This is a genomic window from Salinicoccus sediminis, assembly GCF_000986795.1.
Classification (GTDB): domain Bacteria; phylum Bacillota; class Bacilli; order Staphylococcales; family Salinicoccaceae; genus Salinicoccus; species Salinicoccus sediminis.
The window spans coordinates 171698-287040 of the sequence record NZ_LAYZ01000024.1; the positions used below are offsets into that span (position 1 = coordinate 171698).

Genomic DNA, 115343 nt, shown 5'->3' on the forward strand with positions numbered 1-115343 from the left:
CAGCGTACACGCCAGTAAAAAATAATGGACCATCGTCTCCCTCCAAAGAAAAATCCCTTTGGGTTCATTATACCCGAAGGGAAGACCATTTACTATTTACACATCGAACAGTGTGTTGAACGCTTCACTCATCACCGGATGGTTGTACATCTGGTCACGGAGTGCAGTGTATGGGATATCGTGATCCATCGCCATTTTCACCAGGTTGACCAATTCTTCCGAGTTCACACCGAACAGATGCGCACCCAGGTTTTTTCCGGAACCTTTATCCACCACCGCTTTGAATAACCCCCTCAGTTCGCCGTTGACGTGGGATCTTGGATGCCCGGCCATCGGTATGCTGCCTTCGGCCACGTCATATCCTTCGTCCCTCGCTTCTTTTGTTGTCAGACCGACTCTGGAGTATGGCGGATCGACGAACATCGTATAGTGCACATTCGTCCGGGAGTCATAGGTGTAGGAGCCGTCTCCGAACATCTTGCTTCTGACTATGCGATAGTCATCGAGGGAGGTATATGTGAATTGGTAACCGCCCTTCACGTCACCCAGGGCCCAGATGCCGGCGGCATCCGTCTGAAGATGATCATCGACTTTGATTGCCCCGTCATCGGTAAGTTTCACTGAAGTATTTTCAAGCCCGAGGCCTGAGACCAGCGGTTTACGTCCGGTCGCCATGAGCACTCCATCCGCAGTAACTGTTTCTCCGCTCGAAAGTGTGACTTTAATATCACTCTCACTCACATCATCCAGCCGCTCGGCGTGTTCTCCGAACAGGAAGCTGATGCCGCTGTCTGTCATTGTCTTCTGGATTTCCCCGGCGATATCCGCATCTTCGCGGCCGAGGATCCTGTCATCGGGAACAATAACTGAAACGTCAGACCCGAATGCATTGTACATCGTCGCAAACTCAAGCCCGATGTATCCGCCGCCTACGATGACCAGCCTTTCAGGAAGTTCTCTCTCATCAATCATCGTAGTACTGTTATGCACCTTATCCGAATCGACATCCCCCTCAACCGGAGGCATGGCGTTTTCAGCCCCCGTATTGATGAAGATCTGATCGGCAGTCAGCGTCTCCGTGCTGCCGTCATGCATCGTAATCCGGACTTCCCTGTCATTTTGGAATTCAGCATGTGCATCATATACGGTGATGTTTTCTGAATCCGCGAGGTTGTGATAGTTTTTGTCACGCAATTTTGCCACCGTCTCATCTTTACGGCTTACGGCACCGGCATAATCTCTGCCGGCGAGCGCATCATGGCTCAGCAGCTTCGTCGGTATGCAGGCGATGTTGATGCATGTCCCGCCATACATCGTCGGGTCCTTTTCAATCACCGCCACTTTCTTCCCCCGGCCGGCAATGTCGCCAGCAAGCGTCTTGCCCGCTTTGCCAAAACCGATCACCAGTGCATCAAAATGTGCCAAGAAAAGCATCTCCTTCTGATTTTATATAGTCACTTGACCACTGGTCATCTACCCGCAAAGTGACTTCAAAAAACCAACCTCCTTTTCCTCATAAGAAAAGAGCGGTCGATGACCGCTCTAAAAAATGCATATTCTATTTCACCATCGCCATCAGGAATCCGTCATAGCCTTTGTCCCCTACGGTCTGTATGGCAGTGGCTTCGATCCGGTCATCGCCTGACAACAGGTCGATGAACTTCCTCAGATGCGGAATGTTCTTCTTGTCGGTGTCCTCTTCGATGATCCTGCCTTTCCTGACGACATTATCCGCAACGATGACTGTTCCGGACCTTGAAAGCTCAAGCGCCCATTCGAGGTATTCGGGGTAATTGTCTTTATTGGCGTCGATGAAGATGAAATCAAAAGTCTCGAAGCCCCTCTTTTTCAACACGCGCAGTGTCTTCGTGGCATCCCCCTCGAAAATCTCCACTCTGTCGGCGAATCCCGCTGCCGCGATGTTCTCCTCGGCCACCCGTGCATGTCTCTGCTTTGCCTCAAAGGTTGCCAACCGCCCGTCCTCCGGCAGTGCACGCGCAAGCCACACAGTACTGTATCCACCGTGTGTGCCGATTTCCAGTATCGTTTTGGCACCGCTCATCTTCGCCATCAGATAAAGCATCTTCCCGTGGGCCGATGCAACTTCGATCGACTGCAGGCCCTCTTCCTCATTCTTATGCAGTATGGCCTGTGTTGTCTCATCGGAAATATGCAGCTTATCATCAAAATATGCATCCACCGCTTTCCGGGTATCTTTCTTGCTCATACGTGACACCTCCATCATGCCCTATAATTTAATCATATCCATTATTCATTGTTTGGTGCAAGATTGCAATGGGAAATGAATGATAAAATATAACCTTGCCGTTATAAGGAGAGAAAAATCATGCCTGCATCCTCCCGGCTGTTCATCATCACCGCTCTCGTTCTCATCCTGCTTTACGCCCTGGTTCCGCTGATGCTGCTCGCGGACAGCAGTCTGGCAGAAACCCTCATCATGAAAAACCGGCCTGAACTGTCCGGCAGTGAGCTGCAATTCGCAGCTGTTGCCGTAAAAATATTCACCACCGCCATCCATCTGCTCTTCATGGGCCTCACTGCCTGGCTGTCGATAATGGCAGTCCGCCGGCGTAAATGGGCACGCATTGCACTGACCGCCGTCCTGTCCATTGCAACATTCGGGAGCTTTTCCTCCTGGATGGCCGGACCGGCGCTACACCCGGTAATCATTGCAACAACCATCATCCATCTGGTGCTGATTGTACTATTATGGCTTCCTGGTCATGGCGGAAGCTTCCAGGACGCAAACGGTAAATAGGAATCTTTCCACTCAGGATTTCGGCCACTCGCATCTCACTGTAAACATGTCCCGTTCATATTCCGCCCGGATGGTGCCCTCCGTTTTTTCCACCAGGCTCCGGGCGATGGAAAGCCCGAGTCCTGTACTTTTATCCGTGCGGGATCTGTCAGCGGCATAGAAGCGGTCGAACAGCATATTGAGATCCGTACTCCCGTCGATATGTGCGGCACTGTTCGCTGCAAAAATGACTATACTGTCATCACTTTCAGTAATGCCGGCGCGGATCTCCCCGTCACTGTACCGGATGGCGTTCGACAGCAGATTCTCCAGGATCCGTGTGAGTGCAGACGGATCGGTGTGCATAAAAACCCCCTGTTGTGGCATAGTGATCTCCGGCTCGATGCCACGTTCTTCAAAACTGTTGTAGAACCCGAGCATCACTTCCCCGAAATGGCGTTTCAGGTTTATTGTCTCGGGACTCAGCCTGTAATCGGCGGATTCGATTCTGCTCAGCTCGAAGAAATCATCGACCAGCTGTTCGAGGCGCTTCGTCCGTGCGTCTGCAATATCCATATACTCCCGCCGCTCCGCTTCACTGAGATCATCCGAAGCCGCCATCTGGATATACCCCTTGATCGAAGTGAGCGGGGTACGGAGATCGTGGGAAATGTTCGCCACCGCCTGCTTCAGTTCCCGTTCCGACCGGATCCTCTCCCGCTCGGCGTTCACATAGAGGTCGATCAGACGGTTTATTTCCGCTCCCAGTTGTTCTATACCCTGATCCGCCAGACTGACATCAATCTTCTTTTTTGTATGGAAATCATTATAACGTCCGAGCTGTCCGCTGATCTTCGACAATTCCCTTCTATATGTAAAAAGGCGGATGAAAAGGTACACCGCCACAACTCCCATGATAATTGAAATGTAGAGCATCCTTCACACCCGCCTTTCTCTATTTGATTTCCTTCCTGCCAAAAACCATGCATCCGGCCGCAACCACCACAACAATGGTCAGCACACCGACGACGACCGCTTCAGCCATCATGCCGGCAGACATCCGTGGCGCCATCACCAGATTAAACTGCTGGAATATGGAATAATCGTATATGATTTCTACGATATTGAACACCGGCACCTTTTCAACCACGAACATCAGGAGCGTGAACAGTACGGAGAAGATGATCGTCTTCCCGCTGTCTTCGGTGAGGACCGCAAGCAGCGTGATCATCGCCGTATATCCCGCATACTGCAGGATGAACAAGAGATGCATCCGGATGAGATACGTGATGTTCCCGCCGTCCAGTATCTCCAGGTTACCCGTAGCGGCAAGCATGATGAGCCCTGTTGATAAAGGAATCAGCACGCCGATGAACACGGATCCTAGAGTGTAGACGATGTACTTGGAGACATAGATCTCGCTTCTGGGCCTGCCGCTCAGGATCTGATTCTTGATGACACCGCCGGCGCCGAATTCAGTCGAGATGAAGAATGCCGCAAGCGTACCGATCATCAGGTTGAAGAATGCGGGAACCAGGAACATGGAGAGGGCGTTCAGCCCGCCAAGGCCCACCGCATCGAAAGACGTGCCGCTTATCATCCACCAGCCGACTATGATCAGGTAATGCATCAATGCACTGAGCCCGGTTGAAATCGCAAGGATCAACCAGAATGCCCTGTTTCTCCCGAGTTTGAACATTTCCGCCTTCAGAAGGTTATTCATGCCGGCCACCCCCCACAAGTTTTGAGAAGTAGCTTTCCAGGCTGTCCCCGGTCCGGGCAAAATGTTCAATGATGAGACCGTTGTCCGTCAGGGTTTTGGACACTTTACGCACATCATCCAGATGCTGGTAGAGATTAATCGTTTTGTCCGGCATGACTTCAAAGTCGGTAAGCCCCAGATCACTCTCCAGAACCGTCGCACCTTTGGTCACATCATCGATTTTTATCTTCAGATGCTGCCGGCATTTTTCATCCAGTTCCTTGAGCGAGAGTTCCTCTATCAGCTTTCCTTCATGGATGATGCCGTAGGTCGTCGCAAGCTGGTACAACTCACCCAGTATATGGCTTGATATGAGAACCGTCAGCCCTTTTTCACGGTTGAGTTTCCTGATCAGGTCGCGGAGTTCGACAATGCCGATCGGATCGAGGCCGTTGGTGGGTTCGTCCAGTATCAGGAACTCCGGATCACTCAGCAGAGCCATTGCCAGACCGAGCCGCTGCTTCATTCCGAGGGAGAAGTTTTTGACCTTCTTGACCCCCGTATCGGTCAGGCCGACCAGCGCAAGCGTCTCATCGATGCATTCCCGTCCCGGGATCCCTTTCTGGCGTCTGTGCACTTCCAGGTTTTCACGCGCCGTCATTTCAGAAAACAGTGCCGGATTTTCAATGATGGCACCCATCCGCTTCTGCGCATCATTCAATCCGGTGCGCGCATCCGTCCCGAAAATCTCGAGCGAACCCTCCGTCGGGAACGAAAGGCCAGTCACCAGTCTGAGCATCGTGGACTTCCCCGCGCCGTTCTGGCCGATGAAACCGTAGATGTCCCCTTTTCTGATGGAGAGATCCACTTTGTCGACAGCATGATGATTTTTATATTTCTTGGTGAGACCATTCATTTTTAAGATGTAGTCATTCATCATCTTTCCTCCTATTCAATCGATACTCACAGTATAGGAGGCGGATCATAAGAAGCCCTTAAGCGGATCCTTAAGAAAACATTAAGATTTCATCCGGTACCCCATGCCCCACACCGTATCGATATACGCGCCATCGGGATTTGCTTTCGCCAGTTTGCTCCGCAGATTGCTCATGTGGACATTGACAGTGTTTTCATCACCGTGGAACGGCTCGCCCCAGACACTTTCAAAAATATTCGCCTTTGAGAATACCTTGTCCGGACGGGTCATCAACGTCACCAGTATCGTATATTCGCGGGCGGTGAGCGCAAGGGGCCGGCCTGCCACTTCCACCGTTTTCGAATCAGGATCGAGTACAATATCCTTATGGGCCAGCACTTTCGGACCGCGCTCCCCGGTACTTTCATAGCGCCTCAGCACAGACTCGATACGGGCGGCGACCTCGTCGACATCAAACGGCTTGTCAATGAAATCATCCGCCCCGCTGCGAAGTGCTGAAATCCTTGTTTCACGCGCGCCCTTCGCCGAGATGACGATGACCGGCGTGCCCGATGACCCGGCCACTCTATCCAGGATCTCCTCTCCCGCCATCCCAGGCAGCATCAGGTCGAGCAGGATCAGATCCCATTCCCCGCGGTCGATATACAGCGCCGCTTCCGTACCGGAATAGGCAGGCTGCGCTCCCCAGCCATTTTTATGGATGATATCGCACAGCAGCCTGTTGATGTCGTCATCATCCTCGACCACCAGAATATCTCTCTTCCGGTTCACATTTCCACCTTCTTCATTTACATATCTTTATAAAAGCATAATTGTTTATCCGCAGCACCCGCAAGGACGGTGCGGGACAAATATCAGATGATCAGCATGTTGTCCTCATCGAACTCCCAGTCCGGTCCGAAAGCCACTTCCCATGTATAGCCGTCAAGATCAGTGAAATAGCCGCCGTAGCCACCCCATTCCGTGGTTTTGCCCGCGCTTGTCACCTTGCCGCCGAAGCTTTCCGCATCACGCAGGACCTGGTCCACTTCCCCTTCCGATTTTGCATTATAGGCGAGTGTAATGCCCTTGAATCCCACTTCATGGGAAGGATCGGTTCCGGTTTCCACAGCCAGCTTCTCCAGCGGGAAAAGCGCAAGCTTCGAGCCGCTGGCCCGGAAGAACACGATGTCCGGCACCTTTTCATCCCCGACCACAGTCGCATCGAATCCCATATTTCTGTAGAATTCAAGAGATTCCGCAATATTCCTCGTGCCAAGTGTAATGATGTTTATCCTGTCCATGTCATTTCCCCTTTGTTTAAGACTTGATTTCACAGAGTGTTTTTACACCTCAAATATAACATATCATCAGTGATCCGCGTCTTCATCCGCACCCCTGATTTTCTGTATAACTTCACTCTTTGCATCCGCATAATTCTGCACATGCTTCCATTTACGCTGTGCCAGTCTCCTTTTCTCAGCAGCGTATTCATTACGGACCGTTTCATTACTTCTCAGATGATTGCGGAACCCTATCATACGGTCCGTCTCCTCACAATCAGCACTGAAGACATGCAGATTGATCGGTGTGTCCACCCCTTTGAAAAGTCGATGATCATACCAGCCAGGCTCCCTTATATGCAGCGTGTAGCCCGCCTCCTCCATTGCCGGTACATAGGACGCTTCATCAGCAGAATCCTCTACTGCAAGGACAATGTCAATAATCGGTTTCGCACACAGTCCGGGTACAGATGTAGACCCCACATGCTCAAGAATGACCACTCTGTCTTTAAGCGTCTCCCTTATCCTGTGCTCCTCCCTTCCGTAGAGGACAGGCCACCTGTCGTCATATTCCTCCAGGCGGATTGAATCATTATGCGTCACACGCTCTCCAATGGTTACGGATGCCAGGTAATCAGCCCTGTTTCCATTAAAATTATGCATTACCATTCCTCCATTCCAATAAAATTTCCATTCATAAAGTGTAATTTATTTTAAATTGTATTGATTTTACTTAAAATTATATTCATGTTATTATGTAGTTGTAAAAGCTTTTGCCAATAGCGTAATTCAAAAATGGAGGGATTTGAAATGCGCAGGTTACCTCGCATTTTGTCTTCAGGTACACTGGCAGTCGGCGTAATACTCGGCGGGACGGCAGTAACGGATCAATTGGCAAACAACGAAGCACAGGCCCAGGGCATGGATATGGAAATGGAAATGGATTCTGAAATGGATTCTGAAATGGATATGGATATGGACCAGACCCACGGAATGGGAATGGACATGGAAATGGCCCAGGAACCATGGTATGAGTACAATGGTTATACCGGCATGGAAAACAGCCAGGGCGATTTCTTCCTGGAACAGACTTTCATTGACGCAGTCGCCTATCAGAATTTCACAATTAACGGCTACACCATCGACGGCAGTACAGAAGCGTTTGAAGAACACGGGGAAGACCACGTATCATTCGAAGTATACGATCAGCAGATAATGCAGGGTCAGGACGGCACCAACTTTGGTTTAAGCTTCCCTGTCCAAAAAGGTGAAGTGAGCACTGAGGAACTGTTCGCAGTGTATGGTAAAACGGAAAACACCGCACCTTCAGACCCGGATGAAACTGCCTACTACTATTATCAGATCGAAGATCAGAATCTTCAATTCATCACCCACGACGGCTGGGTCACTGAAGTCCGCTACGGCGGCGACCTCATGAGCCACTCATAATGGAATCAAGCAGCGGGCTGCCTTTTGGCGGCCCGTTTTTTTAATCATAGAAGACCATGTGCTCTTTTTCATCTTTATAATAGTCCAACCTGTCCTTCATTGTTCCTGTATGGAATTCGAATTTATGTCCATCCGGGTCTGTAAAATAGATGGAACGGCCATCACGTGCATCCCGTTTTCTCCCGCTAAGAATGTTTACCGCGAGATGCTCCAATTTTGCACACATATTTTCAAATTCATTCTCCTCTATCGAAAATGCGATATGTGTGTATGAATATTGAATTTCATTCCTGGGAATCTCCTTTTCTTCATTCAACGCAAGCCAATATCCATCCAGATCGAAGTATGCCGTCTTTCTGCCTTTCACTTTGAGCTTTGCATCAAATACATTCTCATAAAATTCAATGGATCTGTCCAAATCAGAAACAGAAAACAGTAAATGATTGATATCCCCCAATTTCACAACCTTCACCTCTTCCTGAAATAATCTTACGACCGGCCTTTCGGTATGCTGAGTGTATGCCAGTCATCGCCTTTCCAATTAAATGATAACGTTTATGACATAATTAAGAAATAATATTGAACTTGGCAAGAAGAAATTGTCAAAATTGTGTAAATTATATTGATTAAGCATTCAATTAATGGAATAATGATATACAATACAAATTAATGAAGGAGGGCTTCCTTTGGACAAAGTGAATTTCAGAATGAAGAAACGAAACTTACTGACAGCTGCCGTGGCGCTCACGCTTTTCATGCCGCAAAACGATGCTCTGGCAACGACAGAAGTACCATCAGAAGAAAATACATCACAGGAATTTACATCCGAAAACAATGGTTCCAGCCAGAATCCATCCACAGAGGAAGCGCCTGCAGAATCGGTTCCCGACGCTGCTTCTGTTGAAGAGGCACCTTCTGACGGGGGACAGCCTTCAAGCGAACTGCCCGCCGGCGAGGGGGAGGGCTATCCTGAAGCTTCGGGGGAAGTGCCCGAGGAGGAAGCGTATCCTGCTGGCACGGAAGTTGCTTCTCCCTATATCAACAGTGTTTCGGTGTCCGGGCAGTCATTTGAGCCCGGCGACCTTGTTACGGTGACGATCGAGGGCACGAGCGGCAGTGTACTGAACGGGGCCACTGCCACTTTCCAGCGGACTTCCGGTTCTGACACTGCTGCGATTGATATTTCCAGTTTCAACATTACGGACCACGGAAACGGATATTTCACGGCAACCGCAACTTACCAGCTTCCGGATGACCTTGGGAATGCCTCCTACTCCCTGACGGGCGTGACGCTTGCCGATCAGGCAGGCGGCTACAATACGATTTCCAATGCGGATATGAACTTCGGCACAGGATTTGAAGTTGTCAGTCCGGTGCCTGAAGACATCACACCGCCCAATCTGATTTCAATGTACACGGATAAAGAGGTGTACGCGCCGGGTGATACCGTGACGGTGACGGTGGAAGGCGGAGACGAAAGTGAAATCGACCAGATGTGGGGGGCGTTTTCAGACGTGAACGGAGGCTCTGAAAACGGTACATACCGTCTGGACAACATTTATATCACACAGAACCCGCTCGGGAATTACGTCGGTGTCGGCACTTTCACAATCAGTGAAGATGCACCGGAGGCCACATATGATCTGAATTTCGTCGGCATATCGGACGTCCACGGCAACGAGGGCTACTTCAACCAGTATGACTACGGTGTCTCTTTCGATATTGTGAACGGGGAGGGCGCTGAAAAGAATGAACCGGAACTGGTCGATATCACGTCCGATAAAACTGCCTACAAGGCAGGCGAAGCCGCAGTAATCGAAGTGACAGCAGCCGATGACAGTGAAATCATCGGTGTCACGGCAGACTTCGTCGCCGAAGGTGATGCGGACGGCCAGGTCTATTCGACTGAACTCTCCGCCATAGAACAGGATGAAGACGGCAATTATGTCGCATCAACCGAAGTGCAGCTGCCGGAAAAACTGGCCGGTGAAACGATAAAGCTCACAGACATCACGATTGTGGATGTCAATGAAAATGTCGGCAAATACAGCTCTGAAGATACGCCGGAACTGTCATTCGACGTCACTGAAGCCGAAAATGTCCCCGGTGACGGTGTTGCAGATCCGGATGAAGCGGACGCTGCAGACGGGGATGCCTCCGAGGAGGACACTTCAGAGGAAATTGCCGCAGATGACGAGACCAAAGGCGGCTTCCTGTCAAGTTCCGGAATATTCTCGGAGAATGTCATCCTGCCGGCCGTAGTATTGCTCATCTTCGGATTGACCGTATTGTTCGTTGTAGTGCCGCTCAGGAAAAGAAGATGATGAAATTGATACAGGGTAGCCGGGTCCATGATCGGTTATCCTTTTTTGATTTAAGGGTATGGATATAGTGAAACGGATTGACGGGGAGATGTTAGTGAATGACAGATCCAGTGAGCAGAAAGAAAATCGAAGTATTTTTCGCAACGTATGAAAACCAGTTCAATTCGGCGTTGAAAGGTAAAGCGGATTTCGGACGGATTGCAGAACTTTATGCCGGAGCATTCATAGCCGCCGATCCCGCAGGCGTGATGACCGGTGAGAACAACGAGGAGTTCCAGGTCAACATGGCAAAGGGGTATGAATATTACCGCTCCATCGGAACCGTGCGCATGGAGTGCGAGGGTGTCGAAATCACAGAGCTCGGTGATGTCCACGCGGTCGCCCATGTCATGTGGAATGCCGTGTGCATCAAGGATGGAGAAGAGGTTTCCATTCCATTCGAGAACCATTACCTCATGCACCTGAAAGATGAAGGTCCGGTGGTTTTCGGCTGGGTTGCCGGGGATGAGGCTGCCCTCCTGAAAGAGAACGGAATCATATGAACGAAAAAACGCGCAGCTCTCTGCTGCGCGTTTTTACTGTTCTATGAGCTGTATGAGATTGCCGCATGTATCATCCAGGACGGCAAGGGTCATTTCACCGGCAGGTGTGGGTTCCATCGAAAACCTGACACCCTTTTCCTTCAGACGTTCGAATTCACCGTGGATGTCCGCGACACCGAACATCGTTGCAGGAATCCCTTCCGAGTAGATCTTCTCCTGATATTCCCGCGAAGCCGGATGGTTGTTCGGCTCAAGGAGCAGCTCCGTCCCCTCCTGGTTGTCCGGAGAGACGAGCGCTATCCACCTGTATTCCCCGACCGGTTCATCATGCTTTTTCACGAACCCCAGCATATCTGTATAAAATGCGAGCGCCTTGTCCTGGTCGTCCACAAAAAGACTCGTCACGATGACTTCCATTATGATTCCCCTTTGTTTTACAGTTTGTGATGCGGATTACTGAATACCATTATACATCATTGAATAACCGAATTTAAATGGTATATACAAAGGGGGTTTCCCTCAATCTCACCCCTGCCGTTCATAGCAGTGAAATCAGGATGCCGCCCATGGCACCTGAAACGACGACGACCCACGGCGGCAGTTTCCAGAATGCAAGCATGGAGTACAGCACGGCAGCCAGCGCGAAATCGAGCGGCTGTGTGATGGAGCTCGTCCAGATCGGCGTATAAAACGCAGAGATCAGAATGCCGACGACCGCTGCATTCACACCCATGATGGCACCTTTGACTTTTCTGTTGCTGCGGAGGCTGTCCCAGAACGGCAGCGCTCCGACAATCAGCAGGAATGCCGGCAGGAATATTGCCGCCGTTGCGAACAGTCCGCCAAGCCAGCCGTTCATCACTGCACCGAGATAGGCTGCAAAGGTGAATAAAGGCCCCGGCACCGCCTGTGTGGCACCATACCCTGCCAGGAATTCCTCCTCGGTTACCCAGCCGTTCGGCACGAGTTCCTGTTCAAGCAGCGGCAGTACGACGTGTCCGCCGCCGAAAACGAGTGAACCGGAACGGTAGAAGCTGTCAAAGACCGCCACCCAGTATGAACCGGTGACCTCTTTTATGACCGGCAGCAGGAAAAGGAGCACGAAAAATAATAGAAGGCAGAATGACGCGATTTTTTTGGATATCGGAAACCGTGTTTCGTCCGTCTCTGTTTCCGTATGCTTCCTGTAGATCAGGAATCCGATGAGTGCTGCAACCAGGATGACCCCGACCTGTGTGAATGCCGTCTGCCAGATCAGTGTGCCGATCAGTGCAAAAAGTACGATCGCCTTCCGCTTCAAGTCCGGCGCCAGCTTTTTGGCCATGCCGAGCACCGCATGGGCGACGACCGCGACGGCAACGATCTTAAGCCCCTGGATCCAGCCGGCGTCCGCCACATCATAGCTGGTCAGAAGCAGAGCGAACGCAATCAGTACGATGACTGAAGGCAGCGTAAAGCCAAGGAACGACGTCAGTCCGCCGAGCACACCGCCCCGCATGAGCCCGACACCGATGCCGACCTGGCTGCTTGCAGGACCCGGAAGGAATTGAGCCAGTGCCACAAGGTCGGCATACCCCTTCTCATCCATCCACTTCTTCCGACGCACATACTCCTCATGAAAGTAACCCAGATGGGCCGTCGGTCCGCCGAAGGATGACAGTCCCAGACGCGTTGAAACGATTAATATTTCTAAAAGATTTTTTATTCTCCCCATTTTCATCTCCTGTAATTCAGTCTTTTATCTCCCGGAACAATTCATAGGCCTTGCCCCTGGCCTCATCGAGCACCTCATCCCCTCTTTCCGTGATGGAATAATACTTCCTGATCCTGCCGCTGACATTGCGGTCCTCCCGCGAAAGCAGACCGTCGGACTCCATCGTGTGCAGAATCGGATAAAGTGTGCCTGCGCTGATGCTGTAGCCGTGCTCCCTCAGTTCCTCCACCATCCACGTCCCATAGATCGGATGCTCCTTCGCATGATGCAGAATATGGATATGTATAAAACCAAGGAAAAGTTTCCTGAGTACCTTATCTTCCAATAGATCGTCTCCCTGCCTTTGATATCGAACTTCAATATTGGGTTTCGATATCATTAATATAACATGATGATATGTATGGGGAAATACTCTTTACACAATCTTTACAAACTAATGAATGTGCTGATTCGTTGGAAACGTGTGTTGAAAGCGAGTATCCCATCTACGAAACGGAATCGTGTACGCGAAAGACGGGTATCCAATCCACGAAACGGAATCGTGTACGCGAAAGACGGGTATCTCATCCACGAAACGGAACCGTGTACGCGAAAGACGAGTATCCAATCCACGAATCGGGACCGTGTACGCGAAAGACGGGTATCCAATCCACGAAACGGAATCGTGTACGCGAAAGACGGGTATCTCATCCACGAAACGGAATCGTGTACGCGAAAGACGAGTATCCAATCCACGAATCGGGACCGTGTACGCGAAAGACGGGTATCCAATCCACGAAACGGAATCGTGTACGCGAAAGACGGGTATCTCATCCACGAAACGGAACCGTGTACGCGAAAAGCGGGCATCCAAACACATTCCTACAATCTCTGTTAACTTCACACAAAAAAATGCAAAACCGCACGAACGGTTTTGCATTCCCTCACTGTTATTCTGAGAACATCCGCATCACGCCGCCGGCGACGGCGAGGTCGAAGTAGCCGGCCCCGACGCATTTATACAGTGTGATTTCCGCGTCATCTCCGCGAAGATGATCTCCATCGAAGAAATCCACGAGCGAGCCGCGCACGTCCTCCCAGGCGATGATGCCGCTCTCGACGGCGTGCATGAGTTCGCCGGCCTCCTCCTGGATGGCTTCGAGATCGTCAACGTAGATCTGATCCGCCCTGGCGATCGTCTCGTTGTCCATTTCCCGCATGGATGGCTTGAAGGAACCGACGCCGTTCACATGTGTGCCGGCTCTGAGGTCTCTCCCGTCAAAGACGGGCACTGAAGACTGTGTGGCGCAGTTGATGATATCGGCCGCCCGAACGACTTCGGACACATCCTCCACCACTTCAATGTCCGCTCTGACACCGAATGCCTCAAGGCGTATGCGGAAATCGTGCGCCTTGCTCGCTGTCCTGTTGAATAAAACGATCCGTTCCACCGGACGCACTTCGGCCACACCGAGCACCTGCTCGAACGCCATGTTGCCCGTCCCGATGACACCGAGGACTGATGCATCAAGCCGCGCGAGCTTATCCGTCGCAATCGCTGTCATCGCGCCTGTCCGGAGCCGTGTCAGATAGGAGGCCTCCATCGTCGCCTTGTGCTGCCCGTCATCGAGGCCGGTCACAAGGATGTTCCCCTGCGTGGTCGGCAGGTCTTTATTCACCGGGAAGATGGAAACTGTCTTGATGATGGAAGTTTTCGATGCTGTGCTGATGCACGGCATGTAGAGCATCGAGCTCTCATCATCCACCGGCAGCACGGTGCGCACCGCCTGTACGATGGCGTCCTCCCTATAGTCCTGCAGAATGTCCTTCACATCCCGGATGGCATGACTGATCGAATATTTTTCCTGTATCTGTTCATCTGTAAGAGTAATCATAACTGTCTCCTTCTATGCATTTGTTTCAGGTGCCGGCCGCACCCCGTCATCATGCCCGGAGCGCGCAGCCTGGTCCCGGGCGTATTCCAGATCCTGCGCCTGCACCCCTTTGATCGCCCACACGGCAACCATCGATACAACCGCGGTCATGATGATATAGAGCGACACCGGCACGCTTGAACCGTTGAACTGGTTCATCAGGAACTGGGCGATGAGCGGTGCGGTACCGCCGGCCGCCGCTGCCCCGATCTGGTAGCCGATCGTCACGCCGGTATACCTGACTTCACGCGAGAATGCCTCTGAGAACATCGTTCCGAGCACTGCCGTGATCGGCGGCCAGATGATTGTGAGACCGATCAGCGTCGCAATGATCACAAGCGCCGGCTGGTGGGTGTTGACGATGATGAAGTACGGGAATGCGTACACCAGCATCGCTGCAGAACCGACAAGGAACATCCTGCGGCGGCCCACTCTGTCGGACAGTCTGCCCATGACGGGAATCATGATGGTCGTGAGGAATGCTGCAATGACGATTGAAATCATCATGAATTCGAATGACACGTTAAGCTGGCTCGTCCCGTAACCGACGATGAACGTCGTGAATATATAGAACGGCCCCGTTTCAACAAACTTCGCGCAGGACGTGATAAGCACTTCCTTCGGATGGCGCTTGAACGTCTCGACGAGCGGCACCTTCTGCACCGTCTGCGTCTTCTTCGCCTCCTGGAACGCCGGCGTCTCATCCAGATCCTTGCGGATCCAGAGTCCGAATCCGACGAGGAATAAACTCATCACGAACGGAATGCGCCAGCCCCACGCTGCGAATGCCGCTTCTGAAAGCAGGCCTGTCAATATGAAGAAACTCGTATAGGCGAGCACCAGCCCGATGGTGATGCCCATCTGCGGCACGCTGCCGAAGAATCCGCGCTGCTCCTTCGGCGCATATTCCGTTGCGAGCAGCAGTGCGCCGCGCCACTCACCGCCGATGCCGAGCCCCTGGATCAGCCTGAGCAGCATGAGAAGCAGCGGTGCCGCAATCCCGATCTGGGCATATGTAGGCAGCAGACCGATGCACGCCGTCGCGATCCCCATCATGCTGAGCGTGATGATGAGTGTCTTCTTGCGCCCGACCCTATCGCCAATATGACCGAATATCACGCCGCCGAACGGACGGATGAAGAATGACAGTGCCAGTCCGAAATAGGCAAGCAGTGTGGAAACCACCGGATCCTCGGTCACGAAGAACTGGCTGTTGAATATGATCGTTGCCACAGCCGCATACAGAAAGAAATCAAACCATTCGATCGATGAGCCGATCAGGCTGGCGACCAATACTTTTCGCCGCAATTTTTTTGTCCATGTATTAACCCCTTTTCCCCTTAAGTTATATCAAGGATAGCGTTTACAGAATTATCCGTCAACTTTATATAGAGGGTATTGTTACACCATCATTGGACACAAAAAACCGGATGGGACTGGAACCCCATCCGGCATGCAAATTCACATATATCTACTGTATTGCCACTTTAAATGTTCACGACGGAAAAGTCAACTGATTTCATTATTAACATCCTAAACTGATGAATGGAATTTATTAACTGTTTTTATAATTGAAGAATATCTCGTACTTCTGACCGTCTTTTTCAGATGCCACCTGCACTTCATCCCCATCTTCAAGCTCAGGCAGCCCGTCTAATGTGAACTGGCCTTTCTCATCAGCTTTGGCAGTAAATTCCTTTTTTCCGGGATAGACGACCGTCACTTCAGCCTTGGGAACAGTCTCCCCCGTCACTTTCGTCTCCAGGGCTTCATAATCACTCTGTACATTCGCATCAATATATATGGACTGCGTCTCCTGGGCCAGCGTTTCCGTCACACTTTCAGCCGCGTTTTCCTGCACACTTTCCGCTTCATCCGCCTGTACCACATTTGTGCCGGCCAGCGCCGAGGCCGCTGCAAATAAAATTCCGGCCGCAACCATGATGAAATTCACGACGCCCGTTTTTTCTGCATTATTTTGATCCATCAAAATAACAGCTCCTTCTGATAATAAGAGTAAACTACAGAATGGAGCCTCAGCAGTTTAAAGTCAAACGATTATGTGCTGGGGACGTTAGTGCCGCATCATCTCATCCACTATTTCCACTCCGGTCAACTCTTTTGGATAGTAGGTCGGCCAATGCTCCATCTCCCCGAGAAGGGCCTCTTTTTCGTCCCCCATGTAAATGTGGAAATGATGGCTGTCCATCGGGCTTATGCCATGATCGCTGAACTGGATATGACGCGGCAGTTCTTCATCTGCCCCGTCAGCCTCCTCCAGGGTGAACAGATACCTCACACCCCTGTTGCCCGCTTCATACTCAAGAATCTCATAGCCGTCATAAACGTAATCACCTGAATGAGATTCATCGTCCTTGTGGAAAGTGATCTGACCATCTTCTATGTCTATCTGTCCGGTCTCAGTCCGATAGCCGGTCGTATAATATTCCCGGTATTCCTCTGCAGACATTTCCCCATTTTCTGCCTTATGTTCAAATACCTTATCCAGGGTGCCATCTTTAAGATATGGATAGACCGACTGCCATTCACCTTCCCAGTCGGAAAGACTGCGGTCTTCTACATCCTCATCATCGAAATAGCCGTTGTATACATCCTCATCAACTTCGTAGTCATGCTTGTGATTGTGGTCGTGATCATGACCATGTTCCTCCGGTGCCCCGTTTTCGTTCTTCTCAGCCTCCGTTTCATCATAATCGTTGAGTGCTTTATCCAGTGCTTCGATATTGCTCCTCATCAACGACTGGTAATCAGCGTCCGGGTCATCACTATCCATCAGCACGGAAAGGTTATGGAATTCCAGCTGTTCGACGCCACCCCTGTCGCTGATGATGTCGGTCACTTTGCTCGGAACATTCTGCTCGACCAGTATATATTTCGAACCATCTGCCTTCAGGCCTTCAAGCATATCAATCACTTCCTGCTGTGTCGGGTTTTCATTATTCAGGCCGGATACACCATGCTGCACAAAACCGTAACGGTCGGCAAGATAGCCGATGGATTCATGTGAAATGTACACATTCTCCACAGCTGCATTTTCAGTGACGGATTTCAAATCCTGATTCAGCTGTTCAAGGTCTGACTTGACGTTTTCATAATTCTCCTCATATTCTTCCGCATTGTCAGGGTCGAGTTCACTCAACTTTTCCTTGACCCCCTCCGCCATCTCAATGCTTAAGACCGGATCAAGCCAGACGTGCGGATCCATGTCACCATGATCATGGTCCTCCCCGTGCCCGTGATCATGCGAATGTGTATTTTCAAGCAGCTGATCCGTATCATCGGCTGCCTCCAATATTTCAGTGTCATCGCCTATCACATCAGAAATCTTTCCGGCAACGGGATCAAGTCCTTCATTCGTCGTAACGAAAAGGTCACCTTCTGCGTAATCCATCATATCCCTCTGCGTCGGCTCATAACTATGTATATCCGCCCCATTCGGATAGATAGACCGGACCTCCGCATTACCCCCTGCGATCTGCTCCGTAAGGCTCTCGAGTGCAAACACCGTCGTATATACTTTCATTTCACCGCCATCCTCCTCAGTAGATGCCGTGCTGCAGGCCGCGGTGGCAAAGACAGCGCCCGCCAATAAAAACCATAAACTTCTCCTGAACATAAAATCCTCCTCTTTTCAAATCGTAATGGTTACGTTTTAAAATTATAATCGTAACTGTTACGATTTGCAAGTCCACTTTTAAAATTTTATGAATTAATAACCCGGTAACCGTTATATCGGTTATTGAGGAATCACAATGACCGATAAAGTGCGGTTATCGGACATTGAAAATGCATAACAGCCGATAAGCCCCTTCATCGGACATCGAAACACAAAAAGCACATCCCGAAGGATATGCCGGCCTGATCCAGATCTTTCCATTGACTTAATCCTGGTCAGCTACTATAATATTAAAATCATATCAAATTACTAAGAAAAGGATGAGTCATATATGGTCAGCCATGCTCAGCCAGTCCAGCCTGTCAGTGAACAGAAGGATCCGGTATACAGATCACCGGCTCTGAATGCACCGCAGAAAACACTGATTGCAGGCGGGATACTGGTCAGTCTTGTTCTATTAATATATCTGGCTGTAACACAATCAGCCATGCAGCCCGTACTTCTTATCCTCGGCCTGCTGCTCGGCTACACACTGTTCCACGCGCGTTTCGGTTTCACTTCCGCATTCAGACGCCTGATGTCTGTCGGCAACGGCCAGGCACTCCGGGCCCACATGGTAATGCTGGCGGCTGCGGTCACTCTATTCGCTCCGATACTGGCATTCGGCCTGTCGTTCTTCGGCGGTGAGGTCGCCGGCTACGTGTCACCGGTCGGTGTCAGCCTCATCGTCGGCGCCTTCATCTTCGGCATCGGCATGCAGCTCGGCGGCGGTTGTGCGTCCGGTACACTGTACGCCATCGGCGGCGGACGAACCGTAATGTTCGTCACGCTCCTGTTCTTCATCATCGGAACGACGATCGGCGCCTATCACCTGCCGTTCTGGACGGAGGACCTGCCGGCCACAGAACCGGTCTCCCTCGCAACTTCCACCGGACTCGGCTACGGCGGCGCGTGGATCGTGTCACTGCTGATCTTCGGTGCGATTGCCGCGGTTACGATCTTCATCGAAAGAAAACGCAATTCGCCCAAAGTCGCACCCCTGCCTTCGGCAAAAGGGTGGAAACGGATATTCAGAGGCTCATGGCCGCTGTTCGCAGCTGCCATCGCGCTCGCGGTGCTGAACGCACTCACACTCATGACCCGCGGTCAGCCGTGGGGCATCACTTCAGCGTTCGCGCTGTGGGGTTCCAAAGTCCTCCAGTTCTTCGGCATCGACATCGCGAGCTGGGGATACTGGCAGGGTGAATCCGCAATGGCGCTGCAGTCATCCATATTCGCGGATTCCACAACAGTGCTCAACTTCGGCGTGATCCTCGGTGCATTCATCGCATCCGCTGCAGGCGGACTGTTCAAATTCACCAAGGTCACAAAAGGCAACTTCTTCGCATCCGTCATCGGCGGACTGCTGATGGGATACGGCGCACGCCTTGCGTTCGGCTGCAACATCGGCGCATACTTCGGCGGCATCGCATCATTCAGCCTCCACGGATACATCTGGGGCATCATGGCAATCGGCGGCACATTCCTCGCATTGTACCTGCGCCCGCTCTTCGGGCTATCCGTGCCGAAGTCGAACGACTCGGTTTGCTAGATAAACTCCAACGGCCGGCGATCCATTTCGCCGGCCGTTTTTTGTTTGATGGCACAGATGCTTCTCCCCAATAAAAAACCACCCGGTCCGGGTGGCTTCCTCTCTCAATATTACGCCGCGTTCTTCAGCCTGTTCGCAACGAGCTCAAGCAGCACAGCGACGACCAGTATCATGTATGTGATCATGCCGACTTCGTTCATGTCATAGTAGAATGAACTCGACATGAACAGTTCATAGCCGATGCCCGTCCCCGTCAAAAGCCCGACCAGTGTCGCACTCCTGATGTTGGTTTCGATCATGAACAGCATCCAGCTGGACCTTCGAATCATCGATGCCGAGCCATATATCGCGGAAAACATACATCGGTGCATGCCCCACTTCATCAAACACCCGGTCATACTCCAACTCACCTTCATATCCCGACCTGTACCTCTCCAGCTCCCGCTCCTCCTTCCCGTCAAGCGCCGCCCGCTTCCCCAGAATTTCCAGATGCATATGGTTGGCAGATTTCCCTCTGTCAGTAACAAACATAAATTCCCTCCTTAAAATAAAAATCCCCTCACTATATATATGTACATTTTCAGCCGATTTGATTATTTAATTTTGCAAAAAGCAGATTTTATAAAACTGCAGACGTTCCTGTGACAACAGTGAATTTTTACCAAAAATAAAAATCCCCCGACAAATGTCAGGAGATTCCACTTTCATATAGATCCAGATATTTTATTCAGCCCTGGCTGCAGGCTGGCCTTCGGACTTCGCTATGCCGATGCCCGTGCCGGCATAGAACATTGCGAATACGACACATAAATAACACGGAATGGCCCAGATCCAGTAATCCGCGACGCTGACGCCGAGGACTTCCAGGTAGTACAGGCCGGAAACGCCCCACGGGACGAATGGAATGAGCATGGTGCCGGAGTCCTCCAGAGTTCTGGACAGGTTCTTCGCGTGCAGTCCCTGTTTGGCGTATGCGTCCTGCAGCAGGACACCGACCATGATGATCGATATCGAGGCGACGCCGGCTGTGAAGACGATGACGATGCTGCCGAGGATGGTCACGCCGACAAGCTTCCACGTGGATTCTATCATCCTCGAGAATACAGCCAGGATCTTATCCAGACAGCCCGCCACTTCGACGATGCCGGCAAATGCATAGCCGCAGAAGATCGTCACGACGATGGTTGTCATGGAAAATATGCCGCCGCGTACGATGAGGGATGTGACATTCTCAGACAGCGACGCCGGATCGAAACCAGGCACATTGATCATGGCCACGCTGAATCCGTCCGCCATCGACGTCATCCCGTCCACCAGCGTAAAGCCGTTTGAAAACATGCCGATGACCACAGCCACAATGGATGACAGTAGCATCATCGGCACGACGGGCTTCTTCCGGAACGCACCCCACAGGATGATGGCAAAGGGGATCAGCATGAACACGTTCCAGTTGTATATCATATCCAGTTCAGCCAGCAGCCCCTCAACATTGCCGGCGGATGTACTGGAGTAATCGGTGTTTATACCCACAAAAAACCAGACGATCAGCCCGACGATTGAAGCCGGTATCGTCGTCCAGAGCATGTGCCTGATGTGTTCATAAAGGTTGACTTCGACGACGAGCGGTGCGAGGTTGGTCGTGTCGGACAGCGGAGACAGTTTGTCGCCGAACACGCCGCCTGAAATGACGGCGCCTGCGGCCATGGCCAGTGAGACATCCAGTTCCGCAGCGATGCCCATCAGGGCGACGCCTGCCGTGGCGGTAGAACCCCATGCCGTGCCGGTCGCCACTGAAACGACTGCGACGATGACGAACGCCGTGACCAGGAAGTATGTAGGACTGATGATCTGGAGTCCGTAGTAGATGAGCATCGGCACCGTGCCGGAGTAGATCCACGTACCGATGATGATGCCCACCGAGAAAAGGATGAAAATGGCAGGCATCGCTGTTTTAAGCCTCCTGATGATGCCCTCCTCCATTCTTTCCCACGTGACACCGACCTTGAGGGCGATCAGTGCCGCATAGGCGGCAGCCACCAGCAGAAGCGGCTGGATCGGGATGCCGTAATACCCAAATCCGATGCCGATGACGGCACCCAGTACGATAAAGCATGAAATCGATTCAAAAAATGTCGGTTCCCTTTTCATATATCCATCCTCCCTGTTGTCATTCAGACGCTTTTAATCACTTCCTCGAGCGTCATGCCGGAGAAGCCCAGTTTACCAAGGGTCAGCCCGGACTGATGGAAATCCTGTTCCAATAAAGTCCCGCCGAGTGTAATTACAGCATCAATATTCGGTGTCTCGACACCGGCAAGCTTCCCGAGGTCCGACCATAATACGAGACCATTCGAAATATCCTCGGTGAAATACCTGGAGCCGATTGATACGGGGCCTTTGATCTTCGTGTAGACCGGGCTCGTATTGAACAGTTCCTGGAGGCTCCGGCCGTCATCATCGAAATATCCCCTGCCGGCGCGGCTTTCGGCGGCATCCTCAAGCGCGTAGCCGAAGGCGCTGCCGATGGCCATCCGTTCCTGTTCGATCGCCCTGAGAAGCTTGACCGTGTGTTCGGTGATTCCCTCTTTGTACAGCCAGAACTCCCCTTTTGAGTAGTCGATACGGCCGGCGTTCAAAAGCGCCGGCCCCGGATGCACTTCCGGATTGCCGTTCTCAAGTGTCGTATGCCACACACTTTCAGCCGGTACGAAGCAGTCATACAGTTCTGAACAGATTCCGAGCAGCCGCCCGGTTTCAGTTGCGGGATACGCCGCGAGGAAAATTTTCTTTACATAGAGCGAAAGCTCCACCCGCGCCTCGTCCGGAAATGCACGCGTGCCGTATGTAAGGGAATTCGTTTCAGCGATACTGAAGCGCTTATCGATCCCCAGCTCTTCCGCCCTGTTCACAAACCGCGCGCAGCCCATTGCCCCGGCGCCGTTCAGGAGGATGACCTGCTCCGGTCCGACGACCGGCGCGAGCGCCTCCGCAATATTTTCAACCGCAAAGCCCGGGACCGTCAGCATGATGATATCCGCACCTTCGACAGCTTTCCCCATATCCGCAGTGACACTTGTAAATTCGATGAATTCCTCATCCGCCCCGTCATCGAGCACGATCCCCCGCCTTTTCCTGATCCCTTCCAGATTGCGGGAAAACTCAGGCGACTCGTAAAGAGTCACCGCAAACCCTCTTTTCGTAAGATCCGCTGCTGCTGTAATTCCACCGTTGCCCGCGCCGATTACAGTGACATTCTGCACGCCCATTCCATCTCTCCTCCTGCATCTTTTACTATTCATGCTAATCTAAATACCCTGTTATCCAAAACTATGAACATTCGTTTGACGTTTCCATTATATAAACCCTTTAATTCAAAGATCCGAGCGAGTGCCTGAACAGATTACTGCGGTGGAGAATCCGTGTCTGTTCTATTATATTGCCTGTATCTTCATCCATCGTCCGTGACTCGTAGACGATGAGCGGCACGAGTTCCTGGCACTCAAGATGCCTCTGCTCCGCGAGTGTCGGGAAAGCCGCATGAACCTCCGTATCCATCGACCGCAGATTGACGACCCCGTTCTCCCTGTAATAATTGAACATGGAGGCAAGCCGGTCCCGCTCCCCGTCAATATGCGGGACGGCATCCTCACGGACATACGACATGTGGATCGCACACGGCACATGATTAACGATCCTGAGCCGGGCCACTTTGTAAATTTCCGTGTCCCCGCCTGCACCGAGCGCCTCCCGGTACTTCTCCTGTTCCTCATCCGCCGCGTATCCAGCAAAGACCACCCGGCTTTCATAAGGCACACCCTGTTCGTTCATCTTGTCCGAGAAACTCCGGCGGCCCGACATATCCAGCCCGATGACCGGCCGCTTTTCCTTGATGAACCGCCCGACTCCCTGCCTGCTGTCGATGAGGCCCATCTTCTCCAGCTGCACGAAGGCGTTCCTGACCACAATACGCTTCACCTTGTATTCATCAGCAAGCGTGTACTCACTCGGCAGCTTGTCCCCCGGCTTCAACTCATTGGCCAGAATCATTTCCTGTATCGCATTCCTGATGACACTTTCACTGGAAACATTGAAATCGTCCTGATCCATATTTTCCCTCCGCATTCAATCCATCATATGCACAGCATATACCAACACGGCATCAATTTCAGCAGTAACATGAAAAAAACTGAGATTCGAATATATTCGAATCTCAGGAAAAATTATCTTATCGCACTGTAAACTGTAGTGGCATCATGTCACAAAGGGTGTTCTTGTCATTGACCGGAATCATCCGGCCTGAAGCTGCATCACTGTTCCCAGCAGCACCTCCGCTCCCCTTGCAATATCCTCAGGAGCGGCATATTCCTTTGGGTTGTGGCTCACACCGTTCCGGCACGGGATGAAAATGAGCCCTGAATTCATGACACTGGACAGTGAATTGGCATCGTGGTTGGCGCCACTCATCATGACTTCATACGTGATTCCCGCTTCCCGGCATTTTGAAACGCTTGTTTCGATGGCCATGCCGATCATGCAGGAAATCAACAAGGAAACCGGGGAATCCGTCAATCTGACGGTGGTCAGGGGCGCCAAAGTCAAAGTACTCGCCCATCTGGAGAGTATATACAATCTCAAATATTCCTATGTGGAAGGCCAGACGCTCGATATATTCAAAGGGGCATCATCCAAAATATTACTGGCCCATCTCCCCTTTGAACACCAGCAGTCCCTGGTAGAGTCGGATATACCAGGCAACAGACAGGCTGCACTCCGTGAAGAGCTTGCGGAGATAAAGACGAACGGCTATGCCGTCACTTCGTCAGAAGTCGATGAAAATGCAATCGGCATCTCAGCTCCAATATTAAGGGGCGGCAAATATATCATCGGCGGCCTGTCGATAGCCGGCCCGATATTCAGGATCAAAGGGGATAAGGTTGACGTCTATATCAAAAGGTTGAAGGAAGCGGCTTCCGATATATCCCTGATGCTGGAAGACGGATGAAGCAGATAAAAAAACAGCAGGTCGGAAACCTGCTGTTTTACTGTCACTTCCAGTATTCGAATAAAGGCCCGTCCGCGCCGAACAACGGATCCTGGGCCGGGAGCGGCACTTCTCTGATATTTTCCAGATTCTGCGGCCGTTCTTCGGGCTTGCCGTAGAGGAAATCATGCTCCCTGTCGTCGGGGTATGCGCCGATGACCGCGAAGTCATCGGTGCCTTCGAGATATTTATGACCGAAACCGGCGGGCAGGATGAGTGCATCCCCTTTTTCCACCGTCACTTTCTCACCGGATTGGCCGCCGAGATGAAGCGTCGCCTGCCCGGCGTCAACGACGAGCACTTCGTGCGTATTACTGTGGTAATGGTGCTCTGTATAGACTTTACCGCGCCACGAGCCGAGCCAGTTGTGCTCATGCAGGATCTTTTCCGTCTTATCCCCGTCAGCAGCCACATTTTTATACACGAGCAGCGGGTAGTCCGGATTGTTTGGGATAGAGCCGTCATCCCCGATTTTGAGTGCCCGTATTTCAATATCTTCCGGTTGTTTCATCATCATCCACTCCTCATAAAGTGATATGGTTCTTTATTCCATCAATCACCGGAAGCTAAACAACGGATGCTCAGTATTCCACCCGGCTCATCTCCCTTGAGATATCTTCGAATTTCTGGAACCTGAATTTCAGCAGGTTGATTACGGCAAACAGCAGTATCGAAACCGTGATGATCACCGCCAGATATACGAATGTGGACTGTGTCGAGAGCACCGCCTCGAAATCGAAGATGACTTCCCGCATTGCCGTGACAGCATAACTCATCGGCAGTACGGGGTGCAGCGACTGATACAGGTTACCTGCCGTCTGGATCGGAAATGTGCCTGCGCTTGAGGACAGCTGCAGGATCAGCAGTATGATGGCGATGAATTTCCCGACATTGCCGGCGAGTGACACGAGCACGGTGATGACAGACAGTGCCGCGAGTGTCCACAGCAGTGTGATCAGATAGAACTGGGCGGGTTCGGCGATGGCAAGGTCAAATCCAAACTTCAGCACTGCGAAGAGGATTCCCGTGGAAATGAGCGAATGCGTAATCAGCAGCAGCGTCTTGCTCACTGTCATCACCCAGGCATTCCGATAATTCGTTTTTGAACGGTTGACGGGGTACAGCACACTGAATGCGATACATCCCAAAAACAGGCTGACCGCGACGATGAACGGCGCAAACGTCTGGCCGTAGTTTTCAATCTCGGTGACCTCGGTTTCAGTAACCGCTATTGGATCGGCGATGAAATCGGCGTTGTCATCGCTGAGTTCCAGCCCATCGAATTCCGCGAGACCATCCTCGACTTCGGCTGTCATTTCAGCGAGGGCATCCTCAAGTTCCGTAAGTCCGTCATTCATCTGACGACTGCCTTCGGCAAGCTCCCCTGCCGCATCCGTTACCCCGGGCCCCATCTGGTCGATGCCATCCTGCACCGCTTCATTGGCGGTGATCAGTTCACCGACTCCCCGGGAAAATGCCGCTAGCTGCCCATCCATCTGCGGCGGCGCCTGATTTTGCGCATTCCGGAGATTTTCATCCATCTCGTAAAGCCCATCCGTCACCTGTGCATTGCCACGGGACAGTTCATCCGCCGATTGGTTCATGCCGGTGTCCATCTGTTCAAGGCCGGTCACCAGCTCCCCGTTGCCTTCTATAAGTTCCTGCACCCCCGACTGCATTTCAGTGAGGGCATCGTGCAGCTCTTCATTGTTCGCCCTGATGTCATCCAGGTTTCCGATCAGCGTCTCAGTATACAATTTTGTAATCGACAGGCTGAGTTCATCCTTTATCGCATTGCCGGCGTTCGCCCCCATGACGGAACCGAGGAAATTGTATCCCGGATTCGTCTGAATTTCTATATCGATATTCTGCGCGTTGCTTTCAAGGAGTCCCGAGGCCGTCTCCGACGCATTTTCCGGAATCTTCACGACAGCATACACTTCACCGCGCCCAAGATCCCTGGCCGCTTCATCCGCACTGGTGAACCGCCAGTTGAATTCATCATTATCCTCAAGCTCCCGGACGAGATCCTCACCCAGTGCAATCTCCTCCCCTTCGAGTTCGGCGCCTGTGTCCTCATTGACGACGTCTATGGACAGCTGATCCATGCTGTCATACGGATCCCACATCGAACCGAGAAATATCGTAGTGTAGATTGCCGGGATCGTCGCAATCGCAAGCAGCGAAATCAGCAGTATCGGTTTTTTCAGAATATGTTTAAAATCATCAAGCATTGCAAACCCTCTTCTTTAAAGTTATTATTTAATCAACATCACGTCGTTTATTTTACTCCATGTCGTTTAAAAAGCAATGATCAATTAGGGGCCATGCGTCCTTTATCCGACACACAGTATTCAAATGTCGTTTAATTTTGAAAGGGTAGGGAAAAATAATGGAAAAGCAGGATCTGAGGAAAATCAAAACCCGTCGGGCAATCGATGCGGCATTCACCAAACTGATTGCGGACAAAGGCTTCGAAGCCGTGACCATCAAGGACATCGCAGAGGAGGCACTCATAAACCGGGGCACATTCTACATGCATTACGCGGACAAGGACGACCTGCTCGACTCATATGAAAGTGCGCTGCTCGAAGGACTCTACGAAATCCTCTCACGCAGTATCGAGGCCGGAAATCAGACGCTCTCTATCGGCATGCCCCGACGGATCGCCGCTGAAACATTCAATTACATAGATGAAAACGCCGATAAGATCATCGCCCTTTTCAACAGTCAGGGCGGCAGCCGCTTCGAACATAAAGTGAGGGCGCACATGCTCGACTACTACCGCATCCACAGCAGGAAGCTGATCGATGAGAACAGGATGCGCGTCGACATCGACCATCTCCTCTCCTACATCACCGGAGCCCATATGGGACTCATCCGCAACTGGCTTGGGAACGGCCGCCGCGAAACGAGCGAAGAACTCGCGGAAATACTCGAGACACTCACTGTCAACGGCCCGTTCTACGCAGCAGGTCTGATAGATTGATGAAAACCGGCGGCCGGTGAAAGCTTTCCGGACATTGAATTTTCACAGCAGCCGATAAGTCTTCTTTACCGGCCATTGTGGCCGCTCATTGTCACAAAACCACCACAAAATCCAACAGATTGACCCTTTTTGTTTGATTATGGTTCTAAAGATGTATTATATTGGTCTCTATAATTCTGATAAACGGGTATATGGAAAATATGGAAACTAATAATAACGAGGGATCTCACAATGTCTCAAAGAAAAAGATTCACTGAAATCGACGCGTTGCGCGGCCTTGCAGCACTGGCTGTCGTCATGTTCCACTACACGACGCGTTATGAAGAGAGATTCGGAATCGACAATGGCGGATTCAGCGACATCTTCGTATTCGGCGAATACGGCGTGCAGCTGTTCTTCATCATCAGCGGCTTCGTAATCTATATGTCCATCCTCAAAGTGAAATCAGTCTCGGATTTTGCAATCAAACGGTCGTTCAGACTCTATCCGGCATATATCTTTGCGGTGGTACTGACCTTCACAGTCGTATCAATCGCACCGATAGACCAGCTGAAGATCGATATCATGCCGGCACTCGTCAACCTGACCATGTTCCAGGACTTCCTCGGTGCGCCGAGGGTTGACGGCGTCTACTGGACACTCCGTGTCGAGCTGACGTTCTATATACTGATGGGGATACTCCTTTTCTTCAAAGTGGAGAAGAACGTCATGTGGATTGTCTATTCGTGGCTCGCATTCTCAGTCGGCGTCCAGCTGATGCACTTAAGCGTCGACAATAACACAACAGCCATGATCAGGGAATTCTCAATAGCCAGCTTCAGCCACATGTTCATCATCGGCATGATGTTCTACAGCATCTGGCAGCATGGCGACAAACTGAAATATTACGCCGTAATCGGAATGTGCATCGGTTATGACCTTATTTTCCTGAGTGTGGAAAACGCATTGTTCACAGCATTGTTCGTTTTGGCATTCTACCTGGTCATCCACAACAGGATGCAGTTCCTCAGCTCACGCGCACTCGTGTTCTTCGGGACCATCTCATATCCGCTGTACCTGATCCACCAGAACATCGGCTATGTCGTCATCAACAAGATGCACGAACTGGGCTTCACCCACCCGATCTTCACAGTGATGCTCATCGGCGCAACCATCCTTGCAGCATATCTGATCTTCAGATACGTCGAGACGCCGGTGCAGAACGCACTCTACAAGATCTACAAAGGCCAGCGAAAACCCGGCGGCAAAAAGAAAATAGCCACAGATTAACTTTATCTGCGGAATAAAGGACAGGCATGATGTGATGTCCCCTTGCCGGGGGGGTGCACGTCATGCCTGTTTTGTTGTGCGGGCGACGGGGTACTTCACCTACAGAGAGGGGCTTTTAATCTATGAAAATTGAAAAATACAGGATGCCGCATGAGCGGTATGTGAAACTGCGGGAGTTTCCGACTTCTGAAGGGAAGACCCGTGAGAACGAAGAAATACGGACCGAAGTCATCCCGCCGATAGTGGAGGAGCTTAAAGATCTGCACGTCAGGCTGAATGCCGAGGAGAAAGACGGAATCCTGGTCGTGCTCCAGGCACTGGACGCTGCCGGAAAAGACGAGACGATCAGTTATATATTTTCAAACCTGAATGCACAAGGGCTGAAGACGACCACCTTCGGCAAACCGACAGAGGTCGAGCAGAAACACGACTACCTGTGGCGAATGCAGCCGGCGATACCGGCCCGTGGTGAAATCGGTATTCTGAACCGTTCCCATTATGAAGATGTCATCGCACCCCGCATCCATGGGGGCCTCGGGGATGGTGATTTTCCCGAAGGTGCAGACGAGAAGTCGATATGGGACATCCGCTTCAACCAGATCAACAGCTATGAAAAGTACCTTTATGAAAATGGCATACACGTTGTGAAATTCTTCTTCAACATGTCCAAAGGTGAGCAGAAAGACCGTCTGCTCGAACGTATGAAAACCCCGGCGAAGAACTGGGAATTCTCCTTCTCCGATGTTGAGGAACGCGAGTACTGGGACGAATACCAGAAAGTCTTCGAAGAAATGCTGAACGGCACTTCCACCGAATATTCACCCTGGTACATCCTGCCCGCCGACGACGAATGGCACAGCCGCCGCCTCGTCACCGAGATCATGATCGATCTCCTCCGGCGGCTGGATCCCCAGTTCCCCGAAATCACCGGTGAAGACCGGGAAAAGTTGCAGGAATATATAGACAGACTCGAAAACGAGTAACTTTTGATGCCGTATCCCCGGGAAAGGGGATACGGTTTTTATTCGAAGCGGTGAAAAGGTCTCTTTCAGGGATACGATCTGCTTTCGTAGATGTGATACTCGCCTTTCACGTACACGATCCGCATTCGTAGACGTGATACTCGCCTTTCACATACACGATCCGCATTCGTAGATGTGATACTCGCCTTTCACGTATACGATCCGCATTCGTAGATGTGATACTCGCCTTTCACGTACACGATCCGCATTCGTAGATGTGATACTCGCCTTTCACGTACACGATCCGCATTCATAGATGTGATACTCGTCTTTCACGTACACGATCCGCATTCGTAGATGTGATACTCGCCTTTCACATACACGATCTGCTTTCGTAGATGTGATACTCGCCTTTCACATACACGATCTGCTTTCGTAGAGTAGTTCTTGATTTCATTGACGATCAGCGCATCGAGCTGCACTTTCCCGTCACCGACGTCGAGCCAGATATCCCGAAAAACGTACAGCGATCTGTGACCGACCGCATCATATTCCTGCTCACCTAGAAACCCCGACATATGGAATAAAAACCCACAAACCAAAAAAGACGACCTCCCGGCCGTCTTCCCATGCAGAAAAACTACTATTCCTGTGTCTCCAGCATCAATTCCACCTTGATTTCCTCTTCTACCGATTCGCCGTTCTGGAGCTGCTCTACAGTATCAACGGCCGTCTCACCCATCAGATCGGGCTGCTGGGCGACTGTCGCATCAAGCCCGCCGTTCTCCACGGAATTGATCGCATCCTCAGAACCGTCGAACCCGACGACGAGCACGTCATCCGGCGCGGATTCCAATGCGCCCAGCGCCATTTCATCGTTGTGCGCGAAGATCGCTTCGATGTCCGGGTTCGCCTGCAGAATGTTCTGTGTGACGTTCAGCCCTTCGGATCTGTTGAAGTTCGCAGTCTGGCTGGTCACGACATCGAGCGATTCCTCCGCGACGTTGGTAAACCCTTCACCGCGTTCGCGTGTGGCACTGGCACCCGGCACGCCTTCGAGCTCTGCAACTTTGGCACCCTCTCCGAGCTCATCGACGATGAACTGTGCGCCCATCTCACCGCCGGCCACATTGTCGGAGGCGATGAATGTAGCGACTTCACCGCTCTCGACCGAACGGTCGAGGGTGATTACTGGAATATCCGATGCATTCGCGGATTCCACCGAACTTGAAATCGCTGCGGAATCGGTCGGATTGACGACCAGATAGTCGATACCCTGCTGCATCAGGTCGGCAATGTCATTGACCTGTTTCGCAGAGTCATCCTGTGCATCCACCACTTTCACTTCGTACCCCTTCTCCTCGGCTGCCGCTTCAAGACCGTCTTTCAATGTCACAAAGAACGGATTGTTCAAAGTCGACACACTCAGGCCGATGACGACATTACCGTCATCCCCGGAACTGCCGCCGCCCTGTGCCCACTGCGGCGGCTCGAGCGAACAGCCGGCGGCAAATACGAGGAGGCTTAAAAATAACAGTAATCTTTTCATTGATAAAAACCCCTTACTTATTTTTTCTGTCGATCAGCACCGCAATGACGATGACGAGACCTTTGATGATCTGCTGATAGAACGACGATACACCAATCAGGTTCAATCCGTTGTTCAGGACCCCGATGATCAGCACACCGATCAGCGTGCCGACGATGCGCCCCTTACCGCCCATCAGTGACGTCCCGCCGAGCACGACGGCTGCGATCGCATCAAGTTCATATGTCTCACCGGCGGTCGGCTGCGCTGAATCGAGCCGTGACGCAAGAATGATTCCGGCGAGTGCGGACATCAGTCCGGACAATGCGTAGATCATGATCTTCCTGCGGTTCACTTTTATGCCGGACAATGCTGCAGCGGTCTCGTTGCCGCCGATCGCGTATGTCTCCCTGCCGAACACTGTTTTATGCAAGATGATGTAAAGTATCACGAATGTCACTGCCATAGTCACCGCCGGCACCGGGATGCCGAAGAAGTAGCCCTTGCCGAACAGCTGGAACATCAGTGAATCTCCGAGTCCCGTAATCGGGTTCCCGTCGGTCACGACAAGTGTCGCGCCCCTGTATATCGTCATCGTCGCCAGCGTCGCGATGAACGGCGCCATTCCGCCCGCTGTCACCAGCAGGCCGTTAACCGCGCCGGAAAGCACACCGACCAGGCAGCCGAGCAGCATTGCGAACATCGGATCGACACCCGAGGTGATGATGAGTGCCGTCATGGCACTTGAGAACGCCAGTATCGAGCCGACACTGAGGTCGATGCCGCCGGTCAGGATGACGAAGGTCATGCCGAAGGCGATGAGTCCGTTTATCGACACCTGCCTGAGCAGATTGAGCAGGTTATCCGGGGAGAGGAACTGCTGGTTCATCGCCGTAATGACGATGACGAGCAGCGTCAGCCCCACCAGTGGCAGAAATCTGTCTATCATAGTATTTACCGAGAGTTTGCTATTCATCCAACTTTCCTCCTGTAGCCAGGGTCATAATGTTTTCCTGGTTGATCTTGCCGCGCTCCAATATGCCGCGGAGCCTTCCTTCCTGCATCACCGCAACCCGGTCCGACAGCCCGATGATCTCCGGCATCTCCGATGAGATCAGGATGATCGACATACCGCGTTCCGTCAGCTCGTTGATCAGGTGGTAGATTTCGCGCTTCGCACCGACATCGATGCCCCGCGTCGGCTCATCCAGTATCAGTATTTCCGGCTGGCTGCCGATCCACTTGCCGATGACGACCTTCTGCTGGTTCCCGCCGGAAAGCTCGCTTGCAACCGACTTCCTTCCCGACTTGATGTTCATCCGTCTGATCATCAGATCCGCGAAATCATATTCATCCTTCCGCTTCATGAAGCCGCCCTTCGAAAAGCTCCCCATCGACGGCATCGTCATATTGTCCACCAGGCTGAAGTCGAGTATCAGCCCTTCGCTCTTGCGGTTTTCCGTGATGAATCCGAGCCCGTGCCTTATCGCATCCGGCGGCCGGTCAATCTTCACACTTCTGCCGCCTATTTCAACTTCCTTAGACCCCTTGTCCACGCCGAATAAAGTTCTCATGACCTCCGTGCGTCCCGCACCCATCAGGCCGGCAAAGCCCAGGATTTCGCCGCGCTTCAGCTCGAAATTCACATCCATGACCGGATGACTCTTATTCCCGAGGTTCCTGACGGCAAGGACCGTTTCCTCATCCGTATCATGGTCCCGCTCCGGGAACTGGTCATCGAGGTCGCGCCCGACCATTGCACGCACGATTTCGTTGTAGTCCGTACTGGCCGTCTCCTTGTACATCACGCTCCTGCCGTCGCGCAGCACAGTGATTTCATCGGATATTTCCGAAATCTCCTCCATCCTGTGGGAGATGTAGACGATGGACACACCGCTCTTGCGCAGGTCTCCGATGATGCCAAAAAGCACCTCGATTTCCGAATCCGTGAGTGCCGCAGTGGGCTCATCCATGATGAGCACTTTCGCATCCATCATCAGCGCCTTTGCGATCTCAATCATCTGCTGCTGGCCGACGGAGCAGTCGCCCGCCCGGCGGTTCAGGTTGATCCTGAATTTCAGACGCTCGAAGATCTCTTCGGCCTTGCGCCGCATGAGCCGCATATCGAGCAGACCGAATCTCGTATATTCATTGCCGATGAAAAGGTTCTCCAGCACCGTCAGTTCCGGCCAGATGTTGAGTTCCTGATGGATGAACACAACACCCGCTTTCTCGGCTTCCTTGAGGTTCGTGTAGTTCACATCCTCACCGCCGCGCACAATCTGCCCCTCATCATACGTGTGGACGCCCGACAGTATTTTCATCAGCGTCGACTTGCCGGCGCCGTTCTCGCCCATGAGCGCATGGACCGTCGCATCCTTGAGCTCGAAATCCACGCCGAGGAGTACTTTATTGGCCCCGAACGCCTTGTGTATATTTTTCATTTCAATCATTGGCTGCACCTCCTAAAAGAAAACATTGCTGTAGAGAATGACGTTGGCGAAAGGGGTCGTCTCGCCCGTGCGGATCACTGCCTTCGCACCCTTCGACATCTCCTTCAACTTTTCGTGGGACACCTGTTCCGCAGGTATATCGTCAGAGAACACTGCCCTGAGACCCGCGTCACTCACTTCCTCTGCATAGACCTGCTTTTCGACGTACATGCTGCCCGCAACAACTTCATACGTCTCTTTAAACGACGGTGTGCCCGGTTTGAGCGCAATGTCAATCCGCTTCACGCCGGCAGGGACCGGCAGGCCGCAGTCGGCGATGACGATGTAATCACCGTGGCCAAGCGTGCTCAGTACTTTCGATATTTCACTGTTCAGAACGACCGATCTATACATCGCTCATCGCCTCCTGCCACTCGCCCAGAGTCGGGATGCCGCCCTGGGCGCCCATCGCCCGAATGGACAGGGAAGCGGCCATGTTCGCACTGCGGATGGCGTCGCCGAGACTCTGCCCCCTGACGAGGAACGCCGCCAGTGCCCCGTTGAACGTATCACCGGCACCGGTGGTATCGACGGGCGATGCCCTGAAGGCGGACACGCGCACTTCTTCCTCCCCGTCATGATACAGGCAGCCCGCCCCGCCCATCGTGACGACGAGCTGGTTCGGATGATCCGCCAGCGCACTTTCAACATCTTCGCCGAACAGTGCTTTGCACTCCAGTTCGTTCGGCGTGATGAGGGCACATTTTTCGAGATAATCGATTTCCATCGGTATGAACGGCGCCGGGTTGTAGATGACCTTCACTCCATTCGCATGACAGAAATCGATGACGTATTTGATGGTCTCAACCGGAATTTCATTCTGCAGCATGACGTACTCGGCACTTCTCAGGAGATCGTGCGACTTCTCCATCACTTCCGGCGTCAACAATCCGTTCGTGCCCGGCACGACGATGATCGAGTTGTCGTTGTCATAGATGTTGATGTGCGCCGTTCCGGTCGCCTCACCTGTAAACGTTTCCATGTTTTCACAAAAAATATTGTTGTCTTCCAGGTTGTTTTTCAAAGTGTCGCCGAAGCCGTCATCACCGATGGCACCGACAAACGCCGTTTCTGCTGCGAGCCTGGACGCCGCCACCGCCTGATTCGCACCTTTTCCGCCAAAAGCCGTGCTGAAACTGTTTCCGAGGATCGTCTCCCCCTTGTGGGGCATCCTTTCGGCCTGCACGATGAAATCCGTCGACAGGCTGCCAACTACTACGATATCCATATTTGCCACTCCTTTTTATGTACTTTGTCTTCTGATCAGTTTTACATCCATGATGCGGCTCTCGACCGCTTCACCCGCAGCGAGCGCCATGAGCATGTCGAATGCATTGCTGCCGAGGTCGTAGATCGGCTGCTCGACGGTCGTGAGCGCCGGATGCACATACTCCGAAAAGTCGAGGTTGTCATAACCCACGACCTTCACCTGCTCCGGAACGGGAATATTCCGGGCCACCAGGAACTTGAGCACCTTGTAGGCCGTCACGTCATTCGGGCAGATAATGCCATCAAATTTGAGTGTAAAATCCTCCCCGGCCCCGTCAAGCATCCGCTCAAGATGCGCATAAGGTAATGTATCATACGCGGTTCCATATGCCTCAAGTGCTTCCGCCGCCCCGAGCAGGCGGTTGTTGAAGGAACTGTAATCCTCGTGTCCCTTTATAATGAGAATCCTCTCCGCCCCCTCGCTGGCCAGGTGCTCCGCCTGCAGCCGGCCGCCCTTAAAGTTGTCCGACTCGATCGAGATATGGTTTTCAACCACACGGTCCAAAAGGACGAGCGGGCGGCTGTCCGCATGGTGTTCCCCTGAAACCGACCACGTTGCAGAGATGATGCCGGCACAATTGTTCTGGCGGAAGATCTCAAGGTACTTCGATTCCTTCTCCATGTCATGATCCGTGTTGCCGATGATCACACGGTAGTTGTTCCTGATCGCCGCATCCTCGATTCCCCGGATCACCTTCGGGAAATACGGATTCGTAATGTCCGGCACCAGCACACCCACCACATTAGAACGGCTCGTGTTCAGCGCCCGCGCCACTTCATTCGGCTTATAATTAAGCCTCGCAGCCGCTTCAAGCACCCGCCGCTTCACATCCGGACTCGCATAGCCCGAACTGTTGAGCGCCCGGGACACCGTCGCCACCGACACACCGACCTCTTTCGCCAAATCTTTGATTGTCACCATTTTCGCATCACCTGTGTAAACGTTTACAGATAATTTATCACAAAATGAAAGCGGGCACAATATGAATTTTATGGATTAGTAAAAGTTGTTTACAGTAGAGTTAATTATGTCATATGAGAACAGGCATGGCGCACCGCCTCTCCTTAATGAGACTGTACATCATGCCTGCGTATTCAAAAACTCATTCCCTGTCCATTTTCTGTGAACGGAACCGGTGACGGTATCCGTAGGTGCTTTCCTGAATGATGCTCTTGTCCTGGAACCCTGCACCGATTGCAGCAGCAACAGTCGAGAGCGCTGTTGCGAACCATGCGAGTTCAAGATAGAAGCGGATATTCATTTCCTCCTCACCAATATTCCTGAGTACATAATCCGGTGGCAGCATTACGAGTCCGGCTGTCAGGAACATGAAGTATAGCACGACAAAATAGAACGCTAGCGATATGAGCAGTGTCAGAATCGTTGCTCCGTTATATAATCTCAAAAACCTGTGGTCCGTTTCCTGGTTCTTCGTTTCCCACAGATTATGGGAAATGATGATCCATGTAACCATGCCGGTGACAGCAAGGAGCGACACAGCTAAGAGCCGCCCCGTGGAAAATATATTGCTCAGATTCCACATCGTCGAGAACATCATACCGAAAGCACCGGTGGCAAATGCTAGTGCTACTACACTGCTCAGTATGCGCAGCATATTGAACGGGTTGTTCGCCCATGACATACCGCTGACCAGACGCAGATATCCCCGAAGGTTATCGTCAATCTGATATATCGAATGCTCAGAACCGGTTTCCTCCCTGTAATCACTATCATAGTGCAGTCTGTTCATCTTGAAGTACGGCTTGAACGCATTGACCATCGATTTCCTGCCGGCGGCATCCCGGGTAGCTCTGGCCCTGTCATTGTCCCCCTGCACCGAGGTAATGAGTGTGACAATCGTATTGAGTACCCCCTTACGGTTAGGCGGCCAGCCGTAGGCAGGCAAGGAGACCACCCCAACATCCGTAGCCTCATTGATGTCGACAACGGTGATATGATCATTATGGTATATCGGAAGATCCGTGATGAACATGGTGTAGTCCCAGTCATTCTCCCCGTAATACTCATCCGTCTTCTGGAATAGCTCTTTCGTCAATTCTGCATAATTCGTGAGCGGATCGACATAAATTTGCACTTCCCATTCAAAATCTTCTTCGAAGCGGTCTGCAAGCGCATCTGGCAGATTTTTTTTTATTTTCCTGGCGATTGCATCCGGGGCTCCCGGAGCCGCAACGATGCCCACATATTTTTTCCTCATCTCAATCCTCTCCCGATTCATCATGCGTCTGTTCGGTACCTCCAAACTCCTCTTTCTGCTGCGCTTTGGATATCTTCCGGTTTTCCTCCTCAATCTCCCTGTAGCGGTACATCTGCCTGTATGAATACGTCACGTTATGAATTTTCTCCTCATCTTCGACAGTCGACCCCAAGGCTCCCGCCAGTATGCCTGCTGACGATACAAGCCATATCAGATTCAGATAATCCATCCATTTTACATCAGGATCGACCTGGGTCCATGTTTCAAAGAGCCCCATGGGGACAAAGATTATGATGGAAATCGTGAGCAGCATGTATACAAGGAGATAGTTCACGATGGTGATTCCGAGCAAGGTGGTCACCGTCGTGAGATTATACAGATAGCGGTAGGGCGCCTGGTTTTTTGTGGATATGCCCTCCCACAAGTTATGGGCATAGATCAGCCAGCCGGTCATGCCGAAAATGGCGATGAAGGTCAGGAGCACTAAGCGCCATATAGAATAATCCAGACTGAGCTCCCACGGCGTTGGGAAGATGGAGATGTACGTTCCTGTGGCGAATGACAGCGCTACGACTGTTTTGAGGTTGCCCACTGCCGTCCACGGCTCATTCATATAGGTCATGCCCGTCACGAGCTTTGCCCAGCCAACGATGGTCGATCTAAGTATATAGCGGTTATTGCTCGCCTCGTCCTCCCCTGGATCCACTACGGAGATGCGGTTCATGAAATTCGACTTGATCGCCCCTTTACCTTCGGCAGGATCATTGTCATAGTGCTGCTCCACATGATGGATGATGAGGTTGCGGAGCTTCTTCCTGGTCCCAAGGATACCAAGGGCAGGAACCAAAATCAGAGACACTTTTTTTTCTTCATTGAATTCCGAAACAACCACTTTGCGGCTCGATATACTGGGCAGATCGCTTACTGCGATTGCCATGTCCCAACCATTGTCATCTTTGATGGACTCGGCCCTGTCGAACGACTCACTGATGAATTCAGCAGAAGAGGCCAACGGGTCGGCCTTATAATCGAAGTGCCAGTCCACCGTATCATCGATTATGATACTGGCTGTCTCAGCGAGGGGGTCGATGATATCCCTGCCCAGCCTTTCAGACACTCCGGGTGCGGTAATCAGACCGATCGTTACTTTTCCCATGCTCCCATTCCTTCCGCTATTATGATGTATTCCTAAACTCCCGCTTCTTTCATCTTCTTATCATGTTTCCCCTTCACAAAGCGCTGATACTTTTTATTCCACGATTTGAGGGAAATAATGTAAAGGATTACTGTAACTGCAATCTGCACTAATATAACCGGCAGGAACCAGTCGGATACGATGCCTGTCGGGCTTGCGAGTCCTACTCTTGAAAACAGCACGAAACTTGCCACCATGGCGCTGAACAAAATAACCGTGACCGGGATTGCGTATTTCCACGGTACCATGCTGACTTTGGCGTCAGGTGTGAATTCGAACGGTTTGGCGAGCGGCTTTATCATGCCGGCTGCAAGCATGATGGCAACCGCCAGCACGAACAGCAAGCCCTGTATATGGATGAAGTTAATCGGTATGTCGATGCCAAAGAACATCTGCAGTCCCCACATGAGCATGAAGTACGTCACAACGTGCACCCAGATCGCGATCTTCGGCCCAATCGGCGGAATCCGCTTTGAGAATATACCGATGAGCACGATGGCGATGATCGGGATGTTGAAGAATCCGGTAAATTCACGGATGACGGTCCACAAGCCGTCGGGTGCGTTCAGCAGCATCGGGGCGATGAAGAATGTGACCAGCGACAGGACGACCCCGAACCACTGGCTGATGCGTATCATCTGTCTATCCGTCGCATTTTTATTGATCAGAACTTTATAGATATCATAGGCGAACATCGTCGCGGCACTGTTGAGCAGCGAGTTGAAGCTCGAGAATACGGCACCGAGCAGCACTGCCAGGAAGAATCCGTTCAACACGGTCGGCAGCAGCTCCGATATCAGCGCCGGGTAGGCGAGGTCCATCGTCTCGAGTTCAGGGCCGTACAGATGGAAAGCGATGACGCCCGGAATCATCATCAAAAACGGCACGAGTATTTTGAGGAACCCTGTGAATAAAGCCCCCTTCTGCCCCTCGGCAAGACTCTGTGCACCGAGCGTCCGCTGGATTGCATACTGGTTGGTGGCCCAGTAGAACAGGTTGGCGAATATCATGCCGGTGAATATTGTGCCGAACGGCACCCCGTCATCACTCGAACCGATCGAGTTCAGTTTCTCCGGACTTTCGACCGTGATCGTCTTCATCCCCTGGAGGATGTTGCCGTCGCCGAGGGCTATGAATCCGAGCACCGGCACAATCAGCCCGACGATGAACAGGCCGATGCCGTTCAATGTATCGGAAATCGCGACCGCCTTGAGACCGCCGAAAATCGCGTAGCATGAACCGATGATGCCGATGATCCATACCACAAGCCACATGGACTGCTCGAATGATATGCCGAGCGCCGACGGTACATCGAATAGCTGGAGCACTGCAATCGCACCGGAGTACAGCACCGAAGGGATCGTCACCAGACCATAGCCCAGCATGAAGAGCATGACCACCTGGATGCGCGTACCCTGGTCAAAACGGTTGTGGATGAACTCCGGCAGCGTCGTGAACGCGCCGCCCAGATACCTCGGCAGCAGGACCAGCGCCAGGATGATGACGGAGAAACCCGCCGTCACCTCCCACGCCATGTTCGTCATGTTGCTGCTGTAGGCCTGGCCGTTCAGACCGATCAGCTGCTCGGCGGACAGGTTGGTCAGGATCAGGGAACCCGCGATGAAGCCGCCGGTCAACCCCCTGCCTGCGAGGAAGTAGCCGGTGGAATCATTGATCGTATTCTTCGTCTTGATGTAGGAATACCACGCCACCAGAAACATGAAGAAAGCACAGCTCAAAATAGTGAAAAGAAACTCTCCCATATTATGTACCCCTTTTTTATCCATATATTTTGTATGCTTCTTTAATATCCTGTTTTGGCGGTGGAAAACTTAAAATATGAAATTCTCATATAAAAAATGTGTGGTGGCATGCGCGTCCTGAGCCTGTGCCGGCAAGGCTGTTTGATGGCATGCGCGCCCTGAGCCTGTGCCGCCAAGGCTGTTTGATGGCATGCGCGTCCTGAGCCTGTGCCGCCAAATCCGTTTGATGGCATGCGCGTCCTGAGCCTGTGCCGGCAAATCCGTTTGATGGCACTGGCTCATCGCCCCACAAAATAAAAAAGATGGAACGGCGCAGCCGTTCCATCAGTGAATCTAATCTTCCTTCTCCTGGTTCAGATACTCCTCGAGGTCGTTTTTGACATTGCTGACCTGCGGGCCGTATATGACCTGAATGCCGTTGCCTTTTTTGACGACGCCGTTCGGGTTGGTGGAGCGGATGGCGTCTTCGTCGACTTTATCGACGTCTTTCAATGTGACGCGGAGGCGTGTGGCGCAATTATCGAGTTCTTCGATGTTGCTTTTTCCGCCGAGTCCGGCTGCGAGCACTTTCGTCTTTTCACTCGCATCGACCGTCTGGACGGCGTCTTTGTCTTCACGTCCCGGTGTCTTGAGCTTCATCTTCGTGATCATGAAACGGAATGTGATGTAGTACAGGAAGAACCAGATGATGCCGATCGGTATGACGATCAGGAAGTTGGTCTTGTCGTTGCCCTGCAGCACTCCGAACAGGATGTAGTCAATGAAGCCGCCGCTGAATGTCTGGCCTATTGTGATGTTGAAGATGTCGGCCATCATGAAGGCGAGTCCGTCATAGAATGCATGGATGACGTACAGGATCGGCGCGACGAACAGGAATGAGAATTCGATCGGTTCCGTGATTCCTGTGAAGAATGATGTGAGCCCGGCAGACAGCATGAGTCCGCCGACGACTTTTTTATTCTGCGGCTTCGCTGTGTGATAGATCGCAAGACACGCACCGAGCAGGCCGAACATCATCGTGATGAAACGCCCTGACATGAAGCGTGACGTGCCTTCATAGAACTGTTCCACGTTCGGGTCCGCGAGCTGGGCGAAGAAGATGTTCTGCGTGCCCTGCACCATTACACCCGCGACTTCCAGTGAGCCGCCGAGTCCCGTCTGCCAGAACGGCAGATAGAAGATGTGGTGCAGTCCGAACGGTCCGAGCAGCCGCAGGATCAGTCCAAAGAAGAATGTGCCAATGGCGCCGGTCCCCGTGACAAGATCGCCTGCACTGAAGATCACGGACTGGATCGGCGGCCAGATGACATACATGAGCATACCGAGGAACATCGCCGAAACTGAAGTGACAATCGGCACGAAGCGGGAGCCGCCGAAGAATCCGAGGAACTGCGGCAGATTGATCTTATAGTACCTGTTGTGCAGCATGGATGTCATGATGCCGACGATGATCCCTCCGAACACCCCGGTCTCGAGTGACTGTATCCCGACAGACATCCCCTGCCCCGCCTGGGCGAGATCGTCCGTTGCGAGATTACCGGTGATGCCGAGTATCGCATTGATCGTCGCATGCATGACGAAGAATCCGAGCACAGCCGCGAGTCCGGCCGTCCCCTTATCATTTCTGGCAAGTCCGATGGCGACACCTACAGCGAATATTAAAGGAAGGTTACCAAAGACGATGTTACCTGCAGATGCCATGATGGTGAAAAGACTTTGCAGCCAGACGATATCGAGTATCGGATAGGCTTCGATCGTGTTGGGGTTTGACAGTGCACCCCCGATACCGAGCAGCAGTCCCGCTGCCGGCAGGATTGCAATCGGCAGCATGAATGACTTGCCGAACGACTGCGCTTTTGAAAACAGATTTTTCATTGCATTGCCTCCATATGGTTTTTTATGCTAATAAAGTTTGCCGGTGATGTTGCCGGTGATATCAAGCCTGATCCGCTCCGCCTGCTCACTGTTCCTGATGGATAGACCGGTGCAGATGAGGTCGATGACGAACAGCTGGGCCACTTTGGATACGAGCGAGCCGCTGTCGAGCGGACTTTCCTTGGCCGATGACAGGAGGACGCACTCCGAGAATTTGGTGAGCGGTGATTTGGTGTAGTTCGTGATGGAGATTATGCGGGCCCCCTTGTCCTTCGCCGCCTTCACGCTGTCGACCGTGTCACGCGTGCTGCCGGTGATGCTGATGGCCACGACGACGGTGTCTTTGTCCATTGAAGCGGTGCGCATGACCTGTGAGTGCGGATCCGCCACCACTTCGATGTTCTTGCCGATCCGAAGCAGCCGGTTCTGCATATCGAGCCCCGCGATGGAGGACGATCCGACACCGAAGACGACAGTGTCGTCAGCAGAATCGATCATGTCAACCGCCCGCTCCAGCTGCGCTTCATCGATGACAGCCGAAGAATCCTCAAGGGTGCGGAGCATGCTGTTTCTGACTCTGCTTATGTAGGAATTGCCATTCTCTTCCCCGAGTGCGTCCACTTCCTTCGCCAGCGAAAACTTGAAGCTCTGGAAGCCCTTGTAGCCGATCTTGCGGAAGAGCCGGAGGACCGTCGCCTCCCCGACGTTGCAGGCTTCCGCAAGTTCCGTCAGGGAGTGGTACAGCACCTGTGCCGGATTTTTATCAATGTAGTCATAAATCTTCAGTTCCGATTTGGTGAAGTTCCGTTTCGCCTGCTCCAGCCGGATCGAAGCCTTCACTTCATTCTTTTCAAAGTCCAAACGAATCCCTCCGTCCAATGCCTATTTGTCGATTGCGTCCCTGAATTTCTGCGTGATCAGCTGCGGACGCGTGATTGCACTGCCCACCACGACGGCATGTGAACCGAGTTCAAGCGCACGCGCCGCCTTTTCAGGCGTGTCCATATTGCCTTCTGCGATGACCGGTACAGATACCGACTGCAGCATACTTTCAAGCGTCTCAAGCGGCACATCGCCTTTCGAGTGATCCGTGTAGCCGACAAGCGTCGTCCCGACGAAGTCGACACCCGCCTTTTCCGCCTCGATGCCCTCTTCAACAGTCGAACAGTCCGCCATGAACAGCTGCTCCGGATATTTCTCTTTGACCTTTTTGAAGAAATCAGCGAACGTGCTGCCGTCCGGGCGGGTCAGCTGCGTCGCATCGAGAGCGACGATATCGATGCCCTCCTCAGCCAGTGCGTCGATCTCCTTCATCGTCGGCGTGATGTACACCCCGCTTTTCGGGTAATCCTCCTTGATGATGCCGATGATCGGCAGGTCGACCTGCTTTTTTATCTCCCGGATATCCGCGACGGAATTCGCCCGGATTCCCTGGGCACCGCCTTCGGCCACAGCGTACGCCATCCTGCCCATGATGCAGGAATCATGCAGCGGTTCATCCGCAAGCGCCTGACATGATACGATCAGCTTCCCTCTAAGACTTTCCACAATATCCATTGATTTGCCCCTCTCTCGTAAACGATTTCATACAATATATCATTATGACTCCAAATTGTCAATTTAATATTAATAATGATCAGCTCTTTTCATTCGGAATAAAAACCGGTGGCTGCCAGCAGCATCACAGCACAAAAAAAGATGGAGACCGGAGTCTCCATCAGCAATGCCTATTTGATTATCAGATGCTCAAGGTCGCGGGGGTATTCGGTGATGATGTCGGTGCCGTCTTCACGCAGCACGACGGTATCCGAATGCCGGAATCCGCCGACGCCCGGCACGTAGATCCCGGGCTCCACGCAGAATACCATGCCGGGCGCGAGCACGAGCTCGTTGTCGAACCGGAGCGACGGTTCCTCATGCTGGCCGATCCCGATGCCGTGCCCCGTGCGGTGTGAGACGTATTCCTCGAGTCCCGCCTCGCGGATGACGGCAAGCGCCGCTTCGTTGACTTCCGAGGCTCTCACGCCGGCTTTGATGAAGTCGAGTGCTGCGATATGTGCCCTCAGCATGACCTCGAACACTTCACGCTGGCGCTCTGTCGGCTCGCCCACAAAAAATGTGCGCTCGCACTCCGCCCGGTAGCCGGAGAGGCCTACCTGGCGGCTGTGGATGATGACGTCACCCTGCTCCAGTTTCCGCGTGTTGGAGAACACGTGCGGCATGTTGGTGCGGCGTGTGCCGGACGGCGACATGACGAAATAGTCCAATGTCGAATCCGTGTACTTCCTTGAGATCTCATCGAACAGGAACTGGTTGCCGTAGTCATCGATCTCAAGCTCAGAGCGCCCTGCGGCACTCTGTTCAATCGTACGGCCCAGTGCACCGCTGACCAGCTTCCCGGATTCGCGGATCATGTTGATCTCCTCCTCAGTCTTGATCGCCCGGAGCCGCACAATCTCGCCGCCGATATCTGCGACAGGGAACCCCTGGTCCTGGATCCTCATCATATAGTCCGCCGGCAGCGCGCCGTATTCGATGCCGACCGTCGCCCCCGGGTCCAGTTTTGACAGCACTTCATCAAACAGTTCCCGGTAATCGGTCGCAGCATCGCTTTTGCCCGCCACTTCATGATAGACATACAGATGGTCGACATCCGTCTTCTCTTCCGCATGGTTCTCTTCCAGGCTCGGGATGATGAGACTCTGCCGCTGCCGTTCCACTATCAGGATGATCGGGCGCGAATACGTGATCGCGCGCAGCCCGCTGTAGTAGAACTGGTTCTCGAAGTTGAAGACGACGGCGGCGTCAATGCCGCGCGTCTCCATAACTTCCCTGAGATTCTCGATCCTTTGGCGTGTATCCATCATTCAGTCACCTCTTTCGGCCCCTGGTTTTTATCCTGCGTGAACAGGGTGACGACAATCAGTACGATGATCGCAGCCGGTACGGAGATGATGACCGAGTTGATGCCGGTCGACTGCACGTAGAAGAATTCCCAGAACAGTGTCGCGACGAGGCCTGTACCCATGGATGCGAGGCCGGCCTGCTTGGTGACCTGCGGGAACAGGAACACGGCGAGCAGTGCCGGTGTGATGCCTGCGCCGTACACGGTGTATGCGTACATCTGCACGGAAAGTATCGTTGGGAAGTACATCGTGAGCAGGAATGAGATGATGCCGAGCACCGGAATCAGCACCCTTGTATATACGAGTTTCTGATGGTCGGTGATGTCCTTTTTCATATATTTGCCGAAGAAGTCGTAGATGACGCTTGTCGCCGCGGAGAGCAGATATGAGTTGCCCGTAGTGACGATGAATGCCGTCAGCGCCGCGATCAGTATGCCGCCGATCGCAACCGGCAGGATGCTTGTCAGTGCAATCAATGCCATGCCCGGCTCAATATCAGGGAATAGCGAGCGCGAGATGAATGCGAGGATGGAAATGATCGGTGTGACGATCACGAGACCGAGTATCCATCCGGCAGTGCCTAGCTTCGTCGATTTGTCGTTGCCTGCTGCCGTCATCCTCTGGTAGATGTTCTGGTCGCCGAGCAGCAGGAACAGTGTCGGCAAGTAGTAGCCCATCAGCTGGATGAACGTCAGCCCGCCTGTGAATGACGTGTGGGTGTCCGGCAGGTTCGACGTTATTTCGCTCCAGCCGCCGCCTACTGACAGAGCAATCGGCAGTGCGAGTATGAGACCGATGATGACAAGGAATGCACTCGCCGCATCCGTCGGTGCCACAGACATCAGGCCGCCGACGCAGGCCAGGAAGATGATGATGACCGCGCCGATGATCGTACCCATTTCAGGCGAGACGCCCGTTGAGATGTTGAGGATGAAACCGAGCCCCTGGAACTGGTAGGAAACGATGCCGACAAATGCCAGAATGATGATCAGTGCCGCCAGCACACTCGCCCATCTCCCGTATTTCACCTCAAGTATTTCCGCTACCGTATATTTACCGTAATGCTTGATCTTCGAAGAAATCAGGAAGATCGTCCCGATACCGATCAGAGACGGCACCGTCGACATCAGCGCCGGCCATATGCCGAACGAATAGGCCAGCGAGTTCTGGCCGCCCGTCACCGAGCCGCTGCCGACCCACGTCGCAAGCAGCGTCCCCATCAGGACGATCGGTCCGAGCGATTTCCCCGCGAGGATGAAATCCTCACTCGTGCTGATCTTCTTCGAGTAGACCACCCCGAGGGCCAGCATGAATATTCCGTAGCCGATGACAAACCATATCAGTATCGGCTGATTTGCAAATTCCATATAATTCTCCCCTTTGTTAAATTAAATGTAATACCTTGCCAACTTAACATACCGGAATTATAATTTCAGCCAGGCTTATGAACAATGGAAACTATTTTTACATATTACTATAAAAATCCCGGTTTAATGCCCGGGTAATCCGTTTGCCGGGCGTTAATCCCTTCACAATAGCCGATAACCCGCAAAATAAAAATTCCCGGACACCAATATGCCTGGGAACCCTTCATTTTATGCTTCTCAAACGACACTCAGCATCAATCCAAGATACCCTGATGCCACGAAACACAGGGCCATCACAAACGACAGCCCTGCATGCATCCGCATTCTGGCCGCATACAGCATGAAGCCGAAGAATACCGCTGAGAATAGTATCAGCAGCACTCCAATGACATCAAAACTGAATGAAACTCCCGTGCCGACGGGAATGCCTGCTCCGTGAACCGCTTCGAACAAAGGCGACACTCCGTCCCGTCCTATGACTGTATCAAGCCGGCTCGGTATCGGCTGTTCTCCCATGAAGGCAGTTACCATCAGGATGATCAGCACTACAAAAGTTTCCGTCCTGATCCACGGCCGGATCTCCAGATCCGGATCAAGACGCAATTTCGCCCTGTACAGGATGCCGTTGATGATGCCGTAGCCGAGCACTGCCGCGAGCAGCAGCTGCTTGAACAGCAGGGACTGCCCGTAGTCTGTCAGCCAAGAATCCGCCAGCCGCCGGAAGATGCTGACACCCGCGCCCTGTCCGGCCGTCACCACATCCGAGATGAACACTCCGGACACAGCGAGCACGATGATGGATATCAGAGCAAGCGGTGTGAACCACGACAACACAGCGGGCCACTTCACTTTCTCACGCGTAAACCAGCCGAGGATCATCAGCAGGCCGCTCCATACCATAACCGCAATGAGATGCACGGCATGCACCGTCACACCCCACAGCCCCGCCTGTTCGAAGGCGTGTCCGGCAAAACTCTGGGCAACAGCAAGAATCACTGTAAGAGCTACCCCGGCACGGGCCATCGCACGGCCCTCCATGATGTCAAAAGCAAAAAGTGCGATGAATACGATGGCGATCAAATACATGACCAGCCAGGCCCGTCCGGCGTTGAAGCCGAACAGCACCTGGCCGAAGGCACCTGCAAATGACAGATTGCCGGCCATATTCATGATGATAGAAAATACCGGCGCCGCCCCGAAGACGATGACACCTCCAGCAGCCGCAATCATCAGCCACTTCGGCACACGGAACCTGGGCATGTATCCCCGAGGCATCGCGCCTGCGGTCATCACTCCCGCCAGCAGGGAGAGACACAGGTATAAGAGCAGCTGGGAGGCAATAACCATCAATAGGCCTCCCTATTTACGCCTGCGGGCAAAGACAATGATCATCGCAATTACCACAATCGCAAGCCCGACAATCAGCGCAATCACACCGTAGGACATGCCGCCCCCGTCTTCAACTGCCGCATCTTCAACAGCACCTTCCGATTCTTCAGCCGGCACTTCATCCGTCTGTTCTTCCGGCTGTTCCTCTTCAGTCTGCTCCTCTGGTGTATCCTCAGACTCCCCAGATTCATCCGCTGCACCTTCGGCTACAGTAAATTCGTAATCCCCGCTGACCATGTGGCCGTCAGCACCATAGACTTCCCAGACGACAGTATAATCTCCCTGGACGAGCGGTTCAGCGAAAGTGAGTTCCACCGTCTCCCCTTCCACAGTGATATTTTCATAATCGAAACGTTCACCATCAGCATTTTCCAGATAGACTTCCTCTTCCTGCTGGATTTCGGAGTCAAAAGTCATCGTCACGGATGACACTTCCTCCTGCACCTCAGATCCTTCCTCAGGGTCAGACGACACCATTGTCGAATGCGCCTGCACCACACCTCCGAACACGACACTCATCATGAATACACTCAGAAAAACAATCAGTCTTTTGCCCATTTGCAAACACTCCCATATTCTTTTATGGGTCAAATTACAGCATATTAAAAGCGCTTCCAATTAAAAGCCGTATCATTGTCATGCCGCTTTTTATGCATGTGTCAAAAAATGGACATCAAATACTGCTCCAGTCCAGATCACCAATATCCGAAAATCCACTTCCATCCGCTTCACGTTCCCTTACTTTCTGCATGACACCAGACCGCTCAAGCAGCAAGGTCTCCCCGAGTCCCTGCCAATACTCCTGGCTGACCATGACTGCCCCCGCATCACTCTCACCGATATAAACAGGCGCCTCTTCCTCGTTGACATATCTGATCAGGCTGTCAAAATCAGCTTCAGCCTCTTCTCTGGACAACTTTCTCATAACCCTCACCCCTCAGTAACCAATTATCCTTCCCAGCTTCTCCTCAAGCAGCGACCACGCCTCCTCGTAACCATCATCCAGTCGCACCGGACGGAACCCGAAATTGAGATACATGTTCACCGCCTGCCAGCTCGTCGTCTGTGATGTCAGGTACGCCGAATCATGGAACTCCGCCAGTATCGCCATCGCCTCGCCGAGCAGCGGCTTCGACAGCCCCCTGCCCTGATATTCCGGCATAATCCCCACCCAGTGGATCCGTCCGCGGATATTGCCGTCCCCGTGCAGGTCACCATACCAGGCAGTCGCCGTACCGACCGCTTCGCCGCAGGGCTCAATGAGGAATAAACACCGGTGACCCATTTCATCGATGTGTTCACCAAATTCGCGCCTGAACCGCTCAAGCGCAGCCGCTTCACTATCAAATTCATCCACCTGCGTTTCAATGTTCGCCCAGAGCTTTTCATCCCCCGGCTCGAACATTTTGAAGCTGTATCCATCCGGCAGCCCGTGCCCCGGGATATCTTCCAGGTTTTCTCTTATCATCTGCAGTTTTATGTGTTTCATCACAGTCGCCTCCATATATAAAAAGAATCAGATTGTCTCAATCTGATTCTTGTTTTTAAATCATTGTATACATATGCCATAGAAATTTTACACAAGAGTGAGTTTCTTATCCAGTGCTTCGGCAATATTATTGATTGTTTCCAGTGAAGGTATACTTTCCAGGTTTTCAATCCGGGATAGTTGTCCCTGTGTTATCTCAGCACGTTCTGCAACTTCTTTTTGAGTCAGATTTAATTGTTTCCGCGCTGTTTCCAATTCAATAATCAGTTCTATAGCTTTCCTTTCCTGCTTTGAAACTCCCCATTCCCCAGCGTTGAATGTTCTGCTCATAGCCTTCACTCCTTATTAATTTCCCTATTTTTCATCCGCCTGATTCCGCTTATAAGCAGAGAGCCTTTGATTCGCAAGATTCATATATCTTTTTGGTATTTTGGATTCTTTCTTTTCAAATATAACAAGCGCTATCGCTTTTTCATTTTCATAAGCATAGAGGATTCTAAATTCCAACGGCCGTAATTCAAAAATTTTTTGATGTACATTATCAGCTTTTGGGCGGGATACATCGAAACCCTGTATCTGTAGATAAGTCAAATAATTTGTGATGACTTTAAACTGCTCAGGTTTCTTTTTACGTAATTTAGTTAAATCTTTCTTGATAAAACCAATATCTATCTCCACCGTTTCCTCCCCAGTATAATGTATTTATACATATTATATCACAGTGATCAGAATATGTATATGTACATGACGCATTTGCAGTTTCAGGTGATCCAATTTCCCTTTTCCTGCGTATACTGTATAACTTATGATAATTAATGAAGCGGGGTGCGGGATATGCGCAGGCTGATATTTTTACTGACAATGATCCTGGTCATTGCCGGCTGCGGCGGTCAGGATGGACAGGCGGGACAGGAGCCGGAGAATACGAATGAGGATGTTGCATCTGAAACGGAAACTGCTGAGGAGTCTTCTGAAGAGGCATCGGAAGATGAATCTGGTATTGAACCTGGAACTGAAGAGGAACAGCCTTCCACCATACCGACTGAGCAGGTGGAGATTCTGAAGGATGAGCGTGAGGGCATCGTCCCGGAGCGGATTGAGATTCCGGCGATTGATGTGGATGCGCCGGTCCAGCATCTGGGTCTTAGGGACAACGGTGAGATGGAGGTGCCGGATACGCTGCATGATACTTCGTGGTATGAACCCGGGTATGAGGTCGGGGCGCCGGGCAACGCGGTGATTGCGGGGCATGTGGATGATACGGTGAATCCGGGTGTGTTCAAGCAGCTGCATACTCTGGAACCGGGCGATGAGATCATCGTCCACGGCGAGGACGGCGACACTCTGACGTTCACGGTCTATGACAAGGAGCTGTTTGATGCGGATGAGGCGCCGGTCGACAAGATCTTCGGCTACTCCCACAACAGCCTGCTGAACCTGATTACATGCGAAGGGCCGTATGACTACGACACCGGCGGCACACCGAACCGCTGGGTGATCTATACTGAACTCGATACTGAGAGCTGATTATTGCATGGAGGCCAATATCTGCGGCATCCATGCCTTTTTATTCCAATTAATATATAATGGACGAATGACGCACAAACAAAGGAGAATCGTATGACAAGGACCGACTCGGAACTGTACGAGGGTCTCCGGGCAGGTGATAAGGCCTGTCTGGAAATGCTCTACCGGAAATACGAAAAGCTGCTCTATTCCTACGCGTACAAGATGACCTCGAGCCATGAACGCTCTGAGGAAGTGGTGCAGGATGTCTTCATGAAAGTCTGGCAGAAGAAAGGGGCCTACGACGAAGCCAAGGGGAAACTATCGACGTGGCTCATTACGATCACCCGGAATTCTGCGATTGACATTTCAAGACGGAAAAAGATCGATACTTATGAATATGATGAACGGGATGATGTAAATCCGGACAGAGACCACTTCAATTCGCCGGTGGAAAAACAGGCCGAACATCATGAAGATCGTGAAATCATAAATGAAGCAATTCAGAAACTGAACGAAGAACAGCAGAGGATTGTCACGCTGTTCTATTTCAAAGCATATTCCCAGTCCCAGATTGCCGAAGCGCTCGATGTGCCGCTCGGCACGGTGAAGAGCCGGCTGCGGCTCGCGCTCGGACATCTCAGGGAAAATATGGATCCCGCACGGAAAGGGGGCACTCAGAATGAATGACAACAGATACTGCGATCGACTGATCGACTACTACAACGGACACTTGGACCAGAAGGAAGAAGCGGAATTTGAAAAGCATCTTGAAGAGTGCCCCGACTGCCAGGCGGAACTGGCCGAATGGAAGGCACTGAACGCCGAACTGGCCCGTGACACCGAGCAGGTGGAACCGCCTCGCGGCATGGAGGACCGGGTTCTCGGCAATATCTTCGCCGAAGATACAGAGCGGGAAGAAAACCCGATGGATGAAAGAGATACTGCACGACATAAAAACGAAAAAACAACGAAAACGGGCTTCTATAAAAAACTGCTCATACCGCTCGCCGCCGCCCTGCTGCTGTCGGTGATCGGCAACATCTATCTGTGGAACGCCCAGCAGCAGACCGGGTCATTGTCAGAGGCGCTGCTCGAGGATGGTGAGACGATCAACCTGGCACCGACGTCCGAATCGGAAGACATGAACGCGAAAATGGCGATGCATGAAACGAACGGCAGCCAGACGCTTGTGCTCCAGGCACAGAATTTCACGGACCTCAATGAAGGCGAAGTCTACCAGGTATGGCTCCTGAAAGATGAACAGCCGTACCGCGCAGGCACACTCGTGCCGAACGACAGCGGTGAAGGCTACACCGTATTCACACTGGACGATGCGGAAGATGTGAATTGGGACACGGTCGCAATCACCGTGGAACCTTCCCCTCAGAACCAGGCACCGCAGGGTGACATCGTCATGTCGGCAGACTTCTAAATATCGTCTCCATTTCAGTTTTTCCGAAATTGAAATGGAGATTTTTTTATTTTTTCTGAAATCATGTGATCCATTTGGAATCTCCCTGCGTATACATAGTGAAAACAAACAAAAGGAGTGAGAAGGATGGATTTTAAAAAGCTGGCCGTCATCCCCATGGCAGCATTACTCGTATTTTCGAATGCCGGCTATGCCCAGGCGCATGACGGAGAGGAACATACGCCTACCGTTGAAACTGAGGCTGCAGATCTGAGGTCGACGCTCGACCATCTGCTGAGTGAACACGCATTCCTTGCAGTAGAGACGATGAGAAAAGGTGCGGACGGTGCTGAGGATTTCGATCAGTCAGCCGCGGCACTTGAGCAGAACACGATGGAACTTTCTGATACCATCGCATCCGTGTACGGTGAAGAAGCCGGACAGCAGTTCGAAGAGATGTGGAGCAGCCATATCGGCTACTTCGTGGACTACGTTAACGGCACAGCAGAAGGCGACGAAGCGATGAAGGAAGAAGCGCTCAACCAGCTGTCACAATACCGCGACGATTTCTCGAAATTCCTTGAAACCGCCACTGAAGAACGCGTAGATGCAGAAGGACTGGCTGAAGGCCTGCAGATGCACGTCGATCAGCTCATCGGAGCATTTGATGCATATGTAATGGGAGACTATGAAACAGCGTATATGTATGAAAGGGAAGCAATCGGCCATATGTACATGGTCAGCAAAGGACTCTCTACAGCGATTGCCGACCAGTTCCCGGATCAGTTCAACAATACTGACCCTGCCACACCGGCTGCGGACCTCCGTTCCAACCTGAACCACCTGTTCAGTGAACACGCAGGACTCGCAGCAGTCGCGATGCAGAACGGCATTGACGGCTCCGAAGACTTTGAAGCATCCACCATGGCACTTGAAGCCAATACCGAAGACCTTGCTGCAGCAGTGACAGACGTCTACGGCGAGGAAGCCGGACAGCAGTTCAAGACAATGTGGAGTGAACACATCGGCTACTTCGTGGACTACGTCAATGCCACAGCTGAAGAAGACACAGCCGCTCAGGAAGAAGCGATGAACAACCTTCAAATGTACAAGGAAGAGTTCTCCAAGTTCATGGAAACAGCAACAGAAGGCAACCTGCCGGCTGAAGACCTTTCCGAAGGACTTCAGATGCACGTCGAACAGCTCATCGGCACATTTGATGCCTACGCATCAGGCGACTATGAAACTGCCTATACCGAGCTCAGGGAAGCAATCGCCCATATGTTCATGACAGGCAAAGGCCTCTCAGGCGCGATCGTAATGCAGTTGCCGGACCAGTTCATGTCCGAAATGCCTGAAGAGATGCCGAACACAGCACTCGCACCACCTGCAAAACCCGTTGAAACAGGTTACTATCAGGTCCAATAATATAGTAACAGCCATTTTACTGAAAACGGCAGCCTCTCCTCCGGAGGCTGCCGTTTCTCTATTGATCTATCCACTTGTAGAGCCCCATCCTGTAGCCCCACATCTTCGTCATTTCACTGAACCAGATGACGTGCGAGTTCTCCCGCTCGATCCAGTTCTCGCCTTCAAGGTTCGGTGCGGCGATATAGTTCAGGTCGTAACCGGCATCGTTCACTTTATCGAAAATGAATTCCGCCCTTTCCACATGATAGTCGCTGGTGACGACCACGGCGGAATCGATGCCCTCCTCTTCCATGAAATCCATGGTGCTGACGGCATTCGTATACGTGCTTGTGGCGTCATTTTCCACGATCAGTGCCTCTTCAGGGATGCCGTAATGCTCTGCCACGGTCTTCAGTCCGGAAGTGCTGCCGTCCTTTTCTGACGCCGTAATCAGCACTTCATCCGCATATCCTTCCTCATACAGCCCGGCTGCCTGCTTCACCCTGCCCTGGTCACCGCCGCCGAGGACGACGATGACATCACTCTCCCGGGGCTCCTCCGCTTCGACCGGCAGGAAGCTGTCGGCGAGGATCGTGGCGGCAAAGACTGTGAGCAGGCTGCCGAGGGTCATTATAAATTTCAGATTCATATTTGCCTCCAATTAAAAAGCCCGGTCATCTCCCCCGGGTCTCCCATGCTGCCTGAATTCCATTTTCATTTTAAGGATATATGATAACAGATATACCCGGGTGATGTGAAACGAAACGCTGAACACATCTTTTCCCTCTCGCGGCCGTTTATTGGCGCATTGTTATGGGAATAATGTATCAATCGCATTTATATTTATAAATCATATAAACAAGGGGGAAGTACATAATGGGCACAATCGAGTCTTTTTCAAACGAACAACAGCTGCTGAACAGGATCGACCACTATAAACGGAAGAATCTGCGTGAAGAGCGCCTGACCGTCATTTCGGAATACAACCTCGGCGACATGCTGATTCATTACCCCAACGTCAGGCAGAAATCATCGGAGGGCGACGCCTGGCACCGGATTGTCGCATGGTTTTCCGGCGATGATAGAGACGAGCAGATCATGGATGAGCTGCATCTCGGCGATTACGAACAGCAGGTCTACAAAAAATCGCTCGAGAACGGCAAAATGCTGCTCTATATCGACTATGACGACGAGACGCTCCGTTCCATAAAAGGCCAGGAGCCATATGCGGCAAACACTAACGACAATGGGGATGAAGGTCATATTGCCGACGACACCATGCCGCTCCGGGAGGAACGGCTTGTCGTCGATAAGGAAAATGTGAATCTGGGCGAAGTCATCGTCAGCAAATACACCGATTCGGAATTTGAGGAAATGGATATCCCTGTCGAATACGATGATGTGGACATCGAGCGGAGGCGCCTCGAAGCGGAGCCGCTGCTTGAGGACTACAACAATGATGACACGGACGATGATGAGAATGTCATCCGCATACCGATCACACGCGACCGGCTCAAGGTCATCAAGGAAAGGGTCGTCACGGAGGAAGTCGTCATCAGAAAGGACAGACGGACGGAAACCAAACACATTTCGGAAGTCGTTTCCCATGAAGATATAAAAGTGACGGAAGTGAAACAGGAGACCGTTGATGAAGAAAGGTATTACCGCGAATGACAAAACGCTCCCGGATCAAAGACCCGGGAGCGTTTCATATATAGAGCCGACAGCGAGAATCGAACTCGCATTGCAGCCTTACCATGGCTGTGTTCTGCCATTAAACTATGTCGGCACAATCAACTTGGATAGTTAATTTATCAACCTAATTGATTATAACATATATTTTGCAGAACGGAATCCTATTTTTCAAGAAAACATGACAGAAATGGTGAAAGTTTGAACCATACGGTCCTACTTATATTTGTTCATCAGAGCCGCCGGGATATGGCAGTAGTCATCCGGGCATCTGTCGAGACGGTCCTGATGTTCGGATGCGCTTTTCACATAATTCTTGAGCGGGAGCACTTCGACTGCGATACGGTCACGGTCGCTTCTTTCATCTATGAATGCCTCCGCCGCCTTCAAGTGCTCTGCATCTTCACTGTAGAGACCGGTCCGGTATTTTTCGCCGGCATCCCCGCCCTGCCGGTTCACACTGTACGGATCGATGATTTCGAACAGATACCCCATCAGTTCCCTGACAGAAACCACCGACGGATCGAAGCCGGTCTTCACACATTCCGCATAGCCGTCATATTCACCCTCCAGAGTGCTGGATGTGCCATTCGCACGCCCCGCTTCGGTCGATATTACACCCGGCAGTGTCTTGATGAACGCCTGTACGCCCCACAGACATCCGCCGGCAATATGTACAGTTTCCATGCAGTAACCCCCTTCCCTAAAATGCTCCAGTACTATCCAGAGTACTCTGTTTCAATAATCACTTCAATCAAAATAAATGAATCCGTCCTTTTTCATTGCGAACATACGTTCGGTATTTTATAATTGAATCCACAACACATATAAAAGTGAGGGGATTGGATGTCTATATCATTGGTGACGAGCCAGATAAAGCGTCTGGAAAGTGAGATCGAGTCACTGAGGCAGAAGATGCAGAAGGAGACCCGTAATGAAGCGGATGCTTTGAACAATATATCGAAATCGACGAAGAAGCTGAACAACAGCAAGACGAGTGCTTCACTGAACAGCGCAATCCGTGATTTTGACAATGCGAACCGGAAACTGAACCGCTCGCAGGGGGAAAAGGCAGAGCTTTCAAAGCGCCTGGCGAAAAAGGAAAGAACACTGAACGATAAGCGGGACCGTCTCATGACACTCCATTACAAGCACATGCGGGAGGATATCGATGAGATTGAATCATTCTATACGAACAAAGAGGCGGAGATCCAGCGGAAGATCGACTACTCGAAACAGAAACCGTTCGATGTGTTCATCTCACATGCCACGGATGACAAGGATGATTTCGTTACACAGCTGACCGACGGCCTTAAGGATGAAGGCATCCGGCTCTGGTATGACAGCGATGAAATCGGGTGGGGCCAGAGTATCCGGCAGAGGATCGACCGCGGGCTGACGAACTCGCGCTTCTTCATCGTGGTATTGTCCACATCGTACATCAACAGCCACTGGACGAACTATGAACTGGACGGCATACTGCAGCGGGTGGCGGGGTCCGAGGAGAATATACTGCTGCCGATCTGGCATAACATTTCCAAAGAAGAGATTGACGCCTTCAGTCTGACACTGAGCGACAAGTTCGCCCTGAATACGGGCCAGCATGATGTCGAAGAGATGATCGATGCGCTCGTCAGCCTCGTCAAGCACAACAGCGTCAATGTGTGACTCCAACTAAAAACAGCCAAAGCAGAAATCTGCTTTGGCTGAATTTTGCCTGTCCTATTGTCGCTGTTTAACCCAGTTGATGATGCCGCCGGCAAGCATAATGTCCTTATGGCGGCGGGTGAGGCTGTGGGTGACCATTATGGTGTCACCGGATTTTTTGAGTGTCACTTCGAACGGGTCATCTTCCTGGATGGCCTGCCTGACGTTATTGAACTGGAGTATGTCCTCCTCTTCGATCAGTTCATAGTCATCATCATTCGCGAAAGTGACCGGCAGTATGCCGAAGTTGATCAGATTCTGGAGGTGGATCCTGGCGAAACTCTTGACCAGCACGACTTTGAGGCCCAGGTAGCGCGGTGCGAGCGCGGCGTGCTCGCGGCTTGATCCCTGGCCGTAGTTATGTCCGGCGACGACGGTGTGTCCGCCCTGCTCCATCTTGATCATCGCCTGGTTATGATAGTTCGAATTGACGCCTTCGAAGGCGAAGGTGCTGATTTTCTGTATGTTACTGCGGTACGGCAGTACCCTTGAGCCGCCGGCCAGTATTTCATCCGTTGAAATGTTGTCCCCCATCTTGAGGAGCACCGGGAGTTCAAAGTTATCCTCAATCGGCTCGAAGTGCGGGATTTCAGAGATGTTCGGCCCTTTCTCGAGCTCGATGTCACTGCTGTCCTCAGGCGGTGCCTCGAGCATCTCCTGCGTTTTGATCGGTTTCGGATCCGCCACTTCCGGATAGTCCATATCAAGCTTCCTCGGATCCGTAATCACACCGTAGAGCGCCGAAGCCGCCGCAATCTCGGGACTGCAGAGAAAGACGCTGTCCTCCTTCGTACCGGAACGGCCCGGGAAGTTCCTCGGCGTCGTCCGCAGGCTATTCTGTCCCGTGGCCGGTGCCTGTCCCATGCCGATGCAGCCGTTGCACCCTGCCTGGTGCATGCGGCCGCCTGAGCCCAGGAGATTTGCTATATGGCCGTTCTCGACCAGCTGCTGCAGCAGCTGTCTTGATGTCGGGTTGATATCGAACGAGATGCCGTTGGCGATATATTTATCCTGGACGATCAGACTTGCAATCGCAAAGTCGCGGTAGCCGGGGTTGGCCGAAGACCCGATGTATGACTGATAGATCGGTTCCCCTTCGATTTCAGTGACGGGCACAACATTGTCCGGGCTGGTCGGTTTCGCAATGAGCGGCACCAGTTCGGACAGGTTGATCTCATCATGGTCGTCGTACTCAGCACCTTCGTCCGCTTTCAGTTCAACCCATTCATCACCCCGGCCTTCCTGCGCCATGAAGCGCTTCACTTCATCATCCGACGGGAAGACCGTGGCGGTTGCGCCGAGTTCAGCGCCCATGTTGGCAATGACGTGGCGGTCCATCGCAGACAGATTATCCAGCCCGGGGCCATAGTATTCGATGATCCTGCCCACGCCGCCTTTCACACTGTGCCGTCTGAGCATTTCCAATATCACGTCTTTGGCACTGACCCAGTCCGGCAGCTTACCTGTCAGTTTCACGCCCATCACGCGGGGCATTTCTACGTGGTAGGCCTCGCCTGCCATTGCCATCGCGACATCGATGCCGCCTGCGCCCATCGCAAGCATGCCCATGCATCCGTTTGCACATGTATGACTGTCGGAGCCAAGCAGCGTCTTGCCGGGGATCGCCAGCTCCTGCATATGCACAGGGTGGCTTACCCCGTTGCCGGGCCGGCTATAGTGTACGCCGAACTTCCGGGAGGCACTCCTTAGGAATATGTGGTCGTCGGGATTACGGTAGTCGTCCTGAATCAGGTTGTGGTCCACGTACTGCGCCGAAACTTCCGTCTTCACCCTGTCCAGATTCATCGCCTCGAGCTCGAGCATCACCATCGTGCCGGTCGCATCCTGCGTCAGCGTCTGGTCGATCTTGAGCCCGATTTCTTCGCCCGGCGTCATCTCGCCTGACAACAAGTGTTCCCTGATCAATTTCTGAGCTACATTCAACTGCATTTTGCTTTCCCCTTTCCATGATATACATCCCACGAGCGGGATACTGTTATACTTACTATTTCACTTTTGCTACCGCTTCAAACTGGATTTGAAGTTTTTACCATAGATTTTCCTGTAATACCCTGGCTGTAGGCATACCTGCCGAAATGCGATACACTGGAGAGTACGATAAAAATCCCCATTGAAACCGGGATATAAAACTATTGGAGTGATTGTATTTGGTGCAGCTGACTGAACAGATGATACAAAGACTTTATTCGGATAATTTTTACAAAAGAGGGCAACGCTACTTTGAAGCAGGCAGCGTGAAGGATGTTACGTATGTGCCGGAGAAGAACATATGGCGGGCAAAAGTTGCCGGCAGCCGGACGTACAACACACGGGTCATCCTGCATGAAGACGGGATTTCCGACTTCTGTGACTGTCCCGCCTACCCGACATACGGCCAGTGCAAGCACATCTGCGCAACACTCCTCGCCATCAGACACCAGCAGGAGATGGAAAAGCCCCGCCCGCCTGCCCGCAGCTTTTTCAACAACCGTTCTTCGAACAACCCCCGGTTCAAAAAAGCGGAAGAACTCATCGATATCCTTGGTGGACACCAAACGCCTCAATATGATAGAGACCCGCTTCACATCGAGTACACACTCGCGTCATTTAAAGACAATGCCCCGTACGGGGGCCGTGAGATCTTCAACATCCGGCTCCGGGTCGGCGAAGACCGGCTGTATGTCGTCAAAGACATCCGGGAATTCCTGGAGGCTGCCGGAACAGGCACACCGGTGGAATTCGGCAAACATTTCACCTTCCACCCGGAATATCACACATTCGGTGAGCGGGACATGGAAGTGCTGAACAGGCTGATCGACATCCACAATACGGAAGGCTTCTACACCAGGAGCAGCAGCTGGATGCCGAGACCGAAATCCAAGGAGCTCACCATCCCCCACTATGCGCTGGACGGATTGCTTGAGCTCCTTAAACACCAAAACTGCAAGTATGATGACGGCTTCGCCACCTACAGGAAACTCGAAGTGTCGGATTCACCGGCACCTGTATCATTCTCCCTGGAGCAGCCGGACAGTGACGAATACCGCCTGAAAACGCACGGCGTCACCGACGGTGAATTCTATCATCGGTACGGCTGGTACTCGGAGGACGGCATACTGTATAAACTTTCAAAAGAGCAGCAGAGGATTATGCCGGCGCTCCAGAACACCAAAGGCAGGATCGACCGTTTCGGCATCACCATTTCAGAAGACCAGGTCGGTGATTTCATCAGCCGTGCCCTGCCGGCCATCAGACAGCTGGGCGAAGTGTCGCTCGAAGGGGAAATTTCAGACCAGGTGATAGAGACGCCGCTCAAGATCAGAGTGTTTGTCGACCAGTCGGATACGTCCGTCGATATCAGCATCAGGTACCAGTACGGCGATGTGTCGATCAACCCGCTCGATGAGCATGCTGACGATGGAAGCCGCGAACAGATACTGATCCGGGATCATCCGCAAGAACAGTACTTCATGGAAATACTGAAAAGCACCTTCATGCAGCAGTGGGACGGGTCACTCCATGTCACAACTGAGGACGGGCTGTTCCACTTCCTGCACGACACGCTGCCGGACCTCGAGGATCTTGCAGAGATCTATATGTCACCATCACTCCGGGGCATGGTCCTCCCCGAGCCGCCGAAGGCATCGGTTTCTGTCGATGCGAAAGAATCAAATGATTTCCTGGATGTCGATTTCACGATGGACGGCATCAATCCGGAGGATATTCCGGATGTACTGAAAGCCGTCCGGGAGAAACGGCGCTTTGTCCGTCTGCCGAACGGTTCGTTCATGCCGCTTGATGATTCAGCTTTGAGTGATGTGGCCAACCTCCATGAATCATTCGAAACCAGTGCTTACAGCAGCTCGGACGGCTCCATGACCCTGCCGATGTACCGCGGGCTCGAGATTGAGGATTCACTGATGGACCTGGACGCAAGACAGAGTGATTTCAGCAGCAGTTTCCGCGACTTCGTCTCTTCCGTCAAGGAACCGGAGACAGGGGAGACCCGGATTCCGGAAAAACTGAATGCAGATCTCAGAACCTATCAGGAGACGGGCTTCAAATGGCTCAAATCCTTGTCCCGCTACGGCATCGGGGGCATCCTGGCTGATGATATGGGACTAGGCAAGACGCTTCAGTCCATCACCTATGTGATAAGCGAGATGGAGGACGGTGCCGAAAAACCGTTCATCATCGTGACACCGGCCTCCCTCATCTACAACTGGAAGAACGAGTTCGACACATTTGCACCAAACACCGATGTCACCGTCTTGGCCGGCAGCGCCGGCGAACGTGAAGCGATACTCGAAAGTGATGACCGTCCCGACGTCTATATCACGTCATACCATACGCTGCGCCAGGATCTGGAACACTACCAGATGACATTCCACGCGATGATACTGGATGAGGCACAGGCGATCAAAAACCACCGGACGAAAATCGCACAGGCTGTCAGATCGATTTCAGCTCCACGGCGGTTCGCCCTGTCCGGCACACCGGTTGAAAACTCCGTCGATGAACTATGGAGTGTGTTCCAGGCCATCATGCCAGGCTTCCTGCCCGACCTGAAGGCCTTCCGCGCAACGCCACCGGAGACGATCTCGAGGATGGTCCGGCCCTTCATCATGCGCCGGGTCAAGGAGGACGTGCTGACGGAACTGCCGGACAAGATCGAAACCGTCCACTACACAGAGCTCAGGCAGGAGCAGAAGAAACTGTACCTCGCCTATCTGGACAAGATCCAAAAAGAGACGGCCGACGCACTTGCCGGCGAGGGTCTCAACAAAGGCCGCATGAAAATACTCGCCGGACTGACCCGTCTGCGCCAGCTGTGCTGCCATCCGTCACTGTTCCTGGATGAGTATGACGGCTCATCCGGCAAGATGGAGGCGTTGTTTGAAATCGTCGAAACAGCCCTGCTCAACAAGCAGCGCATGCTCATATTCTCCCAGTTCCCGAGCATGCTGAAGATCATCCACGAAGAGCTCCGTGCAAACGGCAGGGACGCCTATTTCCTCGACGGCAGCACCCCGTCACAGGAGCGCGTCCGCCTCGTCGAATCATTCAATGCAGGCGATGAGGACATCTTCCTCATCTCACTCAAAGCCGGCGGCACCGGCCTGAACCTGACAGGTGCCGACACCGTCATACTGTATGATCTGTGGTGGAACCCGGCCGTCGAAGAGCAGGCCGTCGGCCGCGCCCACAGGATGGGACAGAAAAAATCCGTCCAGGTACTGAGGCTCATCGCCAAAGGCACAATCGAAGAGAAAATCAATACACTTCAGCAGCAGAAAAAGGAAATGATCGATCAGATCATACAGCCGGGAGAATCCACCGGCGCCGCCCTGTCCGAAGAGGATATCCGGGAGATACTGTCGCTTAGGTGATATACAAGAAAACGCATGGCCATGCTGAGGATTCAGCCGCCCATGCGTTTTTTACATTTGCGTGATTTTTAATGCAGGATCATGACTGGTTCTGGTAATGCTCCAGCCCTTTTGTAACGTCCAATTCTCTTTCTTTCAGCACATAGCTTAAGAGGTCCAGCATGATGCGGGCTGCCGTCTGTCCGGTCATCCCTGTCGGATCGTACTGCGGCGCCACTTCAACAAGGTCGAAGCCGATGACTTCTCCGTGCTTCGAAATCGCCTTCAGCAACTCATTCACCTCATCATACAGGAGACCACCCGGTGACGGTGTTCCCGTCCCCGGCGCAACGGACGGATCGATGCCATCAATGTCGATTGTGATGTAATACTTCTCCCCTTCAGGAATAAGATCAAGCAGCCCCTGCACGCCTCTTTCCCTCATCTGCTTCGGTGACAGAATCGTACTGCCGTACTCTTTCGCCGCATCGACATCTTCTTTCTTACTGCTGCTGATGCCTCTGATGCCAAACTGGAATATTTCCTGGACGTAATCTAGTTCAGACAGTCTCCTGATGCAGTTTCCATGTCCGTAACGCATACCTGAACGGTGATCCGCCCAGTCAAGGTGGGCATCTATCTGGATGACATGGAACGGACCGAGTTCTTCCAGCCCTTTGCCGACCGGTGCAGTGATTGAATGATCTCCTCCGATGATAACCGGCATGACGCCTTTTGATACGATCTTCCTCACTGTTTCTTCAGTATTGTCATGACTCTGCATGATATCACCATGGACGATATCCACGTCTCCGCAGTCCAGCACTTTCCAGTCTGGGCCGAGATACGTAATATCATTCTCTATGTCGTATGCCCCCTCCAGTCCAAAGCTGTACAGAGTCGATCCTTCACGCACAGCCCTCGGCCCCATCCGGGCACCTGATTTCCACTGGGTTCCCATATCGTTCGGCACACCGATTACCGCAACATCCGCATTCAAATCATTCAATTTCTCAATATCATCACAGATTGGATACTTTCCGAATGTGCTGATTCCTGTAAAAGGCAGATTTAAAAACTGTTTTTCATCAGGTTTTACCATAATAGATTCCTCCCGGATATTTATCTGACTATTCTTAATTCTGTTTTCAGATATAACGTATCATGCCGGCCTTGATATGACAATACTAAAATGCAAAATAATTTCAAATAATATATATGAAAAATAAAATCCATGATATATAATGCAATATTGCATCTAAGTGCATAATTGCATTTTATGCTTATAATCATTGATTTAATAGATTTTTATTTAATATATAATAAAATTTTAATGCAAAATTGCACTTTTTAAGTTTCATATTTTATTATTTTATTTGTAATATAAGGGTTGTAAAATAACCCTCTGCTGTGCATAATTGCGGTAGGGGTATAGATTTCTGAAAATAACGAATTATAAGAAATGAGACAAGGGGGAAGAATCCATGAATGAACAGGTCGGAAAAAGAGCCGTATCACTCAGCAGACGACGCTACCTTATAGGGTTAAGCCGTTTCATATTCTTCACAAGCATCGCCGTACTGATTTTCTTCATACCAATCCAGATCAACGGAAGTACTGAAATCCTTTTTGGCTATATTTACAATTCCCTGATTGAACTCTTCGGCATTGCGGGTATCTGGATAATCAATCTGCTCATCCTGGTCAATGCGCTGCTGAGCATCGCAGGGAAGTTCATCGCGAGGGAGGGCAGCAGCCTCCACAGTTTCTATCAGGGGGATTCGATACTGTATGTACCAATCTACTTCCTCGGTGCATTATATTCGACTCTCTACACGCTGCATGTCTCCGTGCCGTCATTCAACGGTCCGGAGGCGATTGTCGGACCGGATACCGGGGAGCTGATGTCGGGAATTGCGCTTGCGGTCATGTGGGTCATCCCGCTTGGTGCCATATTCATCCCGTTCTTTGTGAACTACGGTTCAATCGACCTTGTGGGCAAACTGCTCCAGCCGATCATGCGTCCACTGTTCAAAGTGCCGGGAAAAAGCGCCGTCGACGCCATCACATCCTTTTTGACTTCGTCATCCGTCGCAGTCCTCTTCACGACCAGATTATATAAAATGAGATACTACACGAAAAAAGAGGCGGCGGTAATCACCACAAGCTTCAGTGCGGTCAGCATCGGATTTGCGGCAGTGGTCATCGATACAGCAGGACTGATGGAGCACTTCTCGAAAGTATACTTCTCCTCGTTCCTGATTGCATTCATCATCGCCTTCATCATGATCCGCATCCCGCCGCTTTCATTGAAGCGAAATGAATACATTGACGGCACTGCGCAAAATGCGGAGGACAGGGAATCCGAATCCTACAGCAGGGCCACGATCGGCATCGCCTTCAACTCAGCCGTCAACCAGGCTGCCGACTCAAACGACTTTTTCAAAGAGATCAAGAGCAGTCTGAAGGAGGGGCTTGCCGTACTTCCGAAAGTGATGTCGATGCTCTTTGCCATCGGGGTGTCATTCCTCATACTGGCAGAGTACACTCCGACCTTCGAGTTCATCGGTGCCATCATCGCGCCCGTCATGCAGCTGCTCCAGGTTCCGGATGCTGCAATCATTGCACCTTCACTCACACTTGGTATCGCGGAAATGTTCCTGCCGGTGCTCTACATTGCAGAGATGGTCGGAACACTGGACCCGGGAGCCAGATATTTCGTCACAGTGGTATCCATGGTCCAGATCATCTTCTTCGCTGAAACCGGAGCGGTGATGCTGTCTACAGGACTGCCGCTCAAATTGTGGGAACTGGTTGTCATCTTCATAATGAGGACACTGATTGCAATGCCGCTCGCGGCAATATTCATGCATCTCCTGTTCTGATAACAAAGTGGTGGACGCTCAAATGCATCCACCACTTTTCATTTGCCGAAATCTATTCCATGTTTATGCAGCTTCCGCCTTACGGTAGTCGGGTCTATTTTCAAAGTTCTCGCCATGGCACCGACATTCCTGTCCTCATCCAGCGCATTGAGCAGGATCTGCTTCTCGAAATCAGCCATGATGTCATTCAGGGAATATGAATCATCTGTATTCAGAAATGCCAGGCTCTCCATCCGGGCGTTCTTAATTTCAAACGGTATGTGTTCGAAGTCTATTACATCATCCGAGGCTGTAACCGCGAGCCGTTCAATCATGTTTTCAAGCTCCCTCACGTTACCCGGCCAGTGATAATCGACAAGTATATCGACAGCCAACGGATCGATCTCTACGTCCAAGCCATATTTCTCATTGACCTTTTCCAAATTCTTCATGATCAGAGGATAGATGTCGTCCTTCCGCTCCCGAAGCGGTGGAATCCTGACCGGAACCACATTCAGCCGGTAGTATAGGTCCTCACGGAACTGTTTCTCTTTTACCATTCTTTCAAGATTTTTATTGGTCGCCGCTACAATCCTCACATCGATCGGCACTTTCCCGGTCCCGCCGACACGTGTAATCTCCCGGTCATTGATGACACTGAGCAGCTTACTCTGCATCGAGAAGGATATCTCTCCAATTTCATCGAGGAACAGAGTGCCGCCATCCGCCAGTTCCAGCAGCCCCCGTTTTCCCGCTTCATCCGCTCCCATGAACGCTCCTTTTTCATAACCGAAAAGTTCGGTCTCAAGCAGGGATTCCGTGATGGCACCACAGTCGATTTTCATAAAAGGCTGCTCTGACTCCTTACCATATTTATGGATGAGATGCGCTATTATCCCCTTCCCTACACCAGATTCGCCCTGTATCAGCACCGAAGATTTGACCGCTGCCACACGCAGTACCAGCTTGATGATCTTTTCCATGGCAGGATCCCGTGCAACCAGGTCACTGTCCATTTCCTTATATTTCAACTGTTCGAGTTCCAGATGATAATTCTCATTGATATGCTTTGCATGTTCGAGTTCAGTCTGCAAAGTGTTCAATGAAGTGATATCCCGTGAATTGACGATGATTCCTTTCATCCTGTCCCCGTTAAAAAAAGGTGTTGCGCTCGCCATGACCAGCTTATCATTGATGTTCTGGAACATGTTCACCCGTTCGCCCTGTGCGATCGCCTCGAGTGTAATGGATTCCGGATAGACACCAGAATCCACGAACTCCTGCACATTCCTGCCGATGATTTCCGCCTTTTCAATCCCCTCAATTTCTTCACATGCTTTATTGTAGAAAAGCGTCACACCTTGATCATCAGTGATATGGATTCCATCATAGGAAGAATCGATCAGAGACTGGAATTCTTCATATGTAAAAAGTTTTTCTTCCATGACACCCGCCCCCGTCTGTGAAATATTAGTATCAATTATAATATATCATTTTTCACTCTTCCTTGTACTTCAATTAAAAAAACACGCCCTCCAAAAGGAAGACGTGCATATCTATGATCAAACGTACTTTTTCTCGATGCTGCTCTGATGGAAGTCCCTGAAGCACTGGAAGTGTTTCTGGTTGAGATTGCGGAGCACATACGTCCTCTCGTTCTCTTTATCATTGAGGAGTTTGATGTACAGCGTACCGGCTTCATGGTCGGCTTCGTTGGTGTACTCGATCAACTGCATATCCAGCTCCGTCATTTCCTTGAAAGGATAATGAGTAACCTCCCACTCCGTATCTTCATCGATCGGCCTCAGATTGGAAGTACTCACTGTAATGAGTTCCTCCTCCAGCAGGAAATACATCCCGACGCGCGTCAGGTTGGTCAGGCAGGTGCCGATGCAGTGGGCATTCTGATGACGGTAAGTGTCGTAACTTTCATACGCCTTCAGAAAACGGTTAGCACTGTCCACAAATTCAAGATCACTGCCGTCCAATCTATGTTCATAGTCCAATATTTCCTCGATGCTGAGCGGCAGCTCGATATCTCCAAAGTATTCGTTCAACGTACGGTATCCAATCATTGTCTCACCCTATATTTTATTTTCAGCCAAATCACTCAGGCAGATAGACTGCATACGGGTTCAACATTATCCCATATTTCAAGAGATGTTCATCGAATTTGATTGAATTAATCTAACATAATAATTATATTACATTTTCATATAAACTTCAAACACAATAAAAAAGCGGCATGGAGATCAGAAATTGGTCTTCATGCCGCGAGTGTTTATCTTATACTATTGTGCTGTCTGAACCTTTAACCATTAGTATCCCAAATTGGACATATGAAGCTCAAACATATCCAAGTCCATTCCAATAGTTTGTCCAAGGTATTTATCATCCGTGAACATAGATTTACTTAATATATAAGGTGGGTCATCCAACATTATATATGAGGGTTTATCCAACCCTGCTTTTCTCCAGTTTAAAATAGGTGCTCTGTATTTCTTTTGATGATCTTTGCCAGGTTTAGTGGAGATACTAAAAAAATAAACATCATCATTATCCGTAAACAGAACGAACACCGGTCTAACTTTAAATCCTTCATTGCCTCTGAAGATTACCTGTTGCCGATATATCGAACCGTATATCAATTTATTCATTATGCCAATCCACATGTTTTGGATTGTTTTTTTCCAAAACGACTTTGCCATCTTTTGTCGTTTCCAATCTAACAGCCTTTTCCTTTAATTTTTTAATATTAAAGTTCGGCCTGCGCTGAGGGTTGGGTTTTATATTCAACATACTATTATTCCCCCTGTCTCCTATAATGACATTTATACTATTATATACCCTATCTATGAAGTATTACAACTTTTTCAAAGTGATAATAGATGCATGACGAGAAGAACAGGGGATTTTATTTGCATAAACTCACAAGTGTGGTCTATTCCTCCATCTGTTTCCTGAACTCGTTCATGACGGAGTTGGCCTGCGGGCCGATGATGATCTGGACGTGGTGGTCGTCGACTTTGACGACGCCGTGGGCGCCGGTCTGCTTGATGTTTTCTTCGTTGACCTGATCCATGTCGTCGACGACGAGCCGCAGTCTGGTCATGCAGTTTTCGTAGTCTGTGACGTTGCTGCGGCCGCCGACGTTTTCCAGGACTTTCTTGGCCATGTACTCGTACTTGGAGTGGCTGAGTTCGAGCTCCTGCTCGGATTCTTCGGATTCTGCCCCGAATTCCTCGTCCTTTTCACGTCCGATGACGGGAATGTTCATCTTCGTGATGAGTATATAGAACGTGAAGTAGTACAGGACACCGAAGGCGAGCCCGATCGGCAGGATGAACAGTCCGTTGTCTGCGATACCGAGGTTCAGCGCATAGTCGATGACACTGCCGCCCCATGAGAAGCCGTGCCGGATACTGAGGACATAAAGTGTCGCCCCGGCGAGTCCGGTATAGACCGCATGGATGAAATAGAGCAGCGGTGATGTGAAGATGAAGGTGAATTCTATCGGTTCGGTGAGCCCTGCAATGACGGATGTGAGTCCGCCGGAGGACATCAGTGCCTTCGTCTTCTCTTTCTTCTGTTTATACGCCGCGCGCGTGATGGCGAGTGCGACCGCCGGCACACCGAAGATCATGACGATGAAGAATCCGCCGAGGAAGTAGCCTGCGGTCGGGTCACCGTTCAGAAAGCGCGTGATCTCACCGGTGACGACTTCCCCGTCCGGTGTCTCAAAACTGCCGAGGCCGAAGTAGATGTAGGTGTTCAGCACGTGGTGCAGGCCGAACGGCAGCAGGAAGCGGTTGAGGAAGCCGAACAGGAAGATGCCGAATGCACCCATGCCGACCAGCATCTGCGCGAATGAGTCGATGCCCGCCTGGGCATACGGCCAGATGAATGAGAATATTCCCGCGACCGGGATCATGATCAGTATGATCAGTGTGATCGGCCACTTCTCACCGCCGAAGAATGAGAACATCGCCGGCAGTTCGGTGTCCTTGAAGCGGTTGTACACCGCCGCTGCAATGAGACCCGACATGACCCCGCCGAACACGCTCATATCAAGGTCCGGGTTCATCAGTGTCAGTCCGTGGTTCAGTACCGTAATGGCGAGGTAGCCTGTGAGTGCCGGAATGCCCCTGTCCTTCGTCTTTGCCAGCCCCATGGCGATACCGATGGCGAGCAGCACATCCATGTTCTCGAAGATGACGCCGGCCGCCTGGAACAGTGTGATGTCGAGCAGGTCTTCTGCACTCAGGCGGAACAGGATCCCCGCAATCGGCATGGCGACGATGGGAATCAGCATCGATTTACCCAGATTCTGCATGAATTTTTTCATTGATTATACCCCCTTGCTGAGGTCACCGTAGGTGATCAGCTGAAATCTCGAGTCTTCCGCTATCTTTCTGATGATGCGTGCGTCCGTCAGTGCATCCAGCTCCTCGAGCCGCGGCATGACATACGTCGAGCCCGCAAGGAGCGCTTTGTCGATATATGCCGGGTGGCACATGATCTCGACCGTCTCCGCTTCCCCGAATGTCTCAAGGATCTCTTCATTATCTGCCAACAGTACATCCGGCTCATACTGGAAGAAGCCGGTCGTCGTAAACTCACGAACCGCCGCTTCAAAGTTGTTCCGCACCGGCAGCCTGTACTCCATAGCCAGACGCTTGAACACCGGCAGCACCGGCGCCAGATTATTCACGTGATGATGGCTGTCGAGATGCGTCGGTACGAGTCCCGAGTCCAGGAACTTCTCGATCTGCGCCTTCCATTCGTCATACAGCTCATCCGGATCGATGTGGAACTTGCCCTGGTAGTTCGAATTGCTCTTGAAATCCCCGTTTGCATCCACAAGCGTATGGTGCGTGTCGAGCAGCGGCCGGCCGCATGTCAGCGTCAAGTGTACACCGATGCCCAAACTTTTATGCTCATGCCCCAGCCTGAAGGCATGCTCGGCTGCCGGCATATTCGTCATCAGTGTCGTCGATGTCAGCAGGCCTTCCGTATGCGCATCGATGATGCCGTAGTTGACGGCCCGTGAATAGCCGAAATCATCCGCATTGATTATGATCTGTTTCATATCCGTTCCATCCCCTTTTCCTATTTCAGTTCCGGCCAGTAGCCTCGATTGGCCTCGATCAGGTCATCAAGTACCGCCTTCGCCATGTTCACATCCGTCACCGTGCGGTTCAGTGTCAGTGCCTGGAGCATCTTCATATAACTCTGTTCGTAGTACGCATCCACCACCAGTTTCTCGTATGCATACTGGTTCTCAATCAGCCCTTTGTAGAACGCCGGAATCTCACCGACCGCAAACGGCTTCGGACCATCTTTGGTCAGCATCGCCGGCACTTCCACCATCGCATCCTCCGGAATGTTCGAAATGATGCCGTCGTTCTTCACCATCACGATGTAGATATGATTCAGATGATGAATGAGCGACGCCGCCGCACGGATCATGTACGCACCGTGAATGTCGCCTGTGAGCTCCACACCCTCGAGAGACTGCGAACCGGTGATTTTGTCACACGTCTCGTGCACCCGTTTCTGTCGCCCACCTATCACCTGGCGCGCCCGCGTATTGTCCGGGTCCTCTTTTCGCGCCATATCCTCCGGGTAGAAATAGTACTGCAGATACGTATTCGGCAAATATTCCGGAAAATCCATCAGCATTTTGCGCGCCGTGGCAAACGTCGCCTGCCATGAAGCATCGTTTGCGATTTCACTGTCCGTGGGAATGAAACCCTCATTGACTATTTTGTCTTTTATGACCTCAGTGTAGTCCTGCCCGAGTTTGTCTTCGATTTTCGTGAACCATCCGAAATGGTTGAGCCCGAAATATCCGGGTACGAGGTCCCAAACATCCTTATCCAGCATATCCGCATAGCTCTTCATGATGGCAATCGGCATGTCACATATGTTGAGCACCCGCCTGTCTTCCGGGAATTCCCGCTTCAGCGCCTCGGCCACAATCGCCGCAGGGTTCGTATAGTTCATGATCCATGCGTCTTCTGAGTACGTCCGGATGTCTTTTATCAGTTCGATCATGTCCGGTATCGAGCGCATGCCGTATGCCATGCCGCCCGGTCCGCATGTCTCCTGCCCGAGTATGCCGTGTCTGAGCGGAATCTGCTCATCCTGCTCGCGCATTTTGAGGCCCCCGGTGCGGATCTGAAGGAAGGCCACATCGATGTCCGTGAACGCCGTCTCCATGTCCGTCGTGTACTTGAACTCCTCAAGTTCCGGATATTTCTCACGCAGTATCACTTCCGTCGCTTTCGCAATTTTCTCCTGCCGTGCATGATCCGTGTCATAGAACGTCAATTTGCGGAGCGGCAGCGTCTCCTTCTCTTCAATCAGACTCATGATGATGCCGAGGGTATACGTGCTGCCGCCTCCGACTATGACAAGATTCTTCTTCTCCATCCATGAAACCCCTTCCAATATTATTTAATATCAATTTAACACAAGATTTTTATTATTACAATACAACTTTAATACAAATTTTAAAAGTGGTATTAAATATTGATCACAGATGATAGAATGGACGGTAACGAGAGAGAGGTTGAACAGAGTATGTGGAAGTCTTCGAGACCTTTATATAAACAGGTTGCGAACAGGATCAGGGAGGATATCGTGTCAAACGGCACAGAGGGCGGGGAGGCCATCCCGACGGAGGCGAAGCTGGCACAGATGTATGACGTCAGCCGGGTGACCGTCAGGCGCGCCGTCAAGCTGCTGGCGGAAGAGGGGCTCGTGTACAGTGTGCATGGAAGCGGGACATATGTCAGCGAAAAGAAGATCGAGCATGACATATACAAGCTGCAGGGATTCACCGAGGAGATGAGCGGGCTGCACAACAACCCGTCCAACGAGATCCTCGAGTTCCAGCTGACTTCACCGGATGATGCTGTCAGAGACTACCTGAAGCTCCGTGACGACCAGAAAGTCTACTATGTCAAACGGTTGCGGATTGCCGACGGGCAGCCGCTGATCCTGGAAGAGTCATATCTGCCATATGATCTCTTCCCCGATCTGTCCGTGAATGTCATGAAGGAGTCAAAATACGAGTACATCGAGCAGAAGGGATATATGATCAACAGGAGACACGCCGACCTGAGGCCCATCCTGCCAAGCGGTGAGCTGATGGAACTGCTGCACCTTGAAGAATCGGCTCCGATGCTGTGCCTCGAAGCCTACTCAACCCTGAGCGACGGCACCCCCTTCGAGTACTCCACAGTCTACTACCATCCGGTGAAGTATACATTCAAGTTCGTGTCGGAGAAGTGATCAGAGAAAAAATGCCCGTATGCAGGCTCCTCCGGGAGCCTGCATACGGGTCCATCCTCAACACCATAATCAAATGATTGCTTAAAAAATTCGCCTTGGCACCTTTACATTACATGCGATTTGCATTAACATTTAAATTGTCTAAATATTCTCCCATAATATTAGACAAGCCACCCTCTATCCTAATGTAGAGGGTGGCTTTTTTGTCGTCAATCCATATAGATCATGATCTGCTTCATCACTTTATCGACGGCTTCATCGAGTGTCATGTCGGTGGTGTCTATCTCGATTTCCGGGTTTTCAGGCGCCTCGTAGGGACTCGAGATGCCGGTGAAGTTCGGTATCTCACCGCTTCTCGCTTTCTTGTACAATCCTTTGACGTCGCGCCGTTCGCATTCCTCGAGCGGTGTGCTGACGTATATTTCCACGTACTCCCGTCCGATGGTTTCACGCGCGTTCTGCCGGTCGCTGTCGTACGGGGAGATGAAGGAAGTGAGCGTGACGAGCCCGGCTTCATTCATCAGCTTCGCGACTTCGGCGATGCGGCGGATGTTCTCGACACGGTCCTCTTCCCTGAATCCGAGGTTCCTGTTGAGTCCGTGCCTCACGTTATCCCCGTCGAGCAGCATGGTGTGCCGGCCCATCGCGGCGAGGCGCTGTTCGACGGCATTGGCGAGTGTGGATTTGCCCGAGCCGGACAGGCCGGTGAACCACAGTGTCAGCGGCTTCTGGGCTTTCATGTTGGCCCGGTGTTCCTTCGTCACCGCCGTCTCCTCCCAGATGACGTTCGTCGCCCGGCGCAGTGAATGGTTGATGATGCCGGCGGCTGAAGTCGCATTCGACACGCGGTCCATCAGGATCAGGCCGCCGAGTGCTTCATTATTCTCGAACGTATCGAAAATGAGGTCTTCGGACAGTGAGATGTCGCAGACGACGAGCTCATTCTTATACGCCCGGCCGGCGGACACTTCATCCCCGCTGTTGATGTCAATCTTGTGCTTGATGGACATGATGGTACCGGGCAGTGTCTTCGTCCCCACTTTGACCAGATAATTCCGGCCTTCGACAAGTGGTCCGTCATCCATCCAGAGGAGTGTCGCCGTCAGCATGTCGGTCACTTCGATGCTGTCGGATGTCGTCAGTACACAGCCCCTTGACACATCGACTTCCCTGTCCAGCTGGATGGTGGCCGCCTGGCCGCGTGCAACTTCTTCAGCTTCCCTGTCGCCGATGAGCAGGCTTTTGACCCTCGCCTCCTCGCGGCTCGGCAGTGCAGTGACCGTGTCACCGACGCGGATGCTGCCCGATTCCACCTGTCCCTGGAACCCGCGGAACGTATGGTTCGGGCGGCTCACCCGCTGCACCGGCAGGATGAATGATTCAACATTCCCGCCACGCGCCGTTTCAACCGTTTCAAGATACGGCAGCAGCGCCGGCCCGTCGTACCACAGTGTGTTCTCCGACTTTCCGGTTACGTTATCACCAGCTGTTGCGGATACCGGGATGACCTGCACGCTTTCAAGCCCGAATCCGTATGACGTCTGCATGAAGTCTTTTTGGATCTCCTCGAAGCGGTCCCTGTCATATCCCACGAGATCCATCTTGTTGACGGCAAGCACGACATGCCGGATGCCCATCAGTGCACAGATGCGGGCATGCCGCTTCGTCTGTGTAATGACGCCTTTTGTCGCGTCCACCAGGATGACGGCGAGGTCGGCAAACGAGGCTCCGACCGCCATGTTGCGGGTATACTCTTCATGGCCCGGCGTATCCGCCACGATGAAGGAGCGCTGCTTTGTATTGAAGTAGCGGTAGGCAACGTCGATGGTGATGCCCTGTTCCCGCTCGGCCATCAGTCCGTCGAGCAGCAGTGAATAGTCGATCTCCCCTTCACGGCTGCCGACCCGGCTGTCGAGTTCGAGCGCCTTCTCCTGGTCGGCGAATATCAGTTTCGCGTCATACAGCATGTGGCCGATCAGCGTGGACTTGCCGTCGTCGACGCTTCCGCATGTTATGAATTTCAACAGATCTTTCATCCTAGAAGTACCCCTCTCTCTTGCGGCGTTCCATGCTGCCGGCGGATTCCTGGTCGATGACGCGGCTCGTCCGTTCGGAGGATACCGCACCAAGCGTCTCATCGATGATTTCCTCCAGCGTATCCGCGTCGGACTCGATGCCGCCGGTCAGCGGATAGCACCCGAGTGTCCTGAAACGCACCTTTTTGTTCACGATCTCTTCATCTTCACCAATCCGCATGCGGTCATCATCCACCATGATGATGTTGCCGTCCCGCTCGATCACCGGACGCTCTTTGGCAAAGTACAGCGGCACGATGTCGATCTGCTCCCTGCGGATATACTGCCAGATGTCCTTCTCCGTCCAGTTGGACAGCGGGAAGACACGCATGCTTTCACCCCTGTTGATCCGTGTGTTGTACAGCTTCCACATTTCAGGCTTCTGGTTCTTCGGATCCCAGGCATGGTTTTTGTTGCGGAATGAAAATACGCGCTCCTTCGCACGCGACTTCTCCTCATCACGCCGTCCCCCGCCGAATGCCGCATCAAACCCGTGCGCGTCAAGCGCCTGTTTCAGCGACTGCGTCTTCATGATGTCGGTGTAGGCGGAGCCGTGGTCGAACGGGTTGATGCCCGCATCGACCCCTTCCTGGTTGATGTGCTCTATCATTCTGATGCCGAGTTCATGCGCCCGCCGGTCACGGAATTCGATCATCTCCCTGAACTTCCACGTCGTATTGACATGCAGGAACGGGAACGGCGGCTTTTCCGGATAGAACGCCTTCAGCGCCAGGTGCAGCATGACCGAACTGTCCTTGCCGATGGAATACAGCATGACCGGGTTCTCACACTCTGCAGCCACTTCCCGGATGATATAGATCGCTTCAGCCTCAAGCTCGTCGAGGTGCGTCAAGTTTGCCATGGTTACAACTCCTTCACAAGTGGGTACTGTAATGTTACAGTGTATCCCTTTCATGATAACCTACATAACTGTACAGTACCAACGGAAACACCCGTTTCACCTAGTAACGGGCTCTGGTATAATCAAAATGAAGAATTTCAAAAATTCTAATGACGGAGGAGAGCCATATGCGGACCATCTATTTGCATGTCGGTTACCATAAGACCGCCACGACCTTTATGCAGGGGTCGATATTCCCGAATCTTGAAAATGTGAACTTCATACATCCCGACTACATCACGGAGGACTTGAAGAAATTGCGTCTCGGCAGACTGTCCGGCTATCAGATCGACCTGATCCGGGACGAGTTCGACAGCTTCGAGAACGACCTGCCGCTGCTCATCTCGTATGAAGGCCTCTCGGGCAGCCCGTTCGCGCCCAGGAAAGTGAAGAAGCAGAGCGGCATACTGAAAGACCTCAGAAGAGTCTTCCCAGCCGACCAGTACGACGTCCACATCATCGTCGGCCTCCGCGAGCAGGTCGATCTCATCACTTCACTGTACGTGCAGCATGTTCACCAGGGCGGCGTCATGGACGCCGGGGAGTACATCGAATACTGCCGCAACAACGGCGTACTCGAGAACTTCCACTACCAGAACTATTTGAAAGAGATTGAAAACATCTTCGGCAGGGACCACATGTACATCATGATCTTCGAAGACTTCAAAAAAGCCCCCGCAGAAGAACTGCAGAAGTTGCTGGAGTTTATGGGCGAAGCCGAAATCCCGGAATACGAAGAAGTCAAAAGCGTCCGCAAGGCCAACAAAAGCTTCGGCACCATGCAGGTCGCCCTCGGGCGCAGGATGAATCAGCTCTTCAGGACACCCATCCATCCAGAAGGACCGATGGCACTCATCAGCCTCCCCCACCGGAACTATCTGCCGACACGGTATATACTGCAGAACAAGCTGAGCTACGGCCTGCATCACAGGAAATACCAGCTGCCGATCAACCTGCAGATCTCGCTCAAGAAACAATACACACAGAGCAATTACGAACTCGCAACCCAGTACCAGCTCGATCTGCCGAGAGAGTATTTCATGCAATAGAGGAGCATACAGGCAAAAGAAAGGGCTGTGCGATTCGTCGCACAGCCTTTTAATTTATCTACTTTTATTTAATTTCAGTTCATCTCTTTTTACTTTTATAATCAGAGATGATCGGCCTGATATAGTTCAGTACCTTTTCCCTCTTGACCGGATCTTTCAAAGTATCCTTGACCAGTCTGACGATTAATTTCTTCATCCTCATACCTCATTTTCGATGTAGTGTCCCCAGTGTATCATCATGGACACCCGGTTTAAAACAATTGAGGTGAGAACCCCTGCATTTGACTATTACCATAGGATTATGATAATTGTAATTTTGAATCCAGTGCTCTGGCTAATTTACTGATCGTTTTTAAAGTTGGCGTAGATTCCAATCTTTCAATTCTGGATAATTGTCCTTGATCAATATTGGCTTTTTCAGCTAATTCTTTTTGTGAAATGTTTAATTCTCTTCGTTTATTGATAAGGTCAATCACAAGTTCAGTATGTTCTATCTCTGTTTCTTCCAGCCAATCACTCGCTTGGAAATAGCTCTGTGTCATTGTTCTCCACCTCGCATATACAATATTTTATAGTGCCTGGTTACACGAAGGAACTCATATATACAATACCCTGTATCATATGAAACCTATCAGAGGATTCTTTATACCTACTCATTAATTGTGATTTGATTCATCTTAAACTCCCCCTGCTCACTCCACCGATACAGCCCGAACCTGTAGCCCCACAGCTTGATAAGTTCGCTCCGCCATATGTAGGTTGCTCCGGGGCCTTCATACCAGCGTTCTCCGTCTTTGGATAATAAAACATAATGATCATTTCATATTGGAATTTGGAAGTTTCTATGAACTGCGCCAGTTTTCTCGATGACAGCAGTTCTGAAGGGTTCGGTGGAATCGAACCTGAAGTGATCACGTCGAGCATGTCGAATTCCGTTTTAACGACAAGTTCTTCGGTAGGTATATCAAGATAGCTTTCTGCATTGTCTTCATCTTTAATCGATTTATCAAGATAACCTCTTGAAAATGCCAGTGTCAGTCCAAGTATCAGTCCGATTGCGAGTCCGACCATAATATTTATCAATGGATTGGGAGAGACAGGTTTTGTATCCGCTCCCAAATTCGAGGGTGAAAGGATGGAAACTTTGCCTACGTTCATAATGGTCGTCACCTGCTCCTGGAACACACTCACAATTTCGTCTACAATACGCTGCGCCTCTTCCACACTTCCATCTATCCCAGTGACGGTTAGCACCTGAGACTGCTCCCGATTGGTAACAGCCGCTTGTTCAGAAGACTTGAAAAACGAACTGTTGTAACTCTCCTTAACTTTACGAGCATAATTCTGTATAACGAGTGTTTTTATTAATTTCATTTAGTTAGTATTTTTCAATAATTTTTTGAACTCTAGATATTTTTTATCATACTTCTCCTTAAATGTATATTCTTCTATTACTGCTTTTTTTGTCTGTTTCATATTAATGCTTGCATCAATCAAACTATCATAATAGGTTGCTGATGCAGCTATAATAGCAGCTCCAAAAGCACTACCTTCATTGCCCGCAGCGATGATAGGCTTTTTTAATATGTTACTTCTGATTCTGTTCCAAACTTTGTTTTGACCAGCAGAACCCGCACTGAAGATATTATTTATAGTTACTCCATAGTCTTTCTCCATTTTTTCATACGCCATTCTCTCTATGAAAGCTACTCCTTCCATCCCCGCAAGGAAGCTCTCCTCAAAACTATTTGTATGGTCAAAACCTTTTATTGTCTCATCATGGAACGGAAAACGTTCTCCCATACCTACCAAGGGATAGTGGAATTGTTTTGCAATTCTATTGTTGCGCGCATATTCATTGTAATAGTCCAATTTTTCATCAAATCCATAGTGAGACACCCACTTAGCACCAATATTAGAAGCCCCACCCGGCATCCATAAATCATCTGGGTGTTTGTGACTATAAAAGACATCATCTTTGATATATTGCTTTGACAAACCTTTTATGACCATTGTTGTACCAATAGTTGTACACCAATCCCCTTCTTTTGAACATCCGGTCGATAAAAAACCAGTACAGCCATCAGTCATTCCCAAAACAACCTTTATACCCTGGGGTAAATTTGTTTTCTTATTAATCTCTTCTGATAGGTTACCTACTATTGCTCCCGGTTCATCAACCTTAGGGAATAATGTTTGTAACGCTTGGTCAGTATTATTCCATTGATTATTCAATACATCATAGCCACTTTTTAAAGAACTGCTGTAATCAGAAATTATTTGTTTGCCGGTCAATAATAACACCAGATAATCATTTGCATGTATGAACTTGTATAAATCTTTGTCTTGTGTTTTTCTTTCATTTTGGAACCATAAAACTTTAGCATGTATTGGTGATATATAATTTCCTTCATTCCTCATTTTTTTAAAATATGAATGACCCTCAGAATTATGATACATTATAGCATTATAAATCGGCTGTAAATTTCTGTTAATAGGGATTATTGTACCTGAAGTTGATGTGACACTTATCGATAGTATTTCATTTTTCGTGCTTTTCAACTGTACTGCTATTGAATTTAGAACCTCTAAAACTGATGCTTGCCACACAGAAACATCTTGCTCCGGGCTATTAATCATCTGCTCATCGAACTTCGTACTTTCACTAACTATAACGCTGCCAGCCTCATCTGAAACAATTCCTCTCACCCCTTGGGTTCCCAAATCAAGTCCTATAAATAATGGCATAAATCAATCCTTCTCCAGCAAATGACCGTCATCATTTATTTTCAATAATTCAAATCCATTTGCTTCTGTTTTTAGTACTGCAACTGACGTGTTTCCGCATTTAAATGATCTGTACTTTGACCATTTTGCTTCAAACAATCCTGTCAGGAGTAGCCTGATAATAGTATTATGTGCAACAATCATTACATTCGATTGTGGGTATTCAGTTGATAGTTCATCAATTAATAATTTGATGCGAACATACGCTTCCAACATGGTTTCACCGTGTTCACCCGCTTTTACGTCGCCTACTTCAGTGGTTTGCCATTGGTTCCAGTTCTTACTGAATTTCTCATTTATCTCTTCTTTTGTGTAACCCTCCCATTTGCCAAAATCAATTTCCAGTAACCTTTCATCAGATGAATAATCCCGAGCTAGATAGCTCATCGTTTGTTTTGCTCGTGTGAGAGGAGAGGCATAGAAAGCAGAGAAATCAATTCCTGCAAGCTTTTCTGACAACATTTTACTCTGTCTGTGCCCCTTATTGTTCAGTTGTACATCTGTTCTGCCACAATAGGCATTATCATTAGCATTATGCTCTGTTTCGCCATGTCTTATCAGATAAAAGATCGTCATTCCCCTAACCCCAATCTTTAAAATTAATCAAGAATTCAAAAATACCGTTATCGTTATTAGATAAAGTTTCATATTTACATATATCTTTAACTTCTTTGATTGCATTATCTACTGCTACATTAATATTTACAGACTCCAACATTTGTATGTCATTATGACTGTCTCCAAATGCCATTGTTTTTTTCATATCTATCTTCTCTTTGTCTATTATCAAGTTTACAGATTTTGCTTTCGATATATTCTTCTTCATCATTTCAAGAAAGTAAGGCTTTGTGATAGTAATATTATAATCTTTCTTCAAATCATCAGGGGTAGTGTGCAACACTTTTCTGATTAAACTCGGATGACCTAACCCCATTAGTTTAGGATAGCTTCTTGCTGCTTCCACTAAACTCTCAACTTTTTTCTTTTGTTGTCCAGTTATTTTTTGTTCTATATCCGTATATTCATTTTCTACTTCGTATACTATGAACTCGTCAATATAACTTTGGGCATACAAGTCATTTACGTAAATATAATCCATAAGTTTTTGGATATCATCAGGCGCTAACTTTTCGGAAAATATTTCTTTTCCTCCATATTTCAATAATGCACCATTATATGCAGAAATATATATGTTATTTTCATTTAGCCCTATATTACTGACAACATTTATAATAGAATAGTCTGATCTTCCAGATGCAAATAGAAGGACATTATTATTGTCTTGAAGTTCTTTCAGTTTAGTTTTTAGACTTTCGTGAATTGTGCCATCTTTCATTAAAAGTGAGTCATCTAAGTCAAAAGCAATTAACCATCTTGTCAAATCTTCACATCCTTTTAGGTGGAACAGTATTATTCACTGCTCCACCTATACTATGGATTATTTATTCTGTTGTATTATAATCATGCTCTTTTTCAATTGAAACTTCTTCACCTAATATTGATAAAACGTGCATTTTATAAGAAACATATGCATTATATTCCAGTCGTTCTACCATGTCATAAGCTTTTTCCATGCTTTTGTCCATAATGAGTATTCCATGTCTTTCCAGAAGCAACGCAAGTGGTAAAGTATCACGTGTCTTAATATAGTTTCGGACGCTTTCAGCTAACTCAGGAGTAGTAGCCGGTTTATAATCCAAACATTTTATCTCACCTAACTTTTGAGTAGCCTCAGTGACATTCGGCATATTATTCCCAATACTTGCCCAGACCATGGATTCTTTAGAATGGCCATGAATAACACATTTAATTTCAGGATTCTCTTCATAACATGCCATATGCATATTAATCTCTCGTGTTAATCGCCCCTCTCCTTCAATAATATTCAAATCTTTATCAACAACTAATATTTGAAACGGACTGAGATTACATAGGTAATTCTGAGACATTAAGGTCGGTGTCATAATGATATGATCTTCGCTGACTTTTAAACTCAGGTTCCCACCGGCTGCATTCGTTTGGTATCGATCGAACATCATTTTTATTGTTGTGCACATCTTTTTTCTTTCTTCACTATATAGCATTTATCTCACCTCTAAGATTTCAATATTATTTTCAATATAATTGAATTGATTCAGATCTATTTTACAACTACCATAGTGTTGTACTTTACTGGCAGAAACTATTATGCCCTGCTTTACACAATCGCGGGTAGAATAATTCTGACTAACTCCATAAATGTAACCGCCGACGAAGGAGTCCCCTGCGCCAGTATCGCTTAAGATATCTACTTTAGGCGGTTTAACCTGATATATCGCGTCCTTCGTCATATACATGGCTCCCTCGGAGCCAAGACTACAAACAGCGTTCTTCACTCTTTCCGACAGTTTCATAAATTTCTCATAAATCTCTTCCTCTCCAGGGTAAAGGACATTCAATTCATGTTCGTTCGGTTTGACGAAATCAACCTTTTCTTCTAACGCAGCTTTCAAGTACTCCCCAGCGACATCACACGCAATATAGACACTATTTCTTTTTAAAATTTTTATAAGTTCTCTGAAGTCTTGCAGTGAATAAGTCGGAGGCGGAGATCCTGCGATAACAATAATATCTCCTCCCTTCACCTTATCTTCCAATATGTGCGACAGCTTTTTCTTGTCCAGTTTAGAAATAATAGGTCCTTTTTCTGTGATCATATAACTGCCACCAGAATTATTTATTACTACTATGCTTTCTCTTACTGATTCATTTCTTACTTCAATATATTCATGTTTAATTTCGTAGAGCTCTAAAACCCTATAAAACTCCTCCTTATTCATATCACCAGCAAAACCAAGTGCAATGTTTTCTTGATTCAATTGCTGGAGTATTGCTGATACATGCGTTGCTTTTCCACCTAGGTCAATGAAATTTTTCTCAACTCTATTATTCTGTTCCTGTTTTAGATTCCCTTCAAGATATTTTATTTTGTCAATCGCCGGATTTAATGTAATTGTATAAATCATTTATAACTCCCCAGTTTGACTATGTTTCTTTTTTAATCTGTCCAGTCTGGTATTATATGATTGAAATAAAAATTCCTGAGCGTAATATCTCACCAATAAAGCAATCAAAAATGCTGTTCCCCACATCTCTAGATCTTTAGTAAAGAAACCGATTATCATTAGCAATACAGCCAACAACACCATAAATCCCCAGAATAATTTACTTTTCAAAATATGATTCAAGTTTAATCACTCTTTTCTATGAGTTCGCTTCTTCAATATCTTCTGCAAAATATTTATCATTATCTTTTTGTCTTCCTATCACGAAGTATGTGAATATAGCTAGCCAACCAATCGAAGCAAGTATCGCCCACCACTCGCCATTCATGGCATTTGCGAAGAAGAGTTTGAATTCTCCGTTTTCAATAGTACTCCAAGTCAGCATACTTCCTTCTTCTACATTTACAGCGCCCGTTTCTTTTGCCAATCTTGTGATATAAGGTGAAAAATATGTCGAAATATAGAGAAATACCGGTGCAGTTATGATTCCATAAATAATCATGCGTACTAGGTTCCCTCGTGTTAATAATACAGCGCCCACCACAATAGACAGATTGATGATTCCACCAAATGGGAGAACGGTATTGCCGGGTAGTGTTACTGCAAATAAGAGCAACACAGGAACAATGATAATTGCAGTTACCCAAATCTCATTTCTACCTGCTAATATTGGCCAATCCAATCCGATAAGAATCTCTCGATCTTCAAACCGCTTTTTCATAAAATCAGAAATAGCGTCTGATATCGGTGATAACGCTTGCATAAATAATTTTGAAACCATTGGGAATAAAGTCAAAGCTGTAGCTGCCTGAATAGCAAGAATTAGAGACTCCTGAATGCTGTAACTCGCAGCTAAACCAAGCAATAGACCAATAATACCACCCATTATATGGTTCTCAGCAAAAACTCCTAATTTATCTCTAAGTGCTTCTGCATCCATTTTTTTGTTAAGAAAAGGGACTTTATCCATTAACTTATCGATGGGATATAATAACGAAGCGACTAATGTCATATGATGCGGAACAGTTACCCCAGGGATTCCAGTCAGGTCTTCAACTTCTCTCCCCCACACATCTCCAATTTTCAGTTCCACTATTACTTGTATGCTTGCAACAATGAAACCAGCAACTATACTTCCTGACAAATATGTCACTAAAATTGCGGTGAAAATTTTCCCCCAAACATTCCATACATCAACATTTAGTGTTTTTGTCCACTTGAACGCCAACATGGTGATGTTTATAATGACTAAGATTGGAAACATTAAGAAGGCAAATGGCCATGACCATGTGATTGCCGCTGCTGTTGTCCAACCGCCATCGACTGATGTTAAGTTTATACCTGTATTTTCTGCAAAAGTCTGTGCTGCAGGACTGATGGCTGAAAGCATGTAATCTACTACTAAAGTCATACCTGAAAATGCAACACCAAAGATAATGGCAGCACTCAAAGCATCTTTGAATTTCATCCTTGCTATAAGACCTATCACAAGCATTATGATCGGTACAAATACCGAGGCTCCCATGTCCAGTACATATTGAACTGCATTTTGTAATACTTCCATATAATTTTCCTTTCTGAAAAGTATTTATTTTAGAGCATCAATCAATTTCTGTTTTTCTTCTTCAAGTCCCATACCAGTAAGGAAAGCTATCCCGTTTAAAGTTGGTATTTCATATTCTTTGTTGCTTTTTGTTATAGAAACATATACATCTGCTGATCTGATATAACTGTCCAGTGATTTGATATCGACTGCTTCCACATTCGCTCTCACATTATTCTCATCAAGGATTCTTTTAACTTTTGAAGCTACAGTTTGACTAGTTGCTACACCACTTCCACATGCTACGATTACATTTTTCATAGTTATCCTCCTTAAAATATTTCTTTTAAATTTGTTTCAAGTTCTTTTGCATCATGACCATTTAGAATTATTCTTGAAATTTTTTCTTCCTGGAATTTTTCCATCAGATCTGACAGTAATGATATTTGTTTTTTAGGATTTTTTATTCCTAAAAACATAACAATCTTTACTGCTACCTCTGACTCCGTATCACCCATATTTTTGAATTGCAGATTCTCATTCAGCCTCACAAGATAAATGAATGGATGTTTAATATGAGGAGCATCTGTATGTGGAATTGCTATATTACAATATTGAGTTTCCAACCCTGTAGGGAAATCTTTTTCCCTTGTCATTAAAGCATTTAGATAGGTTTCTTCGATGTATCCAAGGTCTACAAGATGCTTTGCAGCACTTCTGAATAGATCTTCCTGGGAACTATAAGAAGCATCCAGAGTAATTAATTCTTCGCTAAACAAACTACCATATCCCACATTCGTAACTCCCTTCTATAAGTTTGACCAAGTCTTTTTCATTTGATTTATATAATCTCTTCATAAATAAATCGTCTGTGAAAAGTCCATTTAGCTCCAACAATTTTTTTACGTGTGCATTGTTACTTTCCGGTGATATACATAACACACATTTTTCCAATGACGGGTTAATCAATAATTGATAATCTTCTCTGATTGCCCCTTCTTCAACTGGAGCATGAGGTAAATATATGTTCGGCCCAATTATCATTGTTTGATATTTTTCTTCGAAGATATCCATGGTACTATCAAAATAGTTCTGATTTATTGAACCACGGTTTTTAAGAAGATTTAACCCCTTTGCAGCCATTTGGAATATGCCTTTATCCCTGACGAATTTAATTTGATGTTCTTCCAACAGTCCCAATGAGTTATTAAACTCTTCTTCCTCTGTTTCAAAAAACGTGTGCGCTTTATCCTGTATCTCTTCATAATTCTCTTCAGGTATTACGTCCTTCAGAAAATTCATCAACTGCCTAGTTTTTATATTTGGATCAAGTTCAAAGTATGACTCAACCTTTTTTTTGAACTCTTCCCTACCTTTATCGGAAAAAATGTTTTCCATAATGAAAACTTTTTTATTGGTGTTTAATGGTATGGTGCTAAATACAATATCTACATTTAGACTTGCTTCATAAAATTGTCTCATGCTACAGGTCCCAACATAATTGACATCAGGAAACATATCTTTCAGTTGAACTTTCATCAGTTCGGAAATTGAATGCCCGCTATGGCAGACAACCACTGCTTTTAATTCTTTATTATTTCTGTATTCTTCATTATTTATATAGTACATATGACCGAGCACTATCATTGCAAGATAAACTATCTCCGCTTCATCTAAACCAATATTTTTATAACCATCTATGATTTCCTTTACTACTTCATACACAGGGTAATACCTTTGAATGAAATCATCCGTGACTGGATTCTCGATAGTCAGTTTGAGATTCTTACGGACAAGTGCTGGAATAAGATGCTGAGTCAATTTAGATTTGAATTGATTATTCTTAAAATTAAAAGCTAGCTTTTCCTCCAGCTTCATAGTAATAAAATCTACGAATTCCTCAATTTTAATCTCACTTTTAACATCCGATTCTGTCTTTAAGTCAACTCTGTTTGCTCCAAGAAACACCAATGCCAGATAAGTTAGATCACGTTTGCTTAGTTCAGGGTATCCCCAGAACAAACCCTGGATCTCTTTAAACTCTTTAGTATTACTTAAATCCTGAAATTTTATAGATAAATCCCATTCTTTGTCAGTAATTTCAGAGCGTTTGATCATGATTAAAATAATGTAAGGCAATTTGTTTAAATATTCATCGCTTAGTGTAATATCTAGTTTACTCTCCAATTTTCTAATCCGTTCAGTAAGCAGGAAATATTCACCTTTTACCATGATTACTTTCTCTTCTAAAAGGCTTCTTCCATTGGGATATTGAAACATCCGATCTACAACATTCATGATTTCAGCTCTAATGTTAAGTTCCTGGCCTTTTAACAAATATCCATACTTCCTTTGATATTCAATGAATATATCATTCTCATAAATATACCTATTTATTACTTTGATGTCGTTCGTCAAAGTATTTTTACTTGCCAAACAATGTTCTGATACATTATCCAAAGAAAGGTATTCATCGTTTAAAGCGATTTTCAAGAAAGCAATATCCCTCCTGACTTCAGGCTTATAAATAGGAGTAAGCTCATCAATGGGAATTTGGTAATATTCAGCAATCATTGATGTAAATTCTGTAGCAATATAGACCATTTCTCCGTTGTTTATGACTACTTTTTTTCTTAAGTGCTCATTAATATCGTTAGCGAGATTAGCTACTTCTTCACTAGCAATGTCAAATCTACGAGTCAGACTTTCGATTTTTTCGTGATTAACGTTTAATAAGTACCGTACGATTTCCTTATACTTTTCACTCATTTATACTGCCTCCTATTTGTGCACAACCCTATTATATATCAGAATTTTTAGTTAAATTAACCCTCTCATCACAATCTGAAAAGGACAGTATTTGGGGATTGTGATAATCTAATATAAATAAAAACTCCCCATATTATTGGGTACATCTCATGTACCATTCAATAATACGGGAAGCTTTTAAGCCGTTCCCCCTACCCACTCCACCGATACAGCCCGAACCTGTAGCCCCACAGCTTGATGAACTCGCTCCGCCATATGTAGCTTGCTCCGGGGCCTTCGTACCAGCGTTCTCCGTCTTCGGATAATGATGCGATGTATCTGAATTCGAACCTGTCATTATTCAATTTCTCGAAGATGTATTTCGACCGCTTCACATGGTAGTCACTGGTGACGACGAGGGCTGTGTTGAACCCCTGCTCTTCCATGATGTCCATCGAAATAGTGGCATTGGTGTATGTGCTGTCTGCTTCGTAATCTTTGATGAGTGCTTCTTCGGGTATGCCGTATTCCACAGCGAGTGCTGTGCTCTGTGACAGTTCTTCGGTCTCCACCACAGGTGTGATCAGCACGTGGTCTGCGTATCCCTCTTTATACAGGTCGGCGGTCTTCTCCATGCGGCCGCCATCGCCGCCGAGCATGACGATGACGTCGCTTTGTACGGGAGTATCTGAGTAGTTATGGTTGAAACTGTCGATCAGCAGGATGACCAGCAACAGCAGCAGGAGACATATTGCGATAATGAGGATTCTCATTTTCATAGCCCGGACACTCCTTCACTTTTATATGTATCACCATAAAATTCATTCCGGAGGCAAGCATTACGAAAACCTCCGGAATAAACATCACACCGCCACTTTTTTCTTTTGTCCCCCATCTGCCCGGTAGGCCGGGAAAAATTCCGTCTCCCGGTCCACACCGTTCATCAGGCACAGTCTGTCATACACTTCCTGATTCCATATCTTCCTGCCGATATGGAATTTGAATTCCGTTGCATTGGAAAACCGCTTTTTGAACTTGAGCACCGAATCTTCTTCTGAATTGGACACTCCGCCGCCGTAATGGATGACTGAGAAGCCATTGTCCTTCGCCCAGTTCATCGCTGTATATTTCAGCAGATAGGCAGGCGACAGGTTCAGATACCTGCTCCTGGTGCCGTTCAGATGATCGTGTATGATGTCGCCCGAGATGAAGTAGAGCCCCATGGCGATGATTTCATCTTCGTAATAGACACTTGTCGTGAACAGCTGACGCCCGAACTGGCGCTTCAGCCCATAGAAGTATTCCCTGTCGAAATAATAGAACTCCGAAGCGTGGAGCCGTGACATCGTTTCATTATATATATCAAGAAATTCCTCTATATCGTCAAACCCCCGCTTCAGCTCACAGGAGATCTTTTCATTCCTGAGCAGTTTCCTGACCTTCCGCCTTGCGGTACTGCAGAACTCACTCTGGAATATATCCTCCGAACACCCGAGATCCGTCCCCACCGTGTTCCTGATATGACTGATGTCATACAGCTCCCTGAACGGCTCCTGGTTCTGGAATAGCGGATTGAACCTCACAAATTCCGACACGATGTTATTATCCCGCGTAAATCTCGTGAAGCATTCCTGGAATTCCGACAATAGCTGACGGGGGTCCGTGCACTCATGGATGACCGGACCCCCGTAGCCATACGGTGTGGTCAGGTCAAAATAGCGCTCGCCATCAATCAGGGTATCTATTTCTCTCTTTATCGCCCCCAGAGTGATGTGGCCATGCCTGCTCCTCAATTCATAGAATATCGACTCCCCGCCTTCGATCAGCTCGTTCACCTGTCCATATTCCCTGGTAAAATAGATATCTTTGTTCATAGCAAGTCCTCCGTTTTATTCCAAAGACTCTCAATTTCCCCTAAGCACCCGCGCACTTCGGGAAGGAATCATCCGGATCTGCTTTATGAACATTTTTCTGCTGGATTTATATGCTTCACAAGCCGTATCAGAACGGGAACCATTCTCTCTCTCAAACCAGGGTATCAATCCGTCAAAATCTGCCTGCATTCTTCCTTTACTGTGAGGTGATATCCTTTGGATTCGCCGCTGAGACACATCCATTCACCCCTTCCCTTAATTGGATTTTCCATATCCACCACCCGCTTCCCGACAAAGCCGGTGATGGGATTTACTTCAATCGTCCTGAGTGTTCCCGGTGAATGCCCGGGCCGTACTCTCCCCTTCCTGGCTGATGCCCTCGCTTTTCAGCACTTTCCCCGCTGTCATGGCAATTATTTTAATATCGAGCCAGAATGAACGGTTTTCCACATACCACACGTCCATCTCGAACTTCTCTTCCCAGGACAGTCTGTTGCGGCCGTTCACCTGTGCCCATCCGGTGATGCCCGGACGCACATCATGCCGTTTCATCTGGCGTCTGCTGTAAAGTTCCATATACTGGGGCAGTAAAGGCCTGGGGCCCACAAGGCTGAGCTCGCCCCTTAAAACATTGATCAGCTGCGGGAGTTCATCCAGGCTGTATTTGCGGAGCATGATGCCAAGATCCGTGAGCCGTTCCTCGTCCGGCAACAGTTCACCGTCTTCACCCCGGACATCTGTCATCGTCCTGAATTTATGGAGGTCAAACGGCCCCCCTTTATATCCCGGACGCCTCTGACTGAACACTACCGGACTGCCCATCTTCATCTTTATCATGACAGCGACAGCAATCATCAGAGGGGAAAGGAAGACGAGCATAGCCAGGGCGGCTGAAACATCGAACACCCTTTTCATCAAGACACCTCCATGTAATCCAATCACTTCACACCACTGAGTTCATTGATGATGAAGCGGGCCTTGCCGTTTCTGTCTTTCGGTATCTGATCCAGATAGTTGTACTGATACTGACAGTCGGCCCCCAGCCGGCGCACGACCCGCTCTTTGAATATCCGTTCTTCCTTCGCACCATAACCCGGCTCCACCACCAGATTGACGATGAATTGCTTCATATCCTTCTGTATAAACTGGAATGCGGCCACCGTATCCTCGATGCCCTCCACCGCCCGGGCGATGCCGACGCTCGTCACCCTGTTGCCCCTGCTGCCGATCAGGTATTCGGACTTCCTGCCGAAGATCCTTGTTATCTTTATGTCATCAGCATAGGAATTCAGATACTCCTCATCAGAATCGATTTCGACCTGGTCGTTGATCCGGTAACGCACCAGAGGCGTAGCATAGTTGATGAAACTGGTGACAATCATCTCGTACAGATGATGGTCTATCCTCTTGAACTCGAAGAGTCCGGTTTCATGTCCCACTTTGTAGGCACCGTCCGTGCCTGCGTATATGAAAGGCGCGCCCTCTCCGCTTGCGTACTGGTCGATGACCCTTGCCCCGAAGGCTTTCTCTATATCCGCCTTTACATGCGGCAGCAGAATCTCTGAAGTCGGAAATACCGCCTTCACTTGCCAGTTCACCCTGAGGCGGTGGTTCAGCACATATTTCGCCACCATGTGTATTGCGGACGGGAAGCCATCCAGTGCCTCCGGTTTGAAGCGGGCCATACTGCCATACACATGGCCGATATTATCCTGCGTCATATGGTTTGCGGCATAGAGCATCTGGTTCATCGGCATATTGTAGCGCCAGAGTATATTTTTATGATTGGGCGGTGTCAGGTCCTGGCCGGTGAAAGAGGCCCGTTTCGCAAACGGCCGTACACCGTTTTGGAATTTTATATAATCGAGATAGGCCATCCGGTCTGCCCGGTCATACTCTGAATCATATACAGCGAGGCTCTCACCCGTTGTACCGCTCGTGCCGGAAAACCGGATCCGCCCCTCCCTGCACGAGCGCACTTCTAGTTCGTACCTGAGATCATTTTTCATCGTCATCGGCAACTTCAGGAAACTTCCGAGAATGTCTGTCTCATCAATCTCGATATTGGCATATGCCCTGATGTTCCCTTTCAGATGATGCATGAAATCGACCAGCTTGTCCGTCTTGTCGAATCCCCCGCGAACGTAGCGTGCGAGGGCTTCCCGGTAGAGATGGTTGTATCTCTCCCTTTTCAGTTTATAACCGTAAACACTCGTAAATGCGTGCTGCAAAAATATCGGTGACTTGTAGTAGATATTGTGTGTCGAGGCATCTATCAGTTCTTTCAGCATTCAGATCACCTTATCTCCTGGACTGATATAGAGCCAGACCCAGCCGGCCATCAGCCGTAATTGCCTTCAACACTGATGTGATGGCATTCAAACTTCGCGCAAACACTTCAGAATCATCCAAACTCCGCCGTGCTGCCGGCGCCTGCCTTCTGCTCAAGCTCATTGATGATGAAACGCACCTTGCCATTCTTCTCCTTGGGGATGAAATCCATATAATTGAACACATACCTGTTATCCGGCCCCAGCTGACGTTCCAGCCGCCCACGGATCACCAATTCGTCCGCATGTTCATCATAATCATCCTCGACCACCATATTCACCTGGAACTCCTCTTTCTCTTTCTGGACGATCTGACACTGCACCACCTTCTCTTCGAAACCATCGACGATCCAGGCCAGGATGATGTTCATGACCTTCCTGCCGTCCTGCGCGATGAGATAATCCATGCGGCGGCCGTAAATCCGCCGGATGATGATATCATCTTCGTATGAGTTCAAATACTCCCGGTCTGAATGGATCTCGACTTCGTCACCAATCCTGTAGCGGACAAGCGGTGTGGCATAGTTCAGGAAGCTCGTAACGATCATTTCATACCGGTGCTCACCCCGGCGCTCGAACTCGAACAGCCCCGTCTCGTGACCGATCGTGTAGCCCTCATCGGTGTTTCCATACAGGAACGGTGCCCCTTCAGAACTTGCATATTGATCGATGACGACGGTATCGAAGGCGGCTTCGATATCCCTCTTTGCATATGGGAGGAGTATTTCTGCCGTCGGAAAAACCGCCTTCACATCCCAGTCGGCCCGGAGGCCGTTCGACAGCATATATTTTGCCACCATATGAATGGAGGAAGGCAGCCCGTCGATCGAGACCGGCCTGAACCGCTTCATGTTCTCATATACATGCTCCACATTTTCAGGGGTCATATGATGGGAGGCGTAAAGTGCCTGGTTCATGGCCAGATTGTACCGCCACAGCTTATTCCTGTGGACTGCCGGTGTAATCTCCCGTCCGGTGAAAGATGCGCGCTTCGAGAACGGTTCGATGCCCTGCCTGTATTTTATATAATCCAGATAGGCCATGCGGAGCGCCCAGTCCTCCTCCGACTCGAAGACTGCCAGGTTGTATCCCGTCGTCCCGCCGGTCCTTGAAACATGGAGCTTACCCTCTTTGTGCGACCGATCGTCAAGTTCCCTCCGGAGATCCTCCTTCTCCGTCATCGGGAGGGCCAGGTAACTTTCCATGATTGTCTCCTCATCCACATCAATATCCCTGTATGCAACTATATTGTCCTTGAGGTGATGCATCAGACGGATCAGCGGTTCTCGCCCACCGGAGTCCTCTGTGACATATCGCCGGAATGCTTCGTGATAATAATCGTTGTACCTCTCCCGCCGCTTTTTAAAGCCATATGCACTGGTAAAGGCGTGCTGCACAAATACCGGCGACCTGTAATAAAGGCTATGCGCCGATGTACTCATCATTTTTTTCAGCATTGTGATCACCCTGTTCCGAAAGAGTGTTATAGAAGTTCAAAAGCTGCTCCTGCATAAATCTTCTGTCAAAGTTGTCGACAATGAATTTCCGGGCGCTGCTCGCCATCCGTTTCCTGCGCGGATCATCCAGTATCAGTGCGTCCAGGGCGCTTGCGAGCCCCAACGCATCGTTGCTGGCGGTGACGATGCCGGTCCGCCCATCTTCGATCGTGTCGCGGGCACCTGTTGAGTCGAAGACGACCACCGGTATGCCCATGGCCTGTGCCTCCATGCTGACGTTGCTGAACCCTTCCCGGTATGTCGGCAGTGCGAACAGATCCATCAGACTGTAGTAATACTCCACCTCTTTCGTATAGTCACAGTGTATGATGTTCTCATGCGTCCCGATATGCCGGGCATTTTCCGCTTCGACCGGATCACTCTCTTCGAAATCACCAACCAGCAGCAGCTTCAGGTTCGCGTATGAATCATCGAGGGCGATGAATGCCTCGACCAGTTCGTTGATGCCCTTATCACGGGTCAGCCTGCCGACGTAGCCGATGACAAAATCCCTGCGTTCAAGCCCGATCTCCTCACGCAGATCCTCCAGCCGGTCTTTATCGACTGCAGCCGGATCGTATTTCTTTGTATCGATCCCGTTACTGCTGCCTCTGCCGATCCTGACGACCTTGTCACGCGCAAGCAGCTTCCGCGCAATCATCTCACTTTCCAGGCTGTCGGACACGACGATCACATGGGTACTGAGCGTGCACGCCGTCTTCTCAGCCGCATGGAGAATGATTCTCTTAAGCCCCTCTGCCGTCTCAAGACGCAGTCCCCGCTGGATGTAGATCCGTGTCGTGACACCTGCGAGCCGGCCGGCAATCATGCCGAGCAGCCCGGCTTTCGGTGTGCTGAAGTTGATGATGTCCGGATCCTCCCGCCTGAGGTACCTGTACAATGTATACAGTACCTTCAAGTCCCGGAGCGGACTGATTTCGCGCTCGAAGGGTATGTGCTCTACCGTCATGCCATCATACGAAGTTTCAAAATCCTTGTTGCAGACCACTGTGACATCGTAGCCATTCTGTTCTATGAACTGCACCTGCTCTCTGATGAAAAGGACACTCAGTGAAGACGTGACCCCCTGGATCATTTTCTTTTGCATAGGCGACAACTCCAAATCCTCAGTTTTTCGTTACTGCACCCGTAAAACTTGCGCATAAACCCATTCAAACACGCTTTTCTTCATCTCTCTTTGACCCGATGACACCAAGCGCCACAATGACCATGTAGAAAAATTTGAAGCGGTGCCGGAGCGCCGTTCCGGCATTCGATATGCCGAGTCCGAATATCAGCCAGCCGGCGAAGATACTGATCAGCAATATGCCGAGTATCGGCCGCTTCCTGATGACATCGATGTTCCTGACAAAGATGGCAAGGGAGAACAGGTAGAACACCCCGTCCAGGAAGAAGCTGATCAGATCATTGAAATTCCTGATACTCCACGGCATCGGTGATGCGATGAAATAGACGATCTTGACCGGTGCAAACAGAATCACCTGGAAGAGGTTGTTAACCTCGAGTCCACTCAGGTAGGCTGTGTCCCCCCTGGTTGATGTGAACGCTTCGTAGATGTTGTCGTTGTTGTTCAGCACCTGGTCGACCTTGTTGAATATCGGCAGCCCGGACACGATGCTCGGGAACACCAGGATATAGGTCAGTATCAGTGCGAAAATACTGAACGGCACGACCGACTCAAGGGTGAACCGGAAGGCTTTCTCGTCATGCCGGTAAAATATGAAGCCGAACAGATAGCCGAGCAGCATGCCGATGATCGCCGAATGGAACGATGCCCCGAGCAGCACCAGTACTACACTCAGTACTGCGCCGGCCCGCTCTTTATCCTTGAACCATCTGATGAAGCAGTAGAGCGACATGACCACCATCAGTGAAATGATCGATTCCCTGAGCAGGATCCCGGAAAATATCAGTGAGTGCGGGAAGAAGCCCATGACCAGCACGAGCATCAGCTGGACGCGGTGCGGAATTCCCAGCATCCTGAAGATCCTGATGACAATCAGTATGGCCGTCATCGCAATCAGGATGTTGAGGTATTGTGCAAACAGCCTGTCATCTCCGTAAATGTTGAACAGGATGCCGAGCATGTGGGAATACACTCCGCCGTAGACCGATTCGCCCAGCATGGACAGGTTCTCGGATACCATGACCCCTGTCCGGTAGAAGTTCTCCGTATCATTCCCGCTGTGCGGGATCTCGAACACATCCCTCCCGTACAGATCAACGAGCATCAGGATGATCCGCACGATGAAACTCATGAATATGACAAGGCAAAATTCCGGATAATTCACAAGGAGGGCCAACAGCAGCAGGATGGACGTGATGCATATGAATGTCACTGTCAGATACGTACTGTCCGGGATGTAGTAATGATTCATCACGGAACCAAGGAACAGATAGATTAGAGTAACACCCCAAATGAGCAGCATTGGCCACCTCCAGAATTCAGACTTAGTATTTCCTTGTCAGAAGAAGCGTTGAAATCTGCGACAGGACGATGGCTGCCGCTGTGATGACGGCGACGACGAAACTGCCTCTGATGCCGTAAGGCACAATCAGCAGCGCGGACAGTGCCACTGTGAATATCAGGTTCACCGCCTGCAGCATCACCTGTATGTTGTACAGGTTGAAAACATTGAGCGCCATTTCAAATGATTTCTCCAGTACAATCAGGCTGATGAAAACCCCGAGCAGGACCATGTCCGTCTGATGGCCGCGGAATGCCTCCCCGTAGACGAACACGAGGATGTCATTGCCGTACAGTATCAGGACAGCATTCCCGATCACGATCGCCACCAGGTAGATACCCATCATTTTGAAGAATTCACCATAGAATTTCCTGAAACCTTCCCGCGCAGCCAGTGCCAGTTCGGCGATGTAGCTCTGATTGACGGTAATGACGATGTTCGAAGCGATTGCCGCAAAATACATGATAGTCGCATATATTCCGAGATCCTCGACACTGTGGTAATGTTCGATGAAATACCGCGGCACGTTCGCATTCAGGGATGATAATAGTCCAACGACCGACAGGCCGATCCCCAGCCAGAAGATATGCCTGAAATGCATCCTTCCGAACAGCTTCGCCATATGATGGTCATAGGAGGCGAACCGCCTGTCATATAAATAGTAGACCAGCACCTGTGCCGCCAGAAGACTGATGATCGCCGCCATCAGGGAATGCGTGACGACGACCGACAGTGTGAAGAAGAGGACTGTCACAACGCTCTTGATGATCTTCGAATGCGCCAGGAAGCGAATGTTTCCCTCCGCGATATTCTCCGTGTAGATGAACTCCTCTTTCGTCTCGTAAAATTTGAACAGACTGAACAGCATCAAACAGGCCATCTCGTACGGCCTGAAATCCATCACGAGGGCAAATCCCGCCATCGACAGGAGGAAAATATAATTCAGTATGCCCCTGAATCGTGCAAATATCGTATATCCGTAACTGTACTTCCGCTGCGTCGGTACGAGATCGGAAAACGAGAACCTGCTGAACAGTACAAGCGGCGCCACGATCGCCAGGAAATAGGAGAACAGCCCCATTTCATACAGTCCGATCAGTCTCGTGATGAGGATGACCTGTATCCACTGGTTGAATGAAAACAGCAGAGTCGAGAAGACATGCAGTATCTTATTCTTCATATCCCGTCCCCCTAGAGGCGCCACACTGTCTGCCCGGCTCTCAGGTCCGCCTGATCGATGATACCCTTAATATCAATCACCAGACCATCATCGCTCAAATATTCCAGATACTCCCGCCTGTTTTCCCGGTATTCATCATGGCACACCGCAAACATCATGACATTCGTTTCCACAAGCTCCTCTTTCTCTCTGAGGTCGATTCCGTAGAGACGTTCTGCTTCGCCGGGATCGGCCACCGGATCATGCACCACAATGCCAAAGCCGAACTCCCGGAGTTCTTCGATGAGGTTGATGACTTTTGTATTCCTGAGGTCCGGGGTGTTCTCCTTGAATGTCAGCCCCAGCATGTTGATGGTGGTCCCCTGGACGGCAAGCCCTTTGCAGAGCATCGTCTTGACCATCGATGAAATGATATGTTTGCATATATTGTCATTGATGCGCCTGCCGGCGAGGATCACTTCCGGATGATGTCCCACCGCCTGCGCCTTATGGGTTAGGTAATACGGATCGACGCCGATGCAGTGTCCACCGACGAGACCCGGTGAGAACTTCAGGAAATTCCATTTCGTCCCGGCTGCTGCCAGCACTTCCCGTGTACTGATGCCGATCTTGTTGAAAATGACGGCCAGTTCGTTCATCAGTGCGATATTGACATCCCTCTGTATATTTTCGATGACCTTCGCCGCCTCTGCGACCTGTATGTTCTCCGCTTTGTACACACCGGCCTTTATAACCGCTCTGTATACTTCCGCGATGATGTCCGTCACTTCCTCCGTCTGTCCGCTGACGACTTTCGTAATCTTTTCAAACGTATGCTCCCTGTCCCCCGGATTGATCCGCTCCGGTGAATAGCCGACATGGAAATCAATTCCCGCATCAAGCCCCGAAAACTTCTCCAATACGGGTATACATACCTCCTCTGTAGCCCCCGGATAGACCGTCGATTCGAAAACGACGATGGCTCCCTCTGCCAGCACAGAGCCGACAGTCTCACTCGCCCTTATCAGCGGTGAGAGGTCCGGCTGGTTGTGCTCATTGATCGGCGTCGGCACCGAAACGATGATGAAATCCGCTGCGCGCAGCATCTCGCTGTCACCAGTGAATTCGATGTCCGAATGTTCCAAATCCGTCCCATCCACTTCGTTGGTCCGGTCACAGCCGGCCTTCAGCTCTTCAATCCGGCTGTCATTGATATCGAATGCGATGACCCTGCCGATCCTGCCGAAAGCGACCGCAACGGGAAGCCCGACGTAACCGAGGCCCACGACTCCAACTTTCCTGTTCATCTGCATCACTCATTTCATGGATATGCCGGTACACCCGGCATTCATATGGCCCGTTCGCGGGCGGTTATCTCTTTGTGATAGTAGTCCATGTACCAGTCGATGAAGCGGTCGATCCCGTCCTGTATACCTGTCGCCGGCCTGAAACCGGTGGCGGCATAAAGGTCCTCGACATCGGCATATGTTTCCGGCACATCACCGGGCTGAAGCGGCATGTAGTTCTTTTGAGCCGTCTTGCCAAGCCTGTTCTCTATCGCCTCGATGAACGCCATCAGCCTGACCGGTGCGTTGTTGCCGATGTTGTATATTCTGTAAGGTGCACTGCTCGTTGCGGGATTGGGCGTGTCCCCCGACCAGGCCGGATCCGGCTGCGGCGTAATCCCCATGAGCCGCACAACCGATTCGACGATGTCATCCACATACGTGAAGTCCCTGAGCATATTGCCGTTGTTGTACACATCGATCGGCATATCCGCGAGTATCGCCTTTGTGAATTTGAACAGCGCCATGTCCGGCCTGCCCCACGGCCCGTATACTGTGAAGAACCTGAGTCCTGTCGTCGGCAGCCCGTAAAGGTGACTGTAGGTGTGTGCCATCAGCTCATTCGCTTTTTTGGTCGCAGCATACAGGCTGAGCGGATGGTCGATGTTGTCCGTTGTCGAGAAAGGCTTGACCGTGTTCGCCCCGTACACTGAACTCGATGATGCATAGATCAGCTGCTCCACACCGTAATGCCTGCACCCTTCCAGAATGTTGGTGAAACCGTTGATATTGCTTTTGATATAGGCATGCGGGTTATCAAGGCTGTATCTGACTCCCGCCTGGGCCGCAAGATTGATGACGATATCCGGGCGGGCGTCGCGGAAGATTCCCATGACCCCGTCCGTATCCGCCATATCCACTTCATGATTCTCCACCCTGTTCTGCAGCATCTGCTCCAGCCGGTCCCTTTTCAACCCCACATCATAATAGTCGTTCAGATTGTCGATGCCGATGACCGTGTACCCTGTATCTATCAGTCGTTTTGATAGATGGGAACCGATGAAACCGGCACTTCCCGTAACCAGTATCTTCTTCATCCAATGCACCCTGCCTTTCCTCCCGAAAATTCAGCACTACCGCATCATCCTGATCATCTGTTCCGTATGTTCTCCAAATACCGCCCTGCCACTGACCATCTGTGGAAACCAGACAGACTGCCCGAAGATGTTGAACTCCAGAAGGACGATATCATCATTCTCATCCAGTGTGAAATCCCAGGAAACCATTCTCATATGCGGTGTCTTTTCATGCATCTCACATGCCACCCTGATAAGCTTCTGGATATTGGGAAGTCTGTGGTTTGCAAATGAAGTCCCAGTATCCGGATGAAATCTGTGTACTTCCCCGAAAAACGTCAGCCCCTCGCTGCCGAGCTCCCCGTCGTCTGACACAGCGACCGATATGCCGCCGGCCTGTATATTATCGACATGGCTGCCTCCCCGGCCCATGCTGAGCGTGATCGGGGCATGGAACACCCTGTCATCGACAAGATAGGTGATCACCCTGAGAGTATTGATCGATCCCCCGTAAAGCACCTTCAGGCTCTCACTCGGAACGATCTTCTCCTGTACGATGAAGTCCTCGCCGTAGGAGGCCAGCACTTCAGCCAGTTTGCGGCCGGTGCGCCGGTCGGCTCCATCCCGGAAATCATACAGCGCCACCGAATCCCCCGAGCTCGAATCGAGCGTCGGCTTGATGACGGCCGCCCCGATGTCCTCAAGCGCCGCATACGCCTTTTCCTTCGAGATGATCTTTCTGTCGCTCGTATAGAACACCCCGCTGTTGTTGATGAGATACGTGTCAGGCAGCCGGACACCCTCGATGTCCCTGTAGTACATCCCGAGAAAACTTTTGTCGCTGATCATCCGGCCGATTTCCCGGTTGTTGAGTTTTCTCTCAAGTTTCGTGGTGAATAGCATCTCCGGAAAGTACTTCACGTTGAACCTCCCCGAATAGCTCTGATACAGACGATGCCACCGTGTGGAAATCCGCCTGCCGTAATACTTCGTCCACATATCCTGTATCTCCGCTTCCTCACTGTCGCTGATCCTTATAGTCCGATACAGATGCCTTTTGCGGAAAATATTGTAGTATTCACCGGCAAGTATCTTGACCAGATACATGGAATTCACAGCCTTCAACAGCCCTGCTGTCACTGTCTTCCTATAACTGTCAGTCCTCACATCATCTCCCCCTCGATGCTTCGTTTCTCATCCAGATCTGTACCAATGTTGTTTCAGGCAATGACCTTGTCCACGCGTATTCTTTTCCGGATGAGCCGTATCACCCTGCTGATCTCCTCCACTGTCATTTTCGTATCAGACGGCAGGCATATGCCATTTTCAAAAAGGTATCTGGATTGATCCTGCCCTTCACAGAAATAATCGTATCCGATGAATAGCGGCTGAAGATGAAGTGGTTTCCAAACGGGTCTCGCTTCAATATCATTCTCATTCAGATACTCAACCACTTCACCCGCAGTTACTCCCAACCTATCCGGATCGATTGTCATTGCAGTGAGCCATCTGGTATGGAAAGACCCTTCCGCCTCGGGCATGAATTCAATGCCATCCACATCCCCGAGCCCGTATACATATTGCTCATATATGGCGCGCTTCTGTCTGATACGGTCCTCAATCACTTCCATCTGCCCTCTGCCGATGCCTGCGCATATGTTGCTCAAGCGATAGTTGTAACCGACTGTTTCATGCTGGTAGTGGGCCGCCGCTTCCTTGGACTGTGTCGCTTTCTCCAGTGCCTTCCTGATCATCATCTCTTCATCTGAAATGATCATTCCGCCGCCTGAAGTGGTGATGATCTTGTTGCCGTTGAAGGAATAGACGCCGAATCTCCCGAACGTCCCGCTCATTTTGCCCTGATACACAGCCCCCAGGGATTCCGCTGCATCTTCAATGACTGACACAGCATATCGGTTACAAATCTCCACAATCCTATCCATCTTGGCCGACTGCCCGTAAAGGTTGACAACGATCACTGCTTTCGGCAGCTTTTCATGCATCTTGTAAAACTCGAGTGCCTGTTCCAGAATTTCCGGGGACATATTCCATGTGTCCCTCTCCGAATCGATGAAGACCGGTCTGCCGCCCAGATAGAGTATCGGGTTGGCACTGGCTACAAATGTCAGCGAGGAGCAGAAGACAATGTCATCTTTCCCCACACCCAGCAGATCGAGTGCAAGATGGATTGCACCTGTCCCGCTGGATACTGCACATGCCGCTTTCGTTCCGGTAAAATCCCTGACCTGCCTTTCAAACTCATTGACGTTATTCCCAACCGGTGCTATCCAGTTCGTCTTGAACGCTTCTTTTATATATTTCTTTTCGTTCCCGCCCATATGGGGGGATGATAATAATATTCTGTTCCGAGGCATTATCAAGTCACCTCTCCCTTAATTTGGACAATATTCATGAACAGTTGCTGTAATGCACCCGACCAAGAGTTCTACAGCACTGCACGCCTTTGATCAACCCACTCTCTCTTTTATCAGTTCCGGCTGTTTCACATTTTCCTGACCGATGAATCTGAGTATGCTCTCTTTCAATTCGTTCTCGTCAATCGACAGGAATGTTCTGATATGCGACTCGATGATGCTGAGTGATGATTCGGATACCCTCCCCCGGTATATTTTTTCGTAAACTTGTTCCGGGTGTATTTCATCTTTTTTCAACAACTCTTCGTAAAGTTTTTCCCCGGGGCGTATGCCGACGAATTCTATGCCGATGTCTTCCTCACTGAATCCGCACAGACGGATCATATTTTTGGCCAGATCGACGATCTTCACCGGTTCCCCCATATCAAGGACGAACACTTCCCCACCTTCTGCCAGTGTACCCGCCTGTATGACAAGCCGTGAGGCTTCTGGAATCGTCATGAAGTATCTTGTCATCCTCGGATCTGTTACTGTGACCGGCCCGCCCAGCTGTATCTGTTTTTTGAACTTGGGCACAACCGATCCCCGGCTCCCGAGAACATTGCCGAATCTTACTGCGACGAGTGTCGTCTCTTCGCATCCCTTATCCAGTGCCTGCACGATCATTTCAGCCATCCGTTTCGTGGCGCCCATGACATTCGGTGGATTGACCGCCTTGTCCGTTGATATCATGACGAATTTCTTCGCTTTGAAGTGGCACGCAGCTTCCGCAGTGTTCTTTGTACCGATCACGTTATTCTTCACTGCTTCCTGCGGATTGTACTCCATCATCGGTACATGTTTATGCGCCGCTGCATGGTAGACGATATCCGGGCGGTACTTCTCGAATACTTTGAACATGCGCTTCCTGTTCTGCACATCGGCGATGATCGGCACATAGCTGATGTTGTCATTCTTATTGTCCAGCACCTCTTCCAAAATCGTGTAGATGCTGTTTTCCCCATGTCCGAGCAGCAGTATCTTCCTCGGCTGGAATTTCGCAATCTGGCGGACGATTTCGGAACCTATGCTGCCGCCGGCTCCGGTGACGAGTATCGTCTTGTCAGCAACCTGTTCTTCAATGCCTTCAATATCGAGTTCCACCGGCTCACGGCCGAGCAGATCCTCGACTTCGACCCGTTTGAGCATATTGACTTCCAGCCGTCCGGACAGTATGTCCTCGATATTCGGCATGATCAGAACGTCCACTCCGTCCATGTTGGCGACGGCGTGGATCTTCTTAAGTTCTTTCTTGCTGAGTGACGGAATCGCGATGACTATCTTCTTGATGCCGTACTTGTTGACCATCCGTTCCACATCTTCGCGCTGGCCCTCGACTTTCACTCCGCCTGCAATTTCCATGTTCTGCTTGGCCGGATTATCATCGATGACAACTACCGGATTCATTCCCATTGCCGGATTATCCAGCATCTGCTTGATCAGGATCGAACCGCCTTTGCCTGCGCCGAAGATCAATGTCCGTATCATCTTCGGGCTGTGAGACCGCCTGCCGTTCAGCTGATGGTAGAGCAGCTTCCAGAACAGCCGTGAGCCGCCGATGAATATCATATGCATCATCCATGTAACGAGCATCAGACGCAGGAATGTCATATTGAACAGCAGATAGGTCAGTATGGTGGTCGTGAGCATAGATGCCGAAACAGCCTGCGTAATTGAAATCAGTTCCCTGACACTCGCATATTCCCACGCCCGGTGATACAGGTTGAAAATATAGGCAAAAAGATGGTGGTTGATGAGCAGCACCGCTGCTGTGACCCCGAGTACAGTGAGCGGATACTCTGCAAAGAACGGCATGAGAATGTAGTAGCCGATGAACACCGAGAAAGTGACGATTAATGAATCGACTAAGAGAAAGAAAAAATAGCGTTTCCTCGCACCCATATTATCCTCTTCTTTCCGATGACCCTTATTTGGTTTTAAATGCACCCGTAAAGCTTCTTCCTGATTTTCCCGGACGATTCCGCCTTGACCTCTCCAGACAGAGCCGCCCGCCGCACACTTCCAGTAAATTCATGTTTTACTTACACTTCCTGAAACACCCTTACGCGTATGCAGCTGGTCCGGTTGCTTCCTCGGTCGTCATCCCCTCTCTGTCACCCCCGTCACGGCACCCCTGTCGTGATGGAAATGAGAAATTTTATAAAATCATACAGATGCTTCTCTTTTTATATGGATCTGCATAATTCCCCATGCACTGTCCACCCTCAATCCCTGCATGCTGTCATGATTGAGCCCTTCGTATGCACATGATTTTGGAAGTTGAAACTTCTTCCTGTATATTAATCAGCCGTCATGTGACGCCTGATGGTAATAGTAATCGTCTTTCAACCGGTATTTTGCATCCCGGTTGTTGAGGACGAGACCGATGATGTTCGCATCTGCCTTGTTCAGGAGATCCTTCGCCTCCAACAAATGATTCCGATTATTATTTTCCACATCGGTAATCATAATCACGCCATCCGCACTCTTGCTCAGAAGCTGAGCATCTGTCACGGATAATAAAGGTGGGGAATCCACAATAATCATTTCATACTGAAATTTCAGATGGTCGATGAACTGAGTCAGCTTTTTCGATGACAGAAGTTCAGACGGATTCGGCGGAATTGGCCCTGATGTAATCAGATACAGATTATCGAACTCTGTTTGATTTACCAGATCTTCCGAAGCGATATCATTTACAATCGCAGTGGAAAGCCCTTTTTGATTACTCACTTTGAATGTATAATGACAGGTCGGCCGTCTCAGATCACCGTCAAGCAGCAGTGTTTTCTTCCCTGCCTGGGCATAGGCGATTGCCACATTGGCAGCAATCGTGGATTTTCCCGCTCCTGCCACGGCTGACGTGAACAGGACTGATCTAATCGGACGGTCTATGCTGGAATACATGATATTCGTACGTATGGTACGAAATTGCTCACTTACAGGAGAATGCGGCTTAGTCGCAACGATGATCTTCTTTGCACTGGCAACTTCATTGTTCATCTTCCTGTGCCGCATCACGAGAACCCCCTCTTATTCTTCTATCCTTGCTATGGAGCCGACCACAGGCATATCAAGGTAATGCTCTGCATCTTCTTCGTTTCTTACAGATTTATCAAAATAAGCTCTGGAAAATGCCAACGTCAAACCGAGCAACAGTCCGACCACAATTCCCACTGTAATATTAATCAGAGGGTTAGGTGATACAGGTTCTGTATCCGCTTCCAAATTTGACGGTGAAAGAATAGAAACATTGTCGACATTCATAATGCTCGTCACCTGTTCCTGGAACACATTCACAATCTCATTCACGATACGTTGAGCCTCTTCCATGCTTTCATCCGTCACAGTTACAGTCAGCACCTGGGACTGTTCCTGATTAACAACAGTAATCTGTTCGGAAAGACTGGAAAAAGATTTATCCAGTTCCAGATTATTGATGACATTCTCCAAAACGATTGGACTCTGTAAGATATCACTGTATGTACCAATCAGTTGAAGGCTCGTCTCAATATCCTGATCACTCGTATTCTTTGTCTCTTCAGATTCACTGACCAGAATTTGCGTTTGTGCCTGGTAACGAGGAGGAATTAAAAAGAATGTAATGAGAGCAGCAATAACTCCCGTGATCAGAGTCAATACAACAATTGAAGTCATATTTTTCTTTATAATCTCCAATGCTTTCTCCAGGTTGATAGATTCCCTCATGTCACCCCTCCTCTGTATATTTAATTTTAATATAGTTAGCTGCTAAACCACTTACTAATACAATAGTTATTCACTTATTACAATTAAAAAGTATTTTAACATCATTATAAACATCACATTATAAATATGCAATAGATTTTTGAATATTCAAATAAATTATTCTTTCATCTGGCTTAAATTACTCAAAAGATAATACATATTTTAATTACGAACAAAAAACCGACTTCACATTTTATCGTGAAGTCGGCATTAAATTCTATGTAAATGACATTATTAAAATGGCTCTTACGCTAGCTTGGGGAACAAGTATGTATGCATTCCGTTTCAGTAATGGAAATTTTTAATCAGTCTGTCCGGTAAAGCATCCGTTGGCGCAACAGTTCAAATCCTGCCCGGCCATATATCATTCTTTTCAAGGTTTTTAACCGGTTGGTATTGCCTTCGACGAAGTCATTACTCTCTGGGTATACGAGGGCATTTACTGTAGATTTGAAGTCACTGAGCAGTCTTCGGGTGAAGTATTTGGTCAAAGAGATCCTGCCGTTGATGTTCGTAGCGTATAAGTTTAATGAAACCGGTCTGGTCTTTTTGGGTGATGGTTTCACGGAAGGATGCGATAAATGCATAGACGGACTGGATTTTTGGAGACTGTTTCAGAACACAATTGATGAGCCTCCGTTCCGAATCGTCTTCCAGTCGATTCTGCCAGAGAATCCGGCGAATTTCCCGCCGGATCCTTGTGACTACTAAACTAAACTGGAAAATTCTTGCTCGATATATTTTATAGAACCAACTCAGCTAAAACTCTCCTATAAAAAATGCAAACATTTCTTCTTCCTAAACATACTATTTAAACGACATACAACCCCCGACTACCAAACGAGTATTTTATGTATGGAATTTATTTTCACCTTATGTTAAATGATAATCCAATTTAATTTGTAAAACAGTATTTTTGTCGTTCATCAGAGCAGTCTTACTATCATTTAGTTTAAAATTTCCACCTTCGTGAAAATGTACGAATTTGTGATGATAAGGACAAAGACAAATAACATTTTTATAGTGATCAATTTTATTTTCTTCTTCATTTTCGTATGTTTTAGCCGTATGGATAGGATTAATATGATGAACTTCTATATAAAATGTTCCATCTGGATTAACTATTTTATTTTCTGATTCCAGACCGCATAGTTGGCATTCATAATGATATAATCTTTTTAATTTGCTCACTAATTCTTTTGATCTATTCACTTTTTCAATTTCAGAAACTTGATAATTAAGTTTGCTTTGAATTTCTTTTATATCATCAATTAAACTAATTTTATACGGGGATTCATTATCTTTGATTTCATTTGACTCAAAATTTTTTGGAGGGATAAATGTTCTATCAAAGCCCCACACTTTTAGTTGCTCAGATACAGTACGTTTATTATGTGTAGAAAATAAAAATAGTTTATCATAAAAATATTCGGAAGAAGGGATATATACTTTTCCTTCAAACATAAAATACTTTTTTATTTCATCTATATACGACTCATCATCTTGCAATGAAATATCATCTTTCGTCCAATCATATGGTGTATATCCTTCCGGAAGGTCTTTTTTGTAGATTCTCACAAAACCTATTTCATAAAGAAATGTTTCAAGGTTCTTCCCCTTGTTACGAGCACGTGCATATATATTTCTAAAAAAACTTCCATATGGAGGAATATAAATTTTATCCTCATTAACTAAATATTTTTCTTTAATAATATTTTTTAATTCTGAAACATATACATTATCTTCTTCATTCAATCTGCTATATTTATAACCATAAGATTCTATAAAAGTTTGTACGCTCAATCCTTGCCTTGATGCTCTTTGTCTAATTGTTTGAGCTTGATTATTCTCACTAGGAAGTGAAACAGTGACGCCATCTGCTAAAAGGAACTTTTCGAGTATTAATATTATTTCTTCTTTGCTGTTTGTTCTATTGTCTTTTTGAGAGATTACTTGATTGGTCTTGATTAATTTTGTTAAATTATCAATTGAGATACCTATACTTTCTGCTGTTTTTTTAACTAATCTAAAATCATCAGATGGCAAGTCTATATTAGAGTATTCCTCATAATTTTTTAAAAGCTTTTTTACTTTTGCAATGTTATTATAATCATCGTTTTTCAGCCGGTCATAATAAGCATTTTTTAATAATATATTAATATCAGAAGGAATATCAAAGATATAATTATGAGTTTCACCTTCTTTAATAAATATTGCATTTTTTTCTTTTTTATTATGCTTATAAATATGTATTACTGTGCCGTCACTATTTGATAACTCATTTGTTAAACTGTCTACCATTTTTATAATCAATTTTTTGTGCTTGTGTTTTACTTCTCGAATTTCAGCTTTTCTTTTTCCAAATGACTTATCAATTATCTTTGCATTCATTGCTTGTCTACTGATTCCAAATGCTTTAGCATGTTTAGCTAAATTAAAATTATAATTATTTTTTAATTCTTTAATAGAAACATAATCATATTTAGATTTTGACTTTTTAACTAATTTAAAACCGAGATGTTCTAAATATGTTTCTTTACTGATATTCCTATCTTTGCTATATTTGGTTAGTTGTGAGTCCAATTTCGAATGGGCAGCTTTTATTTCACTAAGGCTAGTAAGTATTTTATCTGGAAAATAATTCAATAAAGTTTCTGGTATCTCTGATTCTAAAATGGTGTTTTTTCTAACCATATTAATTCCAAGTTTTTTAATTTCTTCCTTATAATCTAGCGAGTTAAGATTACAAAAGTTTTTTATCACGGTCATTAATTCAGTATCAGGATTATATCCTTTGATAACTTTATTGGGGTATTCTTCCAATAATCTCTTTTTAAAATGATATTTAAACTCTTCACTTTTATTCATTTAATAATTCCTCATTTTTAAAAGTTGTTTCCTAATATTAATTTTATGGCTGTTTAAAACAAATTTCTGCTTTCAATACAATATAAAATTCATTTGTTACTGAATTTTTTGTTTAATTCAGTCTCAATTTTCGCTTCTTCCCACAAATTTTTAAAATAGTCCCTTGCCTCAACTCTTAATTTTTCGGCAGCTTCCCTTTGATTTTTATGGTAATTCTCTTTTTTCTCCTTACTTAAATTGCGTTCACTCAAATTAAACATCGTCTTTTCATGTAAACACTCAATCAATTTGACAATCTCTTTATGTTCTTTTGAATCTGAAATATATAATAGAAGCAAATCTCTGTATTTTAAAAGCTTATAATATTCATGATAATACTTTTGTTTTGTTTTATTCGAAATAAAATATCCATTAAATATAGAATTAACAATTTCTTTTAAGACGTATGATTGACTTATATAATCAGACATTAGTTTCCGTACATCTTGAATCCATTCTATTCTTGATTTAGAGATTACAGTAGCCGTAATTTCTGTTTTTTTTAATTTGTGGTTATATCTTACGGTTAACATAACGCCACCTAGAGCAATAAATGCTGCAATTATAGTATCAATAGACGAGATAACCTCCAAACCTCTGCTAAACAAATCATATAGTATATACTTAGCAGAAAATAAATCTCCATATAAATATATATGATATTATCCATGAATTTTCTCTCTTATTCTTTCTATAACTGACTCCTGATCTTCCGCTGTCATCTTCGTATCCGACGGCAAACAAATTCCAGTTTCAAATAGATATTTAGAATTGTCTTGTTCTTCACTATAGTAATCACACTCAGCGAACAATGGTTGCATGTGCATTGGTTTCCATACTGGTCTCGCTTCTACGTTGAGTTTGGCAAGTTTCTCTATAATCTCAGCAGCTGTTACTCCCAGTTTTTCTGAATCAACTGTCAGTGTAGATAGCCAACGGTTATGTAGCGTATTTTCCAGTTCTGGCATGAACTCAATTCCATCAATATGATCCAATGCTTCAACGTATCTATCAAATATAGCCCGTTTCTGTTCTACACGTTTCTCAAGCACTTCCATCTGACCTCTTCCTATGCCGGCACTGATGTTACTCAATCGATAGTTATAACCCACTTCACTGTGCTGATAGTGGACAGCCTGATCCCTGGACTGAGTTGCTTTCTTCAAAGCCTTTTGAATCATTTCTTCATCATCGGAGACAATCATCCCACCGCCTGATGTAGTGATGATCTTGTTACCATTAAACGAATAAATTCCAAATTTGCCGAAAGTACCACTCATCTTTCCTTTGTATCTGGATCCAAGAGATTCTGCAGCATCTTCGACCACAGCTACACCGTATTCATCACAGATGGCCATCAGCTCATCCATTTTGGCAGATTGTCCGTAGAGATTCACAATAACGACGGCCTTGGGCAGTTGGCCCTTGGATGCATAATCTTCAAATGCCTTTTTCAAAGCAACGGGTGACATATTCCAGCTATCCAGATCAGAATCTATGAAAACTGGTTCAGCACCAAGGTAAAGGATCGGATTCGCACTGGCTATGAATGTTAGAGAAGAGCAGAATACGAAATCACCCTGTCCTACATCTAAAAGATCCAGCGCAATATGTATACCGCCTGTACCACTTGATAATGCACAGGCAGCTTTAGTGCCAGTGAACTCTTTGACCTGATTCTCAAATTCATTCACATTATTACCCAAAGGAGCAATCCAGTTAGTATCAAATGCCTCTTTTACATATTTCTCTTCAGCTCCACCCATGTGAGGGGAAGATAGTAAAATTTTCTGTTGCACTTTAGACTCTCCTTCGAGATAAAATGAAATACTTGAAGTTGACCATTAAAAGTAATCTCATCTAGAATATAGAAAAAATCTTTCTTTTTTTAGCTGGGTACCGCTTTACACTTTCTACCGGTGGCCTTATTTTAATTTCCTCATTATTTAAAACTTTCTCTGCATTTCTTTTTAAATCTTCAACGTACTTTTTCCCAAGTCTTTGTTCTATCGTAAAATATGCTTCACTCAACATAAATGGCCTAATGGTCGCATGATGTGCATCGCTTGCAACAATATGAGCAAAGCCGTTTTCTATTAGCTTCAAGCTTATTTTTTGCAAATCTTTCCCCCATACACCGCAGACAGATCCTGATGTAACTTGTGAAAGTGCTCCTTTTTCTACCATCTCATATAGTTTACTCATATTCTCCATCAACGGTTTACATCTTTCAGGGTGCGCAACAATCGGTCTATAACCGCTCATTTGCATTTTAAAAAATAGGCTTTCTACAAAATGAACCATTTCTGTAAAAGGAAACTCAATCAAAACATATCTTGTTTGGTTCAGTGGAATGTCAGAACCCGAACCAAGATCATCTAACAGATTGCCATTAATTCGTATCTCCTGACCAGGATAGACAGTAAGGTTCAATTTTTGTCTCTCAATAATCTCATTTATATAATTAACTTTATTCAGAACGTCTTTTCCAGTATTGTAAAACTGTCCATCGTGATGGTGAGGAGTAGCAATGAGATCAGTTATTCCATTTTTAGATGCTTGAATTAGCAAGTTAGTTGCGTCTATTTCACTTTTAGGGCCGTCATCTGCATCTATTAAAATATGGCTATGAATATCTATCATGATTCATCCCCCCTACCTCATAATCAATGTTTAACAAGATTATATCATTATCATAGTGTAAATGTATACTTTAAATGTTTTCACAATAATGGTTGACACCTTTGTTGTCATCCATCATCAGCCCGATCAGGGTGAAGAACAGTATCACCGGTGAGAAGTATACGAACATAAACAGATAATTGTACTCGAACATCCCTGTCAGTATAAAAGCGATGAAGAAAAGTGTGATATTGAAATTTTTTACGGCAATCACTGAAATCAGGACTGTTAAGGATAGAAGGTCGATAAACAGTACCGCGGTCAGGATGCCGTACCTGCCGAGTGTGTCGAATATGATGTTATGGACGTGCAGCAGATGGGTGAAGTCGACATAGTCATGTCCCTGTCCGAACCACCGGCTGCCTGAGACGACTGTCTGCCAGGGGTCAGATCTGCCATTCGTCAGCTGGTTCAGATCAATGCCCTGCAGGCTGATTCCTCCCATAGTGAAATAGCTGTACATCTGTCTTGAGAACATGAGGAGGGGCACAAGGATGACGGCGCCTGCCGTCATCAGGAAATTCTTCCGTTGCCGTCTGTCTGTTCTGTACATATTGATATAGGCGAACTGGGTGACGGTCACGAGCAGATACAGGGCCATCGCCGTGCGGCTTGTCGTGATGACGACCAGCAGTGCAAGTGTCGGCAGCACATACCAGAGCATCGCGCGGTTCGTCTTCGGCATGAAGATCAGGCCCGCTGCAAAAACCATCACGAGCGTGGCGCCCGATTCGTTCAGTGTCGTCTCGGCCAGGAGCAGTGACGGCAGGCTGATGATGGCGCCCGCTGTCATATACATGAAAAGTGCCACCGGCATCCGGTACAGCAGCATGACCGTTAGCATCAGCCAGACCACCGCTTCCGTCCACACAAAGTGCCCGGCAATCAGCATGCTGGCAAAAGCGGACAGTACGTAGAGGCCCCATACAATGAGGAATAAGATCTTCCTTCTGCTGAAACTGAACTTCGAATTCTTATATAGGTAGGCGAGGATTGCGCCGAGCGTGAGGATGGTGAACGGGTCCATGCCTGCCACCCGGCTCTGCAGTCCTCTGTAGTCGATCATGATCAGGCTGGTCACGGTGAAGATGAGTGTGAACATTGCTGTGAATACGAGGCCTTCGTGGGATAGGAAGGCTTTTTTCATGCTTAGTCTATCCATGGGTTACATCCCTTCCATTATGAAAGGTCATGATAACATGGCAGGCGGCAAAAGGCTTGCATTTTGTGCTGAACGGCGTGCGTCAGTGTCCGGTGCTGTTTTGACAGGATTTTGTCACTATGTTTAAATATATACTTGTGAATTAATTTTCAAACGATGGTCATTCCCCAATTCCCCTGTACGCCCCTATGCCTCTTTGAACTGCCCGCTTCCTCCCATCGGGGTTCTGTGATTTTTTCGTTCTGTGTCTGGTGACTTATATACGTATTTTGAAAATCTTTTAATCCGGAGTTGATTGTTTGAGTAAAGGACAACAGGAATCCATCAAAATCGGTTTTGCCTATGTCGGGGTGGTTCTCGGTGCGGGCTTCTCGACGGGCCAGGAAATACTGCAGTTTTTCAGCAACTTTGGCACGATGAGCTACTGGGCGGTGCTGCTGTCGGCGCTTGTCATCATGTTTCTGGGCCGGCAGGTGGCGAAGTTCGGCCATGTGCTGGATGCAGAAAGCCACCTTGAGCCGATCAGGGTGATGTTCGGCGATACACTCGGCCGGATTATCGACTATATACTGATATTCTTCCTGTACGGGGTGATGGTCATCATGCTGGCCGGCGGCGGCTCGGCACTTGAACAGAGTTTCGGTGTGCCGGCATGGCTCGGCTCCCTGGTCGTCATGATTGCAGTGATGATCACACTGACGCTCGGCTTCAGCAAGATCCTGTCGGCACTCGGATTCGTCACGCCGTTCCTGATCCTGATCGTGGCGATCATCGCAGTGTACAGCTTTTTCACGCCGACGGTCTCTTTCAATGAGATCAACGACATTGCCGATCTGAGCAAGACACCGACCGGCATATGGTGGCTCGAGGCCATCACATACAGCGGCATCGTGATCGCGATGGCGTTCAGTATCCTGTCGATCGTCGGCGCACAGTCCACCCATAAAGTCGCCCGCCGCGGCGGCATGTACGGCGGTGTGATTCTGCTCGTACTGATGATGCTGATGAATGCCGGACTCGTATCGAAGTTCGACAAGACGAGCGAGGCGGAGCTGCCTACACTGATGCTTGCGTATGAGATCCATCCTGTGCTGCATTTCGTGCTGACGCTCGTCATGCTGCTGATCATCTACAATACCGCAGTCGGCATGCTGTACCCGTTCCTCAGCCGTTTCTGGGTGCCGTACAGCCGCAGGTACAAAGTCGCTTTGGTTGTTGCACTCGTCGTCGGCTATATACTGAGCCTGGTCGGCTTCGTCGACCTTGTGAACCTCGTCTATCCGTTGCTTGGATACCTTGGGATCCTCATGGGCATCATGCTCGCTGTCAGATGGGTGCGGAACAAGTTTACGAAGAAGAAATTGATATAGTACGAAATAATAGGAAAATATTACGATATGAAAAGCCCAAAAGTTGAATTGTGATCAATCAACTTTTGGGCTTTTCATTTTAAGATTATTAATCTCTCAATCTTTTAATTGCATCTTTATATACTTCTTTATCTGACCTCTTGCCTATAGCAATGATTTCAATCACTTCTATTTTCCCCTCTACTTCTACAAAGACAATGCGTAAACCTGATCGATTATTTTTCAGTTTACGACAATGTGCCAATTCTCCACGCAAAGGCTGCCCCGCACCCATTCCTTTTTCTTCGATTCTTTTTAAACCTTTGGTTACGAATACTTTTTGACTAACATCCAAGTTGTCATATTCACGCTGGGAAAATTTATTGAAAATTATATCATGCATTATTCCCAACCATCATTTTCATCTATTTTTTCTTCATTCAAATCAAAACCAATTACGTCTTTTGCAGATATGGCTTGTCGGTTGTCATTTGCCAGGCGTTCTTTTACTGTGAGCTCATCAATTCTGTCATAAAGATTTTCAATTTCTTTGTGTATTGATTCATATTGTTCCCTCGTTAACGCTACCCCTACTACTTCATTCCTATTGAAAATATAAACCCCATTTTCACTTGTTTTCGCTTCTTCAAAAATACTCATCGGAGAACGTTTGATATCTGAAACAGATTTCATAGGTACATCCATAATTTTCATAAACTTATCCCCCCTTTATTTAGTCTAATAATTATAACATAATTAAAAGTCTTTTAACAGTACTATAATTAGTTCTTCAGATAGTATGGTGAGCGACCCGTTGTGTCTAAGAGAGATGTGGCAGGGTGTGATCTTCATCCCCCAAACATTTTCTTTTAGTAAATTTCCTTTTGTTATATGAATATTATATTTTAATTATATTACATTTATGTTACAACGCTTTTTCCTCCTACTAACTTTGTTAGTATGTAAAGTGTTATAGTAATTTGAAAATTTGATAAAGTTATGCGCAAAAACTAACAAATCTGGAGGATAAGCAATCTATGAAAAAATTAGTTACGGCACTCACAGCGACAGCAGCAATTTCAGCGTATGGGCTATCCGACGACGCATCTGCGAAAAGCTACACGGTCCAGCCGGGGGATTCCCTCTGGAAGATCGGTAACGACAACAATCTGACGGTGGACCAGCTGAAGCAATACAACAACCTGTCTTCAGATGTTATTTTAGTGAATCAGACGCTTGAACTTGAGGAAGAGAAAGAAGTTACTACATATAAGGTAAAGTCTGGTGACACCTTATGGGGCATTGCTTTGAAGAACAATGTTACAGTTGATGAATTGAAGGAATGGAACAATCTGACTACAGATCTCATTCTGGTGAACCAGGAACTTACCATCGGTGAAAGTGCTGAAGAGCCTACTCCGGTGCCTGAGGTACAGACACCTGCGCAGTCACTTGAACCTGCCGCGGAAACTGAAGTCGAAGAGGAAGAACCAGCAGTCGAGGTTCCGGCCGAACCGGCTGTTGAAGTCGAGCCTGCTGAAGAACCCGTCGAAACTGAACAGCCTGAAGCTGTAGAGGAACCTGAGACTGACAACAGCGAGGAAGTTGAAGCCGAAGAGACGCCGGCAGTTGATACAAACGCCGACACATATACAGTCAAGCCCGGCGATACGATCGGCAGCGTGGCGAGTGAGTTCGGCATGAGTTACCGTACGCTGATGAGCCTGAACGGCATCACGGACCACCTCATCTTCCCGGGTCAGGAACTGAATGTTAACCCGGATGCGGCTGTCGAACAGGAAGAGGAAGCTCCGGCTGAAGAGAACACTGATGCTGAGGAAACAGAAGCACAGGCGCAGCAAGAAGCTGAGGAGCAGGCTGCTGAAGAAGCGGAACAGGCGGAGGCTGAACGTCCGGCCGAAGAAGCCGCACAGCAGGAAGCGGAAGAACAGGCTGCTGAGGAAGGACAAGCTCAACAAGAGGCTGAGGAGCAGGCCGCTGAAGAAGCGGAACAGGCTGAGGCTGAACGTCAGGCCGAAGAAGAAGCCGCACAGCAGGAAGCGGAAGAACAGGCTGCTGAGGAAGCACAAGCACAGCAAGAGGCTGAACGTCAGGCCGCTGAAGAGGCAGCCGCACAGCAGAAAGCAGAAGAACAGGCTACAGCTCAACTTGAAGCTGAACAACAGGCTGCTGAAGAAGAATCCACAGAAGAAGTTGTCGAAGAAGATACTGCTGAAGAAGTAACTGAGGAAACTGAACCTGTCGAGGAAGAAACGACAGAAGAGGTAACTGAGGAAGCACCGGTTGAGGAAGGAACTGCAGAGGAAGCTTCTGAAGAAGCCGCCCCTCCGGTAGAAGAAGAACCGACTGAAGAGGAAGTCG

The 115343-nt window shown here is 49.1% G+C and carries 113 protein-coding genes and 1 tRNA gene (2 of these 114 running past the window's edge); 21 read left to right on the top strand and 93 right to left on the bottom strand.

The window, feature by feature from the left end; genetic code table 11:
• The 3 genes from WN59_RS09435 to WN59_RS09445 form a co-directional block, all read right to left on the bottom strand.
• A protein-coding gene (locus WN59_RS09435) for a DUF998 domain-containing protein (protein WP_052747374.1) crosses the window boundary here: on the bottom strand, nucleotides 1–33 show its 5' end (the start). It extends 666 nt beyond the left edge of the window; only the first 33 of its 699 coding nucleotides appear in the window; the start codon lies at nucleotides 31–33; its stop codon lies off the left edge, out of view.
• A gap of 63 nt (nucleotides 34–96) precedes the next feature.
• Nucleotides 97–1425: an FAD-dependent oxidoreductase gene (locus tag WN59_RS09440; RefSeq protein ID WP_052747376.1), complete on the bottom strand. Its 1329-nt coding sequence runs from the start codon at nucleotides 1423–1425 to the stop codon at nucleotides 97–99.
• Nucleotides 1426–1558: 133 nt separating this feature from the next.
• Complete coding sequence (locus tag WN59_RS09445; RefSeq protein WP_046516335.1) at nucleotides 1559–2227, bottom strand: O-methyltransferase; 669 nt, start codon at nucleotides 2225–2227, stop codon at nucleotides 1559–1561.
• Nucleotides 2228–2347: 120 nt separating this feature from the next.
• On the opposite strand from WN59_RS09445, the gene WN59_RS09450 reads away from it, so the two are divergent.
• Nucleotides 2348–2779 (top strand): hypothetical protein, encoded by a 432-nt coding sequence (locus tag WN59_RS09450; RefSeq protein WP_046516337.1) that lies wholly within the window; start codon nucleotides 2348–2350, stop codon nucleotides 2777–2779.
• 12 nt (nucleotides 2780–2791) lie between these two features.
• On the opposite strand, the gene WN59_RS09455 is transcribed toward WN59_RS09450, so the two are convergent.
• The 6 genes from WN59_RS09455 to WN59_RS09480 form a co-directional block, all read right to left on the bottom strand.
• Nucleotides 2792–3694 carry a sensor histidine kinase gene (locus tag WN59_RS09455; RefSeq protein ID WP_046516340.1) on the bottom strand — a complete coding sequence of 301 codons (903 nt, stop codon included), beginning with the start codon at nucleotides 3692–3694 and terminating at the stop codon, nucleotides 2792–2794.
• A 19-nt stretch (nucleotides 3695–3713) separates the two neighbouring features.
• Nucleotides 3714–4481, bottom strand: coding sequence for an ABC-2 transporter permease (locus WN59_RS09460; protein WP_046516344.1), 768 nt, complete (start codon nucleotides 4479–4481; stop codon nucleotides 3714–3716).
• Nucleotides 4474–5397 carry an ABC transporter ATP-binding protein gene (locus tag WN59_RS09465; protein ID WP_046516347.1) on the bottom strand — a complete coding sequence of 308 codons (924 nt, stop codon included), beginning with the start codon at nucleotides 5395–5397 and terminating at the stop codon, nucleotides 4474–4476. Before WN59_RS09465 ends, WN59_RS09460 begins: the two co-directional genes overlap by 8 nt.
• Nucleotides 5398–5478: 81 nt before the next feature.
• Nucleotides 5479–6168 (bottom strand): response regulator transcription factor, encoded by a 690-nt coding sequence (locus WN59_RS09470; protein ID WP_046516352.1) that lies wholly within the window; start codon nucleotides 6166–6168, stop codon nucleotides 5479–5481.
• An 83-nt stretch (nucleotides 6169–6251) separates the two neighbouring features.
• The gene (locus WN59_RS09475) at nucleotides 6252–6680 is read right to left on the bottom strand and encodes a VOC family protein (RefSeq protein WP_046516357.1); all 429 of its coding nucleotides are present in this window, start codon (nucleotides 6678–6680) and stop codon (nucleotides 6252–6254) included.
• A gap of 66 nt (nucleotides 6681–6746) precedes the next feature.
• Nucleotides 6747–7322: a GrpB family protein gene (locus tag WN59_RS09480; RefSeq protein ID WP_156172422.1), complete on the bottom strand. Its 576-nt coding sequence runs from the start codon at nucleotides 7320–7322 to the stop codon at nucleotides 6747–6749.
• Nucleotides 7323–7469: 147 nt separating this feature from the next.
• Between WN59_RS09480 and isaB the strand changes: the two genes are divergently transcribed.
• On the top strand, nucleotides 7470–8108 hold the full coding sequence (gene isaB, locus WN59_RS09485; RefSeq protein WP_046516366.1) for an immunodominant staphylococcal antigen IsaB family protein: 639 nt from the start codon (nucleotides 7470–7472) through the stop codon (nucleotides 8106–8108).
• Nucleotides 8109–8148: 40 nt separating this feature from the next.
• On the opposite strand, the gene fosB is transcribed toward isaB, so the two are convergent.
• Nucleotides 8149–8571, bottom strand: coding sequence for a metallothiol transferase FosB (fosB, locus tag WN59_RS09490; protein WP_046516369.1), 423 nt, complete (start codon nucleotides 8569–8571; stop codon nucleotides 8149–8151).
• A 223-nt stretch (nucleotides 8572–8794) separates the two neighbouring features.
• Here fosB and WN59_RS09495 point away from each other — a divergent pair, with 223 nt between their 5' ends.
• A complete protein-coding gene (locus WN59_RS09495; RefSeq protein WP_046516372.1) occupies nucleotides 8795–10432 on the top strand; it encodes a hypothetical protein in 1638 nt (545 codons plus the stop codon).
• A gap of 98 nt (nucleotides 10433–10530) precedes the next feature.
• Entirely contained in the window at nucleotides 10531–10974 is a 444-nt protein-coding gene (locus WN59_RS09500) for a hypothetical protein (RefSeq protein ID WP_046516375.1), read from the top strand.
• A gap of 33 nt (nucleotides 10975–11007) precedes the next feature.
• On the opposite strand, the gene WN59_RS09505 is transcribed toward WN59_RS09500, so the two are convergent.
• The 7 genes from WN59_RS09505 to WN59_RS09535 form a co-directional block, all read right to left on the bottom strand.
• Complete coding sequence (locus WN59_RS09505) at nucleotides 11008–11391, bottom strand: VOC family protein (protein WP_046516378.1); 384 nt, start codon at nucleotides 11389–11391, stop codon at nucleotides 11008–11010.
• A 121-nt stretch (nucleotides 11392–11512) separates the two neighbouring features.
• Nucleotides 11513–12688 (bottom strand): chromate transporter, encoded by a 1176-nt coding sequence (locus WN59_RS09510; RefSeq protein WP_046516383.1) that lies wholly within the window; start codon nucleotides 12686–12688, stop codon nucleotides 11513–11515.
• Between the two features lie 16 nt (nucleotides 12689–12704).
• Complete coding sequence (locus WN59_RS09515) at nucleotides 12705–13013, bottom strand: PadR family transcriptional regulator (protein WP_046516386.1); 309 nt, start codon at nucleotides 13011–13013, stop codon at nucleotides 12705–12707.
• A 604-nt stretch (nucleotides 13014–13617) separates the two neighbouring features.
• Complete coding sequence (locus tag WN59_RS09520) at nucleotides 13618–14562, bottom strand: ornithine cyclodeaminase family protein (protein ID WP_046516389.1); 945 nt, start codon at nucleotides 14560–14562, stop codon at nucleotides 13618–13620.
• A gap of 12 nt (nucleotides 14563–14574) precedes the next feature.
• On the bottom strand, nucleotides 14575–15909 hold the full coding sequence (locus tag WN59_RS09525; protein ID WP_046516394.1) for an MFS transporter: 1335 nt from the start codon (nucleotides 15907–15909) through the stop codon (nucleotides 14575–14577).
• 247 nt (nucleotides 15910–16156) lie between these two features.
• The gene (locus tag WN59_RS09530; protein ID WP_156172423.1) at nucleotides 16157–16591 is read right to left on the bottom strand and encodes a hypothetical protein; all 435 of its coding nucleotides are present in this window, start codon (nucleotides 16589–16591) and stop codon (nucleotides 16157–16159) included.
• 84 nt (nucleotides 16592–16675) lie between these two features.
• Nucleotides 16676–18238, bottom strand: a complete 1563-nt coding sequence (locus tag WN59_RS09535; protein WP_046516400.1) for a metal ABC transporter solute-binding protein, Zn/Mn family — start codon at nucleotides 18236–18238, stop codon at nucleotides 16676–16678.
• 331 nt (nucleotides 18239–18569) lie between these two features.
• Between WN59_RS09535 and WN59_RS09540 the strand changes: the two genes are divergently transcribed.
• Nucleotides 18570–19829 carry a YeeE/YedE family protein gene (locus WN59_RS09540; protein ID WP_046516403.1) on the top strand — a complete coding sequence of 420 codons (1260 nt, stop codon included), beginning with the start codon at nucleotides 18570–18572 and terminating at the stop codon, nucleotides 19827–19829.
• A gap of 110 nt (nucleotides 19830–19939) precedes the next feature.
• Here the strand turns inward: WN59_RS09540 and WN59_RS13620 are convergent, their stop codons facing one another.
• From WN59_RS13620 to WN59_RS09565, 6 genes are all read right to left on the bottom strand, one after another.
• Complete coding sequence (locus WN59_RS13620; protein WP_331386414.1) at nucleotides 19940–20128, bottom strand: hypothetical protein; 189 nt, start codon at nucleotides 20126–20128, stop codon at nucleotides 19940–19942.
• The gene (locus tag WN59_RS09545; protein ID WP_046516406.1) at nucleotides 20061–20360 is read right to left on the bottom strand and encodes a hypothetical protein; all 300 of its coding nucleotides are present in this window, start codon (nucleotides 20358–20360) and stop codon (nucleotides 20061–20063) included. The genes WN59_RS13620 and WN59_RS09545 overlap by 68 nt, the downstream gene beginning before the upstream one ends.
• A 192-nt stretch (nucleotides 20361–20552) precedes the next feature.
• On the bottom strand, nucleotides 20553–21977 hold the full coding sequence (nhaC, locus tag WN59_RS09550; protein ID WP_046516409.1) for a Na+/H+ antiporter NhaC: 1425 nt from the start codon (nucleotides 21975–21977) through the stop codon (nucleotides 20553–20555).
• Between the two features lie 23 nt (nucleotides 21978–22000).
• Entirely contained in the window at nucleotides 22001–23095 is a 1095-nt protein-coding gene (locus tag WN59_RS09555) for an NAD/NADP octopine/nopaline dehydrogenase family protein (RefSeq protein ID WP_046516412.1), read from the bottom strand.
• Between the two features lie 100 nt (nucleotides 23096–23195).
• A complete protein-coding gene (locus tag WN59_RS09560) occupies nucleotides 23196–23936 on the bottom strand; it encodes a GntR family transcriptional regulator (protein WP_046516417.1) in 741 nt (246 codons plus the stop codon).
• A 180-nt stretch (nucleotides 23937–24116) separates the two neighbouring features.
• Entirely contained in the window at nucleotides 24117–24293 is a 177-nt protein-coding gene (locus tag WN59_RS09565) for a M20/M25/M40 family metallo-hydrolase (RefSeq protein WP_231577194.1), read from the bottom strand.
• Nucleotide 24294: 1 nt separating this feature from the next.
• On the opposite strand from WN59_RS09565, the gene WN59_RS09570 reads away from it, so the two are divergent.
• On the top strand, nucleotides 24295–24831 hold the full coding sequence (locus WN59_RS09570) for an IclR family transcriptional regulator (protein ID WP_082099242.1): 537 nt from the start codon (nucleotides 24295–24297) through the stop codon (nucleotides 24829–24831).
• A 43-nt stretch (nucleotides 24832–24874) separates the two neighbouring features.
• Here the strand turns inward: WN59_RS09570 and WN59_RS09575 are convergent, their stop codons facing one another.
• Nucleotides 24875–25384: a cupin domain-containing protein gene (locus WN59_RS09575; protein WP_331386416.1), complete on the bottom strand. Its 510-nt coding sequence runs from the start codon at nucleotides 25382–25384 to the stop codon at nucleotides 24875–24877.
• A 67-nt stretch (nucleotides 25385–25451) separates the two neighbouring features.
• The gene (locus WN59_RS09580; RefSeq protein ID WP_046516431.1) at nucleotides 25452–27104 is read right to left on the bottom strand and encodes a YhgE/Pip domain-containing protein; all 1653 of its coding nucleotides are present in this window, start codon (nucleotides 27102–27104) and stop codon (nucleotides 25452–25454) included.
• 158 nt (nucleotides 27105–27262) lie between these two features.
• On the opposite strand from WN59_RS09580, the gene WN59_RS09585 reads away from it, so the two are divergent.
• The 3 genes from WN59_RS09585 to WN59_RS09595 all read left to right on the top strand — a co-directional run bounded on the left by WN59_RS09585 (nucleotide 27263) and on the right by WN59_RS09595 (nucleotide 30111).
• Nucleotides 27263–27859 carry a TetR/AcrR family transcriptional regulator gene (locus tag WN59_RS09585; RefSeq protein WP_046516434.1) on the top strand — a complete coding sequence of 199 codons (597 nt, stop codon included), beginning with the start codon at nucleotides 27263–27265 and terminating at the stop codon, nucleotides 27857–27859.
• A 231-nt stretch (nucleotides 27860–28090) separates the two neighbouring features.
• Complete coding sequence (locus WN59_RS09590; protein ID WP_046516439.1) at nucleotides 28091–29128, top strand: acyltransferase family protein; 1038 nt, start codon at nucleotides 28091–28093, stop codon at nucleotides 29126–29128.
• A gap of 122 nt (nucleotides 29129–29250) precedes the next feature.
• Nucleotides 29251–30111 carry a PPK2 family polyphosphate kinase gene (locus WN59_RS09595; RefSeq protein WP_046516442.1) on the top strand — a complete coding sequence of 287 codons (861 nt, stop codon included), beginning with the start codon at nucleotides 29251–29253 and terminating at the stop codon, nucleotides 30109–30111.
• Between the two features lie 311 nt (nucleotides 30112–30422).
• On the opposite strand, the gene WN59_RS13835 is transcribed toward WN59_RS09595, so the two are convergent.
• The 21 genes from WN59_RS13835 to WN59_RS09700 form a co-directional block, all read right to left on the bottom strand.
• Entirely contained in the window at nucleotides 30423–30692 is a 270-nt protein-coding gene (locus WN59_RS13835) for a hypothetical protein (protein WP_231577196.1), read from the bottom strand.
• Nucleotides 30693–30733: 41 nt separating this feature from the next.
• Nucleotides 30734–31639, bottom strand: a complete 906-nt coding sequence (locus WN59_RS09605) for a D-ribose ABC transporter substrate-binding protein (protein WP_046516449.1) — start codon at nucleotides 31637–31639, stop codon at nucleotides 30734–30736.
• 13 nt (nucleotides 31640–31652) lie between these two features.
• Nucleotides 31653–32594: an ABC transporter permease gene (locus WN59_RS09610; RefSeq protein WP_046516453.1), complete on the bottom strand. Its 942-nt coding sequence runs from the start codon at nucleotides 32592–32594 to the stop codon at nucleotides 31653–31655.
• The gene (locus WN59_RS09615; RefSeq protein WP_046516457.1) at nucleotides 32587–34071 is read right to left on the bottom strand and encodes a sugar ABC transporter ATP-binding protein; all 1485 of its coding nucleotides are present in this window, start codon (nucleotides 34069–34071) and stop codon (nucleotides 32587–32589) included. The genes WN59_RS09610 and WN59_RS09615 overlap by 8 nt, the downstream gene beginning before the upstream one ends.
• A gap of 12 nt (nucleotides 34072–34083) precedes the next feature.
• Nucleotides 34084–34464 carry a D-ribose pyranase gene (rbsD, locus tag WN59_RS09620; RefSeq protein WP_046516461.1) on the bottom strand — a complete coding sequence of 127 codons (381 nt, stop codon included), beginning with the start codon at nucleotides 34462–34464 and terminating at the stop codon, nucleotides 34084–34086.
• On the bottom strand, nucleotides 34457–35338 hold the full coding sequence (gene rbsK, locus WN59_RS09625) for a ribokinase (protein WP_046516465.1): 882 nt from the start codon (nucleotides 35336–35338) through the stop codon (nucleotides 34457–34459). Before rbsK ends, rbsD begins: the two co-directional genes overlap by 8 nt.
• A gap of 15 nt (nucleotides 35339–35353) precedes the next feature.
• The gene (locus WN59_RS09630; RefSeq protein WP_046516468.1) at nucleotides 35354–36301 is read right to left on the bottom strand and encodes a LacI family DNA-binding transcriptional regulator; all 948 of its coding nucleotides are present in this window, start codon (nucleotides 36299–36301) and stop codon (nucleotides 35354–35356) included.
• Nucleotides 36302–36482: 181 nt separating this feature from the next.
• A complete protein-coding gene (locus tag WN59_RS09635) occupies nucleotides 36483–37598 on the bottom strand; it encodes a hypothetical protein (RefSeq protein ID WP_046516473.1) in 1116 nt (371 codons plus the stop codon).
• 1 nt (nucleotide 37599) lies between these two features.
• On the bottom strand, nucleotides 37600–38754 hold the full coding sequence (locus WN59_RS09640) for a hypothetical protein (protein WP_046516477.1): 1155 nt from the start codon (nucleotides 38752–38754) through the stop codon (nucleotides 37600–37602).
• A 32-nt stretch (nucleotides 38755–38786) separates the two neighbouring features.
• Nucleotides 38787–40556 carry a solute:sodium symporter family transporter gene (locus WN59_RS09645; protein ID WP_046516483.1) on the bottom strand — a complete coding sequence of 590 codons (1770 nt, stop codon included), beginning with the start codon at nucleotides 40554–40556 and terminating at the stop codon, nucleotides 38787–38789.
• Nucleotides 40557–40889: 333 nt separating this feature from the next.
• The gene (locus WN59_RS09650; RefSeq protein ID WP_046516487.1) at nucleotides 40890–42431 is read right to left on the bottom strand and encodes a PTS transporter subunit EIIC; all 1542 of its coding nucleotides are present in this window, start codon (nucleotides 42429–42431) and stop codon (nucleotides 40890–40892) included.
• A gap of 27 nt (nucleotides 42432–42458) precedes the next feature.
• Nucleotides 42459–43292 carry a MurR/RpiR family transcriptional regulator gene (locus WN59_RS09655; protein WP_052747378.1) on the bottom strand — a complete coding sequence of 278 codons (834 nt, stop codon included), beginning with the start codon at nucleotides 43290–43292 and terminating at the stop codon, nucleotides 42459–42461.
• 21 nt (nucleotides 43293–43313) lie between these two features.
• Nucleotides 43314–43988 carry an N-acetylmannosamine-6-phosphate 2-epimerase gene (locus WN59_RS09660; protein ID WP_046516490.1) on the bottom strand — a complete coding sequence of 225 codons (675 nt, stop codon included), beginning with the start codon at nucleotides 43986–43988 and terminating at the stop codon, nucleotides 43314–43316.
• Between the two features lie 170 nt (nucleotides 43989–44158).
• Nucleotides 44159–45295, bottom strand: a complete 1137-nt coding sequence (locus WN59_RS09665; RefSeq protein WP_046517251.1) for a M24 family metallopeptidase — start codon at nucleotides 45293–45295, stop codon at nucleotides 44159–44161.
• Nucleotides 45295–46704 carry a sodium:solute symporter family protein gene (locus tag WN59_RS09670; RefSeq protein WP_046516493.1) on the bottom strand — a complete coding sequence of 470 codons (1410 nt, stop codon included), beginning with the start codon at nucleotides 46702–46704 and terminating at the stop codon, nucleotides 45295–45297. Before WN59_RS09670 ends, WN59_RS09665 begins: the two co-directional genes overlap by 1 nt.
• 237 nt (nucleotides 46705–46941) lie before the next feature.
• The gene (locus WN59_RS09675; protein WP_046516498.1) at nucleotides 46942–48051 is read right to left on the bottom strand and encodes a copper resistance D family protein; all 1110 of its coding nucleotides are present in this window, start codon (nucleotides 48049–48051) and stop codon (nucleotides 46942–46944) included.
• A gap of 12 nt (nucleotides 48052–48063) precedes the next feature.
• The gene (locus tag WN59_RS09680) at nucleotides 48064–48651 is read right to left on the bottom strand and encodes a copper resistance CopC family protein (RefSeq protein WP_046516501.1); all 588 of its coding nucleotides are present in this window, start codon (nucleotides 48649–48651) and stop codon (nucleotides 48064–48066) included.
• A 115-nt stretch (nucleotides 48652–48766) separates the two neighbouring features.
• Nucleotides 48767–49018: a hypothetical protein gene (locus tag WN59_RS09685; RefSeq protein WP_046516506.1), complete on the bottom strand. Its 252-nt coding sequence runs from the start codon at nucleotides 49016–49018 to the stop codon at nucleotides 48767–48769.
• 12 nt (nucleotides 49019–49030) lie between these two features.
• Nucleotides 49031–49582, bottom strand: a complete 552-nt coding sequence (locus WN59_RS09690; RefSeq protein WP_046516509.1) for a GNAT family N-acetyltransferase — start codon at nucleotides 49580–49582, stop codon at nucleotides 49031–49033.
• 87 nt (nucleotides 49583–49669) lie between these two features.
• Nucleotides 49670–49912: a helix-turn-helix domain-containing protein gene (locus WN59_RS09695; protein ID WP_046516513.1), complete on the bottom strand. Its 243-nt coding sequence runs from the start codon at nucleotides 49910–49912 to the stop codon at nucleotides 49670–49672.
• A 24-nt stretch (nucleotides 49913–49936) separates the two neighbouring features.
• Nucleotides 49937–50260, bottom strand: coding sequence for a type II toxin-antitoxin system RelE/ParE family toxin (locus WN59_RS09700; protein ID WP_046516516.1), 324 nt, complete (start codon nucleotides 50258–50260; stop codon nucleotides 49937–49939).
• 156 nt (nucleotides 50261–50416) lie between these two features.
• On the opposite strand from WN59_RS09700, the gene WN59_RS09705 reads away from it, so the two are divergent.
• From WN59_RS09705 to WN59_RS09720, 4 genes are all read left to right on the top strand, one after another.
• Nucleotides 50417–51109, top strand: a complete 693-nt coding sequence (locus WN59_RS09705; protein ID WP_046516518.1) for a class F sortase — start codon at nucleotides 50417–50419, stop codon at nucleotides 51107–51109.
• Nucleotides 51110–51202: 93 nt separating this feature from the next.
• Nucleotides 51203–51778 (top strand): RNA polymerase sigma factor, encoded by a 576-nt coding sequence (locus tag WN59_RS09710; RefSeq protein WP_046516521.1) that lies wholly within the window; start codon nucleotides 51203–51205, stop codon nucleotides 51776–51778.
• The gene (locus WN59_RS09715) at nucleotides 51771–52523 is read left to right on the top strand and encodes an anti-sigma factor (protein WP_046516525.1); all 753 of its coding nucleotides are present in this window, start codon (nucleotides 51771–51773) and stop codon (nucleotides 52521–52523) included. The genes WN59_RS09710 and WN59_RS09715 overlap by 8 nt, the downstream gene beginning before the upstream one ends.
• A 126-nt stretch (nucleotides 52524–52649) precedes the next feature.
• Nucleotides 52650–53930, top strand: a complete 1281-nt coding sequence (locus WN59_RS09720; RefSeq protein WP_046516528.1) for a hypothetical protein — start codon at nucleotides 52650–52652, stop codon at nucleotides 53928–53930.
• A gap of 58 nt (nucleotides 53931–53988) precedes the next feature.
• Here the strand turns inward: WN59_RS09720 and WN59_RS09725 are convergent, their stop codons facing one another.
• A complete protein-coding gene (locus tag WN59_RS09725) occupies nucleotides 53989–54561 on the bottom strand; it encodes a YdcF family protein (protein WP_046516533.1) in 573 nt (190 codons plus the stop codon).
• Between the two features lie 227 nt (nucleotides 54562–54788).
• Between WN59_RS09725 and WN59_RS09730 the strand changes: the two genes are divergently transcribed.
• Complete coding sequence (locus WN59_RS09730) at nucleotides 54789–55586, top strand: YsnF/AvaK domain-containing protein (protein ID WP_046516536.1); 798 nt, start codon at nucleotides 54789–54791, stop codon at nucleotides 55584–55586.
• Between the two features lie 44 nt (nucleotides 55587–55630).
• Here WN59_RS09730 and WN59_RS09735 read toward each other — a convergent pair.
• Together WN59_RS09735 and WN59_RS09740 are read right to left on the bottom strand one after the other, a co-directional pair.
• A tRNA-Thr gene (locus WN59_RS09735) sits at nucleotides 55631–55701 on the bottom strand.
• Between the two features lie 119 nt (nucleotides 55702–55820).
• On the bottom strand, nucleotides 55821–56291 hold the full coding sequence (locus WN59_RS09740) for a peptide-methionine (S)-S-oxide reductase (RefSeq protein ID WP_046516539.1): 471 nt from the start codon (nucleotides 56289–56291) through the stop codon (nucleotides 55821–55823).
• A gap of 159 nt (nucleotides 56292–56450) precedes the next feature.
• On the opposite strand from WN59_RS09740, the gene WN59_RS13315 reads away from it, so the two are divergent.
• Nucleotides 56451–57272 (top strand): TIR domain-containing protein, encoded by an 822-nt coding sequence (locus WN59_RS13315; RefSeq protein WP_052747380.1) that lies wholly within the window; start codon nucleotides 56451–56453, stop codon nucleotides 57270–57272.
• A gap of 54 nt (nucleotides 57273–57326) precedes the next feature.
• Here the strand turns inward: WN59_RS13315 and WN59_RS09750 are convergent, their stop codons facing one another.
• Nucleotides 57327–59261 (bottom strand): aconitate hydratase, encoded by a 1935-nt coding sequence (locus tag WN59_RS09750; protein WP_046516543.1) that lies wholly within the window; start codon nucleotides 59259–59261, stop codon nucleotides 57327–57329.
• 221 nt (nucleotides 59262–59482) lie between these two features.
• Here WN59_RS09750 and WN59_RS09755 point away from each other — a divergent pair, with 221 nt between their 5' ends.
• Entirely contained in the window at nucleotides 59483–62701 is a 3219-nt protein-coding gene (locus WN59_RS09755) for a DEAD/DEAH box helicase (protein WP_231577224.1), read from the top strand.
• Nucleotides 62702–62780: 79 nt separating this feature from the next.
• On the opposite strand, the gene speB is transcribed toward WN59_RS09755, so the two are convergent.
• Nucleotides 62781–63782 (bottom strand): agmatinase, encoded by a 1002-nt coding sequence (speB, locus tag WN59_RS09760; RefSeq protein ID WP_046516547.1) that lies wholly within the window; start codon nucleotides 63780–63782, stop codon nucleotides 62781–62783.
• Nucleotides 63783–64164: 382 nt separating this feature from the next.
• Between speB and WN59_RS09765 the strand changes: the two genes are divergently transcribed.
• The gene (locus WN59_RS09765; RefSeq protein WP_046516552.1) at nucleotides 64165–65565 is read left to right on the top strand and encodes a YjiH family protein; all 1401 of its coding nucleotides are present in this window, start codon (nucleotides 64165–64167) and stop codon (nucleotides 65563–65565) included.
• 38 nt (nucleotides 65566–65603) lie between these two features.
• Here the strand turns inward: WN59_RS09765 and WN59_RS09770 are convergent, their stop codons facing one another.
• The 7 genes from WN59_RS09770 to WN59_RS09795 all read right to left on the bottom strand — a co-directional run bounded on the left by WN59_RS09770 (nucleotide 65604) and on the right by WN59_RS09795 (nucleotide 71979).
• Nucleotides 65604–66989: a sigma-54 interaction domain-containing protein gene (locus tag WN59_RS09770; protein ID WP_052747385.1), complete on the bottom strand. Its 1386-nt coding sequence runs from the start codon at nucleotides 66987–66989 to the stop codon at nucleotides 65604–65606.
• Nucleotides 66990–67106: 117 nt separating this feature from the next.
• Nucleotides 67107–67619, bottom strand: a complete 513-nt coding sequence (locus tag WN59_RS09775) for a hypothetical protein (protein ID WP_046516558.1) — start codon at nucleotides 67617–67619, stop codon at nucleotides 67107–67109.
• 243 nt (nucleotides 67620–67862) lie between these two features.
• Nucleotides 67863–68201 carry a hypothetical protein gene (locus WN59_RS09780; RefSeq protein WP_046516562.1) on the bottom strand — a complete coding sequence of 113 codons (339 nt, stop codon included), beginning with the start codon at nucleotides 68199–68201 and terminating at the stop codon, nucleotides 67863–67865.
• Complete coding sequence (locus WN59_RS13630) at nucleotides 68194–68343, bottom strand: hypothetical protein (RefSeq protein ID WP_156172424.1); 150 nt, start codon at nucleotides 68341–68343, stop codon at nucleotides 68194–68196. Before WN59_RS13630 ends, WN59_RS09780 begins: the two co-directional genes overlap by 8 nt.
• Before the next feature lie 142 nt (nucleotides 68344–68485).
• Entirely contained in the window at nucleotides 68486–69889 is a 1404-nt protein-coding gene (locus WN59_RS09785) for a PTS transporter subunit EIIC (protein WP_046516565.1), read from the bottom strand.
• 3 nt (nucleotides 69890–69892) lie between these two features.
• Complete coding sequence (chbG, locus tag WN59_RS09790) at nucleotides 69893–70633, bottom strand: chitin disaccharide deacetylase (protein ID WP_046516568.1); 741 nt, start codon at nucleotides 70631–70633, stop codon at nucleotides 69893–69895.
• A 20-nt stretch (nucleotides 70634–70653) separates the two neighbouring features.
• Nucleotides 70654–71979, bottom strand: a complete 1326-nt coding sequence (locus WN59_RS09795) for a 6-phospho-alpha-glucosidase (protein ID WP_046516571.1) — start codon at nucleotides 71977–71979, stop codon at nucleotides 70654–70656.
• A 99-nt stretch (nucleotides 71980–72078) separates the two neighbouring features.
• On the opposite strand from WN59_RS09795, the gene WN59_RS09800 reads away from it, so the two are divergent.
• Nucleotides 72079–72843, top strand: coding sequence for a GntR family transcriptional regulator (locus tag WN59_RS09800; protein ID WP_231577199.1), 765 nt, complete (start codon nucleotides 72079–72081; stop codon nucleotides 72841–72843).
• A gap of 209 nt (nucleotides 72844–73052) precedes the next feature.
• Here the strand turns inward: WN59_RS09800 and cysC are convergent, their stop codons facing one another.
• Together cysC and cysD are read right to left on the bottom strand one after the other, a co-directional pair.
• Nucleotides 73053–74879: an adenylyl-sulfate kinase gene (gene cysC, locus WN59_RS09805; RefSeq protein WP_046516577.1), complete on the bottom strand. Its 1827-nt coding sequence runs from the start codon at nucleotides 74877–74879 to the stop codon at nucleotides 73053–73055.
• A 1-nt stretch (nucleotide 74880) separates the two neighbouring features.
• Complete coding sequence (cysD, locus tag WN59_RS09810; RefSeq protein ID WP_046516581.1) at nucleotides 74881–75780, bottom strand: sulfate adenylyltransferase subunit CysD; 900 nt, start codon at nucleotides 75778–75780, stop codon at nucleotides 74881–74883.
• A 167-nt stretch (nucleotides 75781–75947) separates the two neighbouring features.
• Between cysD and WN59_RS09815 the strand changes: the two genes are divergently transcribed.
• Entirely contained in the window at nucleotides 75948–76868 is a 921-nt protein-coding gene (locus WN59_RS09815; RefSeq protein WP_046516585.1) for a sulfotransferase domain-containing protein, read from the top strand.
• A gap of 299 nt (nucleotides 76869–77167) precedes the next feature.
• Here WN59_RS09815 and WN59_RS09820 read toward each other — a convergent pair whose 3' ends face one another.
• From WN59_RS09820 to WN59_RS09980, 31 genes are all read right to left on the bottom strand, one after another.
• Nucleotides 77168–77410 (bottom strand): helix-turn-helix domain-containing protein, encoded by a 243-nt coding sequence (locus tag WN59_RS09820; protein WP_046516589.1) that lies wholly within the window; start codon nucleotides 77408–77410, stop codon nucleotides 77168–77170.
• A 130-nt stretch (nucleotides 77411–77540) separates the two neighbouring features.
• Nucleotides 77541–78122: a hypothetical protein gene (locus tag WN59_RS13760; protein WP_197073409.1), complete on the bottom strand. Its 582-nt coding sequence runs from the start codon at nucleotides 78120–78122 to the stop codon at nucleotides 77541–77543.
• 120 nt (nucleotides 78123–78242) lie between these two features.
• Nucleotides 78243–79616 carry an FGGY-family carbohydrate kinase gene (locus tag WN59_RS09830; RefSeq protein WP_046516592.1) on the bottom strand — a complete coding sequence of 458 codons (1374 nt, stop codon included), beginning with the start codon at nucleotides 79614–79616 and terminating at the stop codon, nucleotides 78243–78245.
• A 3-nt stretch (nucleotides 79617–79619) separates the two neighbouring features.
• The gene (locus WN59_RS09835) at nucleotides 79620–80231 is read right to left on the bottom strand and encodes a histidine phosphatase family protein (RefSeq protein ID WP_052747389.1); all 612 of its coding nucleotides are present in this window, start codon (nucleotides 80229–80231) and stop codon (nucleotides 79620–79622) included.
• Nucleotides 80232–80235: 4 nt separating this feature from the next.
• Nucleotides 80236–81036, bottom strand: a complete 801-nt coding sequence (locus WN59_RS13325; protein ID WP_052747391.1) for a Cof-type HAD-IIB family hydrolase — start codon at nucleotides 81034–81036, stop codon at nucleotides 80236–80238.
• 61 nt (nucleotides 81037–81097) lie between these two features.
• A complete protein-coding gene (locus WN59_RS09845) occupies nucleotides 81098–81739 on the bottom strand; it encodes a class II aldolase/adducin family protein (protein WP_046516595.1) in 642 nt (213 codons plus the stop codon).
• On the bottom strand, nucleotides 81740–82660 hold the full coding sequence (locus WN59_RS09850; RefSeq protein WP_046516599.1) for a 1-phosphofructokinase family hexose kinase: 921 nt from the start codon (nucleotides 82658–82660) through the stop codon (nucleotides 81740–81742).
• Nucleotides 82661–82898: 238 nt separating this feature from the next.
• Nucleotides 82899–84263: a PTS galactitol transporter subunit IIC gene (locus WN59_RS09860; protein ID WP_046516608.1), complete on the bottom strand. Its 1365-nt coding sequence runs from the start codon at nucleotides 84261–84263 to the stop codon at nucleotides 82899–82901.
• A gap of 24 nt (nucleotides 84264–84287) precedes the next feature.
• Nucleotides 84288–84563, bottom strand: coding sequence for a PTS sugar transporter subunit IIB (locus tag WN59_RS09865; protein WP_046516612.1), 276 nt, complete (start codon nucleotides 84561–84563; stop codon nucleotides 84288–84290).
• Nucleotides 84564–84574: 11 nt separating this feature from the next.
• Nucleotides 84575–85036 (bottom strand): PTS sugar transporter subunit IIA, encoded by a 462-nt coding sequence (locus WN59_RS09870; protein WP_046516616.1) that lies wholly within the window; start codon nucleotides 85034–85036, stop codon nucleotides 84575–84577.
• A complete protein-coding gene (locus WN59_RS09875) occupies nucleotides 85023–87011 on the bottom strand; it encodes a BglG family transcription antiterminator (RefSeq protein ID WP_046516619.1) in 1989 nt (662 codons plus the stop codon). Before WN59_RS09875 ends, WN59_RS09870 begins: the two co-directional genes overlap by 14 nt.
• A gap of 191 nt (nucleotides 87012–87202) precedes the next feature.
• Complete coding sequence (locus tag WN59_RS09880; RefSeq protein WP_046516622.1) at nucleotides 87203–87769, bottom strand: YdcF family protein; 567 nt, start codon at nucleotides 87767–87769, stop codon at nucleotides 87203–87205.
• An 84-nt stretch (nucleotides 87770–87853) separates the two neighbouring features.
• Nucleotides 87854–88864, bottom strand: coding sequence for a GNAT family N-acetyltransferase (locus WN59_RS09885; RefSeq protein WP_046516624.1), 1011 nt, complete (start codon nucleotides 88862–88864; stop codon nucleotides 87854–87856).
• Nucleotides 88865–89179: 315 nt separating this feature from the next.
• Entirely contained in the window at nucleotides 89180–89779 is a 600-nt protein-coding gene (locus WN59_RS09890) for a sugar transferase (RefSeq protein ID WP_046516627.1), read from the bottom strand.
• Nucleotides 89780–89802: 23 nt separating this feature from the next.
• The gene (locus tag WN59_RS09895) at nucleotides 89803–91155 is read right to left on the bottom strand and encodes a phenylacetate--CoA ligase family protein (RefSeq protein WP_046516634.1); all 1353 of its coding nucleotides are present in this window, start codon (nucleotides 91153–91155) and stop codon (nucleotides 89803–89805) included.
• Nucleotides 91156–91268: 113 nt separating this feature from the next.
• Nucleotides 91269–92651 carry a phenylacetate--CoA ligase family protein gene (locus WN59_RS09900; protein ID WP_046516637.1) on the bottom strand — a complete coding sequence of 461 codons (1383 nt, stop codon included), beginning with the start codon at nucleotides 92649–92651 and terminating at the stop codon, nucleotides 91269–91271.
• Complete coding sequence (locus WN59_RS09905; protein ID WP_046516640.1) at nucleotides 92617–93798, bottom strand: glycosyltransferase family 4 protein; 1182 nt, start codon at nucleotides 93796–93798, stop codon at nucleotides 92617–92619. The genes WN59_RS09900 and WN59_RS09905 overlap by 35 nt, the downstream gene beginning before the upstream one ends.
• A gap of 64 nt (nucleotides 93799–93862) precedes the next feature.
• Nucleotides 93863–95140 (bottom strand): hypothetical protein, encoded by a 1278-nt coding sequence (locus tag WN59_RS09910; RefSeq protein WP_046516641.1) that lies wholly within the window; start codon nucleotides 95138–95140, stop codon nucleotides 93863–93865.
• A 22-nt stretch (nucleotides 95141–95162) separates the two neighbouring features.
• Nucleotides 95163–96359, bottom strand: coding sequence for a lipopolysaccharide biosynthesis protein (locus WN59_RS09915; RefSeq protein ID WP_046516643.1), 1197 nt, complete (start codon nucleotides 96357–96359; stop codon nucleotides 95163–95165).
• Nucleotides 96360–96370: 11 nt separating this feature from the next.
• On the bottom strand, nucleotides 96371–97645 hold the full coding sequence (locus WN59_RS09920; protein WP_046516646.1) for a nucleotide sugar dehydrogenase: 1275 nt from the start codon (nucleotides 97643–97645) through the stop codon (nucleotides 96371–96373).
• 41 nt (nucleotides 97646–97686) lie between these two features.
• The gene (locus WN59_RS09925; RefSeq protein WP_046516648.1) at nucleotides 97687–98721 is read right to left on the bottom strand and encodes an NAD-dependent epimerase; all 1035 of its coding nucleotides are present in this window, start codon (nucleotides 98719–98721) and stop codon (nucleotides 97687–97689) included.
• A gap of 36 nt (nucleotides 98722–98757) precedes the next feature.
• Nucleotides 98758–99867, bottom strand: coding sequence for a sugar-transfer associated ATP-grasp domain-containing protein (locus tag WN59_RS09930; RefSeq protein WP_046516650.1), 1110 nt, complete (start codon nucleotides 99865–99867; stop codon nucleotides 98758–98760).
• Nucleotides 99868–99920: 53 nt separating this feature from the next.
• A complete protein-coding gene (locus WN59_RS09935) occupies nucleotides 99921–101075 on the bottom strand; it encodes a DegT/DnrJ/EryC1/StrS family aminotransferase (RefSeq protein WP_046516653.1) in 1155 nt (384 codons plus the stop codon).
• 93 nt (nucleotides 101076–101168) lie between these two features.
• Nucleotides 101169–103016: a polysaccharide biosynthesis protein gene (locus WN59_RS09940; RefSeq protein ID WP_046516656.1), complete on the bottom strand. Its 1848-nt coding sequence runs from the start codon at nucleotides 103014–103016 to the stop codon at nucleotides 101169–101171.
• Nucleotides 103017–103418: 402 nt separating this feature from the next.
• The gene (locus WN59_RS09945; RefSeq protein WP_052747393.1) at nucleotides 103419–104132 is read right to left on the bottom strand and encodes a CpsD/CapB family tyrosine-protein kinase; all 714 of its coding nucleotides are present in this window, start codon (nucleotides 104130–104132) and stop codon (nucleotides 103419–103421) included.
• Nucleotides 104133–104147: 15 nt separating this feature from the next.
• Complete coding sequence (locus tag WN59_RS09950) at nucleotides 104148–104822, bottom strand: YveK family protein (protein WP_046516663.1); 675 nt, start codon at nucleotides 104820–104822, stop codon at nucleotides 104148–104150.
• Between the two features lie 912 nt (nucleotides 104823–105734).
• Entirely contained in the window at nucleotides 105735–107729 is a 1995-nt protein-coding gene (locus tag WN59_RS09960) for an HNH endonuclease (RefSeq protein WP_046516669.1), read from the bottom strand.
• An 89-nt stretch (nucleotides 107730–107818) separates the two neighbouring features.
• Complete coding sequence (locus WN59_RS09965; RefSeq protein ID WP_046516672.1) at nucleotides 107819–108301, bottom strand: hypothetical protein; 483 nt, start codon at nucleotides 108299–108301, stop codon at nucleotides 107819–107821.
• 129 nt (nucleotides 108302–108430) lie between these two features.
• Nucleotides 108431–109534, bottom strand: coding sequence for a DegT/DnrJ/EryC1/StrS family aminotransferase (locus WN59_RS09970; protein ID WP_046517264.1), 1104 nt, complete (start codon nucleotides 109532–109534; stop codon nucleotides 108431–108433).
• Nucleotides 109535–109628: 94 nt separating this feature from the next.
• The gene (locus tag WN59_RS09975) at nucleotides 109629–110411 is read right to left on the bottom strand and encodes a tyrosine-protein phosphatase (protein ID WP_046516675.1); all 783 of its coding nucleotides are present in this window, start codon (nucleotides 110409–110411) and stop codon (nucleotides 109629–109631) included.
• 70 nt (nucleotides 110412–110481) lie between these two features.
• Entirely contained in the window at nucleotides 110482–111612 is a 1131-nt protein-coding gene (locus tag WN59_RS09980) for an O-antigen ligase domain-containing protein (RefSeq protein WP_231577206.1), read from the bottom strand.
• A 299-nt stretch (nucleotides 111613–111911) separates the two neighbouring features.
• Here WN59_RS09980 and WN59_RS09985 point away from each other — a divergent pair, with 299 nt between their 5' ends.
• Entirely contained in the window at nucleotides 111912–112982 is a 1071-nt protein-coding gene (locus WN59_RS09985; RefSeq protein ID WP_046516682.1) for a YkvI family membrane protein, read from the top strand.
• A gap of 88 nt (nucleotides 112983–113070) precedes the next feature.
• Here the strand turns inward: WN59_RS09985 and WN59_RS09990 are convergent, their stop codons facing one another.
• The gene (locus WN59_RS09990) at nucleotides 113071–113364 is read right to left on the bottom strand and encodes a type II toxin-antitoxin system RelE family toxin (RefSeq protein WP_046516686.1); all 294 of its coding nucleotides are present in this window, start codon (nucleotides 113362–113364) and stop codon (nucleotides 113071–113073) included.
• Nucleotides 113364–113675 carry a hypothetical protein gene (locus tag WN59_RS09995; protein WP_046516689.1) on the bottom strand — a complete coding sequence of 104 codons (312 nt, stop codon included), beginning with the start codon at nucleotides 113673–113675 and terminating at the stop codon, nucleotides 113364–113366. The genes WN59_RS09990 and WN59_RS09995 overlap by 1 nt, the downstream gene beginning before the upstream one ends.
• Nucleotides 113676–113998: 323 nt before the next feature.
• Here WN59_RS09995 and WN59_RS13330 point away from each other — a divergent pair, with 323 nt between their 5' ends.
• Nucleotides 113999–115343: the 5' portion of a LysM peptidoglycan-binding domain-containing protein gene (locus WN59_RS13330; RefSeq protein WP_052747396.1), read on the top strand. The gene runs 926 nt beyond the window's last position; 1345 of the gene's 2271 nt are visible here — the first part of the coding sequence; it begins with the start codon at nucleotides 113999–114001; the stop codon falls past the right edge of the window.

Coding starts and splice junctions, on each gene's coding strand:
- WN59_RS09690 (WP_046516509.1), bottom strand. CDS start 49,582: ATGAAACACATAAAACTGCAGATGATAAGAGAAAACCTGGAAGATATC.
- WN59_RS09595 (WP_046516442.1), top strand. CDS start 29,251: ATGAAAATTGAAAAATACAGGATGCCGCATGAGCGGTATGTGAAACTG.
- WN59_RS09890 (WP_046516627.1), bottom strand. CDS start 89,779: ATGAAAAGGGTGTTCGATGTTTCAGCCGCCCTGGCTATGCTCGTCTTC.
- WN59_RS09510 (WP_046516383.1), bottom strand. CDS start 12,688: ATGGGGAGAATAAAAAATCTTTTAGAAATATTAATCGTTTCAACGCGT.
- WN59_RS09570 (WP_082099242.1), top strand. CDS start 24,295: ATGACTTCATACGTGATTCCCGCTTCCCGGCATTTTGAAACGCTTGTT.
- rbsK (WP_046516465.1), bottom strand. CDS start 35,338: ATGGATATCGTAGTAGTTGGCAGCCTGTCGACGGATTTCATCGTGCAG.
- WN59_RS09875 (WP_046516619.1), bottom strand. CDS start 87,011: ATGAGTGAAAAGTATAAGGAAATCGTACGGTACTTATTAAACGTTAAT.
- WN59_RS09815 (WP_046516585.1), top strand. CDS start 75,948: ATGCGGACCATCTATTTGCATGTCGGTTACCATAAGACCGCCACGACC.
- WN59_RS09590 (WP_046516439.1), top strand. CDS start 28,091: ATGTCTCAAAGAAAAAGATTCACTGAAATCGACGCGTTGCGCGGCCTT.
- WN59_RS09450 (WP_046516337.1), top strand. CDS start 2,348: ATGCCTGCATCCTCCCGGCTGTTCATCATCACCGCTCTCGTTCTCATC.
- WN59_RS09860 (WP_046516608.1), bottom strand. CDS start 84,263: ATGGAAGTATTACAAAATGCAGTTCAATATGTACTGGACATGGGAGCC.
- WN59_RS09905 (WP_046516640.1), bottom strand. CDS start 93,798: ATGCAAAAGAAAATGATCCAGGGGGTCACGTCTTCACTGAGTGTCCTT.
- WN59_RS09500 (WP_046516375.1), top strand. CDS start 10,531: ATGACAGATCCAGTGAGCAGAAAGAAAATCGAAGTATTTTTCGCAACG.
- WN59_RS09585 (WP_046516434.1), top strand. CDS start 27,263: ATGGAAAAGCAGGATCTGAGGAAAATCAAAACCCGTCGGGCAATCGAT.
- WN59_RS09995 (WP_046516689.1), bottom strand. CDS start 113,675: ATGAAAATTATGGATGTACCTATGAAATCTGTTTCAGATATCAAACGT.
- WN59_RS09915 (WP_046516643.1), bottom strand. CDS start 96,359: ATGAAGAATAAGATACTGCATGTCTTCTCGACTCTGCTGTTTTCATTC.
- WN59_RS09990 (WP_046516686.1), bottom strand. CDS start 113,364: ATGCATGATATAATTTTCAATAAATTTTCCCAGCGTGAATATGACAAC.
- WN59_RS09665 (WP_046517251.1), bottom strand. CDS start 45,295: ATGGATACACGCCAAAGGATCGAGAATCTCAGGGAAGTTATGGAGACG.
- WN59_RS09750 (WP_046516543.1), bottom strand. CDS start 59,261: ATGCAGTTGAATGTAGCTCAGAAATTGATCAGGGAACACTTGTTGTCA.
- WN59_RS09845 (WP_046516595.1), bottom strand. CDS start 81,739: ATGCTATATAGTGAAGAAAGAAAAAAGATGTGCACAACAATAAAAATG.
- WN59_RS09830 (WP_046516592.1), bottom strand. CDS start 79,616: ATGCCATTATTTATAGGACTTGATTTGGGAACCCAAGGGGTGAGAGGA.
- WN59_RS09925 (WP_046516648.1), bottom strand. CDS start 98,721: ATGAAGAAGATACTGGTTACGGGAAGTGCCGGTTTCATCGGTTCCCAT.
- WN59_RS09865 (WP_046516612.1), bottom strand. CDS start 84,563: ATGAAAAATGTAATCGTAGCATGTGGAAGTGGTGTAGCAACTAGTCAA.
- WN59_RS09685 (WP_046516506.1), bottom strand. CDS start 49,018: ATGAGAAAGTTGTCCAGAGAAGAGGCTGAAGCTGATTTTGACAGCCTG.
- WN59_RS09945 (WP_052747393.1), bottom strand. CDS start 104,132: ATGCGGCACAGGAAGATGAACAATGAAGTTGCCAGTGCAAAGAAGATC.
- WN59_RS09895 (WP_046516634.1), bottom strand. CDS start 91,155: ATGCTGAAAGAACTGATAGATGCCTCGACACACAATATCTACTACAAG.
- WN59_RS09775 (WP_046516558.1), bottom strand. CDS start 67,619: ATGATTGGATACCGTACGTTGAACGAATACTTTGGAGATATCGAGCTG.
- WN59_RS09660 (WP_046516490.1), bottom strand. CDS start 43,988: ATGGATATTGTGGAAAGTCTTAGAGGGAAGCTGATCGTATCATGTCAG.
- WN59_RS09555 (WP_046516412.1), bottom strand. CDS start 23,095: ATGGGCGTGCAGAATGTCACTGTAATCGGCGCGGGCAACGGTGGAATT.
- WN59_RS09580 (WP_046516431.1), bottom strand. CDS start 27,104: ATGCTTGATGATTTTAAACATATTCTGAAAAAACCGATACTGCTGATT.
- nhaC (WP_046516409.1), bottom strand. CDS start 21,977: ATGAAAAGGGAACCGACATTTTTTGAATCGATTTCATGCTTTATCGTA.
- WN59_RS09785 (WP_046516565.1), bottom strand. CDS start 69,889: ATGAAAAAATTCATGCAGAATCTGGGTAAATCGATGCTGATTCCCATC.
- WN59_RS09575 (WP_331386416.1), bottom strand. CDS start 25,384: ATGATGAAACAACCGGAAGATATTGAAATACGGGCACTCAAAATCGGG.
- speB (WP_046516547.1), bottom strand. CDS start 63,782: ATGGTAAAACCTGATGAAAAACAGTTTTTAAATCTGCCTTTTACAGGA.
- WN59_RS09850 (WP_046516599.1), bottom strand. CDS start 82,660: ATGATTTATACAATTACATTAAATCCGGCGATTGACAAAATAAAATAT.
- WN59_RS09730 (WP_046516536.1), top strand. CDS start 54,789: ATGGGCACAATCGAGTCTTTTTCAAACGAACAACAGCTGCTGAACAGG.
- WN59_RS09480 (WP_156172422.1), bottom strand. CDS start 7,322: ATGCATAATTTTAATGGAAACAGGGCTGATTACCTGGCATCCGTAACC.
- WN59_RS09445 (WP_046516335.1), bottom strand. CDS start 2,227: ATGAGCAAGAAAGATACCCGGAAAGCGGTGGATGCATATTTTGATGAT.
- WN59_RS09795 (WP_046516571.1), bottom strand. CDS start 71,979: ATGGAGAAGAAGAATCTTGTCATAGTCGGAGGCGGCAGCACGTATACC.
- WN59_RS09960 (WP_046516669.1), bottom strand. CDS start 107,729: ATGAATAAAAGTGAAGAGTTTAAATATCATTTTAAAAAGAGATTATTG.
- WN59_RS09540 (WP_046516403.1), top strand. CDS start 18,570: ATGGTCAGCCATGCTCAGCCAGTCCAGCCTGTCAGTGAACAGAAGGAT.
- cysC (WP_046516577.1), bottom strand. CDS start 74,879: ATGAAAGATCTGTTGAAATTCATAACATGCGGAAGCGTCGACGACGGC.
- WN59_RS09505 (WP_046516378.1), bottom strand. CDS start 11,391: ATGGAAGTCATCGTGACGAGTCTTTTTGTGGACGACCAGGACAAGGCG.
- WN59_RS09640 (WP_046516477.1), bottom strand. CDS start 38,754: ATGGGAAAAGTAACGATCGGTCTGATTACCGCACCCGGAGTGTCTGAA.
- WN59_RS09710 (WP_046516521.1), top strand. CDS start 51,203: ATGACAAGGACCGACTCGGAACTGTACGAGGGTCTCCGGGCAGGTGAT.
- WN59_RS09565 (WP_231577194.1), bottom strand. CDS start 24,293: ATGAGTGGCGCCAACCACGATGCCAATTCACTGTCCAGTGTCATGAAT.
- WN59_RS09965 (WP_046516672.1), bottom strand. CDS start 108,301: ATGTTAACCGTAAGATATAACCACAAATTAAAAAAAACAGAAATTACG.
- WN59_RS09765 (WP_046516552.1), top strand. CDS start 64,165: ATGAATGAACAGGTCGGAAAAAGAGCCGTATCACTCAGCAGACGACGC.
- WN59_RS09880 (WP_046516622.1), bottom strand. CDS start 87,769: ATGAAAATGAGAATCCTCATTATCGCAATATGTCTCCTGCTGCTGTTG.
- WN59_RS13315 (WP_052747380.1), top strand. CDS start 56,451: ATGTCTATATCATTGGTGACGAGCCAGATAAAGCGTCTGGAAAGTGAG.
- chbG (WP_046516568.1), bottom strand. CDS start 70,633: ATGAAACAGATCATAATCAATGCGGATGATTTCGGCTATTCACGGGCC.
- WN59_RS09935 (WP_046516653.1), bottom strand. CDS start 101,075: ATGCCTCGGAACAGAATATTATTATCATCCCCCCATATGGGCGGGAAC.
- WN59_RS09675 (WP_046516498.1), bottom strand. CDS start 48,051: ATGGTTATTGCCTCCCAGCTGCTCTTATACCTGTGTCTCTCCCTGCTG.
- WN59_RS09885 (WP_046516624.1), bottom strand. CDS start 88,864: ATGAACAAAGATATCTATTTTACCAGGGAATATGGACAGGTGAACGAG.
- WN59_RS09910 (WP_046516641.1), bottom strand. CDS start 95,140: ATGCTGCTCATTTGGGGTGTTACTCTAATCTATCTGTTCCTTGGTTCC.
- WN59_RS09630 (WP_046516468.1), bottom strand. CDS start 36,301: ATGGTGACAATCAAAGATTTGGCGAAAGAGGTCGGTGTGTCGGTGGCG.
- WN59_RS09670 (WP_046516493.1), bottom strand. CDS start 46,704: ATGGAATTTGCAAATCAGCCGATACTGATATGGTTTGTCATCGGCTAC.
- WN59_RS09770 (WP_052747385.1), bottom strand. CDS start 66,989: ATGGAAGAAAAACTTTTTACATATGAAGAATTCCAGTCTCTGATCGAT.
- WN59_RS09455 (WP_046516340.1), bottom strand. CDS start 3,694: ATGCTCTACATTTCAATTATCATGGGAGTTGTGGCGGTGTACCTTTTC.
- WN59_RS13630 (WP_156172424.1), bottom strand. CDS start 68,343: ATGTTGAATATAAAACCCAACCCTCAGCGCAGGCCGAACTTTAATATT.
- WN59_RS09460 (WP_046516344.1), bottom strand. CDS start 4,481: ATGAATAACCTTCTGAAGGCGGAAATGTTCAAACTCGGGAGAAACAGG.
- WN59_RS09615 (WP_046516457.1), bottom strand. CDS start 34,071: ATGATTGAAATGAAAAATATACACAAGGCGTTCGGGGCCAATAAAGTA.
- WN59_RS09535 (WP_046516400.1), bottom strand. CDS start 18,238: ATGTTCAGGAGAAGTTTATGGTTTTTATTGGCGGGCGCTGTCTTTGCC.
- WN59_RS09900 (WP_046516637.1), bottom strand. CDS start 92,651: ATGCTGAAAAAAATGATGAGTACATCGGCGCATAGCCTTTATTACAGG.
- rbsD (WP_046516461.1), bottom strand. CDS start 34,464: ATGTATAGATCGGTCGTTCTGAACAGTGAAATATCGAAAGTACTGAGC.
- WN59_RS09635 (WP_046516473.1), bottom strand. CDS start 37,598: ATGAGGAAAAAATATGTGGGCATCGTTGCGGCTCCGGGAGCCCCGGAT.
- WN59_RS09950 (WP_046516663.1), bottom strand. CDS start 104,822: ATGAGGGAATCTATCAACCTGGAGAAAGCATTGGAGATTATAAAGAAA.
- WN59_RS09465 (WP_046516347.1), bottom strand. CDS start 5,397: ATGAATGACTACATCTTAAAAATGAATGGTCTCACCAAGAAATATAAA.
- WN59_RS09560 (WP_046516417.1), bottom strand. CDS start 23,936: ATGGATCAGGACGATTTCAATGTTTCCAGTGAAAGTGTCATCAGGAAT.
- WN59_RS09920 (WP_046516646.1), bottom strand. CDS start 97,645: ATGAACAGGAAAGTTGGAGTCGTGGGCCTCGGTTACGTCGGGCTTCCC.
- WN59_RS09780 (WP_046516562.1), bottom strand. CDS start 68,201: ATGAATAAATTGATATACGGTTCGATATATCGGCAACAGGTAATCTTC.
- WN59_RS09715 (WP_046516525.1), top strand. CDS start 51,771: ATGAATGACAACAGATACTGCGATCGACTGATCGACTACTACAACGGA.
- WN59_RS09725 (WP_046516533.1), bottom strand. CDS start 54,561: ATGAATCTGAAATTTATAATGACCCTCGGCAGCCTGCTCACAGTCTTT.
- isaB (WP_046516366.1), top strand. CDS start 7,470: ATGCGCAGGTTACCTCGCATTTTGTCTTCAGGTACACTGGCAGTCGGC.
- WN59_RS09520 (WP_046516389.1), bottom strand. CDS start 14,562: ATGATTACTCTTACAGATGAACAGATACAGGAAAAATATTCGATCAGT.
- WN59_RS09645 (WP_046516483.1), bottom strand. CDS start 40,556: ATGGGAGAGTTTCTTTTCACTATTTTGAGCTGTGCTTTCTTCATGTTT.
- WN59_RS09475 (WP_046516357.1), bottom strand. CDS start 6,680: ATGGACAGGATAAACATCATTACACTTGGCACGAGGAATATTGCGGAA.
- WN59_RS09695 (WP_046516513.1), bottom strand. CDS start 49,912: ATGAGCAGAACATTCAACGCTGGGGAATGGGGAGTTTCAAAGCAGGAA.
- WN59_RS09970 (WP_046517264.1), bottom strand. CDS start 109,534: ATGGGTGGAGCTGAAGAGAAATATGTAAAAGAGGCATTTGATACTAAC.
- WN59_RS09605 (WP_046516449.1), bottom strand. CDS start 31,639: ATGAAAAGATTACTGTTATTTTTAAGCCTCCTCGTATTTGCCGCCGGC.
- WN59_RS09680 (WP_046516501.1), bottom strand. CDS start 48,651: ATGGGCAAAAGACTGATTGTTTTTCTGAGTGTATTCATGATGAGTGTC.
- WN59_RS09940 (WP_046516656.1), bottom strand. CDS start 103,016: ATGGGTGCGAGGAAACGCTATTTTTTCTTTCTCTTAGTCGATTCATTA.
- WN59_RS09650 (WP_046516487.1), bottom strand. CDS start 42,431: ATGAAAAATCTGTTTTCAAAAGCGCAGTCGTTCGGCAAGTCATTCATG.
- cysD (WP_046516581.1), bottom strand. CDS start 75,780: ATGGCAAACTTGACGCACCTCGACGAGCTTGAGGCTGAAGCGATCTAT.
- WN59_RS13620 (WP_331386414.1), bottom strand. CDS start 20,128: ATGATCGAAACCAACATCAGGAGTGCGACACTGGTCGGGCTTTTGACG.
- WN59_RS09705 (WP_046516518.1), top strand. CDS start 50,417: ATGCGCAGGCTGATATTTTTACTGACAATGATCCTGGTCATTGCCGGC.
- WN59_RS09740 (WP_046516539.1), bottom strand. CDS start 56,291: ATGGAAACTGTACATATTGCCGGCGGATGTCTGTGGGGCGTACAGGCG.
- WN59_RS09835 (WP_052747389.1), bottom strand. CDS start 80,231: ATGACGATCTTTTATCTGATAAGACATGGCGAAACAGAGCATAATGCT.
- WN59_RS09975 (WP_046516675.1), bottom strand. CDS start 110,411: ATGATAGATATTCATAGCCATATTTTAATAGATGCAGATGACGGCCCT.
- WN59_RS09610 (WP_046516453.1), bottom strand. CDS start 32,594: ATGAATAGCAAACTCTCGGTAAATACTATGATAGACAGATTTCTGCCA.
- WN59_RS09545 (WP_046516406.1), bottom strand. CDS start 20,360: ATGTTTGTTACTGACAGAGGGAAATCTGCCAACCATATGCATCTGGAA.
- WN59_RS09720 (WP_046516528.1), top strand. CDS start 52,650: ATGGATTTTAAAAAGCTGGCCGTCATCCCCATGGCAGCATTACTCGTA.
- WN59_RS09980 (WP_231577206.1), bottom strand. CDS start 111,612: ATGGATAGACTAAGCATGAAAAAAGCCTTCCTATCCCACGAAGGCCTC.
- WN59_RS09820 (WP_046516589.1), bottom strand. CDS start 77,410: ATGACACAGAGCTATTTCCAAGCGAGTGATTGGCTGGAAGAAACAGAG.